The organism is Bacillus sp. FSL L8-0654, assembly GCF_038629965.1.
In the GTDB taxonomy this organism is placed as follows: Bacteria; Bacillota; Bacilli; order Bacillales; family Bacillaceae; genus Bacillus; species Bacillus safensis.
In genome coordinates this window covers 860,935-976,277 of record NZ_CP152026.1, presented here as the reverse complement: position 1 = coordinate 976,277, position 115,343 = coordinate 860,935, and the positions used below count along the sequence as shown (strand labels likewise).

General features: G+C 40.9%; 111 protein-coding genes and 1 tRNA gene (2 of these 112 only partly in view). 43 read left to right on the top strand and 69 right to left on the bottom strand.

Annotated elements, in window-relative coordinates:
- Together MHH65_RS04865 and MHH65_RS04860 are read right to left on the bottom strand one after the other, a co-directional pair.
- Nucleotides 1-1,601 carry the 5' portion of an AAA family ATPase gene (locus tag MHH65_RS04865; RefSeq protein ID WP_268413063.1) on the bottom strand. It extends 1,186 nt beyond the left edge of the window, so 1,601 of the gene's 2,787 nt are visible here — the first part of the coding sequence; its start codon is at nucleotides 1,599-1,601; the stop codon falls past the left edge of the window.
- 16 nt (nucleotides 1,602-1,617) lie between these two features.
- Complete coding sequence (locus MHH65_RS04860) at nucleotides 1,618-2,832, bottom strand: DNA repair exonuclease (protein WP_024426569.1); 1,215 nt, start codon at nucleotides 2,830-2,832, stop codon at nucleotides 1,618-1,620.
- Nucleotides 2,833-3,004: 172 nt separating this feature from the next.
- On the opposite strand from MHH65_RS04860, the gene MHH65_RS04855 reads away from it, so the two are divergent.
- Nucleotides 3,005-3,193 carry a YhzD family protein gene (locus MHH65_RS04855; protein WP_024425445.1) on the top strand — a complete coding sequence of 63 codons (189 nt, stop codon included), beginning with the start codon at nucleotides 3,005-3,007 and terminating at the stop codon, nucleotides 3,191-3,193.
- A gap of 31 nt (nucleotides 3,194-3,224) precedes the next feature.
- Here MHH65_RS04855 and MHH65_RS04850 read toward each other — a convergent pair whose 3' ends face one another.
- The gene (locus tag MHH65_RS04850) at nucleotides 3,225-3,998 is read right to left on the bottom strand and encodes an enoyl-CoA hydratase (protein WP_051149972.1); all 774 of its coding nucleotides are present in this window, start codon (nucleotides 3,996-3,998) and stop codon (nucleotides 3,225-3,227) included.
- A 181-nt stretch (nucleotides 3,999-4,179) separates the two neighbouring features.
- Here MHH65_RS04850 and MHH65_RS04845 point away from each other — a divergent pair, with 181 nt between their 5' ends.
- From MHH65_RS04845 to MHH65_RS04835, 3 genes are all read left to right on the top strand, one after another.
- Nucleotides 4,180-4,506 (top strand): potassium:proton antiporter, encoded by a 327-nt coding sequence (locus tag MHH65_RS04845; protein ID WP_224426399.1) that lies wholly within the window; start codon nucleotides 4,180-4,182, stop codon nucleotides 4,504-4,506.
- Nucleotides 4,507-4,569: 63 nt separating this feature from the next.
- A complete protein-coding gene (locus MHH65_RS04840) occupies nucleotides 4,570-5,067 on the top strand; it encodes a cation:proton antiporter regulatory subunit (protein WP_024425442.1) in 498 nt (165 codons plus the stop codon).
- A 3-nt stretch (nucleotides 5,068-5,070) separates the two neighbouring features.
- Entirely contained in the window at nucleotides 5,071-6,294 is a 1,224-nt protein-coding gene (locus MHH65_RS04835; RefSeq protein WP_125587320.1) for a cation:proton antiporter, read from the top strand.
- A 37-nt stretch (nucleotides 6,295-6,331) separates the two neighbouring features.
- Here MHH65_RS04835 and MHH65_RS04830 read toward each other — a convergent pair whose 3' ends face one another.
- The 5 genes from MHH65_RS04830 to MHH65_RS04810 all read right to left on the bottom strand — a co-directional run bounded on the left by MHH65_RS04830 (nucleotide 6,332) and on the right by MHH65_RS04810 (nucleotide 12,225).
- Nucleotides 6,332-7,606: a SidA/IucD/PvdA family monooxygenase gene (locus MHH65_RS04830; protein WP_098676776.1), complete on the bottom strand. Its 1,275-nt coding sequence runs from the start codon at nucleotides 7,604-7,606 to the stop codon at nucleotides 6,332-6,334.
- A 75-nt stretch (nucleotides 7,607-7,681) separates the two neighbouring features.
- Nucleotides 7,682-9,181: a coproporphyrinogen III oxidase gene (locus MHH65_RS04825; RefSeq protein ID WP_098676775.1), complete on the bottom strand. Its 1,500-nt coding sequence runs from the start codon at nucleotides 9,179-9,181 to the stop codon at nucleotides 7,682-7,684.
- 113 nt (nucleotides 9,182-9,294) lie between these two features.
- Nucleotides 9,295-10,161 (bottom strand): Cof-type HAD-IIB family hydrolase, encoded by an 867-nt coding sequence (locus tag MHH65_RS04820; protein ID WP_039177545.1) that lies wholly within the window; start codon nucleotides 10,159-10,161, stop codon nucleotides 9,295-9,297.
- A gap of 452 nt (nucleotides 10,162-10,613) precedes the next feature.
- Nucleotides 10,614-10,970, bottom strand: a complete 357-nt coding sequence (locus MHH65_RS04815) for a YlbF family regulator (RefSeq protein ID WP_024425750.1) — start codon at nucleotides 10,968-10,970, stop codon at nucleotides 10,614-10,616.
- 121 nt (nucleotides 10,971-11,091) lie between these two features.
- The gene (locus tag MHH65_RS04810; RefSeq protein WP_098676774.1) at nucleotides 11,092-12,225 is read right to left on the bottom strand and encodes a DUF445 family protein; all 1,134 of its coding nucleotides are present in this window, start codon (nucleotides 12,223-12,225) and stop codon (nucleotides 11,092-11,094) included.
- A gap of 213 nt (nucleotides 12,226-12,438) precedes the next feature.
- On the opposite strand from MHH65_RS04810, the gene MHH65_RS04805 reads away from it, so the two are divergent.
- From MHH65_RS04805 to MHH65_RS04775, 7 genes are all read left to right on the top strand, one after another.
- A complete protein-coding gene (locus tag MHH65_RS04805) occupies nucleotides 12,439-13,551 on the top strand; it encodes a YheC/YheD family protein (RefSeq protein WP_098676773.1) in 1,113 nt (370 codons plus the stop codon).
- Nucleotides 13,508-14,866 carry a YheC/YheD family protein gene (locus MHH65_RS04800; protein ID WP_098676772.1) on the top strand — a complete coding sequence of 453 codons (1,359 nt, stop codon included), beginning with the start codon at nucleotides 13,508-13,510 and terminating at the stop codon, nucleotides 14,864-14,866. The genes MHH65_RS04805 and MHH65_RS04800 overlap by 44 nt, the downstream gene beginning before the upstream one ends.
- Nucleotides 14,867-15,018: 152 nt before the next feature.
- Entirely contained in the window at nucleotides 15,019-15,228 is a 210-nt protein-coding gene (locus MHH65_RS04795) for a YheE family protein (RefSeq protein WP_003211787.1), read from the top strand.
- Nucleotides 15,229-15,248: 20 nt separating this feature from the next.
- Nucleotides 15,249-16,124, top strand: coding sequence for a helix-turn-helix domain-containing protein (locus MHH65_RS04790; protein ID WP_024426580.1), 876 nt, complete (start codon nucleotides 15,249-15,251; stop codon nucleotides 16,122-16,124).
- Between the two features lie 144 nt (nucleotides 16,125-16,268).
- On the top strand, nucleotides 16,269-17,375 hold the full coding sequence (ugpC, locus tag MHH65_RS04785) for a sn-glycerol-3-phosphate ABC transporter ATP-binding protein UgpC (protein ID WP_024425745.1): 1,107 nt from the start codon (nucleotides 16,269-16,271) through the stop codon (nucleotides 17,373-17,375).
- A gap of 236 nt (nucleotides 17,376-17,611) precedes the next feature.
- Nucleotides 17,612-17,815 carry an alpha/beta-type small acid-soluble spore protein gene (locus MHH65_RS04780; RefSeq protein ID WP_024425744.1) on the top strand — a complete coding sequence of 68 codons (204 nt, stop codon included), beginning with the start codon at nucleotides 17,612-17,614 and terminating at the stop codon, nucleotides 17,813-17,815.
- A 285-nt stretch (nucleotides 17,816-18,100) separates the two neighbouring features.
- The gene (locus MHH65_RS04775) at nucleotides 18,101-18,718 is read left to right on the top strand and encodes an NAD(P)H-binding protein (RefSeq protein WP_024425743.1); all 618 of its coding nucleotides are present in this window, start codon (nucleotides 18,101-18,103) and stop codon (nucleotides 18,716-18,718) included.
- A gap of 117 nt (nucleotides 18,719-18,835) precedes the next feature.
- Here the strand turns inward: MHH65_RS04775 and MHH65_RS04770 are convergent, their stop codons facing one another.
- Both MHH65_RS04770 and MHH65_RS04765 read right to left on the bottom strand, forming a co-directional pair.
- Nucleotides 18,836-20,851 (bottom strand): ABC transporter ATP-binding protein, encoded by a 2,016-nt coding sequence (locus MHH65_RS04770; RefSeq protein WP_024426581.1) that lies wholly within the window; start codon nucleotides 20,849-20,851, stop codon nucleotides 18,836-18,838.
- Entirely contained in the window at nucleotides 20,848-22,605 is a 1,758-nt protein-coding gene (locus tag MHH65_RS04765) for an ABC transporter transmembrane domain-containing protein (RefSeq protein ID WP_024426582.1), read from the bottom strand. The genes MHH65_RS04770 and MHH65_RS04765 overlap by 4 nt, the downstream gene beginning before the upstream one ends.
- A gap of 556 nt (nucleotides 22,606-23,161) precedes the next feature.
- Between MHH65_RS04765 and MHH65_RS04760 the strand changes: the two genes are divergently transcribed.
- Complete coding sequence (locus MHH65_RS04760) at nucleotides 23,162-23,668, top strand: universal stress protein (protein ID WP_024426583.1); 507 nt, start codon at nucleotides 23,162-23,164, stop codon at nucleotides 23,666-23,668.
- Between the two features lie 46 nt (nucleotides 23,669-23,714).
- On the opposite strand, the gene dat is transcribed toward MHH65_RS04760, so the two are convergent.
- The gene (gene dat / locus MHH65_RS04755; protein WP_024426584.1) at nucleotides 23,715-24,572 is read right to left on the bottom strand and encodes a D-amino-acid transaminase; all 858 of its coding nucleotides are present in this window, start codon (nucleotides 24,570-24,572) and stop codon (nucleotides 23,715-23,717) included.
- A gap of 296 nt (nucleotides 24,573-24,868) precedes the next feature.
- Between dat and MHH65_RS04750 the strand changes: the two genes are divergently transcribed.
- On the top strand, nucleotides 24,869-25,723 hold the full coding sequence (locus MHH65_RS04750; protein WP_024426585.1) for a polysaccharide deacetylase family protein: 855 nt from the start codon (nucleotides 24,869-24,871) through the stop codon (nucleotides 25,721-25,723).
- A gap of 40 nt (nucleotides 25,724-25,763) precedes the next feature.
- On the opposite strand, the gene MHH65_RS04745 is transcribed toward MHH65_RS04750, so the two are convergent.
- From MHH65_RS04745 to MHH65_RS04735, 3 genes are all read right to left on the bottom strand, one after another.
- A complete protein-coding gene (locus MHH65_RS04745) occupies nucleotides 25,764-26,510 on the bottom strand; it encodes an NAD-dependent protein deacylase (protein ID WP_080652929.1) in 747 nt (248 codons plus the stop codon).
- Nucleotides 26,511-26,524: 14 nt separating this feature from the next.
- The gene (locus MHH65_RS04740; RefSeq protein WP_024425736.1) at nucleotides 26,525-27,613 is read right to left on the bottom strand and encodes a mechanosensitive ion channel family protein; all 1,089 of its coding nucleotides are present in this window, start codon (nucleotides 27,611-27,613) and stop codon (nucleotides 26,525-26,527) included.
- 164 nt (nucleotides 27,614-27,777) lie between these two features.
- On the bottom strand, nucleotides 27,778-27,879 hold the full coding sequence (locus tag MHH65_RS04735) for a YhdX family protein (protein WP_017360338.1): 102 nt from the start codon (nucleotides 27,877-27,879) through the stop codon (nucleotides 27,778-27,780).
- 305 nt (nucleotides 27,880-28,184) lie between these two features.
- On the opposite strand from MHH65_RS04735, the gene MHH65_RS04730 reads away from it, so the two are divergent.
- From MHH65_RS04730 to crcB (MHH65_RS04720), 3 genes are read left to right on the top strand one after another with little or no spacing between them, the layout of a single operon-like run.
- The gene (locus tag MHH65_RS04730; RefSeq protein WP_098676771.1) at nucleotides 28,185-28,901 is read left to right on the top strand and encodes a glycerophosphodiester phosphodiesterase family protein; all 717 of its coding nucleotides are present in this window, start codon (nucleotides 28,185-28,187) and stop codon (nucleotides 28,899-28,901) included.
- Nucleotides 28,902-28,905: 4 nt separating this feature from the next.
- Nucleotides 28,906-29,301, top strand: coding sequence for a fluoride efflux transporter CrcB (gene crcB, locus MHH65_RS04725; RefSeq protein ID WP_046310394.1), 396 nt, complete (start codon nucleotides 28,906-28,908; stop codon nucleotides 29,299-29,301).
- The gene (gene crcB / locus MHH65_RS04720; RefSeq protein ID WP_034282241.1) at nucleotides 29,302-29,667 is read left to right on the top strand and encodes a fluoride efflux transporter CrcB; all 366 of its coding nucleotides are present in this window, start codon (nucleotides 29,302-29,304) and stop codon (nucleotides 29,665-29,667) included. It begins immediately after the preceding gene.
- On the opposite strand, the gene MHH65_RS04715 is transcribed toward crcB (MHH65_RS04720), so the two are convergent.
- Both MHH65_RS04715 and MHH65_RS04710 read right to left on the bottom strand, forming a co-directional pair.
- Entirely contained in the window at nucleotides 29,664-30,056 is a 393-nt protein-coding gene (locus tag MHH65_RS04715; RefSeq protein WP_046310392.1) for a hypothetical protein, read from the bottom strand. The genes crcB (MHH65_RS04720) and MHH65_RS04715 overlap by 4 nt on opposite strands.
- A 90-nt stretch (nucleotides 30,057-30,146) precedes the next feature.
- Nucleotides 30,147-31,529 (bottom strand): hemolysin family protein, encoded by a 1,383-nt coding sequence (locus MHH65_RS04710; RefSeq protein ID WP_024425731.1) that lies wholly within the window; start codon nucleotides 31,527-31,529, stop codon nucleotides 30,147-30,149.
- A 337-nt stretch (nucleotides 31,530-31,866) separates the two neighbouring features.
- On the opposite strand from MHH65_RS04710, the gene MHH65_RS04705 reads away from it, so the two are divergent.
- Nucleotides 31,867-32,307, top strand: a complete 441-nt coding sequence (locus MHH65_RS04705; RefSeq protein ID WP_034667702.1) for a MerR family transcriptional regulator — start codon at nucleotides 31,867-31,869, stop codon at nucleotides 32,305-32,307.
- Nucleotides 32,308-32,365: 58 nt separating this feature from the next.
- Nucleotides 32,366-33,697, top strand: a complete 1,332-nt coding sequence (locus MHH65_RS04700) for a hemolysin family protein (protein ID WP_024426590.1) — start codon at nucleotides 32,366-32,368, stop codon at nucleotides 33,695-33,697.
- Nucleotides 33,698-33,943: 246 nt separating this feature from the next.
- On the opposite strand, the gene MHH65_RS04695 is transcribed toward MHH65_RS04700, so the two are convergent.
- Entirely contained in the window at nucleotides 33,944-34,546 is a 603-nt protein-coding gene (locus MHH65_RS04695) for a 1-acyl-sn-glycerol-3-phosphate acyltransferase (protein ID WP_024425286.1), read from the bottom strand.
- Between the two features lie 371 nt (nucleotides 34,547-34,917).
- Here MHH65_RS04695 and MHH65_RS04690 point away from each other — a divergent pair, with 371 nt between their 5' ends.
- From MHH65_RS04690 to MHH65_RS04680, 3 genes are read left to right on the top strand one after another with little or no spacing between them, the layout of a single operon-like run.
- On the top strand, nucleotides 34,918-35,409 hold the full coding sequence (locus MHH65_RS04690; protein ID WP_024425287.1) for a sigma-70 family RNA polymerase sigma factor: 492 nt from the start codon (nucleotides 34,918-34,920) through the stop codon (nucleotides 35,407-35,409).
- Nucleotides 35,402-36,460, top strand: coding sequence for an anti-sigma factor (locus MHH65_RS04685; RefSeq protein WP_046310389.1), 1,059 nt, complete (start codon nucleotides 35,402-35,404; stop codon nucleotides 36,458-36,460). The genes MHH65_RS04690 and MHH65_RS04685 overlap by 8 nt, the downstream gene beginning before the upstream one ends.
- Entirely contained in the window at nucleotides 36,448-36,738 is a 291-nt protein-coding gene (locus MHH65_RS04680) for a hypothetical protein (protein WP_024425288.1), read from the top strand. Before MHH65_RS04685 ends, MHH65_RS04680 begins: the two co-directional genes overlap by 13 nt.
- A 64-nt stretch (nucleotides 36,739-36,802) precedes the next feature.
- On the opposite strand, the gene MHH65_RS04675 is transcribed toward MHH65_RS04680, so the two are convergent.
- Both MHH65_RS04675 and MHH65_RS04670 read right to left on the bottom strand, forming a co-directional pair.
- Nucleotides 36,803-38,203 (bottom strand): amino acid permease, encoded by a 1,401-nt coding sequence (locus MHH65_RS04675; RefSeq protein ID WP_098676770.1) that lies wholly within the window; start codon nucleotides 38,201-38,203, stop codon nucleotides 36,803-36,805.
- Between the two features lie 452 nt (nucleotides 38,204-38,655).
- The gene (locus MHH65_RS04670) at nucleotides 38,656-39,486 is read right to left on the bottom strand and encodes a C40 family peptidase (RefSeq protein WP_041116968.1); all 831 of its coding nucleotides are present in this window, start codon (nucleotides 39,484-39,486) and stop codon (nucleotides 38,656-38,658) included.
- Nucleotides 39,487-39,839: 353 nt separating this feature from the next.
- Here MHH65_RS04670 and MHH65_RS04665 point away from each other — a divergent pair, with 353 nt between their 5' ends.
- The 7 genes from MHH65_RS04665 to garD all read left to right on the top strand — a co-directional run bounded on the left by MHH65_RS04665 (nucleotide 39,840) and on the right by garD (nucleotide 48,998).
- Nucleotides 39,840-41,201 carry an alkaline phosphatase gene (locus MHH65_RS04665; RefSeq protein ID WP_098676769.1) on the top strand — a complete coding sequence of 454 codons (1,362 nt, stop codon included), beginning with the start codon at nucleotides 39,840-39,842 and terminating at the stop codon, nucleotides 41,199-41,201.
- A gap of 180 nt (nucleotides 41,202-41,381) precedes the next feature.
- Nucleotides 41,382-42,308 carry a 5-dehydro-4-deoxyglucarate dehydratase gene (gene kdgD, locus MHH65_RS04660; protein WP_098676768.1) on the top strand — a complete coding sequence of 309 codons (927 nt, stop codon included), beginning with the start codon at nucleotides 41,382-41,384 and terminating at the stop codon, nucleotides 42,306-42,308.
- 21 nt (nucleotides 42,309-42,329) lie between these two features.
- Nucleotides 42,330-43,796: an alpha-ketoglutaric semialdehyde dehydrogenase GucD gene (gene gucD / locus MHH65_RS04655; RefSeq protein WP_034282252.1), complete on the top strand. Its 1,467-nt coding sequence runs from the start codon at nucleotides 42,330-42,332 to the stop codon at nucleotides 43,794-43,796.
- Between the two features lie 65 nt (nucleotides 43,797-43,861).
- Complete coding sequence (locus MHH65_RS04650) at nucleotides 43,862-45,238, top strand: MFS transporter (RefSeq protein WP_046310382.1); 1,377 nt, start codon at nucleotides 43,862-43,864, stop codon at nucleotides 45,236-45,238.
- 27 nt (nucleotides 45,239-45,265) lie between these two features.
- Entirely contained in the window at nucleotides 45,266-46,630 is a 1,365-nt protein-coding gene (locus tag MHH65_RS04645; RefSeq protein WP_268413116.1) for an enolase C-terminal domain-like protein, read from the top strand.
- A 71-nt stretch (nucleotides 46,631-46,701) separates the two neighbouring features.
- Nucleotides 46,702-47,406 carry a FadR/GntR family transcriptional regulator gene (locus MHH65_RS04640; RefSeq protein ID WP_034282256.1) on the top strand — a complete coding sequence of 235 codons (705 nt, stop codon included), beginning with the start codon at nucleotides 46,702-46,704 and terminating at the stop codon, nucleotides 47,404-47,406.
- A 62-nt stretch (nucleotides 47,407-47,468) separates the two neighbouring features.
- A complete protein-coding gene (gene garD, locus MHH65_RS04635; RefSeq protein ID WP_065214176.1) occupies nucleotides 47,469-48,998 on the top strand; it encodes a galactarate dehydratase in 1,530 nt (509 codons plus the stop codon).
- A gap of 38 nt (nucleotides 48,999-49,036) precedes the next feature.
- Here the strand turns inward: garD and MHH65_RS04630 are convergent, their stop codons facing one another.
- Nucleotides 49,037-50,449 carry a SpoVR family protein gene (locus tag MHH65_RS04630; RefSeq protein ID WP_024426593.1) on the bottom strand — a complete coding sequence of 471 codons (1,413 nt, stop codon included), beginning with the start codon at nucleotides 50,447-50,449 and terminating at the stop codon, nucleotides 49,037-49,039.
- A gap of 76 nt (nucleotides 50,450-50,525) precedes the next feature.
- Nucleotides 50,526-51,725, bottom strand: coding sequence for a globin domain-containing protein (locus MHH65_RS04625; protein ID WP_024426594.1), 1,200 nt, complete (start codon nucleotides 51,723-51,725; stop codon nucleotides 50,526-50,528).
- A 183-nt stretch (nucleotides 51,726-51,908) separates the two neighbouring features.
- Here MHH65_RS04625 and MHH65_RS04620 point away from each other — a divergent pair, with 183 nt between their 5' ends.
- Both MHH65_RS04620 and MHH65_RS04615 read left to right on the top strand, forming a co-directional pair.
- Nucleotides 51,909-52,340: an Rrf2 family transcriptional regulator gene (locus MHH65_RS04620; RefSeq protein ID WP_024426595.1), complete on the top strand. Its 432-nt coding sequence runs from the start codon at nucleotides 51,909-51,911 to the stop codon at nucleotides 52,338-52,340.
- Nucleotides 52,341-52,499: 159 nt separating this feature from the next.
- Entirely contained in the window at nucleotides 52,500-53,975 is a 1,476-nt protein-coding gene (locus MHH65_RS04615; RefSeq protein WP_024426596.1) for a catalase, read from the top strand.
- 110 nt (nucleotides 53,976-54,085) lie between these two features.
- Here the strand turns inward: MHH65_RS04615 and MHH65_RS04610 are convergent, their stop codons facing one another.
- Nucleotides 54,086-54,349: a YqzG/YhdC family protein gene (locus MHH65_RS04610; RefSeq protein WP_227001728.1), complete on the bottom strand. Its 264-nt coding sequence runs from the start codon at nucleotides 54,347-54,349 to the stop codon at nucleotides 54,086-54,088.
- Between the two features lie 248 nt (nucleotides 54,350-54,597).
- On the opposite strand from MHH65_RS04610, the gene MHH65_RS04605 reads away from it, so the two are divergent.
- Nucleotides 54,598-54,846, top strand: coding sequence for a YhdB family protein (locus tag MHH65_RS04605; RefSeq protein WP_024426598.1), 249 nt, complete (start codon nucleotides 54,598-54,600; stop codon nucleotides 54,844-54,846).
- Nucleotides 54,847-55,217: 371 nt separating this feature from the next.
- Here the strand turns inward: MHH65_RS04605 and MHH65_RS04600 are convergent, their stop codons facing one another.
- The 14 genes from MHH65_RS04600 to MHH65_RS04535 all read right to left on the bottom strand — a co-directional run bounded on the left by MHH65_RS04600 (nucleotide 55,218) and on the right by MHH65_RS04535 (nucleotide 71,818).
- On the bottom strand, nucleotides 55,218-55,868 hold the full coding sequence (locus MHH65_RS04600; RefSeq protein WP_024425298.1) for a response regulator transcription factor: 651 nt from the start codon (nucleotides 55,866-55,868) through the stop codon (nucleotides 55,218-55,220).
- A complete protein-coding gene (locus tag MHH65_RS04595; protein ID WP_081124153.1) occupies nucleotides 55,865-57,010 on the bottom strand; it encodes a GAF domain-containing sensor histidine kinase in 1,146 nt (381 codons plus the stop codon). Before MHH65_RS04595 ends, MHH65_RS04600 begins: the two co-directional genes overlap by 4 nt.
- A 155-nt stretch (nucleotides 57,011-57,165) precedes the next feature.
- Entirely contained in the window at nucleotides 57,166-58,911 is a 1,746-nt protein-coding gene (locus tag MHH65_RS04590) for a phospho-sugar mutase (protein WP_098676766.1), read from the bottom strand.
- Between the two features lie 194 nt (nucleotides 58,912-59,105).
- The gene (gene glpD, locus MHH65_RS04585; RefSeq protein ID WP_034282271.1) at nucleotides 59,106-60,767 is read right to left on the bottom strand and encodes a glycerol-3-phosphate dehydrogenase; all 1,662 of its coding nucleotides are present in this window, start codon (nucleotides 60,765-60,767) and stop codon (nucleotides 59,106-59,108) included.
- Between the two features lie 140 nt (nucleotides 60,768-60,907).
- Complete coding sequence (gene glpK / locus MHH65_RS04580; protein WP_034282273.1) at nucleotides 60,908-62,404, bottom strand: glycerol kinase GlpK; 1,497 nt, start codon at nucleotides 62,402-62,404, stop codon at nucleotides 60,908-60,910.
- A 15-nt stretch (nucleotides 62,405-62,419) separates the two neighbouring features.
- Entirely contained in the window at nucleotides 62,420-63,235 is an 816-nt protein-coding gene (locus tag MHH65_RS04575; RefSeq protein WP_024425303.1) for an MIP/aquaporin family protein, read from the bottom strand.
- 215 nt (nucleotides 63,236-63,450) lie between these two features.
- Nucleotides 63,451-64,008, bottom strand: coding sequence for a glycerol-3-phosphate responsive antiterminator (locus tag MHH65_RS04570; RefSeq protein ID WP_024425304.1), 558 nt, complete (start codon nucleotides 64,006-64,008; stop codon nucleotides 63,451-63,453).
- Nucleotides 64,009-64,175: 167 nt separating this feature from the next.
- On the bottom strand, nucleotides 64,176-65,516 hold the full coding sequence (locus tag MHH65_RS04565; RefSeq protein ID WP_034282275.1) for an aspartate aminotransferase family protein: 1,341 nt from the start codon (nucleotides 65,514-65,516) through the stop codon (nucleotides 64,176-64,178).
- 255 nt (nucleotides 65,517-65,771) lie between these two features.
- Entirely contained in the window at nucleotides 65,772-67,364 is a 1,593-nt protein-coding gene (locus tag MHH65_RS04560; protein WP_098676765.1) for a PucR family transcriptional regulator ligand-binding domain-containing protein, read from the bottom strand.
- Nucleotides 67,365-67,397: 33 nt separating this feature from the next.
- Nucleotides 67,398-68,315, bottom strand: a complete 918-nt coding sequence (locus tag MHH65_RS04555) for an AEC family transporter (RefSeq protein WP_098676764.1) — start codon at nucleotides 68,313-68,315, stop codon at nucleotides 67,398-67,400.
- Nucleotides 68,316-68,395: 80 nt separating this feature from the next.
- Nucleotides 68,396-68,812: a VOC family protein gene (locus tag MHH65_RS04550; protein WP_041116939.1), complete on the bottom strand. Its 417-nt coding sequence runs from the start codon at nucleotides 68,810-68,812 to the stop codon at nucleotides 68,396-68,398.
- Between the two features lie 128 nt (nucleotides 68,813-68,940).
- Nucleotides 68,941-70,479 (bottom strand): bifunctional GNAT family N-acetyltransferase/carbon-nitrogen hydrolase family protein, encoded by a 1,539-nt coding sequence (locus MHH65_RS04545; protein ID WP_034282283.1) that lies wholly within the window; start codon nucleotides 70,477-70,479, stop codon nucleotides 68,941-68,943.
- Between the two features lie 15 nt (nucleotides 70,480-70,494).
- Nucleotides 70,495-71,160, bottom strand: coding sequence for an HAD family hydrolase (locus MHH65_RS04540; protein ID WP_034282284.1), 666 nt, complete (start codon nucleotides 71,158-71,160; stop codon nucleotides 70,495-70,497).
- A 310-nt stretch (nucleotides 71,161-71,470) separates the two neighbouring features.
- A complete protein-coding gene (locus MHH65_RS04535; RefSeq protein ID WP_041116937.1) occupies nucleotides 71,471-71,818 on the bottom strand; it encodes a DUF5365 family protein in 348 nt (115 codons plus the stop codon).
- Nucleotides 71,819-71,927: 109 nt separating this feature from the next.
- On the opposite strand from MHH65_RS04535, the gene MHH65_RS04530 reads away from it, so the two are divergent.
- Nucleotides 71,928-72,836 (top strand): RluA family pseudouridine synthase, encoded by a 909-nt coding sequence (locus tag MHH65_RS04530; protein ID WP_098676763.1) that lies wholly within the window; start codon nucleotides 71,928-71,930, stop codon nucleotides 72,834-72,836.
- A 38-nt stretch (nucleotides 72,837-72,874) separates the two neighbouring features.
- On the opposite strand, the gene MHH65_RS04525 is transcribed toward MHH65_RS04530, so the two are convergent.
- The 3 genes from MHH65_RS04525 to MHH65_RS04515 all read right to left on the bottom strand — a co-directional run bounded on the left by MHH65_RS04525 (nucleotide 72,875) and on the right by MHH65_RS04515 (nucleotide 79,858).
- Nucleotides 72,875-73,441, bottom strand: coding sequence for a class D sortase (locus tag MHH65_RS04525; protein ID WP_034282287.1), 567 nt, complete (start codon nucleotides 73,439-73,441; stop codon nucleotides 72,875-72,877).
- A gap of 46 nt (nucleotides 73,442-73,487) precedes the next feature.
- On the bottom strand, nucleotides 73,488-76,391 hold the full coding sequence (locus tag MHH65_RS04520; protein ID WP_098676762.1) for a 5'-nucleotidase C-terminal domain-containing protein: 2,904 nt from the start codon (nucleotides 76,389-76,391) through the stop codon (nucleotides 73,488-73,490).
- Between the two features lie 86 nt (nucleotides 76,392-76,477).
- Nucleotides 76,478-79,858: a CheR family methyltransferase gene (locus MHH65_RS04515; RefSeq protein WP_098676761.1), complete on the bottom strand. Its 3,381-nt coding sequence runs from the start codon at nucleotides 79,856-79,858 to the stop codon at nucleotides 76,478-76,480.
- 144 nt (nucleotides 79,859-80,002) lie between these two features.
- Here MHH65_RS04515 and MHH65_RS04510 point away from each other — a divergent pair, with 144 nt between their 5' ends.
- On the top strand, nucleotides 80,003-80,647 hold the full coding sequence (locus tag MHH65_RS04510) for a spore coat protein (RefSeq protein ID WP_034282292.1): 645 nt from the start codon (nucleotides 80,003-80,005) through the stop codon (nucleotides 80,645-80,647).
- 24 nt (nucleotides 80,648-80,671) lie between these two features.
- Here MHH65_RS04510 and MHH65_RS04505 read toward each other — a convergent pair whose 3' ends face one another.
- Together MHH65_RS04505 and MHH65_RS04500 are read right to left on the bottom strand one after the other, a co-directional pair.
- A complete protein-coding gene (locus tag MHH65_RS04505) occupies nucleotides 80,672-81,544 on the bottom strand; it encodes a hypothetical protein (protein WP_326355808.1) in 873 nt (290 codons plus the stop codon).
- 156 nt (nucleotides 81,545-81,700) lie between these two features.
- Entirely contained in the window at nucleotides 81,701-82,207 is a 507-nt protein-coding gene (locus tag MHH65_RS04500) for a YhcN/YlaJ family sporulation lipoprotein (protein WP_034282294.1), read from the bottom strand.
- A gap of 151 nt (nucleotides 82,208-82,358) precedes the next feature.
- Between MHH65_RS04500 and MHH65_RS04495 the strand changes: the two genes are divergently transcribed.
- Nucleotides 82,359-82,757 carry a hypothetical protein gene (locus MHH65_RS04495; RefSeq protein ID WP_024426613.1) on the top strand — a complete coding sequence of 133 codons (399 nt, stop codon included), beginning with the start codon at nucleotides 82,359-82,361 and terminating at the stop codon, nucleotides 82,755-82,757.
- A 34-nt stretch (nucleotides 82,758-82,791) separates the two neighbouring features.
- Here MHH65_RS04495 and MHH65_RS04490 read toward each other — a convergent pair whose 3' ends face one another.
- Nucleotides 82,792-83,172 (bottom strand): hypothetical protein, encoded by a 381-nt coding sequence (locus MHH65_RS04490; protein WP_046310343.1) that lies wholly within the window; start codon nucleotides 83,170-83,172, stop codon nucleotides 82,792-82,794.
- A 97-nt stretch (nucleotides 83,173-83,269) separates the two neighbouring features.
- Between MHH65_RS04490 and MHH65_RS04485 the strand changes: the two genes are divergently transcribed.
- Together MHH65_RS04485 and cspB are read left to right on the top strand one after the other, a co-directional pair.
- Nucleotides 83,270-84,361, top strand: coding sequence for a diguanylate cyclase (locus MHH65_RS04485; protein ID WP_098676760.1), 1,092 nt, complete (start codon nucleotides 83,270-83,272; stop codon nucleotides 84,359-84,361).
- Nucleotides 84,362-84,572: 211 nt separating this feature from the next.
- On the top strand, nucleotides 84,573-84,773 hold the full coding sequence (gene cspB, locus MHH65_RS04480; RefSeq protein ID WP_008349061.1) for a cold shock-like protein CspB: 201 nt from the start codon (nucleotides 84,573-84,575) through the stop codon (nucleotides 84,771-84,773).
- Between the two features lie 113 nt (nucleotides 84,774-84,886).
- On the opposite strand, the gene MHH65_RS04475 is transcribed toward cspB, so the two are convergent.
- The 11 genes from MHH65_RS04475 to queG form a co-directional block, all read right to left on the bottom strand.
- Entirely contained in the window at nucleotides 84,887-85,246 is a 360-nt protein-coding gene (locus tag MHH65_RS04475) for a hypothetical protein (RefSeq protein WP_034282297.1), read from the bottom strand.
- Between the two features lie 13 nt (nucleotides 85,247-85,259).
- Complete coding sequence (locus tag MHH65_RS04470; RefSeq protein WP_024425322.1) at nucleotides 85,260-85,784, bottom strand: flavodoxin family protein; 525 nt, start codon at nucleotides 85,782-85,784, stop codon at nucleotides 85,260-85,262.
- Between the two features lie 17 nt (nucleotides 85,785-85,801).
- On the bottom strand, nucleotides 85,802-87,421 hold the full coding sequence (locus MHH65_RS04465; protein ID WP_041116922.1) for a DHA2 family efflux MFS transporter permease subunit: 1,620 nt from the start codon (nucleotides 87,419-87,421) through the stop codon (nucleotides 85,802-85,804).
- Between the two features lie 39 nt (nucleotides 87,422-87,460).
- Complete coding sequence (locus tag MHH65_RS04460) at nucleotides 87,461-88,093, bottom strand: HlyD family efflux transporter periplasmic adaptor subunit (RefSeq protein WP_024425324.1); 633 nt, start codon at nucleotides 88,091-88,093, stop codon at nucleotides 87,461-87,463.
- Between the two features lie 364 nt (nucleotides 88,094-88,457).
- Nucleotides 88,458-89,621 carry a sporulation protein YhbH gene (yhbH, locus tag MHH65_RS04455; RefSeq protein ID WP_034282299.1) on the bottom strand — a complete coding sequence of 388 codons (1,164 nt, stop codon included), beginning with the start codon at nucleotides 89,619-89,621 and terminating at the stop codon, nucleotides 88,458-88,460.
- Between the two features lie 139 nt (nucleotides 89,622-89,760).
- Entirely contained in the window at nucleotides 89,761-91,656 is a 1,896-nt protein-coding gene (locus MHH65_RS04450) for a PrkA family serine protein kinase (RefSeq protein WP_024425326.1), read from the bottom strand.
- 375 nt (nucleotides 91,657-92,031) lie between these two features.
- The gene (locus MHH65_RS04445; protein ID WP_024426620.1) at nucleotides 92,032-92,739 is read right to left on the bottom strand and encodes a YrpD family protein; all 708 of its coding nucleotides are present in this window, start codon (nucleotides 92,737-92,739) and stop codon (nucleotides 92,032-92,034) included.
- Nucleotides 92,740-92,930: 191 nt separating this feature from the next.
- Nucleotides 92,931-94,081, bottom strand: a protein-coding gene (locus tag MHH65_RS04440) for an IS3 family transposase (RefSeq protein WP_098677243.1) whose coding sequence is annotated in 2 segments (ribosomal slippage) — nucleotides 92,931-93,808 and nucleotides 93,808-94,081 — 1,152 coding nt in all. Because the reading frame shifts where the segments join, the coding sequence is not laid out codon by codon here.
- A gap of 111 nt (nucleotides 94,082-94,192) precedes the next feature.
- On the bottom strand, nucleotides 94,193-94,666 hold the full coding sequence (gene trmL / locus MHH65_RS04435; protein ID WP_024425327.1) for a tRNA (uridine(34)/cytosine(34)/5-carboxymethylaminomethyluridine(34)-2'-O)-methyltransferase TrmL: 474 nt from the start codon (nucleotides 94,664-94,666) through the stop codon (nucleotides 94,193-94,195).
- 43 nt (nucleotides 94,667-94,709) lie between these two features.
- The gene (locus MHH65_RS04430) at nucleotides 94,710-95,612 is read right to left on the bottom strand and encodes an amidase domain-containing protein (RefSeq protein ID WP_024427418.1); all 903 of its coding nucleotides are present in this window, start codon (nucleotides 95,610-95,612) and stop codon (nucleotides 94,710-94,712) included.
- Between the two features lie 61 nt (nucleotides 95,613-95,673).
- Nucleotides 95,674-96,822, bottom strand: a complete 1,149-nt coding sequence (gene queG, locus MHH65_RS04425) for a tRNA epoxyqueuosine(34) reductase QueG (protein WP_024427417.1) — start codon at nucleotides 96,820-96,822, stop codon at nucleotides 95,674-95,676.
- Between the two features lie 83 nt (nucleotides 96,823-96,905).
- Here queG and MHH65_RS04420 point away from each other — a divergent pair, with 83 nt between their 5' ends.
- Nucleotides 96,906-97,502, top strand: a complete 597-nt coding sequence (locus MHH65_RS04420) for a hypothetical protein (protein WP_024427416.1) — start codon at nucleotides 96,906-96,908, stop codon at nucleotides 97,500-97,502.
- A 98-nt stretch (nucleotides 97,503-97,600) separates the two neighbouring features.
- Here MHH65_RS04420 and MHH65_RS04415 read toward each other — a convergent pair.
- From MHH65_RS04415 to MHH65_RS04360, 12 genes are all read right to left on the bottom strand, one after another.
- Nucleotides 97,601-97,674 (bottom strand) — tRNA-Gly (locus tag MHH65_RS04415).
- Between the two features lie 127 nt (nucleotides 97,675-97,801).
- A complete protein-coding gene (locus MHH65_RS04410; protein ID WP_024427415.1) occupies nucleotides 97,802-98,458 on the bottom strand; it encodes a hypothetical protein in 657 nt (218 codons plus the stop codon).
- Nucleotides 98,459-98,519: 61 nt separating this feature from the next.
- Complete coding sequence (locus MHH65_RS04405; RefSeq protein ID WP_024425332.1) at nucleotides 98,520-98,801, bottom strand: hypothetical protein; 282 nt, start codon at nucleotides 98,799-98,801, stop codon at nucleotides 98,520-98,522.
- Nucleotides 98,798-99,703 (bottom strand): PqqD family protein, encoded by a 906-nt coding sequence (locus MHH65_RS04400; RefSeq protein WP_024427414.1) that lies wholly within the window; start codon nucleotides 99,701-99,703, stop codon nucleotides 98,798-98,800. The genes MHH65_RS04405 and MHH65_RS04400 overlap by 4 nt, the downstream gene beginning before the upstream one ends.
- Complete coding sequence (locus MHH65_RS04395; protein ID WP_034282304.1) at nucleotides 99,687-101,153, bottom strand: hypothetical protein; 1,467 nt, start codon at nucleotides 101,151-101,153, stop codon at nucleotides 99,687-99,689. The genes MHH65_RS04400 and MHH65_RS04395 overlap by 17 nt, the downstream gene beginning before the upstream one ends.
- Entirely contained in the window at nucleotides 101,131-101,877 is a 747-nt protein-coding gene (locus MHH65_RS04390; protein WP_025093295.1) for an ABC transporter ATP-binding protein, read from the bottom strand. Before MHH65_RS04390 ends, MHH65_RS04395 begins: the two co-directional genes overlap by 23 nt.
- A gap of 114 nt (nucleotides 101,878-101,991) precedes the next feature.
- Nucleotides 101,992-102,204, bottom strand: coding sequence for a hypothetical protein (locus MHH65_RS04385; protein WP_024425336.1), 213 nt, complete (start codon nucleotides 102,202-102,204; stop codon nucleotides 101,992-101,994).
- 539 nt (nucleotides 102,205-102,743) lie between these two features.
- The gene (gene ssuD, locus MHH65_RS04380) at nucleotides 102,744-103,886 is read right to left on the bottom strand and encodes an FMNH2-dependent alkanesulfonate monooxygenase (RefSeq protein WP_041116909.1); all 1,143 of its coding nucleotides are present in this window, start codon (nucleotides 103,884-103,886) and stop codon (nucleotides 102,744-102,746) included.
- 17 nt (nucleotides 103,887-103,903) lie between these two features.
- Nucleotides 103,904-104,734 carry an ABC transporter permease gene (locus MHH65_RS04375; RefSeq protein ID WP_098677264.1) on the bottom strand — a complete coding sequence of 277 codons (831 nt, stop codon included), beginning with the start codon at nucleotides 104,732-104,734 and terminating at the stop codon, nucleotides 103,904-103,906.
- Nucleotides 104,731-105,723, bottom strand: a complete 993-nt coding sequence (locus MHH65_RS04370) for an aliphatic sulfonate ABC transporter substrate-binding protein (RefSeq protein ID WP_098677263.1) — start codon at nucleotides 105,721-105,723, stop codon at nucleotides 104,731-104,733. The genes MHH65_RS04375 and MHH65_RS04370 overlap by 4 nt, the downstream gene beginning before the upstream one ends.
- Nucleotides 105,724-105,737: 14 nt before the next feature.
- Nucleotides 105,738-106,505, bottom strand: coding sequence for an ABC transporter ATP-binding protein (locus tag MHH65_RS04365; protein WP_024427408.1), 768 nt, complete (start codon nucleotides 106,503-106,505; stop codon nucleotides 105,738-105,740).
- Nucleotides 106,506-106,668: 163 nt separating this feature from the next.
- Nucleotides 106,669-106,824, bottom strand: coding sequence for an FbpB family small basic protein (locus tag MHH65_RS04360; protein ID WP_029707817.1), 156 nt, complete (start codon nucleotides 106,822-106,824; stop codon nucleotides 106,669-106,671).
- A 265-nt stretch (nucleotides 106,825-107,089) separates the two neighbouring features.
- On the opposite strand from MHH65_RS04360, the gene MHH65_RS04355 reads away from it, so the two are divergent.
- Complete coding sequence (locus MHH65_RS04355; protein WP_024427406.1) at nucleotides 107,090-108,385, top strand: homocysteine synthase; 1,296 nt, start codon at nucleotides 107,090-107,092, stop codon at nucleotides 108,383-108,385.
- A gap of 41 nt (nucleotides 108,386-108,426) precedes the next feature.
- Here MHH65_RS04355 and lepB read toward each other — a convergent pair whose 3' ends face one another.
- Together lepB and MHH65_RS04345 are read right to left on the bottom strand one after the other, a co-directional pair.
- Complete coding sequence (gene lepB, locus MHH65_RS04350; RefSeq protein WP_041116900.1) at nucleotides 108,427-108,993, bottom strand: signal peptidase I; 567 nt, start codon at nucleotides 108,991-108,993, stop codon at nucleotides 108,427-108,429.
- Nucleotides 108,994-109,148: 155 nt separating this feature from the next.
- Nucleotides 109,149-111,092, bottom strand: a complete 1,944-nt coding sequence (locus MHH65_RS04345) for an LTA synthase family protein (protein ID WP_024427404.1) — start codon at nucleotides 111,090-111,092, stop codon at nucleotides 109,149-109,151.
- A 540-nt stretch (nucleotides 111,093-111,632) separates the two neighbouring features.
- Between MHH65_RS04345 and MHH65_RS04340 the strand changes: the two genes are divergently transcribed.
- The 5 genes from MHH65_RS04340 to MHH65_RS04320 all read left to right on the top strand — a co-directional run bounded on the left by MHH65_RS04340 (nucleotide 111,633) and on the right by MHH65_RS04320 (nucleotide 114,424).
- Entirely contained in the window at nucleotides 111,633-112,436 is an 804-nt protein-coding gene (locus MHH65_RS04340) for a DUF2262 domain-containing protein (protein ID WP_034282311.1), read from the top strand.
- 18 nt (nucleotides 112,437-112,454) lie between these two features.
- Entirely contained in the window at nucleotides 112,455-113,144 is a 690-nt protein-coding gene (locus MHH65_RS04335; RefSeq protein ID WP_098677262.1) for a DUF1963 domain-containing protein, read from the top strand.
- A 65-nt stretch (nucleotides 113,145-113,209) separates the two neighbouring features.
- Complete coding sequence (locus tag MHH65_RS04330; RefSeq protein ID WP_061109579.1) at nucleotides 113,210-113,479, top strand: hypothetical protein; 270 nt, start codon at nucleotides 113,210-113,212, stop codon at nucleotides 113,477-113,479.
- A gap of 142 nt (nucleotides 113,480-113,621) precedes the next feature.
- Complete coding sequence (locus tag MHH65_RS04325) at nucleotides 113,622-113,819, top strand: hypothetical protein (protein ID WP_034282315.1); 198 nt, start codon at nucleotides 113,622-113,624, stop codon at nucleotides 113,817-113,819.
- A 62-nt stretch (nucleotides 113,820-113,881) separates the two neighbouring features.
- On the top strand, nucleotides 113,882-114,424 hold the full coding sequence (locus MHH65_RS04320) for a histidine phosphatase family protein (RefSeq protein ID WP_034282317.1): 543 nt from the start codon (nucleotides 113,882-113,884) through the stop codon (nucleotides 114,422-114,424).
- Nucleotides 114,425-114,458: 34 nt separating this feature from the next.
- Here the strand turns inward: MHH65_RS04320 and MHH65_RS04315 are convergent, their stop codons facing one another.
- A complete protein-coding gene (locus MHH65_RS04315) occupies nucleotides 114,459-115,163 on the bottom strand; it encodes a hypothetical protein (protein ID WP_098677265.1) in 705 nt (234 codons plus the stop codon).
- An 18-nt stretch (nucleotides 115,164-115,181) separates the two neighbouring features.
- A protein-coding gene (locus MHH65_RS04310) for a phosphotransferase (protein WP_098677261.1) crosses the window boundary here: on the bottom strand, nucleotides 115,182-115,343 show its 3' end. It continues 633 nt past the right edge of the window; 162 of the gene's 795 nt are visible here — the last part of the coding sequence; its start codon lies beyond the right edge, outside the window; its stop codon occupies nucleotides 115,182-115,184.

Here is a 115,343-nt window from a genome sequence, read left to right as displayed (position 1 = left end):
GGTTCCAGCTCCTGCTCCCAGTCTTCATATTGCCGAATGATCCTTTCGTACAAAAGCTCCTTCTGCCTCACAAGCGTTTCAGCTGAAGCTGCCTGTACTTGGAAGGAATCGAATGCTCCCCCGCCGCTTCCCTGTTTCACCTGTGCCGATTTCAAAAATGGGTAAATAGCAAAGAAGACAAAAACAGAAAACCCTGCAAATAAGAAAGTAACCCACCACTCTGTTAATAAGAAAAGGACAAGCAGAAATGCAGCATCAAATATCACCATCACAGGAAATAACCACGCCCGGGAATGAACCTGTTTCTCTTTTGTTCTTGTTTCCCCAGCTTCCACTGTACTGTGCGATTTGGCCTGCTGTTCCTTTAATCCTTTTAAAGCGGTTTCCGCTTCTTCCAGCTCATGTCTTGCATGATCAAACCGGTCATCCAGCTGTGCCTTTCTGTCCATTAAACGAACGTATTGGCTGACAGCCTCCTTTAATTCCCACTCAAATTCAAGGGAGTCGTCAATCTGATCAAGCTTGACTGAACGCTGCCACTTTAGCTTCGCTGCGGCTTCGTCCATTTTTTGTTTCAATGAATCACGTTCTGCTTTACATTCAGCTAAGCGGTTTTTGACACGTTCAGCATGAGAAGATTCATCAACGACACGCTTCATCTCCAGTAATGTATCCTTGTCATAAAGCGGTTGAACTTGTGCCAGCGAGGTTTGCAAATGATCTAATTTTTGCTTTAGTGCAGTCATTTGAGCCTTTTTCGGGTGAAGGTGTGATTCTAATTTATCCAATTCATGCTCTGTTTCTGCTCTAAAGCGTTTGACTCGTTCTGGATAACGGGCTAATTCTTTTTTTAACTCCATCTTCTTCTCTATCATGGGATAAAGTCGAATGTGTTCGTTTAACTGCTGAATTTGTTCTTCTGTGTGCTTCATTTCCTTTTGAAGCGCTGCGATATTCTCTATTAATTCAGAATGCTCCCGTTTTTTCTCTGTATAACGGCCTTCTGCCAATCTAGCTTGTTTCAGCTGGGCAGCCAGCTCTTTTAAACGATCAAGCTGCTGGTTTAATTCCGGCTTGCGTCCATTTGGTTTAAACAGCTGCTCCTGCTGCTTAAGCAGCCTGCTATCCATCTTAGAGGCAGCATCTGAGCCAAATAAACTTGAGAAAAGGAGAAATTCACCGATTTGATCTTCGTTTAAGGCTTGGACATTTTGCAGTCCAAACACATCAAATGAATAGATTGATTGGAATAATCTGCGATCTGTTCCCTTTAAAAGAGTTCGTAGAAATGCTTCATCTTTCACTTCACCATTCGGTAAAAGCACCTGTGCTTGACCGCCTCGATCGGACGATCTCTCAATGTGAATGACACCTAACTCCTCATCTAAGCAAGTGAGGGAGCCGCCATAGAAAGATCCTTGTTTCGGCTTGTCTATCTTGTTTTTTGAAAAACCAAATAACATCGACTCAATAAACGCCTTCAATGTCGTTTTCCCCGATTCATTCAGGCCGTAAACTAGCTGAAAACCGTCATCAGAAAAGTGAAAGGTTCGATTTGAAAATTTCCCGAAATTCGCTATATGGAGTGAACGTATTTTCATCATACCTCTCCTTTTCTCATAATTGCTTCAGCTGTTCCGTCAGCAGCCTTTGTGCTTCTTCTTTTATATCCAATTCATCCTCTTTTGTGAGCGCTTTTCCTGACTTCCTGTAGATTGGGTGACGCTTGATCGGTAAAAGCAGCTCTTCATATGACTCAAACTGTGCAATTTCTGCCGTTAGTTCCTTCAAAAAAGAATCCTCTGGATAGATCACATCCTCATTTGTTCGGCAGTCAATTGACATCACCCAAACGAACACGTCTTCATCTTCCTCCTGCTCATGAAAAACAGTCAACAGCTCTTCGAGGACCTCAAGCTGCGTATGCTCAAAGTAAGAAGGTGCATCACCTGTCAATTCAATTCTCACAAAATGAGGAACGCCTTCCTCTTTCAGCTCATTGATTTTGCCTTCCACTAGTGTGACAAGATCCGTCATATGAACCGTTTCTGTGATGTCTATGGCCAGTTTCTCAAAGATGATATCTGCACAGCTGATAAAATCCGCTGCCTGAGAATCTTCGGAGAGGTGAATCAAGTAACAGCCTTTTTCTCCCGTTTCTTTTATATGTCTGCCCTGCACATTACCAGGGTAAATAATATATGGATCTTCATGCAGAAGGGCTCTTTTATGTATATGTCCAAGCGCCCAATAATTGAAATCCCTCGTTAGGAGCTGCTGAAGCTGAAATGGGGCATATGCATCATGTCCTTCTTGTCCGGCTAATGTGCCGTGAAGCATTGCAATGTGATAGGCAGCATCTGTTGTTTTGACATAATGAGATGTCATATTTTCATAGACAGCCCGCTCTTTGTAGCTAAACCCATAAATACTCGCGACAAGCTGCTCCCCTCGATAATAGGAGATCTCACTTGGTGTACTGCTCGAAAAGACATGTACATTCTCGGGCCACTCAATCGGTGTCCATTCCCCGCCTAAATGATCATGATTCCCATAAATAATAAAGACTTCAATCCCGTGCGTTTGCAGTCTTACAAACTGATTTCTTAAAAACAGCTGTGCTTTTAAGCTGCGATTGGATTCATCAAATAAATCTCCGCTCAGCAGCACAAAGTCTACCGCCCGCGCAATGGCGAGATCAAAGATGTTCTTAGCACTTTGAAATGTACTTTCTTTGAGCCGCTTAAATATAGAATTAGGTATAGTCGACATTCCTGCAAATGGACTGTCTAAATGTAAATCTGCGGCATGAATAAAGGTGAGCTTAGTCAAACGTCTATCTCCTTGTCCGATACTGTCATTGTCCATATTTTATCATGCCATTTTTACGAATGCACGTTCTATCACTCTCAATCTAAAAAACACATTTTTAAGGGCTAAAAAAGAGGTTTTGTCTTATTCCATGTTTAATTACATTAAAAAACAGAGGAAAGGAAGATGAGGAATGGAGAAGACATACTTTTTAACCGTATTTGACCGGTCGGGTGAGACTTTATTAAATGAAAAAATCACAGCGGATAGTGACAAGAAAGCAAAGGAATTAGGACGCCATCGCTTAATGGAACAGCAATACACAAAGCATTCTCATCGACTCGTTGATCAAGCAGGCAAGCTGCTTTTATTTGAACGTTAAAAAAGCCGGCTTTCGCCGGCCTCATGTTCATTTATGCTTTTTGAAAGACAGGACGTCTTTTTTCTAAAAAGGCCTGTATACCTTCCTTGTGATCATGACTTTTTCTCAGTCTTGCCTGTGCTGCTCTCTCTTTTTGAAGAGCGGCTAAGAGCTTTGATTCTGACTGCTGGAAATAGATCATCTTTGTTTCGATAAAGGCTTGAAGCGGCATGTTCATAAATGGCTTCACACACACTTTTTGGTACGTATCGACCTCATCCTGAAACACCCCGTCTGCAAGGCGCAGCTTTAACGCTTCTTCAGCCGGCAGCTTTTGTCCGCTCCAAATCAATTGTTTAGCGGTTTGCTCACTCACTCTTTTTGTGAGGAAAAAATGCCCCCCGCCATCTGGAATTAATCCTACTCCATTAAAATTCATGGCAAGTTTTGCATCCTGATGCATAAACAAGTAGTCACAGCTTAGAGCAAAGCTAAAGGCGAGGCCTGCTGCTGACCCGTGGACAAGCGCAATCGTCACTTTTTTCATACCAGCTAGAGAAAGTGTAATTCCCTCGATCAAATCCATCACACGATGAAAATCTTCTTCACTTTCCTGCTTGAGCATCATCCCAATATCTCCGCCTGCTGAAAATCCTTTTCCTGCTCCCTTGATGACAACGACTTTTGCACTGCTTTCCTCCGCTGCATCACATGCTTCTTTGAATTCAGCAAACATGTCCACATGAAAAGAATTATAAGCTTCAGGCCTATTGAAAACGATTTCAAAAATATCCCCGTCTAACTGACAATTGATATATGTCATCATCCATCCCCCTCTTCTTTTAAAAGCTCATAACTTACTTCCATTTCCATCATGTAAAACCTTTTTCTCTAAACAAAAAATTTCAAGATCAATTGATACTAAAATAAGCATAATGATTGAAACAAGAAATATATTTTTATATAGTAAAAAAAGAAAGAAAATAAATTTGAAAGGAGGAGGATGATTGATCAGATGTTCCATCATGATATTGGTTAGCTTCATCGTCATGTTTTCTCCTTTTTCAAATGTCGTTTTTGCTTCACAGGCAGAAGCGAGCACACCTAGCCTGATTTCTCCATCCATTTATGATGAAGAAATCAATGCTGTGAAGACACCTTCGTTTTCAAAAAAACACGCTTCATCCATTCTGTTGAAAGACAGATTATCAATGATGGATGCCAAGACTTTTCTGCCAAAGCCTGCCCCATCAGCTGCATTGTCCATTGATCTATGTTTTTTGGAAATGAAGTGTGCGATCCCCGTTATGTATCAATCTAATTACCTCTACTGATTCATTTTATTTCATCCGCATTTACTATATAAAAACACAGACTATCAAATTCGGAGGGATAAAATGAACATTAAAGAAAATGATCTTCCTGGGATCGGAAAGAAATTTGAAATTGAAACGAGAAATAGAGAAAAGATGACGATTGTGATTCATGATGATGGCAGACGGGAAATTTATCGTTTTGACGATGATGATCCAGATGAAGTGCTGTCTACCATTTCACTCGATGATGCTGAATCCCGGCAAATCGCTGCTATTATCGGCGGTATGGTGTATAAACCGCAGGCACTAGAAACCATTGAAATGGCCTTCAACGACTTGATCATTGAATGGTTTAAAGTGGAAAAAGGTGCAAAAGCGGTTGGACATACACTCGGTGATTTAGATGTGAGACAAAATTATGAAGTCACCGTGATTGCGATCATTAAACATACAAATGAAAAATTACTCAACCCTGGTGCCGATTCGATTATTCAAGCAAATGATACGATGGTCATTTCGGGCGAAAGAAAACACTTGAAACGATTGGTACGTGATTTTCTTTCTAGAGGGGGAGAGTGATGAATGGATCATTTAGTCTTTGAAGTTGGGACGGCGCTAATTCTTATCGCCATCGCCAGCTTAATCGCCAATAAAATTAAATTTTCTATCATCCCTTTTCTCATTGTCCTCGGAATGATTGTTGGGCCGCATGCTCCAACTATCGGGATCATTGATTTGAAATTTATCGAAAGCACGGAGATCATTTCGTTTTTTGGCAGAATGGGCGTCCTGTTCCTTCTTTTCTATCTTGGACTTGAGTTCTCTGTCGGAAAACTCATTAAATCGGGTAAATCTATTGCAGTCGGCGGATCTATTTATATTTTGATCAACTTCAGCTTAGGACTGCTCTACGGTTTTATCACAGGGTTTGGATTCCTTGAGATTCTCATTATGGCAGGTGTGATCACCATTTCATCCAGCGCCATTGTGGCCAAGGTCCTTGTCGATTTGAAACGGACGGCAAATCCTGAAACAGAGTTAATTCTAGGGATTATTATGTTTGAGGATATTTTCCTTGCCGTATATTTATCTGTCGTATCAGGTCTTGTCCTTGGAGATGCCACTACTGTTGGCGGTGCCTTATTATCGATTTTAATCGCTTTTGGTTATATGATGCTTTTCTTTATCATTGCGCGGAAGCTGCCAAAACTATTAAATAAGTTGTTTGATATCCGTTCGAACGAAGTGTTTATCATTGTGATTTTTGCCGCTTTGTTCTTTGTCGCTGGTTTTTCAGAAACAATTCATGTAGCAGAGGCTATTGGAGCTCTCTTACTTGGTCTTGTTTTCTCAGAAACAGAGCACTCAGACCGCATCGAGCATCTCGTGGTTCCGTTTAGAGATTTCTTTGGAGCGATGTTCTTTTTCAGCTTTGGTCTCAGTATCGATCCGTTTACATTGGGTGATGCCTTCTGGCTTGCGATCGGCGCTGTGATTCTTACCTTAATTGGGAACTTCACTGCCGGAATGTTCGCTGGACGGAGAGCTGGATTTTCTTATAAAGCCTCTTCTAATATTGGATTAACCATCGTATCGAGAGGAGAGTTTTCAATCATTGTTGCCGAGCTTGGCATCGCCGGCGGACTTGCCGCTACTTTGAAGCCCTTTGCTGCATTGTATGTCTTAATCCTTGCGATCTTAGGACCGCTCGTAACGAAAGAATCTAAGAAAATCTATCAAATCCTAAACAAAATGTTCAAATGGAAACCTGAAAAACCAAAAGTAAAAAAAGAAACGACGATCTAATGAAAAAGGGCCCTATGCTTAGGCCCTTTTTTATGTCTTATTCAAATTGCTGAAATGCAGTTTCTTGCTTGACTGGCGCTTCCTCGACCCCGCGAATGGTTCGAATGACTTTCTGGTTGCGGTAAATCGATAGTTTCAAATTGGTTGCCGCTGTTCCATGAGAATGATCAAGATTCGTGAATGTAAAGAAATGATTTGAACGCTTGTCTTTGAACACAAGCCTGAAGTCGTCTGTCACTTTAAAATGCTCTTCACTTTCCCATTCAATCAAAGGTTCATATGCACTAAACCATTCAGGAATATTTGGTGTGTATCCTGTAGCCAATACAGCATGATTTACAGTTATGCTTTTTTCTTTCTTCAGCTGCCACTGTTTGAGATGCAGCTCCAAAGGCTGATGCTCTCCTCTTTGAATCGCTTCAAGCTCGGTCATTGGCTGAATGAGCACAGATGGCTCTTCACCTGAAACAGAGCGATGATACAGCTCCTGATAAATGCGCGAAAGCGTTGATGCATCGATGCCATTTCTTAATCCTGTCAGCCTAGGCAATGTGTTCATACGTTCTTCATAAGGAAGCGAATGAAAATACTCGACATACTTTGGTGTAAAAAGTTCTTGGCCAAGCTCTGCCGTCTCCAGCTCTCTAAATTCACTAGAACGTGTAAACCATGAAAGCTGCTGTCCTTTCTTTTGATGCTGAAGCAGGTCTAAGAAAATTTCAGCTGCACTCTGCCCTGAGCCGATTACCGCCACCGACTCAGCTTCGTGAAGTGCTTTCTGCTGATCTAAATAACGGCTGCTATGGGTCACATATGAGTATGCTGCTTCAGGCACATCGACTGGAATCATTGGTTTGCTTCCTGTGCCTAACACGACATGCTTTGCACGATACTCAGAAAGCGATCCATCGTTCAGCCGTCTGACTTTCACAAGGTAGCCATCTTGACAGTCCATCACTTCTTCTACCTTCATCCCGAACTGACAGCTGTCTAATTCCCCTGCCACCCATGATAAATACTCATTGAATTCTCTCCGCGGGATATCAAACTGTTCAAATGTATAGAACCGGTGAAGTCTATTTGATTCATGTAAATAATTTAAAAATGTATACCTGCTCCTTGGATTCGCCATTGTGACAAGGTCTGCTAAAAAGGAAACTTGCAAATCCGTTCCTTTGATCAGCATACCAGGATGCCAAGCAAACTCAGACTCTTGTTCAAAAAAACAGCATGAGACATCCTCATACTCCTCTAACAAAGCGGCCAATCCTAAATTGGCGGGCCCAATCCCAATTCCGATCACATCTATCATATGTACACCTGCTTTAACTTTTTATCACTTATATACCCTTTTACAAATGAAAAAAACACTGCGTCATCGCAGTGTTTAAACGTGAGAAACAAATAATGATTCAAGGAACTGAATTTTCTCTTCTGTATAGTGTTCATACCGGTCATTATACGATTTTGGATCTTTTGGATTGGCATACTGCGTAATTTTTCCTGTCCGTGGATCAATAAATTTACTCGCTGCACCGCACCCAATGCCAATGATTGTCTGTACTTCTTCCATGATAATGATATTATACAAACTTTCCTGTCCATCTAATGAATACCCGACATTTTCGAGATTTCCCAAAATATTTTTTTGTCTATATAAATAATACGGGTGATATTGATGTGCTTTCGTCCAAGAGACCGCTTCATCCATCATACGTGTGATTTCTTCTCGGTCTGCTACTTGGTATTTCTCCTTATTGCGCGTCATTTCAGATGCTCTTTTAAAGGAGAGTGTATGCACGGTTAAAGATTCAGGCTTGAGCTCTTCAGTCTGCTGCAAGGAGTGCTGAAATTCTTTGAGCCCTTCTCCCGGCAATCCAATGATTAAGTCCATATTGATATTATTCATGCCGTACTGTCTTGATAAGTGATACTTTTCAATCGTTTCTTCCACACTATGATGCCGGCCAATAGCCTTTAGTGTTTCATTCTCATACGATTGCGGGTTAATGCTAATCCGGTCAATATTGTAGCGGTTTAGCACCTCTAGCTTATCAGGCGAAATCGTATCAGGACGCCCTGCTTCGACAGTCACTTCCCGTATATGCTTCACATCTGGGAACGAGCGATACATTTCTTCATACAGCAAATCCATTTCTTCCGCTGTGATGCTCGTTGGCGTGCCTCCGCCAAAGTATACAGTCGTCACTTTGATTCCATGTTCTTTAAGCCATGCGCCCATTTTTTGCATTTCATAATGCAGACCAAACAAAAACGTTCCCACTCTGCCAGCTTGTCCTTTAATGGCGTAAGCAGGGAACGTGCAATAAGCACATTTTGTGGGGCAGAAAGGAATGCCAATATAAATACTCACTTCCTGCTGAAGGTCATACAGATCTGGAATGGCTTTAAGCTGACGATCGACAATCTCCTGCATCAAATTGATTTTTTCATCATGAATCAAGTAATCACGCTTTAATGCCTCATGTGCATCTTCCTTTGATATGCCTTCTCTCAGCATCTTATGGAGCAATTTCGTCGGACGTATTCCTGTGAGAATCCCCCACTTTTGTGTCATTCCTGTGTGCTCCTGAAGCAAGTGTAAATAAACAGACAGCACTGTGTTTTTGATTTGTTTCCAGCGCTCCTTATCGTTCAAGCTCTCTGGGACATTCCGCGAAAAACGACTGGTGATGTCTGATCCATCGATATGACCAGATGCTTCCACCATGCCATTTTCTTCCTTCCAGCTAAATTCCATGATCAAACCATCATCCAGTTCACTTGGTTCAAACATCACTTCACTATCTTCTTCAAATAAATTGGCTATATTGACAAGCGGGCGATGAAATCGTTCATCTGACAGCCCTTTAATTAAAATTCGCATCATATCACCTTTATCTTCAAACTTGTTTCATTTTACAAAATTTATGTAGGAAAAGCAATGAAGGGAACAGACGAAGGCCCTGTCATTTCTTGATTGACAGGGCCTTCAGTGTATTATCTCTTAATATCGAATTGATGTAAAAATCCTTCTCTTTGCTGCATTCTAAAGTATTCCTTGATCATATAAGCCACACCCTGTTCATCATGCGAGCGCGTCACCCAATCGGCTTTACGCTTGACATCATTGGGGGCATTTCCCATAGCAACGCCTAAACCAGCCAATTCAAGCATTGGAATGTCATCTGTTCCATGACCAATGACAACCGTATCTTCTAAAGTAAAACCGAGTGCAGAGGTTAAAAGAGAAAGTCCCGCTTCCTTTGAAACCCCTTTGCATACAATATTCATTTTCTCATCACTGATCCTAATAAGATCAACAGATGGGAATGCTTGTTGAATGGTCCTGTGAATCTCGGGCTGAAGCTCCGCGGTCGAATATACTTCAATCACTGGAGTACTGACTGGTTCATCCATCAGCATATCACTTAACGATTCAACAAATTGGACGGGATAGAAAATAGGATCAGACGGATGAATGAGCGTCTTTCCCATCAGCTGAGACTGCGTTTTTTTCCGGTTGCCGATCGAGAATTTTTCATGCAGCAAGCGGACATTACAATCGAAGCTTTCAAGGATTTGCACAAGATTAAATGTCTTTTCTTCCGTTAATTTTTTCACATGAAGCGGCTCATCGAGTTTATCGGCGATAAATGCACCACTATGCGTCACAAGGGTTGATGTTGGAATCTTCAACGCCTTGGCAATTTTTTGAGCGGAACGAAAATGCCGGTTGGTGACAATCGTCACGTAAACCCCTTTTTTCTTTACATATTCCACAGCTTCTTTTGTAGCAGAATGGATTTTACCATTGGAACGAAGTAACGTCCCATCTATATTGAGTGCAAGTAGTTTTTTTGACACTGAGGCATCCCCCTTCTTGATGACTGTACTTACGATGAGGATATGCCCTAGCTTGGTGCTTTAGAACATGCAGTTGAAAGAGCCCAAAGTTATGAATGATTGATATAAATAAAAAAAGCCTACCCCTAGGCTTTTTTTTATGTATGGTTTGGATGCGTTACAATGGAGTGATGAAGCTCCCCATGATCCCCTTATCATTTACACACCAAAGCATTGCTTATATCAGATCCCCTTATGATGCTTTGCGTTTCTCCCAGAAGCGCTTCTCTCTCGTTTGGCTCACCGCCATAAATCCCAAGTGAAACGCACCCAATTGTCCCTTGAGAGCGCCTTTTGAAAGCACTTTCAATATAAGTATTATCGCAGAATTTATGTGCTTCGACAACCTTTTTTTAAAAGATATTGAGGAGAAAAGATAAAACAAAAAAGGGCGAATGACATCGCCCTTTCCATTAGTTTTCTTCTGGATTCCCATAAAGCTCTTCAAGTGGCTTCATGATAATTTTATTTAACTCACCGATAAGAACACTCACACGTTGTTCTGCTTCCATCAACTGAGAGATTTTGTCGTGCTGCTGAACAAGAGCAACTGTTTTTTGAGCTTGCTCCACTTCTTCTTGTGTGATCTCTTGACCAGTCATTTGTTTTTGTTGAAGGTTTACTTGAATGTCACGGAAGTTCTCAAACATTCTTTTAGAGGACTCATCCGCGTTTACCTCATCATAAAGATTTCTTAAAGTTGAATATTCTTCGCTATGACGCAATGCTTTTTCAAGGTCATATGCAACATCATAAAGATTTACAGACATGTTATGTCTCCTTTCTATCCGTTATCACCGATATGATCGGCGGACACCACTCCACTATAACAAACTATGGCTTTCGTTTCACATATATACAATGAATTCATTAAAATTTCTATAGCTTGTCTTAGAATAGCGCCACAAAAACAGCCTGGATAGCACCAATCATCCCGCCTAAAAGACCGCCTAGAAATGTTATCATCTTCAGCTCCTTATTAGAGATGCTGACTACAAGCTCTTCCATTTTTTCAAGCGGGAAAAGTTCAATTTGTTCACGAATGATATCTTCAAATTGCAGCTTTGCAAGCAGACTCTCTAAAGCATTTGAAGCCGCTTCGATCCCCTTATCAATCAACACTGGCGCAAAATGTGTTTTAAGGTCATCCGCTACAGCACTGACATATGTTCCAACTGGTTTGTCTAATATCAGCTTTGTAGAGAAATGAGAAAGCAATTGATTTTTCACACTAAAAATAAGTTCCTTCACATTCCATTTTTCATCAAGCTCATGAAGAGAAAATAGCTTCACCTTGTCCCATTCTTGAACAAGTAAATCTGATAAAAATCTTTTTGTTTCTGCGTTTCTTAAAAACTTGATGATTTCGGGATGTACACGATCAATTAAGCTTGAATTCCCTAGAAACATTTGGACCATACTGCCAAGCATTCCCCGTTCTTTTAAGAAATCATCAATCATATTGCCAAGCCTGGCTTTGCCTTCATCACTTTCAAAATAATGAATGCCTCTCTTTAAAATATAATCTGCTGCATCTGGAATTTTTGATGATATTTTGGTTTCCACTTCTACCGGGAGCAATTCAGATAAAGTTTGCTCGTTATATGTTTCAAGCAGTGATTTGAGCTTCTGATCAGACCACTGATGGAGCCATTCATCTGCTTTGACATCAGCCTCTGTTACGCCGAATTTTTCTAGCAGGGAGAATACGGTGATCTCCATATTTGCGCCTTTGTCAATATATTGATGGACTGTACGCAGGATCTCCTGCTTTGCCTCCGATGATTCAAATCGCTTTTGAATACCTTCTGGCGTGAGCAAATGCTCCATAACCATGACACCAACCTGCTTGGCTACTTCGTCTCTTCTTTTAGGGATAAGGCCTGGTGTAAATGGAAGCTGTTTTCCGAATAAGTAATATGGCTTATAAGGCCGAAAAAGCATTTTAATTGCAAGATGGTTTGTCGCTGCTCCTATGACTGCGCCGATAACAATCATAAAGATAAACGTTGTGAATATATTCAAAGTCGTCATCTACCTTTCAAACAACACCCGAGGTTTATTGTTTTGATCTATACGTATTATAGTTGTTGTCAAGTTCCCAAGCAAATGAAGCATGCAGCGAGACATATGATCAAGCGATCTGTCGTAATGATAAAGGAGCGTAAGCTTTATGTAAAATCATAAAAAAATGTTTTTTGATGGTAAAAAAAGAAGTTGAAAAGAAGGTGTTTTTTAATGACAACATTAGGTATTGCGAGCCTTTCTCCGCAGTATGAAGAGGCATTCACACGGCAGCTCGCCAAAGCTGCCTCTTCTTATCATTTAGAGATTGTTCGTTTTACACCATTTGATTTAAAGCCGGCTTCAAATATGATACAAGGCCAAACATATACGAATGGCCAAGGGTTTGCCGACGCACAATTTCCGATTCCCGACTTGATTTATGACCGATGTCTTTACCGGCATGACGCACAATCTAAAAAAGCAAAACCCATCATGGAATGGCTAAAAAAATATCCAAAAACAGATTTTTTGAATACCGGCATTTCAAATAAAATGGTGCTATTTGAGCAGCTCCGTCTCCTCTCTGCTTCACAGCCATATTTACCTGGCTGCTTTTTATTAAAAGAGCCCTCAGACCTGAGCAATATGGTAAGGGGGTACGGGGCTGGCGGTTATTGTAGAATGCAGCCTCTCTCCCATCAGCATGCAGCATCTACTTACTTCATTTCCTTTGATGGCAAATCAACATTTACTGTTCAACTAAGTTCCAATCAAACCATTACATTTTCTCGTACGTCAGAGCTGGAGCGCTGGTGCAAAAAATATGCAGGCCGGTATTTCCTTCAATTTTTCAACACGAATGATCAAAAAGAAATTTCATTCAATGAAATCAAGATTTTCCTTATGAAAGATTCACAAAATCAATGGAAACGCATGGGAATTCACACAAAATCACCTGCAGAAAATAGTCTTTTAAGTCATACACAAAAATCAGCTCCTGTGATAGGCTTTGAACACTATCTAAATACATTGCAGCCACACATCAAGGAACTCCTTTTAGATGATATGGCATCCATTCAGGCATCACTCCCAGCTTATATAGATAAAACTTACTCTCCTTGCTTTGAATTCGCAGTAGACTTACTTCATTCAAGTGAAGGCAGACTTTTCATATCAAATATCAGATCAAAGCCAGGGCGGTCCGCTTTTTTAAAAGTTTATCCTGAGAAGGAACACGAATTGATTCGTATCATTCTTGAACATGCGCAATCGATAAAGTCTCAACCGAAGGAGGTTTCTTATGAACAGAAAGCGCTGCATCATCGCCCCACACCTCACAAGTGAAAAAACAATTCATCTTCCCGTCCATTATAAACAGAAAGATGCCATCTATTCTCTTGCTCTAGGATCTCGTTTAGTAGATGGCTTCAACATTTCCTATCATCAGCATCCAAATAAAATTTTATTATCTGAAGATTTATACAGAGGTTTACTGATTCCTTACCAATCAAAAGCTGATGTGATCATCATTGACCATACACTTTTTATAGGGCCGTTGATGGGCATTTTCACTGCAGGTTTTGAGCAAAGTACACAGCCATTAGGAACGAGATCAGAATTTTTTATCAAACTGCTGCACTCTTTCAGGCAGCATCCTGGTTTTGCCTATCTTTTTGGGTCACATTCTATTGATTGGGAAAAAGGAATTGTAGAAGGACTGTTGTACCACGAAGATTCATGGGTTAAAAAACAGCTTCCCCTTCCGTCAGTCATTTATGACCGGCTTCCAAATAGAAAAGCTGCTCAGTCGGCACTCATTCAAGAAACGAAGCGAAAACTCACTCAAGACTATGATATCCCTTGGTTCAACCCTTACTTTTTTAATAAATGGGAGATTCATGAACAGCTATTAACAGATGAAAAAACATGGTGCTTTCTCCCACATTCTGTACAATTAGATCCCGTGGACGCTCTTAGTAAAATTGAAACACTCCTCCATCTGCATCAAGTTATATATCTAAAACCAACAAACGGAAGTCATGGAGACGGGATTTATCAGTTAAAAAAGGAAAACGACGGAATCACTGTATTCTCAAATTTCGGAAATTCTATTCCATATGATTCAATAGATCAGTTTGTTCAAAGGCTGCGAAAGGATCATGCAATTCATGATTTTATTGCACAACAAGGCATTGAGCTTCTTCAAATAGACAATCAACCGATGGATTTCAGAGTTCAAACGAATAAAAATAAAGAAGGTGATTGGACAGTCACAGCATCAGCAGCAAAGGTTTCTGGAGATCATACCATCACGACTCACCAGTTACACGGGGGAACGGTGAAAACACTTTATGCTGTCTTTCCAGAAGAAAAGAAACGTTTGAAGATTTTACAGCAGCTTTCTCATACTGCCATCATGCTTAGCCAAGTGATAGATAAAAAAATGACCGGACATATTGGTGAAATCGGTTTTGACTTAGGCATTGATCAAACAGGTGCAATTTGGATGTTCGAAGCCAATTCTCGCCCTGGCCGAGAGATTTTCCAGCATGTCTCTTTGAAAAAATCAGAATGGCTGATTGGGAAAAGAATCATGGATTACGCATCTTACCTTTCAAAAACGGCACTCACCACTTCAGATCACGCGAACGTCTATTGACGCTTTTTTGTCACATGTCAGTGCTCTTAAATCTATGCTTTTTCTATGCTCTTTTCATGAGATGAGATACAATAAAATCAAGTTCAAGGTTGTTTCCGTGTTGTCGTGTTTGTTTATTGTTTCATCAATAAAAGCAAGGAGGCAATGATGATATGATTTCTCATTTTCAATGGAAACCCCTTTTTAAGAAAGCACAATTGCCAGGCTGGAAAATATCCTTTTTCCACAATGGTGCACACTATGAAGGCATCTACCACAAAACAGGTGACATTGAATGGGGCTCTCAGCTTCCGCCCCATGAAGTAGAACCAACTTTAAAAGAAGAAATCCACGAATTAATGCTGTTCCATGTCTATGATTAAACTGTTTAAGGAGCCCCGCCATGTTAGAAAAATTAAAACTTGTTTACGGAGACCATATCATCAGCACACCTACTCATGACAAACAAATTCTTTGGTATCAAACAGACGAAGGTGAAATATTTGGAGTAAACAAATCGGAGCTTTCAGAAAGAGAAACACTTCTTCTCAACTCTTTTCTTACACCAATTGATCTATTTCAAAAAGCGCAGACCGAGGATGAACAAAAATGGTTCAGCTATCTTTTTGAAAACAAACCACTAACTGTTCAACATCCCGTCCGTGTTTATTATTTTCAAATGATCCATCAAGAAGAACAAAGACAGCAAATAAAAGAGGCTGTGAATAACAGCCTCGAACATACTCATTTCATATGGACAGGCCCTGAAACAGCTATGCTGATTCAACCAAATGCCACATCAGAAAACAGTCAATTAGATCAGTTAAATGATTTGTCTCTGGCTATTACAAGTGATTTTTTAACAGACTCAGTCTTTATACAAGGACAGCTGCATTTGCCAAATGACCATTTACAGATGAGGTTATTAAATGAACAACAGCTATTTTTATACCATATGCAGCGAGAAAAGCTTAGATCAGGGGCTGCCACATTTTATCAATGCCTGCCTTCGTTCATTTGTTATGATGCATCCGCACTCTCTCATGCTATTTCAGATGCTTTTAAAGAAGCGGTCTTTGACCGGGATGTTTACCGAACTCTCATGACCTATATGCAATGTAATTTAAACGCATCCAAGGCAGCAAAAGCGTTATATGTTCACAGAAACAGTCTTCAATATCGAATTGATAAATTTATTGAGCGCACTGGGCTAGATATACGACATTTTCCAGAAGCATCCGCTGCTTATTTGATGATGACTCTACTCGATCTTTCATAAAGAATGAAGACTTGAGCACCCTGCCCAAAAATGAAAATAGGATGTTGTGCACGTTGTCCATTTACAGACTCTTCCTCATTTTATACACTTTATTTACTAGTAAAGCGCTTTCGAAAAAAGAGGGACTGGGGAGGCTGACATCTAATGGCTGAAATGATGCTCAATCAAATTTATAAAGTATACGATAACAAAGTAACAGCAGTAGACAACTTTAATCTACATATAGAAGATAAAGAATTTATTGTGTTTGTTGGTCCATCAGGCTGCGGAAAATCAACAACCCTTCGCATGATTGCAGGTCTAGAAGAAATATCACAAGGAGACTTTCTGTTAGATGGAAAACGGATGAATGATGTAGCGCCGAAAGACCGGGATATCGCAATGGTTTTCCAAAACTATGCATTATATCCTCATATGAATGTGTACGATAATATGGCTTTTGGATTAAAGCTTCGGAAGTTTCCAAAAGCAGAAATTGATGAGCGGGTTCGAAATGCCGCTAAAATATTAGGGCTTGAGCAATATTTAGACAGAAAACCAAAAGCACTGTCTGGCGGTCAAAGACAGCGTGTTGCACTTGGCAGAGCGATTGTACGTGATGCAAAGGTTTTCCTTTTGGATGAGCCGCTTTCTAATTTAGATGCAAAACTCCGTGTTCAGATGCGTGCTGAAATTTCTAAGCTTCATCAGCGTCTGCAAACAACATTTATCTATGTGACACATGATCAGACTGAAGCCATGACAATGGCAACACGCCTTGTTGTCATGAAAGATGGTTTTATTCAGCAGGTAGGAGCGCCGAAAGATGTATATGAAAACCCAGAGAATGTGTTTGTAGGTGGATTTATCGGCTCACCTGCGATGAACTTTTTTACAGGAAAGCTCTCTGACGGTGCCATTGCGGTTGGAAAAACTCATATTCGTGTACCAGAAGGAAAAATGAAAGTATTACGCAGCCAAGGCTATATTGGAAAGGATGTCATTTTAGGCATCAGACCAGAAGATTTTCACGATGAACCAGTATTTATAGAGGCGTCTGAAGGCACAAAAATTCATGCTGACGTAGAAGTAGCTGAATTAATGGGGGCAGAAACGATGCTTTATTCTTCTATCGATGGTCAATCGTTTATTGCACGTGTTGATTCTCGAACCGATGTACAGGCCGGACAGTCTATCCCTCTTGCGATTAATATGAACAAAGCCCATTTCTTTGATTCGGATACGGAGCTGCGCATCCGCTCAGCAGAATAAAAAGATATATAAGCAGCACCATCACTCATCATTGGGTGATGGTTTTTTGTATGTTAACACAACATTTACCATGTTCTTTTTTCGTATGTTTTTTTCGGAAATAACCATAATACTTAGTACAAAGCAGTTACTGCATTGGGTTTCGCCAAGTGGCAAATGACTTGATCATTTCGCTGGTGCGATTCCAGCAAACCCAACCAAAAAAACAAATCATATACAAAAAGGAGAATCACATCATGGCTAATTCTAATAGTTCAAACCAATTACTAGTTCCTGGAGCAGAGCAAGCGATCGATCAAATGAAATACGAAATCGCTTCTGAATTTGGTGTAAATCTTGGAGCAGAAACAACATCTCGTGCTAACGGTTCAGTTGGTGGAGAAATTACAAAACGTCTTGTGTCTTTCGCTCAACAAAACCTTGGCGGAACAAAAGCTTAATTTCATATCTGGATCATAGAAGGCACCTCTTATGGTGTCTTCTTTTTTTGTTTTTATCCCTCACCAAACTCCTTTCAGCTCATATCATGTAGTAGAAAGGAGCGGATCTTCATGGACATTTTTTCTGGTATGAACTTTGAACTTTTACAATTTGTAGGGATCTCTCTATTATGTGAATATGCTCATAGTATTCGGTCCTTTCATCTTTATAAAAAAAGCATCACATAAAAGTTGTACCAATTTGGGTTCTTTTCACTTATAGTATGTAGTGGAGGGATCGAACAGATGAAAATAGCTCTTTTCGGTGCTCATGGACGTGTAGGACAAGCATTTCTTCGTTTCGTTCAAGTAGATGAGCGTTACATGGTTCGTTCATTGATTCGGACAAACCGAGAAGAAATGCTTGCGGGTATGTTTCAAGTCACCGGCAATTCAAGAAATCGAGAAGATGTGCTTGAGACAATCAAAGGAGCAGATATTGTTGTGAGCTGTCTATCAACAGATGGAGATGATACATTATCTGTTTCAATGGAGCATATCGTACAAGCCATGAAGCAAACGAATACATCAAGAATTATTACAATTGGTACAGCAGGCATTTTAAAAGCAAGGCAGCAGCCGGAGCTCTACCGTTTTGAAACAAATGAATCAAGACGGACCACTTCCCGAGCAGCTAAAGAGCATGCGAAAGCGTTTGAAATCCTTCAATCGACTGATCTAGATTGGACCATTATTTGTCCAACCTATTTACCAGATGGAGAAGTGACACGGTCATATCGCTATGAGAAAGATTTTCTCCCTATAGATGGAAAGAAAATTTCAGTTGAAGATACCGCACACTTTTTATATCAGCAGTTAAATTCGAAGGAGTTTGTACATCAACGCGTCGGCATCGCTTATTGATGATGATGCCTGTCCAAACAATATAACCAGTAAAAGTCGAGGACAGAACCCTCGACTTTTTCATGCAAAGGAAAGAGCCTCTTCCAATTGAATGAGGCTCTTTTTTTCTACTATTCATCAGCTGTTTGCAACAGCACCTTTTTGCAGTTCATACATTTGTGCATACAGCCCTTCTTGCTGCATGAGTTGTTCATGACTGCCACGCTCGACGATTTCACCTTTTTCTAACACCAAGATCATATCGGCTTTTTTAATAGTGGATAATCGGTGAGCGATCACAAAAGTCGTTCGTCCTTCTTTCACTACATCAAGCGCCCGCTGAATGATCGCTTCTGTTTCTGTATCAATGTTCGCGGTGGCTTCATCTAAAATTAAAATTGCTGGATCGTACGCCAATGCGCGCGCAAATGAAATCAACTGACGTTCCCCTGAGGAAAGGGTGCTTCCCTTTTCAACGACTGGTTCATCAAAGCCTTCTGGCAAATGCTTCAATAACTCTGCGGCACCTACTTGCTTTAATGAGGATTCAATCGTTTCTCTTTTGATGTCTTCATTTCCTAAGCTCACATTGGAAGCAATCGTTCCAGAAAATAAATATGGGTCTTGCAGCACAATGCCCATTTGTTTACGGAGCGTTTGGCGCGACTGATCATAAATGCTTTCGCCATCTATGAGAATGTCTCCTTGCTGAATGTCATAAAAACGCAGCAGCAAGTTCATGATCGAGCTTTTCCCAGAACCAGTATGCCCCACAAGTGCAACCGTTTGACCTTTCTTCGCTTCAAACGTAATGTTCTTTAAGACATTTTTCCCTTCATTATAAGCAAAGGTGACATCTTTGAACTGAACGTGTCCCTCCAGCTTCTTCTGAACAGGTTCTTCCACTTCTGTTCCTGGTTCATCTAATAATCGGAAAACCCTTTCTGATGAAACCCTTGCTAATTCCAACCTAGAGAACTGATTCACAATGCCTGTAATCGGCTGGAACAATCGATTTAAATAATCGACAAACGCATAGAGCACACCAATGGACACAATGCCTGTCGCACTTAGCGACGCACCGCCAAAATACCAAATGAGTGCCACATATGCTAAATTTCGCAGCAGGTTAACCAAGTTATGTGAAAGAAGTGAATTTAAATGCAGCATCTTTCGCTGATATCGAAAATGATTGTTGTTCAGCTCATCAAATTCCTCTTGCGTTGCTTTTTCATGACGAAAGGCTTGAATGATTGTCATCCCTTGAATGGCTTCATTTAGTTTGGCATTGATTTCACTGATGATCGAACGAATGCGGTGATTGTACACTGATGCAAACTTTCTATAAGTCATCGACCATAGGAAAATAATCGGTACTGCGATCAAACAGATGAGTGCCAGCTTCACATTTAATAAAAACATGGCAATGTAAATCCCAATCATGTAAATAGCACTTGTCACGAAATTTGCAAGGACTGTTACATATAAATCACGAATGGTTTCCGTGTCATTTGTAATCCTCGCGACAACTTTTCCAGCCGGTAAATTATCAAAATATCGGATCGGCAGCGTTTGGATGTGCTCAAATACGTCTACCCTCATTTTTTGAATAATTCGATTTGCAATCCTCTGGAGCAAATAATGCTGCCCATACTGAAAGAAAATCGCAACGATAAGCAGTCCTAGATAAAATAGAACAAGCTGCACCAAACCACTGATTTCTGGCTGATAAAAAGCGAAAATCTCCTCTTTTGATAAACGCTTTACCTCATAGGTTTCACGCTCGTTCCCATTATCAATGGTGAGCTGATCTCCCGATATTTTTCTGTTTCCATCAAAACGAATCGGCTCATTCACAAAATAGTACCCGAACCCGACTTGCACTACATTGATTTGCTTTCCAGAATCCATTCCATTATTTAATCGATCACTTCGTATATAGTTATTTCCCTGGTAATAAACGGTTTTGTCTGTCTTTTCATTGACCTCGACATACGGTTTTTCTACACCTAAAATATGATCATCAATCATTTTCTTCCCAATAAACGGCCCTGTCAGCTCAGCACCAACTGCAATCATTAGAAAGATTAAGGCAACAGACAATACTTTCTTATATAGGAGTGCGTAGGCAAGGAGTCTTCTTCCTGTTGTCATGCCTCATCCCCTCCTTCCAGCTGATTTGTTAGCTGCTGACGCAAAAATTGTTCTTTGTACCACCCATCCTGCTGGATGAGCTCGTTGTGGGTGCCCTTTTGGACAATGCGTCCTTCTTCCATGACAAGAATGAGATCCGCATGTTCAACAGCTGATAGGCGATGAGTTGTAATAAACGTCGTTTTGCCATGACGGTTTTGTCTTAGATTTTCTAGGATAGCGGTTTCTGTTTTTGCATCTACCGCAGATAATGAGTCATCCAGAATTAAAATGTCTGGATCAATTAATAAAGCACGTGCGATGGATATTCGCTGTTTTTGTCCGCCTGACAGCGCCACACCTTTTTCTCCAACCATGGTTTCCAGACCCTCTGGCAGAAGGCGTAAATCCTTTTCAAAGTAAGCATCTTTGATTGCTTGTGCTAACTCATCTTGTTTCGCGTCCCGATGACCAAAGCGCATATTCTGTTCCACGCTTTTTGAGAAAAGTATATGATCCTGCGGTACGTATCCGATCCATTGAAATAACTGATCTAATTCAATGTTTTGAATCGGAACACCTGATAGCAAGATTTGCCCATCACCTGCCGGATACTGGCGCAGAAGCTGTTTGACAATGGTCGTTTTGCCGCTTCCCGTTTTGCCTGTAATCCCAATCGTCTGCCCTTTTCGAACGGTAAAGGACACATCAATGAGATTATCTTTAGATGAGGTTGGATATCTGAATGTCACATGATCAAACTCAATATCTCCAGGCTCTTGTAACGTTTTCGGCTGAGCAGCATCTGTTACGTCCGGCTTGTAGCTGAGTGTATGATTTAACCGGTCTAACGACGCATTTCCTCTTTGCATAATATTAATCAATTCGCCGATCGCAAACATTGGCCAGATCATCATGCCAAGATAGACGTTAAATGCAACAAGCTCCCCAATGGTTAAATCACTTTGGAACACGAGGTATGCTCCGTAGCCGATTCCGATTAAATAGCTGATCCCCACAAGTAATTTCACTGTCGGCTCAAACAAAGAATCAATGATCGCCACTCGCATGTTTTTTTGAAATACATCATCTGTCATTTCTCGAAAGCGTTCGACATCTTGTTTCTCCTGCACAAAAGACCGAATGACCCGGACACCTGCCACTGATTCAAGAACGCGATCGTTCATATCTCCAAATGCATCTTGAGCGACTGTAAAGCGCTCATGGATTTTGCTTCCATAAAACGCAATCAAGAGCGCCATCAGCGGCATAGGAATAATCGCCATTAAGGTTAATTTCCAGCTAATCGTCAGCCCCATCGTAAAGAAGATCATCAGCATATAAGCAGTGGAATCAACCAAGGTCAGAACGCCAAAGCCTGTTGTTAAGGCCACAGCATTCAAGTCGTTTGTACCTAATGCCATTAAGTTGCCCGTTTTTTTCTTTTCATAAAAAGTAGGCGTCATCTTAAGCAAGTGGCGCATCAGTTTCCCACGCATCACACGCTCCATGACATTTGCGCCGCCAAATAACTGATACATCCAAAAATATGTAAGTGTATAGACGACGACACCTAGTAAACAAAAAATGGTCACATAAAACACAATACTGGATGTTGTAAATTGACCAGAACGAATGTCATCAACTGCCTGGCCAAGGTATCTTGGCGGCAGCATTTCAAGCACATTCACAATGAGCAGGAGCGTAATAGCAATCGTATAACGCCTCCACTCTTGTTTAAAGAACCAGCCTAATTTCGCAAATACTGAAAACATGTTTGTCTCTCCTTTTCAAGCTAGCCGCTTTCTAAATTTTCCTGCAAGTCACCTTGTTTCGTTTTTTGAGCTTTTGTCATTTGTCTTGATTTTGGCATGTTCACATGCTTTCACTCCTCTTCATTTACTTGTTGTTTTTCATCCCTTTATTTCGAAATGCGAAATGAATTCAACAAAAAAAGAGGCCACCAGCTGGCTGGTACGCCTCTTTTCGTCATGTAAAAAGGCGCATGTTGACAAATACGCAACATACGCCTTGATTCATCCGATCAATTGGAACAGACGAGTTCCTTTTCCATGACCAATGAAGGTGTAATTGTCACGTGAATCAACCCATTCATGCAGTTTGATTTCATTCTTCCAATGTTGCACATGACATTTCCTCCTTTTGGCTCTTGAATCTTTTTTTATCTTATAGTGGCTGTCACTATTTTGTCAATAAATATTTTTCAATAAATGAAATTTTCTAACAAAAATCATTCTCCTTCATGTGTATCTTTTTCTATTAACGGGTATACCATGAGTGTAAAGACTCCTTTTGAAAGGAATGAGGACATTGTTTCAAGCTGATCGGATGGTCGTAGCGTTTGATGGACATGAAGACAGTAAGAAAGCATTAAAAAAGGCAATCGCTTTAGCTAAAACCTTACATGCCAAGCTGACCGTTACCTATGCACATGATGGCAAAACAGACAGACAGGTGTTTGATGTGCCGCGCCCAATGACTGGCGGAGCTTATATCGGCGGCGGTACGGCAGATCTTCAAACACCCCCTGTCTATGTACCTCATGATGAACAGCAAAGTCCCTTGATTTTTGAAGACCATACAGAAGAGGTCGTTGCGGAAGCAAGAATGCTTTTAAATGAGGAGCAGTTTGAGGCTGCCATTGAAATTGTAGAGGGAGAACCAGCGGAAGCGATTATCGAATATGCGGAGGAAATATCAGCAGACCTCATCGTCATGGGAGCACGTGACCAAAGCAGATTGAAAAAAATGCTGTTTGGCAGTGTGAGTGAAAAGTTATCATCAAAATCAGATATACCTGTGCTTATTGTGAAATAAATGCATCACAAAAGGCTGTAAACATTGGTTTACAGCCTTTTTTTATTTATGAAGAGATCGATGCTTCACTTTCATGGTTAATTTTTTGCTGGAAGCCTTCCTGTACGCGCTTTGTCAGCTTGCCCGGAACGCCTTCCCCTACTGGCTCGCCATCTATTTCAACAATCGGAATGACTTCAGCTGTCGTCGAGCTGATGAAAATTTCCTGAGCGCGCAGCAGTTCTTCTTTGCTTATACGAGTTTCTTCAACAGTACACCCTTCTTCCTCACATACCTCCAGCAGCTTTCTACGAGTAATGCCGTTTAAAATGAGATTGTTTGCAGGGTGAGTACGAATCACGCCATCAATCACGGCATATACATTCGAGGAGGTTCCCTCGGTCACAAAACCGTCTCTCACAAGGATTGCTTCAAACGCACCAGCTTCAGATGCTTTCTGCTTTTCCATGATGTTATATAAAAGGTTTAAGCTTTTGATATCACACCTTAACCAGCGAAGATCCTCAGATAAAATGGCCTTTGCCCCAGCTTCCTGCTCTTGAACAGGCTTTTTCACCTGGAACGTATATGCCGTGATTTGAGGAGTGAGAGAATCACTATATTGATGTTTACGAGGGGCGACACCCCGCGTGACTTGAATATACACACCGCCATCTGTTAATTGATTGTGAGCGACGAGCTGTTGTAACTTTTCTTCCATATCTGATACTGTACCTTGCAGATGAATGCCAATTTCCTTTGCACTCTTGAACAGACGCTCTGTATGTTCCTTTAACGTAAACAAAGTACCATTGTATACACGGATGACCTCATAGACTCCGTCACCAAATTGATAGCCTCTGTCCTCAATATCAACATGTGCATCCTTTTTTTCAATGAAATCTCCATTGTACAATACTTTCATATGGAATCTCCCCTTCGCTTTGCATTAATGGTTGAATCTGATGCTATCTTAGCGGATAAATGGGTACGTTTCAATGATTATTCAGAATTATTTCACATCATAAGAAATGGATAACCTTCTATTGTAACAAATATAGATTCATAACCAAAAAGATTCCAATTTTTTAGCATCTTCTATATTCATAGGCTCTTTTTTCCTGTATACTTACTCCATATAAACACGACAAAAAACAGCGAAAAAAGACAGAATCCACTACATGATTCGACACAAATTTTTGATTTATTGGAGCGATTGTAATGCAACGGGTTAAAAAAAAACAGACACCTTCAAACACAATGCTGCTCTCAAAGGCGATTGGTTTTGTCATCCTGACACTGATCCTCTTTTTTATTTGGGATATGTCCAAAACCAATATGCAGGCAGCAGATCAGCCGGCGAAATTATCTGCGAGCAGTCAATTTAGAGACACAAGCACTAGTATGAAAGCAAAAGATGCTTCTCGGAAAACATTAGATGCACATTTTAAGATCAATTCAGATAAACATATAACGGATCAAACGATCTTTTTAACCTTTGATGATGGTCCATCAGCGACTTCAAATCAGCTGTTAGATGTGCTAAAAGCGCATCAAGTGAAAGCCACATTCTTTATGCTCGGACCGCAGATTAAAGAACACCCGGCAGCTGTGAAAAGACTTCATCAAGAAGGTCATCAATTAGGGCTTCATGGCATCACCCATGATGTGAAACGCTTTTATCAAAAAAAAGATTCTCCTGTTAACGAGATGAAGGAAGATCAGCGCATTTTGGCTTCTGTGACAGGTGAGTATACCCATCTTGTGAGAACACCTTATGGCAGCACCCCAAATTTAACCGATCAGCAAAAAGCACGTTTAAAACAAAAAGGCTTTGTCTACTGGGACTGGACCATTGACAGTCTTGATTGGAAATATAAAAGCTCAAAATATGTACCAGAGGTATTAAATCAGCTGCAAGTGCTGGAGACAAAAAATCCAAAAGAACCAAAAATCATCTTAATGCATGATCAGCCGGCGACGGCAAAATACTTAAGCAGCTTAATTACGCAGCTAAAGGCAAAGGGCTATACATTTGAAGTCCTTGATGAAACAATGAAGCCGCTGCAGCAATAAAGTAAAACCCGCACCTTTAGGATGCGGGTTTTTTAATGATTTATAAAGCTTTCACGAGATCGCCAATTCGCTCATGAAAGATAAGATCAAAAAGCGGATCGAATTCTGTTTCACTCAAATTCATCATCACCATGAAGATGGAAGGATCATGAGCTGCATCTTCTGGAATATACCTTGCTGGCGCTACCTCCAAGGAAGTCCCCATGACGAGGAGCATGTCCGTTTTCTGAAGTGATGTCTCCACTTGGTCTAAATGTTTGACCATATCGCCAAATAGGACAACATCTGTTTTTAGCACACGTCCACACGTACTGCCGTCTGAGGTAACCCTTTGACAGACCGGCACCTCTTCTTTTAATAAATAAGGCAGATCATATACCGCCTGACACGATGGACAAGTGGCCGTTTGAATGGAGCCATGGAGTTCATATACATGCTGGCTTCCCGCCTTTTTATGAAGACCGTCAATATTTTGGGTAAAAATATCCACATGCTTCCCTTGTTGCTCAAGGCTGGCTAAAAAGGTGTGCCCGCTATTTGGCTCATATTCTCCACTCATTTTCATTTGAAACAATTCTTTAAATTTTGGCCAGAATTGATGAGGGTTTGATAAAAAGTAGGACCGGCTCATCGCCTCCATGCGGGAAGTATCTTCTGTCCACAGACCACCCGTTGATCTAAAATCAGGAATACCCGATTCTGTACTCATACCTGCACCTGAGAGTACTGTGATATGTGAAGCCTGTGATAATTTCTCTCTTAGTGCTTCCACTTTTGTTTGATCCACGCACCATTCCTCCTTTATTCACCCAGCTGCTTCTCACCTTTTTGTTTCATATAAATGGCCTGACCAGGGAAAGCAAATTCTACGCCTTCCTCGTGGAAAATATCTATGATGCGATAGTTAATATCCTGCTTAATATCAAGGTTTTCAGACCAAGCTGTCGTATTAGTGTAAAAGTTGAAAAACAAGTTCAAATAGCTGTCTGCCAGTACATCGAGATTTACCATAATCGTCTCTTTATGCACCCCATCATGCTCGTGAAGCATCTGTTTGAGACGCTTAATACACTGATCAATATTTTCCTTTGGTGTATTGTAGGAAACGCGAACAGAGAACGTAATCTGACGTTTATTCATTCTTGTCCAGTTTGTGATTGGCTCCTTAGAAAGCGTAGAATTCGGAACGGTCACGACGGCTTCAGCAGGTGTTCGAAACCTTGTGCTTCGAAATGTAATGTCCTCCACAGTCCCAAGTACACTTGGTGTCTCCACAAAGTCGCCCATCGTAAAAGGCTTCTCCGTAATGATGACTATCCCTCCAAAAAAGTTAGCCACTGTATCCTGAGCAGCGAGCGCAAATGCTAGACCACCTAGACCAAGCCCTGCCACAAGTCCATTTACGTCATAATTAAATTCTTGTGCAATGACGCTAATACTCAGTGCAATAATAATGAAACGAAGTACCTTTGATAAAAATGGTGCTAAAATATCATCCATATCTAATTCAAATTTCGAATTGACCTTTTGAAACAAGAAAGAAGATGCAGCGGTTAAATTACAAAGCCCCCACGTCAGCATTAATATAATAGAAGATCTATACAATTTAATGATGACATCCATATGATGCTCAAAGTATGGTGCCTGTCTTAACGCAAAATATAAACCAAGTGCCACGAAAAACAGCCTGGCTGGTTTTTCAAATGCCACAACAATTTGGTTAATGACCTCCGTTTTAGACCGATTCGTCAGCCTAAACAGAAGCTGAAATAAATACTTCGTAAATACTTTCCGAAGCAATAAAAAAAGCAATAAAATACAAAGGCTAATACCAATTTGGATCGCAATATCTACTGTAAAATATGTATCCATCCATTTTTGTGTAAACATGTCTGTCTCTCTCCTTTAAAACAATCCTCTCTAGTTTATAATATAACCTTCGTTCATGTCCTCTCTTAAATGTCTGACCTCTACATAAAAAGCCTCGGGACTGATCCCGAGGCATGAAGTTCAAATATGAAATTTTGGCTAGAGACATATCGACGGGCAGCAAACTACTTTTTCTTCTGAGCCTGATCAAGGAGAGTCGCTTTAAACATTTCAGCATCCGTTTCAGCCTTAATACGTTCTTCCACTCTAATTCTCCCTTTACCCAATCATCTCGCCTCCTTTTCATCATTATAAAACATCAGAATTTTCAGTCAACATGACGAAAGCACTAATATTTTGACGAACGCTGACGATTTGGACAAAATTGATCGAAGAAAAAATGATGTAGTTCAGATTTACTCAATAAGAGCTTGGGATATTCCTGCAACTTTTCACCTTTTATACACGATGCTTTCTCACCACACGCCATGTTCCATTACATACAGCTCTCCATCGTTCCATATAGTAAAGAAGGAAAAACAGCAAAAATTTGATATGATAAGACCAGAACTTATGTCAGGAGCTGGAGCATGTGTATATTATCGCGCATAGAGGGTCTTCAAGCGCTGCCCCAGAAAATACAATCGCCGCATTTGATTTAGCTGTTCAGCAAGGTGCGGATTATATTGAGTTAGACGTCCAGCTGACAATGGATCAGCACGTAGCCGTCATCCATGATGATACCGTTAATCGAACAACTAACGGAAGCGGCTTAGTGAAAAGTTATACACTTGATCGGCTGAAGAAACTGGATGCAGGAAGCTGGTTTGATTCACAGTACGCCAACGAACGAATTCCCACCTTACAGGAAATTCTTGAAAGGTACACTCATCGTGTCGGGATACTGATTGAGATCAAGCATCCAAAACGGCAGATTGGGATTGAAAAGGCAGTTGTCGACATCATCAACCGGTTTGCCTATTCCCGTCACATCATGGTTCAATCTTTTGATGCCAATGCACTTCAAAGAGTCAAAGCTTACGCCCCTTCTCTTCGAACAGCTTTTATTATAAAACCCTCTGCCTTTAAACTGACGAAAAGGAAATTAGCGGAGTACAGCTCCTTTGCGGATTGCCTTAATATGAAGAAAACGATGATCAACAGATGGTGGATTGACCGCATCCACTCATTTGGAATGGATGTCTTTATATGGACAGTGAAAGATCAAAAAACAGCCGACAGGATGAAAACATACCTCATTAATGGAGTGGTGACGGATCACCCGCCATTTTTTCTAAAGGAGAAATGATTAAATGAAAGCATATCTCGCCGTATTTATCGGTGGATTGGTTGGTACCCTTTGCAGATATGAACTTAGCCAATCCGTTGTCAGCCAGACATTCCCCTATGCAACACTGATTGAAAACATGACAGGCAGTCTGTTTCTTGGCTTTTCAACAGGATATTTTATGTTTCGGAAAGGAAAAAAATATCTTGCTGCATTGATCGGAACAGGATTTTGCGGTGGTTTTACGACAATGTCCACTTTTTCTAAAGAAACGGTTCTCTTATTACAGGATGGACTGTTCACATCAAGTATCATGTACATTCTACTCTCAGTGATTGCTGGAGTGGGCGCTGCCTTATGTGGACTGATCACCGCTCAGCGCCTCTTTCAACAAAATGAGCAGCCGAAAGGAAGCAGATAAATGATTGTATTTTATACAGCTGTTGCCGGCGGGATGGGCAGTGCCCTTCGTTTTTTCCTCAGTCAATCGATTCAGAAAACCAAGTTTCATACTCGTTTTCCGTATAGTATTATTCTCATCAACTTACTCGGCGCTGCCGGTTTAGGTTTACTGACAGGTGCAGTGTCTGACAATGATCCGCTGCTTATGATCATTGGTACTGGGTTTTTCGGTGGTTTTACAACATTCTCTACATTTAGTGTAGAAGCTGCGTCCATGCTGCATGAGCGGCAAATTGGACTTCTTGCTGTCTACTTGCTGGTCACAATCATCGGGTCTTTATGTCTCTTTGCTGCGTTTTATCAAATAGGACAGCATCTTTTTTAAATATTGGTAATGGCGGCTAAGCTGATGAGCAGCTGATCCATGAGCTGGCGCTTCATCAAAAAGAGTGTTTTTTCACTATAGCCAATTTCCATTGCACACTTTGCCATCCGCCAATCTCGAAAATATTTGTAATCGATGAGCTGCTGCTCTATTTCGTCCAACTCTTTTAATGCCGTTTCAATACAAGCAACGATGAGTTCATACTGACTTTTTTGTTCTTCTAACTTTTTCCGTGTTATGTGGTCGAGATGATGCGGGCTTCTTTTTTCAAGCTGCCTTTCGATATTTAAGATTGCTGCTTGATAATTTTTGAAATTCTTTAAATGAAACTCAATTCGTTTCATTGAGGTTTTTTTCTCCGTGATACTTGCTGTTTCATACCAAAGCATGTCCATCCCCCTCTATCGAACGTTTGTTCTTATTATATACCGAACATATATTCGTATAAAAGAGACTAAATACCTAAAAAAACCTTGAGCTTATTTTTCGCTCAAGGTCATTTCGTTTACTAAAAGCGGCTCCTTTATATCAAGCCCAGTGCGTGCGCTGCCTTTTTCTGACGATGTGACGCCTTTTTTCAAATCGATCTTTTTAACGTAGCGTCCATCCATTTCCAGCACTTTCATTCGAATATCATCAAGATAGACGGATTGTCCTTCTCTGATATCAATATTCTCTTTTAAGATGAGTCCGCCGATTGTATCAATTTCCTCATCATGATAAGAGATCTCGATCAAATCTTGAACTTCATCTAATCTCACTTTGCCATCTAAAACATAATGATGATCGGCTCTTTTTTGAATAACTGGCTGCTCATCTTCATCGAATTCATCTCGAATATCTCCGACAATCTCTTCTAAAATATCTTCCGTTGTGACAAGTCCAGACGTTCCGCCATATTCGTCAGTTAAGATCGCCATATGCATTCTATCACGCTGCATCTTAACGAGAAGCTCTTGAATAGGAATCGTGTCGATAACCTCAATCACTGGATATATATAATCTTGAATTTTCAGTTGATCTTTTTCACCTTGATACACAAGATCTGCAAAGAGCTGCTTTTTGTTCAGCATGCCGATGACATGGTCTTTATCTCCTGAAAACACAGGGAAACGTGTATACTTTTCCTGCGTCATGATGGCGAGGATATCATCTAACGGCATATCTTCTGGAATCGCACAAATTTCTCGCCGCGGTACCATGATCTCTCTGGCAATTCGATTATCGAAATCGAAAATCTTGTTCATATAATTATATTCTGATGGGTTGATTTCCCCATTTTTTAAGCTCTCAGATAATAAAATCTTCAGTTCCTCTTCAGAATGGGAATGTTCTTTTTCAGACCCCATATCAATGCCCATCATTTTAGTTAGCAGACGTGCTGACCCGTTTAACACATAAATGAAAGGGAACATAAGGATATAAAATGCATGCAGCGGGCCTGACAGCCATAGTGTCATTTTTTCCGCCTTTTGAATGGCAAGCGTTTTTGGTGCAAGCTCACCTACAACTACATGCAAAAAGGTAATAATAGAGAACGCAAGTGTTGCTGAGATCAGGCTGATTGCTGAATCAGGAATGTTTGTCAAACCAAAACCTCGAACCAAAAGTTCTTTCACAGCCGGCTTACCAATCCACCCTAAACCAAGGGATGTCACTGTAATACCGAGCTGACAGGCTGACAAATATTCATCTAGCCTTGATGTCACCTTTTTCGCCATGATGGCCTTTTTGGACCCTTCGGCAACAAGCTGATTAATTCTTGAACTTCTCACCTTTACTATGGCAAATTCAGATGCAACAAAGAAAGCTGTTAAAGCAATCAAAACACCGACTATACTCAGATTAACAATATCGTCCATTTAACCTTGCTCTTTCTTAGAAGAACAAGGAGTCACCTCCTGATTGATGATGTTATGTTTTGCAAAACGGTTAACTGATTAAATAAGACTACATTGAGGGCCCCACTTAACCACCTCCGGTTCACGTAAAATTCCGCCTCTCTACATATATATGAAACGGTATTCATTTTATCTTACCATAAATAATCTGAAAATTCCTGTATCATCATGCTGTTTTTGACATGACTGACTAAATTGAGGGAAATCCTCCTCTGTTTCTTCTTATTGGCAGGAAATATGAACAATTAACTTGTGTTTCAGACTAGAATTATATTAAACTATTTTCATAAACTATAACGTGACGGTTAGGAGGAGATGTTCAGATGGGGCTGAGAAAAAGTATCGTATTGGTGAACTAGCACAGATTGCACAGGTGACGAAACGAACTGTAGATTATTATACAAATCTAGGTTTGCTTGCGCCTGTTAGATCTTGCTCAAATTATCGTTATTACGATGAATATGCTTTAAAACGATTACAATTAATCGTTCTTTGCAAACAGCAGAGATTGGCTCTTTCTGACATCAAATCCAGATTAGATGAACAATTCCCTTCTCAAAAGGAAGATCATGATGAACTTGTCCATTTAACCTCTGATATCGATCGGATGAATGAGCATATGGACCGCATTTTGGCACGTTGTAAGCAGCTTCAGCCAGAACAACGTGAAAAACTAAAAGAGCAGCTTACTCCTGAAAAAATGACGGCTGTCCAATCATTTTTACTGCTGTTAAGTTAAAATTTTTACTAAACAGGAGGTGTTACCTTCGTTCTCAAAGTCAGAACGAAGGCCTTAATTGGACATAGTTAATTTACTCATAGTTGCTTTACTTATAGCTTTAACCGCGTTTTTCGTTGCATCAGAGTTTGCGATCATTCGCTTAAGAAGCTCAAGAATTGATCAGTTAATCGCAGAAGGTAATAAAACAGCAGTTGCTGTCAAGCATGTAACGACTCACCTTGATGAGTACCTATCAGCCTGTCAGCTTGGTATTACCATTACCGCCCTTGGTATTGGTTGGTTAGGGGAAGAAACAATTGCGCATATGCTTGCGCCGCTCTTTGCAGAGTTGTCCATTCCTCAATCAGCTAGTTCTATTGTCACTTTTATTATCGCGTTTAGTATCATGACGTTTTTACACGTTGTTGTTGGAGAACTTGCACCGAAAACACTCGCCATTCAAAAGGCTGAGCAAGTATCCCTTCTTTTTGCTAGACCACTGATGATCTTTTACAAAGTGATGTTCCCGTTCATTTGGGTATTAAATGGATCTGCTCGTTTGTTAACGAAAGCGTTCGGTCTTCAGCAAGTATCTGAGCATGACATGGCGCACTCTGAGGAAGAATTGCGGATTATTTTATCAGAGAGCTATAAGAGCGGCGAGATTAACCAGTCTGAATTCAAATATGTAAATAAAATTTTCGAATTTGATGACCGTCTGGCGAAAGAAATTATGATTCCTCGTACCGAAGTTGTCAGCTTCCCGTATGATATTACCATTGAGGAAATGCTGAAGGTAACAAAGGTAGAGAAATATACACGTTATCCAATTGAAGATGGCGACAAAGACAACATTATCGGTGTTCTTAACATTAAAGAGGTTCTCACTGCCTGCATTAGCGGTGAGTGCTCTACAAGCGATACGATCGAGAAGTTTGTAAATCCGATTATTCATGTGATTGAAACGGTTCCTGTTCATGATTTACTGCTCAAAATGCAGCGTGAACGTGTACACATGGCCATTTTATCAGATGAATATGGCGGTACAGCAGGTCTTGTAACCGTTGAAGACATCCTTGAAGAAATCGTTGGTGAAATTCGTGATGAGTTCGACATTGATGAAATCAACGAAGTGCGTAAACTTGGAGAAGACCATTACATCTTTGATGGCAAGGTTCTTGTTGATCAAGTCAACCTGCTATTAGGTACACAGCTTGATAATGAAGAGGTCGACACAATCGGCGGCTGGTTCCTTACTCAGAAATATGAAGTAGAGAAAAATGACGCCATTCGTGAACAAGGCTATGAATTTATTATTAATGAAGTCGATGGACACCATGTGGCATACATCGAAGTAAAAAAGTTAAATGAACAATTATTAGAAGCAGCTGAAGAAGGCGCTTCGTAACAAAAAACGCCCACTTGCTTAAGCAAGTGGGCGTTTCACATTGTGGACAAAGGGCTAAAATGATTTTTATTTTAGCCCTTTGTCTTCTTTTCAGCGTGATAGAAAACCTTTGCAGTCTAGGAAGGGCGAGTACCGGAGCGAAGCGAATTGAAACATTCGTGAGCACCGGAGCGCAGACCTGACAACGAATGCGAGGGTTTGTCTACACGCTGAAACGACCCTTGCCTAAGCAAGCGGTCGTTTTTCTTATGCCTTTTCCATTAATTGAGCTTCTAGCTCTTTGATTCTTGTGTTTAATACTTCTGTCATGGCACCTAATCTTTCTTTTGGCGGCAGATGGTCAAATTCAGACAGCTCAATCGGTTCACCGATGATTAAGCGCATTTTCCCTTTTTTGAAAAGACTTTTCGCATTTGAAGGTCCTTTGTATGCGGCTGGAACAATTGGCGCTTTACCGAGCTGCGCAATGGTAACCGCCCCTCTTTTTAGAGGAACATCCTCTGTTGTACGTGTTCCGCTTGGAAAAATCCCAACGATCTTTCCCTCTTTTAATAATTTAATGGGCGTTTTAATACTACTTGGCCCAGGATTCTCTCGATCAACAGGAAAGGCATGAATCTTTTTTAAAAATCCACCGATCCATTTATTTGCAAACAATTCTTTTTTCGCCATGTAGTGGATCTCAAACGGAAGAATTCCTGCGCCTAATGCAAGAACATCCACAAAACCCTCATGTGTACAAGCAATGACAAAACCCCGATCAGTTGGCAGATTCTCTTTTTGATATACTTTGATTCCACCTCGGAGACCAAATAATAGTTTGACGGTATAGCCTGAAAATTTATACATAGTGCACTTCCTTTGTTTGAAGAATGAAGGATTTGTCTCTATTATAACAAATTTTTTATTACCTGGTACTAAAAATTTGTACACAGTCCAATCCTCCCTATTTTTTTCGTTTAAAAATGAACGTTCTGCCTGTATTCAAGCACAAGGTTTTAGGGGAGAATAGAATAGGAATTGTGTCCAATTTTGTCGTTTTTCGATGTTTTTTCCTGATTTGTTCTATTGAAAATACTTTATAAATGATGCAAATTTCGCTATGATAAGGAGAAATGATTTTGATTCGGCGAAAGAGATGAGTAATGTACGGTAATGAGAAGTTTCGTGCAACTTTATGCCTTTCTTATGCGTGTATAACATAGAGGGGAGAAAAATCAGTGACGATCGATGAAATTTATCAAATGTATATGAACGATGTTTACAGGTTTCTGCTCTCCATGACAAAAGACAAACATTTGGCAGAAGACTTATTGCAGGAAACCTTTATGCGTGCGTATATACATATTCATTCCTACGACCATAGCAAAGTGAAACCTTGGTTATTTCAGGTGGCACGAAATGCTTTTATTGATTATGTCAGGAAACATAAAAAAGAAGTGACCATATCGGATGACCTCATTGGCGGTCTTTTACAAACGTCTGTACAAAGCCCTGCTGAACAGGTTGAAATAAAGGAAGTCCTCACCATGTATTTAGAGCAGCTTCCAGATAACTACAAGGAAGCGTTGACATTGTATTATTTAAAAGAACTAAATTACAAGGAAGCATCCAAGGTCATGAATATTACTGAAGCAAATTTCAAAAGTGTTTTATTTCGTGCAAGGCAGCGCCTAAAAGCACTTTACAACAGAGGTGTTAATGATGAATGAAGAGTTTAACAAGCGATGGGAACAATATAATAATGGTGAGATGAATGAGGAAGAAATGATAGCGTTTGAGGAAGAGCTTGAAGAAAACGAAAAACGCTTAAGCCAGGAACTGAACGACTCGGATTGGACAGATTTTTCCATCAGTCCTGAGAAGCAAAAAGCCATTTTACAATACGGAAAAAGAAAGTCATATTTACGTATTTCCGTACTGGCTGTCATATCGACACTCATTATTTTACCGCTTTGTACATTAGGAAGTTATTTATACTACGGCGTTGGCGGAGCCGAGAGCAAAGGCAATCACTTCATGGAAACTGCCGCTGTCACCGTCGCTTTGACCAAACCAAACGTGGCCATTGATATGAAGGATTTAAAAGGTCAGGTCAAACTTTTTGGGATGAACACCGAATTGAAGCTGCAAAAGCAAATTGGCAATAAAACAGAAGCCATTGGCAGTGAACAAATCGAGATGTTTTTCGATAAATTAAAGCAGCCTACTATCTCTTATTATGGTGACAGCGCACGTGAAACGGAGGGTTTCTTTACCCATCCTTCGGCGCAGGCAGATGCCTCAAAAAAACAAACACTCACTACGTTAGACAAACTTCCTGAAGGAACAGTAAGTGAAGTGTATGTATCCTATGACAGAGCTTACACACCAAAGGATGTTTATTCCTTTGCTAAAAAATACGATATGAAAGTGCTGTGGAATGCGATTAAAACAGAGGATTCATTAAGTGGAAATCAGCGGCCAATCGGCTTTCCTGGGAAGGACTCTGAATTTTTAAAAGAGCTTCAGCACACATCAAAAACTGAGGTAGATCAATTCAAAGATGCCCTTGCTTATGTTAATCAGCACCCGACATGGGCAACAACGATCTCTGGCAGACCTGATCTTGACCTGTCTAATCGTATACGCTATATCGATCAAAATGGCGTCACGGTTTATGGCTCTGTGGTCACTGGGCCTTCAAAAGAGATTGAGAAATTTGTAAAGACAAAACGCATTAAAACGGCAAAAGTGAGCGAGGTGGAATTATGGAATTGGTAAGAATTTTTAAAGAGCATAATGTATTTGGCTGGATTTCTGTCGGCACAGCGATATTATCCCTGCTCATGCTAAACCTCGCCATTATCAGCAACGTGACATTTTATTCTTTTCAAATGCTTCCTTTTGCAATGGCCGCAGTTCCATTTGGCATTATTGAACTGTTCATTAAAAAAGGCCGTACGGGTCCAGGTTTCCTCGGTGTCGTACTGAATATCTTTGTCATTGTTTGTGTCTATGCCATCGTATCAATCGATGTCGATCTTCAATTAGGTTTTTAATCAGCACTCAAAAGCAAAAGCCCGTGTTACTTGACTAATGCCAAGCATCACGGGCTTTTTTCATTTATTGTTTATTCAATTCTGAATGCTTTCTTGAATATAAGAAATACACAACCAGCCCAATGGCAAGCCAGATTAAGAAACGTACAAAGGTGATTGCACCAAGCTTATAAATGAGCAATCCGCAAGATAGAATAGCTAAGATCGGAATAAGCGGAACTGCCGGGCATCTGAAAGCTCTTGGTAAGTCCGGCTGCGTTTTTCTCATCACAATGACCGCCACTGAAATCAAAATGAATGCTGAAAGTGTCCCGATGTTCACTAAACTTGCCAGCTCATCAAGTGGAATAAATCCACCCATTAATGCTGACAATGTACCGAAGAACAATGTATTGATGTAAGGAGTTTTATGCTTTGGATGAACTTTTGATAATACCTTTGGCACCAAGCCATCACGAGACATAGCAAACATCACGCGTGTCTGGCCGTACAACATGACAAGCATCACGGTTGTCATCCCTAGAATCGCTCCGACATCCACAATACCAGCCACCCAGTTTTGTCCGGCTACTTGTAAAACGAGAGACACTGGATGTGATACTCCTTCAAAATTCATAAAAGGAACGATGCCCGTCATAATCGCACTGACAACGACATAAAGCAGCGTACAAATCAATAAAGAAGTAATAATTCCTCTAGGCAGGTTGCGTGATGGATTTTTTGTCTCCTCTGCCGCAGAAGCAACTGCATCAAACCCGATAAATGCAAAGAATACTAGGGCTGCTGCACTTAAGACCCCTGATGTCCCAAATGGAACGAATGGTGTCCAGTTTTCAGGTTTTACATATTTCACAGCGACTAAAATAAAGAGCAGAATCACAGCAATTTTCATAATAACCATGATGTTATTTACTCGTTTTGATTCTTTAATACCAAAGTACAGCAGGAAGGTGATGACCATTAAAATAATAAATGCTGGAAGATTAAAATATGTCACGTGTCCCTTTAAACCACCTGGTGCTGCTGTTAACTCAACTGGTATATGAACCCCTATCCCATTTAAAAAAGACACAAAATAGCCTGACCAGCCCGCTGAAACGGCACTAGCAGCCAGCATATATTCTAATATTAAATCCCAGCCAATGATGAATGCTAGAAATTCCCCCATTGATGCGTACGTAAATGTATACACAGACCCTGACACAGGCACTGTTGAAGCAAATTCCGCATATGACAGTGCTGCAAACAAACAAGCAAGACCTGCGATGACAAATGATAGCACAAGTCCTGGCCCCGCAGTGACGGCTCCTGTACCTGTTAGAACAAATATCCCTGTCCCGATAATGGCTCCAATGCCCAGCATGGTTAAATCAAATGAACCCAATTCCTTTTTTAATGCTTTTTCCCCTTGTGTTGCCGCAATGAGCTCTGAAATGCTCTTTTTTCTAAACAACGAATTGCTCATACCATCACTCCCAAAACTTAGTATCAGTCTAAAGACGCCACATTCATATAATTCACAATATTTTCTGAATATTTAGATTAAATTTAGCGCAATAAATTGGTGGCGTAAAATTATTATATATGAAAATTAAAAAATGAAAACACTTTTTTAAAAAATAGAGTGAAAATTCTTATATATCAACGAAAATATTGTCAATAAAACGGTTAGATTTTCTTCAATCCTTATTCAATTGATAGTTTGTCTCCCTCTATTTATGATACAACATGGAAGATTATATTTTTTTCATATACTTATTATTCAACAAAAATAAGACCCTTTTTTTAAAAGCGGGGTCACAATTATGTTATTTTAAAGCCTTTAGACCGATAGTGATCTATGAGAAAAAGACCAGTTCTGCGGCACAAATGATATATGAAAAAAGAGACTGCTTCATAGCAGTCTCTTAAAATGAATTAGTTTACAAATGTTTTCGCTCCAAGATAAATAGGCTTCCAATAGCTTGATGTCATATCACTGATCGTTACACCGTCAGAAGCAGCATGGATAAACTTATTGTTCCCAAGGTAGACACCCATGTGAGATGGACCCGATTTATACGTTGTAAAGAAGACAAAATCTCCAGCCTTTGGTTTGGATACACTTTTCATCGATCCCCAGAAACCTTCAGTTGTTTGTCTTGAAATCTTTTTTTGTTTGTTAATGATATACCACATAAATCCGCTGCAATCAAAGCCCTTCGGTGTCGTTCCACCCCATCTATATGGAGTACCGTTTTGCGCTTTAGCATCTGCTATGAGCTTAGACGTGTTTAAGGAAGAAGTAGAGACTGTTTTTTCTTTCACAGGTTTCGCCTTTACTTTAGACGTCTTTTTCACCTTTAGCTTTTGCCCGATTTTAATGAGGTCTGTTTTAAGTTTATTTAACGATTTCAACTCTTTCACAGTCATCCCGTATTTTTTGCCGATCTTAGATAATGTATCACCTTTGACAACTTTATGAGTGGCAGTTGCTGAAGCCGTTTTTACTTTTGTTGTTGTTTTTGATGTCTTCACTGCTTTTTTCGAAGAAGTGCCATTCACTTTTAAGGTTTGTCCAACATAAATCACGTTAGATTTCAGCTTATTGTCTGATTTAATTTTGCTCACGCTTGTTTTGTATCTTTTCGCTAGAACAGAAAGAGAGTCACCTTTTTGAACTTTTACTGATTGTGCTGAGGCAGCGCCGGCAAATAATGTCGTCCCAAGTAGAACTGCACTTGCAGCTGTGATCAATTGTTTTTTCATTTGTTCCTCCTGTATGTATCTATCTGATCCGAATTTTTATCTACTCCCTATTATAAGGATCAAATACCAGAAGAAATAGTCTTGACTTCCTACGACATTATGCTTATTAATTCGGCAAAATTTATTTTTTTTTAGGGTTCTTTTTATTTCATTTTCATTACACAATCATGACAAAATAATCGCATCTTGTCATGGATAAATGATACATTCATTTCTCTTTTTGGTTCATTCTATGTAAAGTGGACCTTTACAATTTTAAAGTGAACTTTACGGTGCTGTAAAAAGGAATCCACACTTCTGCTCTACCATTGTAAACGTAAGAGCGATACATAAACAATGAGGAGGCAAAATGAATGAGTGTGTTGAAAAGCTCGAAAACGAAAATTGCTGCAGTGGCAGCAGCATCTGTGCTATCGATTGGCATTTTTTCAGGGATTGAATTTGGACAAGCTGACAAAGCTGAGGCTAAAAAGAAGCCGAAAAATGACGTGCAAAATGTGATCGTGCTGATTGGAGATGGCATGGGAACACCTTATCTTTCAACTTACCGCTCATTTAAACACAACGGTGACCTTTCAAAGCAAACAGCGTTTGACCCTTACCTCACTGGCATGCATAAAACATACCCTGACGACTCTAAAAGTAACATTACCGATTCAGCAGCAGCTGGTACAGCCATGGCCACTGGTAAAAAGACATACAACAATGCCATTGGTGTAAACAAAAACGGCAAAAAACTAAAAACCGTTTTAGAAGAAGCCAAACGAAAAGGAAAATCGACGGGTCTTGTCGTGACATCTGAATTAACAAATGCTACGCCTGCTGCGTATGCCGCTCACGATGTGTCTAGGAAAAACACTGCAGCCATCGCTGATGACTTCTTCGATGAGAAAATCGGAAAACAGCATACAGTCGATGTCATGCTTGGCGGAGGACTTGTCGATTTTGTCCGAAAGGATCGTGATCTGACGAAGGAATTCAGACAAGCCGGTTATGATTATGTCACCAATAAAGCCGCCTTACAAAAAAACAAAAATGAAAAAGTGTTAGGCATTTTTGCTGATGGAGGTCTCGATAAAGCCATTGATCGTGATCAAACGACCCCTTCCCTGCAAGATATGACATCCTCAGCCATCAAACAGCTGTCTAAAAACAAAAAAGGATTTTTCCTTATGGTCGAAGGCAGTCAAATTGACTGGGCTGGACATGATCATGATATTGTCAGTGCGATGAGCGAAATGAAGGATTTTGAAAAAGCATTTGAAGAAGCGATCCGTTTTGCGAAAAAGGATAAAAACACGTTAGTCATCACGACCGCAGATCATTCAACTGGCGGACTTTCCTTTGGAGCAGACGGTTCAGGCAGCTGGGATTACAAACCGGTCAAAGCAGCGAAAAAAACGCCTGACTTTATCGCAAACAAAATTGTCAGCGGCATGCCTGTCGAGTCAGCGCTGAAACAATATATCAATCTTGATTTCACAAAAGAAGAAACAGCCTCTATTCAAAAGGCCGCTGAAACAAAGGATACTGTTAAAATTGATGATGCGATTGAAGAAGTGATCAATACAAGATCACATACAGGCTGGACAACTTCTGGTCATACCGGTGATGAAGTTCCATTCTTTGCGTATGGCCCAACAAGCCAGCAGCTAAAAGGTCTGATGGAAAATACAGATCAAGCGAAACATATCTTTAAATTACTTCATCAATAAAACGAAGAACATTGTAAGAGCAGGTGTAGAAAATGCCTGCTCTTTTTATTGTTCAATCTTCCAGTTGAAATTTCTGAAAATAAAGATATTGACAAATTGTTTATTTGTCTTACAATTAAACAAAAGAGTTTTTGGTAGCGCTTACCTTTCTTTTTAACAAATTACAGGAGGTTTTTAGCAATGATTCAAGGTAGAAGAGCACCAGAAGGCATATTAGGTTTTCCTATCGCTCCTTTTCAAGCAAATGGTCAGCTTTCTGAGGAAGCACTATTTCAAAACATTCAATTCTTACTAGACGAAGGGCTCGATGCCATTTTTATTGCATGTGGGTCGGGAGAATTTCAGTCTATTAGTCAAAAAGAATACGAGCAAATGATTGATGTGGCACTTGCAGCTGCCGGTGGTCAAGTTCCTGTTTATTCAGGAGTTGGCGGAAATTTAAATACCGCACTGGAGTGGGCAAAAATTTCCGAGGAAAAAGGCCTTGACGGTTACTTATTACTCCCTCCTTATTTAATTCATGGTGAACAAGAAGGACTATATGAATACGCCAAAACCATTATAGAAAGTACAAACCTAAATGCCATCTTATATCAACGAGATAATGCTGTTCTTTCTGTGCAGCAAATCAAACGGCTCACTTCTTTTGAACAGCTTGTTGGTGTAAAAGATGGGGTCGGTGATATGGATTTAAACGTGAATCTTTCCTATACAATAGGCAGCAGGCTCAGCTATATAAATGGATTGCCTATGGCAGAGGTCACAATGCCGGCTTACTTACCGATTGGTTTTCATTCCTATTCCTCCGCAATTTCTAATTATATCCCGCACATCTCAAGAATGTTCTATCACGCACTAAAAACGGGTGATCAAGAAACGGTCAAGGACATTTACACAACTGTTATTCTACCGATTAACCGGATTCGCCAACAGAGAAAGGGCTATGCCGTCTCACTCATTAAAGCCGGCATGAACATCATGGGACATTCTGTCCGCAATTCAGCAAGACCGCCTGTTGTTCCTGTAGAAAAAGAACACTATCAAGAACTAGAGAACATTTTACAGCACGCAATGGAACGCTTCCCGAAAAAAGCGGCTGTGAATTAACGAAAGAAAGGAGCTCATATTATGTCCACTTCAGTGAAACAAAAAACGTACTTCAATTATATCAATGGTGAATGGGTAAAGGCTTCCACAGGAGAAGTGATCCCCATTCAAAATCCTGCCGACAAAGAGGAGGCTGCTGGATATGTGCAGCGCTCAAGTCTCGAAGATGTAAACGCAGCCATCACTGCAGCTCATGAAGCAAAGACGATGTGGCGAGATTTATCAGGTGCAGAACGAGGACAATATCTTTATAAAGCAGCTGATTTGCTGGAAGAACGTCTCGATGACATTGCCATTACTGCTGTAAAAGAAATGGGTAAAACTCTGCCTGAGGCAAAAGGAGAAGCGGCACGCGGTGTAGCCATTCTCCGCTACTATGCCGGCGAAGGAATGCGCAAAGAAGGCGATGTCATTCCTTCTACTGACCGAGAGGCACTCATGTTCACTAAAAGGGTTCCATTAGGTGTTGTAGGCATCATCTCTCCTTGGAATTTCCCTATTGCCATCCCTATTTGGAAAATGGCTCCTGCACTCATTTATGGGAACACGGTCGTCATTAAACCTGCGACAGAAACTGCCGTTACTTGCGCAAAAATCATGGCCTGCTTTGCAGATGCCCACCTTCCAAAAGGAGTAGTCAATATGGTCACAGGATCGGGAGCTGTCGTAGGTCAAGGAATGATTGAACATCCAAATATCCAAGGAATTACATTTACTGGATCAAATGCAACGGGTAAAGCCATCGGTCAAAAAGCCTTTGATCGCGGGATTAAGTATCAGCTTGAAATGGGAGGAAAAAACCCCGTTATCGTAGCCAATGATGCGGATCTTGATCTTGCGGTAGAAGCAGCCATTACAGGAGCCTTCCGGTCAACTGGACAAAAATGTACAGCAACGAGCCGAGTCATTGTCCAAGAAGACATCTATGATGCCTTTAAAGAAAAACTCGTTCAAAAAACGCAAGAGATCACTATTGGGGACAGTTTAAAAAAAGACGTATGGATGGGTCCGATCGCAAGCAAACAGCAGCTTGATCAATGCCTTTCCTATATTGAAACTGGAAAAAAAGAAGGTGCCACCCTCCTTTTTGGCGGGGAACCATTAACAGATGGTGATTATCAGAATGGTTATTTTATTGAGCCTGCTATTTTCGAACATGTCACCTCAGACATGACCATCGCTCAAGAAGAAATATTTGGTCCTGTCATTGCTTTAATCAAAGTGCAAGATATCAATGAAGCATTTCACATTGCCAATGATGTGGTTTTTGGCTTAAGCGCTTCTATTTTCACACAAAATATCGGTCGTATGCTGTCCTTTATTCAGAATATCCAAGCTGGGCTCATTAGAATTAATGCAGAAAGTGCTGGTGTAGAGTTACAGGCACCATTTGGTGGAATGAAACAATCAAGCTCTCATTCTCGTGAACAAGGAGAAGCGGCAAAGGAATTCTTTACAGCCATTCAAACCGTTTTCATTAAATCGTAAAATTGAAGCATTTGAGAGGGCATCTGCCCTCCTCAATTCTCTATTTTAGAAAAGGAGAAGAAATGATGATAAATAACCTCTTCCATGCTTCACAAACTGATAAAAAAACGTCTGTCCGCTGGTTTATCGTCTTCATGCTGTTTCTTGTCACTTCTGTCAATTATGCAGATCGTGCTACCCTTTCTATTGCTGGAGATTCTGTTCAACATGACCTTGGTCTTAGCTCTGTATCAATGGGTTATGTCTTTTCTGCTTTTGGCTGGGCATATGTCATTGGCCAATTGCCTGGCGGTTATTTATTGGATAAATTCGGTTCTAAAATGGTGATTGCCTGCAGTATTTTCTTTTGGTCTTTGTTTACATTGTTTCAAGGTGCCATAGGTTTTTTTACAGCGGGTACTGCGATTATTCTCCTTTTTACCCTGCGATTTTTAGTAGGGCTGGCGGAAGCTCCTTCCTTTCCAGGCAATAGCCGTGTAGTGGCTGCATGGTTTCCTAGTTCTGAACGTGGAACAGCTTCTGCTTTCTTTAATTCAGCTCAGTATTTTGCGCTTGTCATTTTCTCTCCAATTATGGGCTGGCTTACACATTCTTTAGGATGGCATTCTGTTTTTGTTGTTATGGGAATCCTCGGTATTTTGCTGTCTTTTCTTTGGATAAAAACCGTCTATAATCCAAAACAACACCCGAAAATTAACGCAGCAGAGCTCGATTACATATCAAAAGGCGGGGCTTTGACCTCAATGGACGATGAAAAGAGCCAGCAAAACAAAGAATCCAAATGGCCATACGTGAAACAATTACTTTCAAATCGGATGTTAATTGGGGTTTATATTGCTCAATATTGCATTACCACCCTCACTTATTTTTTCTTGACGTGGTTTCCTGTGTATCTTGTTCAAGCAAAAGGAATGTCCATTCTCGAAGCAGGTTTTGTTGCTTCCCTGCCAGCTCTCTGCGGTTTTTTAGGCGGAATCCTTGGCGGCTTGTTATCCGATTTTTTATTAAAAAGCGGGAAATCGCTTACTTTCGCACGAAAGACACCCATTATTATCGGCATGCTTCTTTCATGCAGTATGATCATCTGCAACTATACAGAATCTTCATGGATTGTTGTTGCGATTATGTCGCTTGCTTTCTTTGGAAAAGGATTCGGTGCACTTGGCTGGGCCGTTGTATCAGATACCTCCCCAAAGGAATGTGCCGGGTTAAGCGGCGGTTTATTTAATACCTTTGGCAACATTGCATCCATTACAACACCCATTATCATTGGATATATTGTCAATGCGACAGGCTCTTTCAGTGGTGCGCTCGTCTTTGTCGGCAGTAATGCCGTTATTGCAATCTTAAGTTATTTATTCCTTGTGGGTCCCATTAAACGTGTGAAGTTAAAAGAACCCCCTTCAACACCTCCGGCCCAAGTCCCATCCAGCTCTATTTGAAAGCGCTTTATATAAAGGAGGATATATATGAATCAATACTTAAAAGAAGTCAAAAAGGAACGAGCAAACAATCTCCCTTACATTACTGACATGAAGGTGATTCCTGTTGCCGGCTATGACAGTATGCTTTTGAATCTAAGCGGAGCGCATGGACCTTTTTTCACAAGAAATGTTGTCATACTAACAGACAGCAGCGGCCGTCAAGGAGTCGGAGAAGTTCCCGGCGGTGAAAACATTCGACAAACACTTGAAAAAGCCGCCAGACTTGTCCTCCAAAAACCAATTGGGCAATATCATGCCATCCTGCAATCGGTGCAGCAAACATATCAAGACCTCGATAGAAGCGGGAGAGGCAATCAAACCTTTGACTTACGGACAACAATACATGCTGTTACAGCGTTAGAAGCGGCTCTCTTGGATTTATTAGGTCAATTTTTAGAAGAACCGGTTGCCTCTTTATTAGGAACAGGTCAACAAAGACAGGTCGTTGACATGCTTGGGTATTTATTTTACATAGGGGATCAAATGAAAACCCCTCTCCCCTATTTGAAAGAAGATCATTCATCTTGCAGCTGGTTCCGGCTAAGGCGTCAAAAAGCACTAACACCGATCGACATTGTCCGTTTGGCTGAAGCGGCTTATGAACGCTATGGATTTCAGGATTTCAAGTTAAAAGGCGGTGTCTTTTCCGGGGAAGCAGAGATGGAAGCTGTAGAATCTCTTTCAAAACGTTTTCCAAATGCGCGCATCACACTTGATCCTAATGGAGCGTGGTCTCTTGATGAAGCCATTCAGCTTTGCAAAGGAAAACAACATGTGCTTGCATATGCAGAGGATCCATGTGGAGCAGAAGACGGATTCTCATCAAGAGAAATTATGGCCGAATTCAAACGAGCTACCGGCATTCAAGTGGCTACAAATATGATCGCAACTGATTTCCGTCAATTGTCACACGCCATCCAATTACATGCAGTTGATATTCCACTGGCGGACCCGCACTTTTGGACAATGGAAGATTCAGTTAGAGTCGCTCAAACGTGTCATGATAACGGCTTGACTTGGGGATCGCACTCAAACAACCATTTTGATATTTCTCTGGCCATGTTTACACACGTTGCCGCTGCTGCACCAGGTCATATAACAGCGATTGATACCCACTGGATATGGCAAGATGGCCAGCATTTAACCAAGAACCCACTTTCAATCAAAGAAGGTCGTGTCAAAGTGCCACAAGAACCCGGGCTGGGTATTCAAATTGATCTAGAAAAGATAGAGGAAGCCAACCGTTTATATAAACAAATGAAGCTTGGTGCAAGAAATGATGCCATTCAGATGCAATATCTCATGAATGGCTGGACATTCGACCCGAAAAAACCGTGTTTGATTCGGTAGTTTGACTGTAAATGATTGTATTCCCCTTCATTTTGTCTTACAATTGAACAACTGAAGGGAGAGAATGACTCGTGAATGAAAGTATGGATGAACTTAAATTTGAAACAGTGAATCGAAAAACATTAGCAAAACAAGTCATAGAACGTATCGTTCATTTATTGTCTAGCGGACAATTAAAAGCTGGTGACAAACTGCCAACAGAAATGGAACTCATGGATATTTTATCGGTAAGCCGCCCTGTGTTGCGCGAAGCTTTAAGTTCTCTTGAAACATTAGGCGTTATCACTAGAAAAACACGAGGCGGTACATATTTTAATGATAAAATTAGCAATCAGCCATTTTCAGTTATGCTCGCACTGGCTCAAGATAATTTACCAGCCATTCTAGAAGCTCGTATGGTACTAGAACTAGGCCTTGTCACCGTTGCTGCTGAGAAAATTAGTGATGAAGAATTAAAAAAATTAGAAAGAACCATTGAAATGATTGAGGAAAGTACAGATAACAACTATGGTGAAGCCGATAAAGAATTCCACCGGATTATTGCCTTAAGTGCAAACAATCCAGTTGTTGAAGGCATGATTCAGGCGCTTTTAGTATCACACGCCAAGATTGACAGCCAAATTCCTTATCGAGAAAAAAACGTGACCGTTAATTATCATCAGAAAATTTATGAAGCGCTTCAGCTTAGAGACCCATATCAAGCACACTTCCATATGCATGAACATTTGAAGTTTGTACGTGATAAGATTTTAAAAGGATTAAATCAAACGCCATGATACGGAAGCGGATATGCTTCCTCTCCTCTTAAAAAAGACAGCGCTTTCAAAGGAGTGATCTCTTGAATCAAAAAGCAAAGGAAGCACCCCTATATATTCAGGTAAGTTCAAAGGATAATGTAGCAATCATCGTAAATGATGGCGGACTACCAGCTGGCACCAGCTTTTCAAGTGGATTGACGTTAACTGAACGCATCCCTCAAGGGCATAAAGTTGCACTTAAGACAATTGAACAGCATGCACCAATTGTGCGATATGGTGAAATCATTGGATACGCTAACGAAACCATCATACAGGGAAGCTGGGTGAAAGAAGAGCTCGTTCAAATGCCAGCTCCTCCTCCTTTAGACAAATTATCATGCCTAACATACAGCGGTCCTCCGCTTAAAAAGCTTGATGGTTATGAATTTCAGGGATACCGAAATCCAGATCATTCTGTTGGTACTAAAAATATTCTCGGGATTACAACAAGCGTGCAATGTGTCGTTGGGGTTCTTGACTATGCGGTCAAAAAAATCAAGGAAGATCTGCTGCCGAAATATCCAAATGTGGATGACGTAATTCCCCTCCACCACCAATACGGCTGCGGTGTGGCCATTCATGCACCAGATGCGGTCATTCCCATCAGAACCATCCAAAACTTAGCCACACATCCGAACTTTGGCGGAGAAGTGCTCGTCATTGGATTAGGCTGTGAAAAACTCATACCATCACGCATTGTGTCAGAAGAGCGGCAAGACGATATTTTAACATTACAGGAGGAATCAGGCTTTTCTTCAATGATTACCTCCATTCTGAAGGCTGCAGAGCACAAACTAAAGAAACTCAATAGGCGGACACGCGTCCCATGTCCTGTATCGGATTTAGTGGTAGGCTTACAATGCGGTGGAAGCGATGCATTCTCAGGTGTAACAGCAAACCCCGCCGTTGGATATGCAGCAGACCTCCTTGTCAAAGCAGGAGCAACGGTTCTTTTTTCAGAAGTGACAGAAGTGCGTGATGCCATTCACCTATTAACTCCAAGAACTTTGAATGAAGAAACGAGGCAGGCACTTATACGGGAAATGAAATGGTACGACGACTATTTAAGCAGAGGTCAAGCAGATAGAAGTGCAAATCCTTCCCCAGGAAATAAAAAAGGCGGTTTATCCAATGTCGTAGAAAAGGCGCTTGGTTCTATCGCCAAATCTGGCACAAGTCCAATATCTAGTGTGATTGGGCCTGGTGAGAAAGCGGCCACCAAAGGGCTGATATTTGCTGCGACGCCGGCAAGCGATTTTGTTTGCGGAACACTGCAGCTCGCCTCTGGTATGAATGTACAAATTTTCACAACAGGCCGAGGAACTCCATACAGCCTAGCAGCAGCACCTGTAATAAAAGTTTCTACGAAAACCAGCTTACAGACACAATGGCCGGATCTTATTGATTTTGATGCCGGCCGTATTGCAACCGGAGAAGCAACAATCGAGGAAGTCGGTACAGACCTGTTTCATTATATACTAGATATCGCCAGCGGCCGGAAAGAAACATGGGCCGATCATTGGGGGATTCATAACGATTTGTGTCTATTTAATCCAGCCCCAGTCACATAAAAGAGATGTCCGTTTGAGGACATCTTTTTTTATGATCATTAAGCGAGATATTTCCTATGAACCCCTTTTCCATCATAAGAAAACATCACTTCTTTTCCTTCAAGAACGGACTCGATATGCACACTTCTTCCCCACAGCTGATATAAATACGGAAGGACTTTTTCTAAGTATTTCAGATCAAGTTCAATGCCTTCATACCAATGCTTGATATAAAGTTCGTTATTTTTTAAATAGTCACCATCGATCACGGTCAAATACGGAAAGCCGCCATTCACTCTCATACTGACTAACTGATCACGAACCGCCTTCCATTCTTTATCAATGACTTTATAATCTCTCCCCTGCTTTTGAAACAAGTACAAGTCTTCTCTCATCACAAGGTCTTTCGTTAAGTAGTTTCGAATAAAAGAAATATCCGATTCAATTTCCCTGACTTCAAACATTTTACTGCGGCCAGATCCTTCTTTGACCCCTGCTTTTTTTAATTCTTCACATGGGTTGTTATAGCGTTCTTCAATATCTTCAAAAATTTTCAGCCCTAAATAGTAAGGATTGATGCCTGTTTTAGATGGCTGCACCACACCTGCATTTAATTTCGCAAACTCTATCGATTCACTTGAATCCAAATCAAGCTCCCGCATAATCCGCTGGTGCCAATACGATGCCCAGCCTTCATTCATAATCTTTGTTTCCAGCTGCGGCCAAAAATAGAGCATTTCTTCTCTCAGCATGGTAAGAACATCCCGCTGCCATGGCTCCAGCTCCCGGGAATGCGCTTCAATAAAGAGTAAAAGATCCTTTTCAGGCTTTGGCGGAAATTGCTTAACGGTTTTCTTTTTCTCACGCATTTTCGGCTCATCCATTCCCCACAAATCATCATAAGGCGTTTGACGTTTTGGTTTATCATCTTCACTTTCTTTATCGTCCATATTCCAGCTTAATTTTGATCGAACAAGAGACGGATCAATATGCTCCTGGATAGCCAATACGGCATCTAAAAAGGCTTCGACTTCTTTTGTTCCGTGGATATGCTCATATTCTTTGATCCGCTCTGCCGCTGCTGACATGCTTTCGACCATATCTCGTTTTGTGTTTTGGAAACGGCAATTATTTTTGAAGAAATCACAGTGTGCCAATACATGAGCCACAATTAATTTATTTTGAACGAGCGTATTGTTATCTAGTAGAAAGGCGTAGCAAGGATTTGAATTGATCACCAGTTCATAAATTTTGCTTAATCCTAAATCATAATGAAGCTTCATTTTATGAAATTGCTTCCCAAAGCTCCAGTGGCTGAATCGTGTTGGCATTCCATATGCACCGAACGTATAAATAATTTCCGCGGGACAGATTTCATACCTCATCGGATAAAAATCTAGACCAAATCCTTCTGCAATTTCTGTAATTTCATCAATCGCTCTTTGTAAAAGACGTTTTTCAGATACGCTCAAGGAAACCATCCCTCCTCATCGGACTTATCCCTACTATATGAGCGTATGTAAAAAAACATGATGTTCCGCCAACCGTTTAGACGACTTCCATTTCTTTTGTGGATTGCCCGCCAAATGCTTCGAAATGAATATTGCGCGATGGAATTCCAAGCTCTTTTAAAATATGAATGATCTCCTGTGTAAACACCGGGGAACCGCATAGATAAAATTGGCCTTTCCCTTCTCCGATCACCGATTGAAGAAATGGACGGTCAATGCGGGAAGCCGCTTTCTCAACAAGTTCACCCTTTCCAGACTGCGCAAATTGTTCGTTACATAGGATGATGCGTCCATAGGAAGCTGAAGCTAGAACGCGTTCAAACTCATTTTCAAAAGCGTTTACATCCTCTAATCGATCTGCATGAATCATCGTGAATGTCTGGCTGTTTTGTGCGGCAGTTTTCACTAAACCCATCATTGGTGTAACACCAGACCCAGCACTGATGAAATAAACAGGCTCTTTTATGTCATCTTGCAAACAGAACATTCCCTGCGGCATACTCACTTGAAGAACGTCCCCTTCTTCCATTTCATCATGCAAAAATGTAGACACATGACCATCACGCTTCACTGTAATGCGGTAATAAGATGGATGATGCTCGTCTGATAAACTGTATTGTCTGCTGCACATATAGGCTTCTCCTGGCATATCTGCCTGAACCGTAATGTATTGGCCTGCTTGATACAATGGCAGCTCTGATTCATCTTCTGGTACTAAATAAAAAGAGATAAGCGATGGAGATTCTTGCTTCTTTTTCTTAATCACAAACGGCTTCACATCTGCCCATCCGCCTGTCTGTTTCACATTTTCATCCATCATTTCTGCTTCTATGGTCATGAAAATATTCGCAATGATGTCATATGCAGCTTTCCAAGCTAATAAAGTGGCATCCTCTTCTCTTAAGCCAAACACATCTTTCATCGCTTCAATCAGGTGATATCCGACAATTGGGTATTGTTCTTTTTTGACCATGACACTGACATGCTTATGGGCAATTTGTTTGACCGCAGGAAGTAATTCTTCTAATCGATCAATGTGCAGTGCAGCTTGATATAGTGTCGCAGCAAGTGCCTCTGGCTGACTTCCGTTCATCAGATTTGTTTTATTAAATTGATTGAGCAGCTCCGGGTGCTGGCGAATCATATTTTGATAAAAAACAGTGACAAGTTTGGTTCCCTCGGCTTTTAGTAGAGGAGCTGATTGCTTTATTGCATTCATTTGATCTTTAGATAACATCGTCATTCCTTCTTTCAAAAGAAGTATTTTAAATACATCTTTATCGTAATGGATGACAGTCTCTAAAAGCAATATTTATAATACATGTTTTAAATGTTGTCACATTTTACACTTTCTCGAACAGTTTTTGTCTAAAATGTGTTACGATGATACAAAACTCTATTAGGTTTAGAGGTCGTCAAAATGAAACTTACGAATTACACAGATTTCTCATTAAGGGTACTCATTTATTTAGCTTCGAGAGAAAATAATGAACTGTCAAATATTCAGCAGATCGCCGATGTTTATGGCATTTCTAAAAATCATCTGACAAAGGTGATTTATCATCTTGGAAAACGCGGGTATGTGGAAACGATTCGCGGAAGAAATGGCGGGATCAGGCTTGGAAAAAGCCCAGAAAGCATTAATATTGGAGAGGTTGTCCGTTATACAGAGGATGATTTAGTCATGGTTGAATGCTTTGATCCAAAGAAAAACAGCTGCATCATCTCCCCAATTTGTTCATTAAAGCATGTACTTCATGAAGCACTCACTGCTTATTTAACCGTTCTAGACCGATACACACTAAACGATTTAACACAAAACAAAGATGCTCTTAGAGAGCTCCTGCTTTAAGGCGAAAGAATTTATTCTTTCGTCTTTTTCTTTACCTTCTTGTAATAATAATTTATTTAAAATTATTATAAATAAATATTGACTATCATGTTTGATTCAATATAATTAGGGTATATAGATTGCTAGAAAACACTTTTTTGTTTACAGGAGGAGAAAAGAATGACAAATTCAAATCATAAAAATTTGACAACGAACCAAGGCGTGCCTGTTGGCGATAACCAAAACTCAAGAACAGCTGGTCACCGCGGACCTACCTTTCTTGATGATTACCATTTGATTGAAAAACTCGCACACTTTGATCGTGAACGTATTCCAGAGCGCGTCGTTCATGCAAGAGGTGCCGGCGCTTACGGTGTGTTTGAAGTAGAAAACAGCATGGAGAAACATACAAAAGCAGCCTTCTTAAGTGAAGAAGGAAAACAAACAGACGTTTTTGTTCGCTTCTCCACCGTTATTCATCCAAAAGGTTCACCTGAAACATTGCGTGACCCGCGCGGCTTTGCTGTCAAATTTTATACAGAAGAAGGCAACTATGATCTCGTTGGTAACAACTTGCCGATCTTCTTTATTCGTGATGCATTGAAATTCCCTGATATGGTTCACTCTCTCAAGCCAGATCCTGTAACCAATATTCAAGATCCTGACCGTTATTGGGATTTTATGACCTTAACGCCTGAATCCACTCATATGCTCACATGGCTTTTCTCTGATGAAGGAATCCCTGCAAGCTATGCTGAAATGCGCGGTTCTGGTGTGCATACATTTAGATGGGTGAATAAATACGGCGAAGCAAAATATGTAAAATATCACTGGAGACCTTCTGAAGGTATTCGCAACTTATCTATGGAAGAAGCAGCGGAAATTCAAGCAAACGATTTCCAGCATGCGACAAGAGATTTATATGACCGCATTGAAAAAGGTAACTTCCCAGCATGGGACTTATATGTTCAGCTTATGCCGCTTAGCGATTATGATGAACTTGATTATGATCCATGTGACCCAACAAAAACGTGGAGCGAGGAAGATTACCCGCTTCAAAAAGTAGGACGCATGACACTCAACCGCAATCCTGAAAACTTCTTTGCTGAAACAGAACAGTCTGCTTTCACGCCAAGTGCATTTGTTCCAGGAATTGAGGCATCTGAAGATAAACTGCTTCAAGGTCGTCTGTTCTCATATCCTGATACGCAGCGCCACCGACTCGGTGCGAACTACATGCGCATTCCGGTTAACTGCCCTTATGCACCTGTACACAATAACCAGCAGGATGGCTTTATGACAACGACTCGTCCAAGCGGTCATATTAACTATGAACCAAACCGTTATGCCGATCAGCCAAAAGAAAACCCTCACTACAAAGAAAGTGAGCCAGTTCTTCACGGTGACCGTATGGTGAGACAAAAAATTGAAAAACCGAACGATTTCAAACAAGCTGGAGAAAAATATCGAAGCTACTCTGAAGAAGAGAAACAAGCATTGATTAAAAACCTCACAGCTGATTTGAAAGATGTGAATGACCAAACAAAATTACTTGCAATCTGCAACTTCTATCGTGCCGATGAAGATTACGGCCAGCGATTAGCAGATTCACTTGGTGTGGATATTCGTGCTTATCTTCAAGGAAGCATGAAGTAATTCCATTTCGAAAAAAAATTGTTGGACAAAGGGCTAAAATGATCTTTATTTTAGCCCTTTGTCTTTTTTGACTGAACGCCTCGAGCACCCTTTACAAAAAAGGGGCTTTTTTATAATCGAAACACGTTAATACTAATCAAATGACCAGTCACCGGATGAAAATAAATTTCTGCATGTGCGGCAAAGCGAGTTGATCCTTCCTTTACAGTGACACGAAACACATCTTTTGTCTGCTCATCATTCACTTCAGTCCGGCCAATGTAATGATAATCATTTAAAGCGGCACCTTTATATTCATCTTTAAACGCTGTGTATGCAAGTCTTTCCCAATTTTCAAACGGCAGCACCGCTGCTTTTGATGCAGGATGAATCATCAAACTGCCAAGCAAAACGATTCCTGCTGCAATAAGCATCCACCATTTCGGCTGCATGATATCATTGAACTCACTTTCATATATGTTTTGTTTAGGTTTAGCAAGCCTGTCCTTTTTCATACATGAAGCAATTATTCAGCCTATAATTCCCGGTACACGATTGATGCGGACACCAACTTTTCCCCTGAAAAAGTCGATATGATCCGAGCAAACTAATGAAGACTTCTCAAGGGAAAGGAGAAGGTTTAATGAATGTGGCGGATTATGATAAAGCACTTTATTATACGCATCGCTCGCAATGGGATAATTTACTTATTCTTATGGTACGTACGCAAGATGATTTGCTCTCGAAACGTATTGAGCATTTCTTACATGCGTATCAATTTAACCGGAACGATGCAGATGTTGAAAAATGTTTATATGGGCTCCTGCAGTACATTGATCATGCTTCAGAGGCTGCTGCTTCTGAAGTTTATTCACAACCGATGTACACATAAAGAAAAAGGGCTAAAATGAATTTTTTTAGCCCTTCCCTTTTATATACAATTAGCAGTGCGCTGAATGGGAAGCGTTAGAGATAATGTATGGATCGCAAGCTTATTCAAGTTCTCTTTTAATTTGTCATCATGACGAAAATCACTTACTAATTCATATGCCTCACTAGTTCCCCTCCTATTTTACATTCACCTGTGATTGACCGGTTCATCCCCTCCTTTAAAATAAAAAAAGACTTGATGAGCATACACTCATCAAGTCTTTTATGGTTTTTCTATTAGAAATTAGACTGTTCATGCTTCTCTTTTTTATTCAATTCATTGAATTGAATGTGCGCTTAAACGTTTTAGCATGACGTCTAGATCTCCTTCTGTCATAGCAGCTCTTTCGGCTGATTTTTTTGATAATCCACTGCATACAGAGCCGCTTGGGTTCGATCTGCCAGCTCTAATTTTGATAATACATGAGATACGTGCGTTTTGACAGTTTTTTCAGAAATAAACAGCGATGAGGCAATTTCTTTGTTGCTTTTGCCTTTTGCAATCTCAAATAAGACATCTCGCTCTCTATTGGTGAGCTCTTTCATCAATGCCCATTTCTGCTCTTTTGGCTCTGTCAGATGCTGCACGAGAAAGGTCGTGATATGACCATCTAACTGGTAGGTGCCATTTTGAACTTCAATCATGGTCGAAAGCAGCTTTTCTGGTGCTACATCCTTTAATTGATAGGCTTTCGCCCCTGCTTGAATGGCGGGAATGACATAATCTTTATCCGCATAGCTTGTCAGGATCACAATGCGGGAGTCCGGCATTTCCAGCGTCATTTGTTTCGTTGCCTCAATGCCATTCATTACAGGCATAGACAAATCCATTAAGACAATGTCAGGCCGGGTTTCTCTGACAACCTCTAATGCCTCTTGCCCATTGGACGCCTCACCAACGATGTCCACATCAGACTGTGTCTGCAAGAAAAACACAAGCCCTTTTCTCACAATATGATGATCATCTGCAATGACAACTCTCATGACGATCCCTTCCTTTCTTGTGAAAATGGCACTTTTACATGAATCGTAGTTCCTTTACCTAACTCTGAATGGATACAAAATGTACCACCTGCTCTTCGGATGCGGTCAGACATCCCTTTCAGCCCAAGTGAAGGAAGGCTCATCTGCTCGTCATATTGAAAACCTTTTCCGTGGTCAATGATTTTCATCTCCAACGTGTCTTTTGATTGCTCAAGCTTGACCTCGACTTCTTCTACTTCCGCATGTTTTTGACAGTTATTGAGCGCTTCTTGACATACCCGAAACAAAGTTTCATTGTGAGAATGGTCCATTTCTATACAGCCTGATAAAGATAAAGTGCAGCGTAATCCTAAAAGCTGTGCATACTCTTCAATTGCTGTCGTAAACCCTTTTTCAAGGCCTCTGGGTCTCAGCTGCCAAATGAGTGACCGCATTTCAATCAGAGCATCTTGTGACAAATGCTGAATAAAATCAATCATTTCCCCTAAATGTTGATCGCTTGTCATTTGCCGTGCAGCCTTAGCAGTCAGACTCACAGAGAACAGCATTTGGTTGACAGAATCATGCAAGTCCTGTGCGAGCCGGTTTCTTTCTTCCAGAAGTGCGTGCTGCTGTTCATTTTGCACAAGCTTCATCCGCTGAATGGCGGTGCCAATTTGAAGTGCAATGCTTTCAAGCAAATTCAGCTCTTCTTGCGTAAATGTGACTTTTCCTTTTGCCGCCACATTTAATAAGCCGAACGTACGCTTACACGCTTTTAGCGGTACGGTTGCATGATGAGTAATTCCTTCTGTATCCCCGAGCTTTTCTTCAATTGCCGTTTCAATCCGTTTGCAGTTAATAATATTGGTGGCTGATTGCAGCGAGCCTTTTGTGTATCGGTTGATGCAATAACAATCATTTTGACACATGAGCTGCTTTTGATGCTTTGCAAGTGCTTCAGGTAAGGAAACCTCTGCCATCAGTTCATATGACCCGTCTTTTTCTATAAAATAAATCCATGCTGAATGAAAACCTGTGACATCCATCAGCATATGGAGCACTTCATGGAGCGTTTCTTTCATTTCCATGCCTTCATTTAGCTTTTCAGCAATTTCTTTTAACGTTTTTAATGTTTCAACCTTCTCTTGGTATTCTCCCATACTGTTTACCCCCGGCATTTGCAGCCTTCACTTATCATTACGCTCATTATACCATGAGCCCCCTCGTCGCTCTTTCTCCAAAAGAATGATTTCTTCTCATCCTTTTGGCTGAGAAAAGGCCATCATGCATTCATACACGATGGCCTTGTCTTTCGTTATTTCGCTGTTTCTTCCACAATATCATAAACGACTTTCATCACTTCTTCTGACAGGTGCTTCAGCTTTTCCTCACTATCTGTTAAAGACGTGCCTTTGACTGCAATATAAAATTTCACTTTAGGCTCAGTTCCTGAAGGTCTCAGGCAGAACCACGAACCATCCTCAAGGAAATATTTCAGCACATTTGATGCTGGCAGGTGAATGGTTTCCTCTTTCTTTTCAGCCACAAGTTGTCTTTGACTTGATTGATAATCCTCAATCACTGTGATGCGCTGCCCTGCGATGGCAGCTGGCGGATTTGTTCTAAAGGTATGAAGGATCGCTGAAATCTGCTCTGCTCCTTCTTTTCCTTTTAAGGTTAACGACTTTAATCCTTCCCGGTAAAATCCAAACTGCTTGAAAATATCAACAAGCGCATCGTACAAGGACTTGCCCTGCTTTTTATAGAAAGCAGCAACTTCAACGGCTAAAAGTGCCGCTTGCACCGCATCTTTATCTCGGGCAAAGTCACCGATCAAATAGCCATAGCTCTCTTCATAACCGAATTGAAACGTGTATTCTCCGCTCTTTTCAAACTGCTTAATTTTTTCTCCAATAAATTTAAAGCCTGTGAGTGTGTCTATCGTGTCGGCACCAAAAGCTGATGCTACAGCGCGCCCAAGCTCACTTGTGACAATGGTTTTCATCACAACGGGACGAGGCGGCAATTGACCCAGCTTTTGTTTTTCAGACAATAAATAATGAAGCAGCAGGGCGCCTGTCTGGTTGCCTGTTAAGACGGTAAATTCTCCTTCGTGATCTCTGACCGCAATGCCTAACCTGTCAGCGTCTGGGTCTGTGGCAATGAGGATATCTGCATTTTGTTTTTCACCAAGCTTAATGGCGTACTCAAATGCTGCATGCTCCTCTGGATTCGGCGAGGTCACTGTTGAGAATTGTGGATCTGGTTTTTCCTGCTCAGGCACAACAGTGACATGCTGATATCCAAGAGCCTGCAGCCCGTTTCTGACAGGGTGATTGGCTGTCCCATGAAGCGGAGTAAACACGACTTTGACATCGACCTCATGTGCCAGCTCAGGGTGCACACTAATGGTTTTTAATTTTTCAATATAAGCATGGTCGATTTCTTCTCCGATTATTTTGATCAGCCCTTGCTGTTTCAACGTTTCTTCAGAATCAACTGAAATCGACAGTTCATTTTCAATTGCATCTACTTCTTGAATGACTTGATCTGCTTCAAATGGAGGCAGCTGCCCGCCATCTTCACCATACACTTTATAGCCATTATATTCTGGTGGATTATGACTTGCTGTCACGACGATTCCAGCAAATGCATGCAGCTCACGAACCGCAAAGGAGAGCTCTGGTGTCGGACGCAATTCATTAAATACGTACGTTTGAATGCCCTGTGAAGCAAGTGTTCTGGCTGCTTCCATTGCAAATTCAGGCGATTTATGGCGTGAATCATATGCAATGGCGACGCCTCTTCTTTTTGCATCCTCTCCATGTTTCGCAATATACGCAGCAAGACCTGCTGATGCTTTACGAACAGTGTACACATTCATTCGGTTCGTGCCTGCACCAATCTCACCGCGCATTCCTCCAGTGCCGAACTCAAGGTTTTTGTAGAAACAGTCTTCAATGGCCTGGTGGTCATCTTGATGCGTCTCCAGCCATTCCTTTAGTTCAGTATCCAGGTGCTTCTCATTGATCCATCGCTCATAATTCGTCTTCCAACTCATGGTCGTCCTCCCCAGCTCTTATCATCAATAAAATAACATCTACTGTTATTTTATATGGAATCATCCTTTATGTCATGCTATATCATTAGCAGTTGGAAAAAATGCTGCACAAATAAAAAAAGCCGATACATGATCGGCTTTCAGTTTGTTCACAAAGGGTTAAAATGATCTTGCTTTAGCCCTTTGTCTTCTTTTTATTCAGCATCAAGCGGTACGACTGCTTCATGGAATAGTTGATCTAATTCTGTTTGATATTTCTGTTTTGCTGCTTCATCCCAGCCAAAACGTTCTGCCATATAATCGATGACTGGCTGTGCATATTTTTTTGCCCAATTGATATTAAATAATAGGCTTCCTGTTCTTCTTAAGAAGAAGTCAACAGGAGTAACGGCTAATTCTTCTTCAATCGCATAGACAAGCTCTGCCAGTACATACGCTGGAATATTTCGTTTGTCTGCTTCCCCTTGAAGCTGCTCGACACGTTTGAAGAGACTGCTGACATTTGAACCATATTTTTCAGCTAGTTTTTGTGCAATCGGTTCTGTTAAACCAACAGATGCTCCTTCTGCTGTTTTCGCTTGAACAAAGGCTGCCATGTTTTTAGATCCGCCTACATGGCCGCCTGAGATTGGCATATGTTTTGTTTTACATGGTCCATAATCTTTGCCCGTTTCCTGTTTCAGTCCATCACGTACTAGATCGACAATATGCTCAGCCATTTTACGGTAGCCTGTTAATTTACCGCCAGCAATGGTGATTAAGCCTGAAGATGATGTCCACACTTCATCTTTACGAGAAATTTCTGAAGGATCCTTGCCCTCTTCATGAATGAGCGGACGAAGACCGGCCCAATTGGATTCTACATCTTTTTCTGTAATATTGAGATCAGGGAACATGTACTGAATCGCTTGGATGACATAGTCACGATCGGCCTTTGTCATACGCGGGTGCTCCAGCTGTTTCTTGTACACTGTATCTGTTGTTCCAACGTACGTTTTGCCTTCTCTTGGAATGGCAAAGACCATACGTTTATCAGGTGTGTCAAAGTAAATCGCTTGTTTTAATGGAAAGACCGATTGGTCAAATACTAAGTGAATTCCTTTTGTATGCTGTAAATGTTTTCCTTCTTTTGAGTGGTCCTTGTCTCTCAGCTGATCTACCCATGGACCTGTCGCATTGACGATCTTCTTCGCATACACATCGTAGGTTTTCTGTGTCATGACATCTTCAATGACAACACCAACCACTTTGCCTTTATCATAAATAAATTCTTTTACTTTCGCATAGTTGACCGCCTCCGCTCCAAATTTCACAGCCTCTTTCATGACTTCGATTGTGAGGCGTGCATCATCTGTACGGTATTCAACATAGTAGCCGCCGCCTTTTAAGCCGTCCTTTTTGACAAGCGGTTCTTTTTCAAGTGTTTCTTTTGCACTTAGCATGCTTCTGCGTTCGCTATGCTTTACGCCAGCTAAAAAGTCATACACTCTAAGCCCAATAGAGGTTGAAAACTTACCAAATGTCCCGCCTTTATGCATCGGAAGAAGCATCCATTCTGGCGTTGTGACATGAGGACCATTTTCGTATACAATGGCACGCTCTTTACCGACCTCTGCGACCATTTTCACTTCAAATTGTTTTAAATAACGAAGTCCGCCGTGCACTAGTTTCGTTGAGCGGCTAGACGTACCTGCAGCGAAATCCTGCATTTCTGCAAGACCGACACGCATTCCGCGTGAAGCCGCGTCAAGTGCTGTACCAGCGCCTGTTATACCCCCACCAATGATAAACACATCATATGGTTTTTTTGTCATTTCCTGCAGCATTTGTTCTCTTTCTAAGCTAGAAAAAGTCATCTCTTGTTCCTCCCATGTTGTACGGTAAAGAAAAAGAGACCGCAAACACCCAAAGCGTATTTCTACACTTCGGTGCCTGCGGTCTCTCCAGTTCTCCAACCGTTCTATTAACTTACTTTGAAGTATACCATACTTTTGGTTTATTTGAAAGCTTGAGCTGCTTTTACAGCCTTTTTCCACCCGCTGTATAACGAGTCGCGGCTGTCCTCTTCCATTTTAGGGTCAAAGCGCTTGTCAAGGTTCCATTGTTTTGCAATGTCTGAACGGTCGTTCCAGAAGCCAACTGCTATTCCCGCAAGATAGGCCGCACCGAGTGCCGTCGTTTCATTAATTTCTGGACGCTCTACTGGTACATCCAGCAAATCACTTTGGAAGCCCATTAAGAAATCATTCTTTACAGCTCCGCCATCCACACGCAACGTTTTTAATGAGATGTTTGAATCCTTTTCCATCGCATCTAAAACATCCTTCGTTTGATAAGCAAGTGATTCTAACGTTGCACGGACAAAGTGCTCTTTAGAAGTACCGCGTGTTAATCCGAATACAGCGCCTCTGACATCACTGTCCCAGTATGGTGTGCCTAGACCAACGAATGCTGGAACGACATATACGCCCTCTGTTGACTCAACGCGCTTTGCATAGGCTTCGCTGTCTTTTGAGTCTTTAAACATTCTCAGTCCGTCGCGCAGCCACTGAATCGCTGAACCAGCTACGAAAATACTTCCCTCTAAAGCATATTCAACTTTACCGTCAATGCCCCATGCAATTGTCGTTAATAAACCATGATCCGACTTAATTGCTTTTTCCCCTGTATTCATCAACATGAAACATCCTGTACCATACGTGTTCTTCGCCATTCCTTCTTCAAAGCAAGCCTGACCGAATAGTGCAGACTGCTGGTCTCCCGCCGCTCCTGCAATCGGGATATTTCTGCCGAAGAAGTGATAGTCTGTTGTTTCACCATAGATGTGTGAGGATGGTTTCACCTCTGGAAGCATAGAAGCAGGTACGCCAAGAATATCAAGTAATTCTTCATCCCATTTCAGATCGTAAATGTTGAACATTAATGTTCTTGACGCGTTGGAGTAATCTGTGACGTGTGATTGACCGCCTGTCATCTTCCAAATGAGCCATGTATCAATTGTGCCAAACAGCAAGTCGCCATTTTCTGCTTTCTCACGAGCACCTTCTACATTATCTAAAATCCATTTTACTTTTGTCCCTGAGAAATAAGCATCAATGAGAAGACCCGTTTTATTTCTAAACGTTTCATTGTGTCCTTGCGCTTTTAACTCTTCACAAATGCCAGACGTTTGTCTAGACTGCCAAACAATTGCATTATAAACGGGTGCGCCTGTATGTTTATCCCAAACAACTGCTGTCTCACGCTGGTTCGTAATTCCGATACCGGCGATTTGATCTGCTTCAATGCCTGATTCAATTAAAGCAGTTGAAATGACGGATAGAACAGAGCTCCAAATTTCATTTGCATTATGTTCTACCCAGCCTGGGTTCGGAAAATATTGATTAAATTCCTTCTGTGCTGTATGAGCAATTTTGCCTTCTTGATCAAATAAGATCGCTCTTGAGCTTGTTGTCCCTTGATCTAAAGCGAGAATATATTTTTCTTTTGCCATGATGTTTTCCTCCCCTTACATACTTTCATTTACAGCATTTGTTTGATTTTTCGTAGAGACATAGAGTCCTAACAATACCACAACTAAAATAACGCTTACAATCCAAAAGGCTGGAGTGATGTTCGCTTTAAAGGCTGCATTGTAGAAAACACCGCCAAATGCGCCGCCTAAAATTGGACCAACGACTGGCACCCAAGCATACTTCCAATTCGATGGGCCTTTACCTGGAATCGGCAGAATCGCATGTGCAATTCTCGGACCTAAATCACGTGCAGGATTGATTGCATAACCAGTTGTTCCGCCTAAAGAAAGACCAATTGCCACAATTAAGAATCCAACAATCAGCGGATTGATTCCGTCTGCGAATTTATTTGCACCAATCGCTAAGATTCCTAGAACCAATACAAATGTACCGATGACTTCACTAAGTACGTTTGCAAAAGTATGCGGAATCGCAGGACCAGTTGAGAATACACCCAGCTTTGCACCTGGATCGTCTGTTGCTTTCCAGTGCGGTAAGTAATGTAAAAAGACAATAATAGCTCCTATTAATGCGCCAAGCATTTGACCGGCAATATACATTGGTACGTCAGCCCAAGGAAAACTTCCTTCAAGCGCAAGCCCAATTGTTAGTGCTGGATTCAAATGCGCTCCGCTGATTCCACCTGTTGCATAAGCTGCTATGGCTACTGCAAATCCCCATCCGAAAGCGATTACAATCCAGCCGGACTGATATGCGAGCGATTTCTTTAAATTGACTGCCGCACATACACCGCCTCCAAAAATAATGAGAAGCATTGTACCTACGACTTCACCCCAAAATGGTGTCATGAAAATTCCTCCTCTGGTTCAGTTGCCATCCCCTATGAATGTGTAAAAATAGATAAAGAAAAAAGATCCACAACAAACATACTTTACATCAGGGTCATTTGTCACCTAGTAAAGCGCTGTTGTGGATCTCCGTTTCTCCATCACATGATATTAACTTAGTGCTATAGTATCAGAGGATGAAAACGTTGTCAATCAATTTTCACATTTTATCTTTTTCACTTTTGGAACGCTTTCCAAAGGGCTGTATTCGATGTTGTCACAGCTGTAGCTCCTGCTTCAAGTGCTCTTTCTACATCTTCTTTTGTGCGGATAAACCCGCCTGCAAATATTGGAATACCAGCTCGCTCGCGCACTTCTGTAATTAAATCCGGCACAACCCCTGGCAATACTTCAATAAAATCTGGGCGATGTTTCCCTACGAACTCCATGCTTTTTTCCATGGCACTTGTATCAAGTAAAAACATTCGCTGAATGGCATATACCTTCTTTTGCTTAGCTTTTACTATGACAGAAGACCTAGTAGAAATAATTCCTGCCGGCTTCATTTCCTGACAAATAAATTCCGTTCCATACTCATCATGTTTGATCCCATGAATGAGATCGACATGGACAAACATTTTTTTATGATGGGCATTTGCCTCATTCATGATGCCCTTTAGCCGGCCTAAATGGACATCAAGTAACACCCCGTATGTAAATGGACTTTTTAAAAATTCCTCAAATTGCTTCATATTGCGAACAGCAGGTAGAATGGGTTGATCATGAAAACTCATATGCCGTCTCCTTCTAAAGTGTATTGGTTCAGTCTTCTCCTAACAGTAATAGAATCTCTTCTATTTTTCAATACACCTAGTGTATCCAATGCTGATTTCACCTAGCAGCATCTTACTGGATCTATGTATGTGCTTTTTCCACAGAAAAAAGCAGAGAAATCTCTCTGCTATAACTGTGCCATGCTTTCTTTTAGCGTGTTGATAATAAACGAAGCGTCTTCGGCTGTTATATTTAGCGGAGGTGCAAGCTGGGCAACGTTATTATAGCCGGCAACCGTATCACCATTTTTCCCGATGATCAGTCCGCGTTTTTTACATTCAGCAATCAATTGACCGACAACCTGTGGATCAGCTGGTTTTTTGGACTGTTGATCCTGGACAAGCTCAATTCCAAACAGCAGGCCTTTCCCTCTGACATCACCGACAAATGGATGCTCTTTTAACTCTTGCAAACGTTCGAGCATGTCTTGCCCAAGCGTGTCAGACCGTTCTACTAATTTCTCGTTTTCCATGATCTCTAGGTTGGCAAGTGCAACCGCACAAGAAGCAGGGTGACCGCCAAATGTATTTACATGGCGCAGCCTGTCATACGTATCTTCCCCTGCGTACGCTTCATAAATTTCTCGTTTCACGCACGTTGCAGAAAGAGGTAAGTAGCCGCTTGTGATCCCTTTTGCCATTGTGATAATGTCCGGCTTTACTTCCTCATGCATAAAACCAAACCGCTTCCCTGTCCGGCCAAATCCGCAGATGACTTCATCCACAATGAGAAGCGCTCCATGAGCCTCACAGATGTCTTTGACCTTCTTCAAATACCCTTTCGGAGGCATTAAGATACCGCCGCCTGTAATAATCGGCTCCATAATGACCCCAGCAATGGTCTCACTTAGTTCCCACGTCATGGCTTGATCGATTGCCGCTGCACTTGCCAATGTATCTTGATCCTCAGGATGACGATACATATCAGGCGGTGCGACATGGATAAAGCCTTGACCTAATGGTTCATATTTATATTTACGCTGCGCCTGCCCCGTTGCGGCAAGGGCTGCTGCTGTATTGCCGTGATACGACCGATACCTGGAGATGAACTTTGTTCTTGTGCTCTCTTCTTTTTGCGCATGATATTGTTTGGCGATCTTAAATGCGGCTTCATTGGCTTCAGAACCGCTGTTAGAAAAGAAGATGACATAGTCCCCGCCAAGCCATTCATTTAGCTTTTCAGCCAGCTGAATCGCTGGCACATGGCTTTGCGTCAGCGGATAGTAAGGCATTGTATTTAGCTGCTTATATGAAGCTTCTGCCAGCTCTTTTCTGCCATAACCGGCATTTACACACCAAAGACCTGACATCCCGTCTAAATATCGATTCCCATGAATATCAGTCACCCATGCGCCTTCTGCCTCGTGAATGACCATGCTTTCATTTTCCTTGTTTGTCCCTTTCATATGGTGCCAGATCAACTGATCATCTTTCGCCTGAAGATTTTGAGCCTGCTCATGTATTTTCATCTTCCCGCCCCCATGTATCCGTTTTCATCATTAAAGAAGCTTAGACCGGTTCAGCAGCACACTGCCTCTCCATTCATTATATGGATGAAAAGGGAGGCATATGAAACTGAAACTAGGCCGCCCGTAAGAGAGAACCAATCGTTACTTTCATTATAAAAAAGGGGACGGGCTGATTACATTAGACAGATCGTCAACTGATTGAAAAGAACCATAAGACACTCTACTCGGTTGCCTTAGCAAATCTACCATACGTTGTTAACGACGATTTCCTTGCAGGAATTCATATGCAAGAATCGCAAATTCAAGCGCCTGTCGTTTCGGTGCCTGCATCATATCCTCACCAAGCAATGCATGCAGTTTATCGAGTCTATGATAAAGGGTCTGCCTGACAATATAGAGCCGGCTTGCAGTTTCCTTTTTAGAACCGTTTGTCTGTAAAAAGATATTCAGCGTTTGATAGAGTCTTCCGCTATTTTGCTTATCATATAAAATCACAGGCTCCAAATACTCTTTCACCATACATTCAAGCAGTCCGCTTTCCTGCATGACAGGCATGAGACGGAGCATATGCAAATCTTGATAAAATGGGCTTTCCACCCGCTGGGGCATCACTTTCTTTATATGCAGCACTTCTTTGGCTGCCTGAAAGCTTTTTCTCATATGCTGAAACTGTTCACAATATGGACCGATGCCAAAATTGATCACAGTTCCGCGTGGCTGCTCCCGATCATACAATTGTTTGATGTCAGCTGCCGCCTTCTCTGCACGCTCTTTCCAGTCCTCCTTCTTTCTCGTGTTCAATAAAATAAACAAGGTTTGTCCTTGATGCTCATACGGAATCAAGTGGAAACCTGCTCGCTGAAAGATGGAGCGGCACGATACGAGAAAATAAAGATTTCCTGCAATTTCTTCGATTTGATGATGCTTTTGAAAGAGCATGACCACACAGCCGGTTGGTTTTTTCAATCCTTCTGTTTCTTCAAGATGCTCTAAAATATCTCTTTCTGAATGCTCTTCTTGGAACCATTTTTGCAGCCATTCGTTCTCTTTTGTCTTCTTCAGCTCTTCTGTATAAAGCTCTCTTAGCGTTTGCTGGGCAAGAGCATTTGCTCCTTTATCCATAACGAGCAGTTCGAATTCTGAGAGTGTGTTTGTTTGATGAATGAGCACAAGGTCTGCAAATGTCTGCTTGAGTGCAAGCACTTCTTTTTTGGTCACTTCATATCCTTTTGGCAAGGAAGCAAACTGTAAATAATTCATGACCAGCTCTTCGGTTTGTTTAGAGGAATCACATAAAATAATCGGCTCCCCCTGAACAGGAATGAGTAAAAGAATGCCCCTTACGTGCTGATACACTTGATCCAAAATATCCATCTGCGGATGGGGAGTCAATAAAAGCTCATTCAGCTTTGATGACAGTGCTTCTAAATCAGCCATCATTTGATACTGGCGTTCAATCATCCTCGTATGGAGATGCTGTGTAATGTTGACGAATTTCACTTCTTTTGTAAACAGAATCAGCGGAAAATCTCTTTCTTCTGCATACGCAATCAGTTCTTCCGGCACATCGAATCTGAGCGGAACAAATTCAATACACAAGCCTGCCGCACCAGAATCGATCAGCTGTTTTAAAAATGCTTGAAACACATCCAATTGATCATGAAAGCCTGCGGCTGTTGTTAGTATGAGCTCTCCCCCATTTAACAAATCTTCTACAGCAGGCACTTCTAGCACATGGACCCATTTGACCTGCCGAAACAATCCCTTTTCTCCTGCTAACACTTTTGCATGGGCAAAATACTTTGTTTTCAACACATCACTCACTTGAAAATGAACATCTGCATTCATTGATATGTCCCCCTTTGTTTTGCCGCCTATCCCCTATCCCAGAGGGTGCATAGATAAAATCCATAATAAAACTGGTAATGTCACAATGCTTAAAACGGTACTGAGAAATGTCGTGCTTGAGACAAACTCAGGCTTCGTTCGAAATTGTACAGCCATCAGCGTGGTATTTGCTGCTGTCGGCATGGCTGCAACTAAGATCATAATTTGTTTCACCAAATCATCTACCGGTAAAATGAGCGTAAAACCAAATGCGATGAGAGGTGAGATAAACAGCTTCAGCAATACAGCATAAGAAATATTTCGATAATCCACTTGCTTAAAAGAAATGACGGCGAGCTGCATGCCTAAAATAAGCATAATCGTCGGTATGGCGGCATCCCCCACAAGCTGGACACCCGTCATCACCTCTTTAGGTAATGAAAGATCAAGCAGCTGAAATAATAGACCGAGGAGTGCCCCATATGCAACCGGCATACGCAGCACTTTTTTCAGCACAACCTTTCCATCTCCTGCATCCTCTCCGCCCTTTGCTGCATAATACATACCGATTGTACTCATGACAAGCTGCTGCAGTACCATTAAAACGATGGCAATATCTAAACCAGCAGCTCCGAAGACAAGCAGGACAACGGGTGTGCCGTAATTCCCATTGTTCATAAATGCTGACGACAGAATCATGGCACAATACATTTCATTCGAATAACCATAAATACGAGATAAAATAAAAACGCATAAAACAAGTGAAAGACAAAGTCCGACGACAAAAATAGATAGGTACACATAGTCCATCGATACTTTGTTTTGATAAAAGGTTTCAAACGCAAGAAATGGTGACATTAAATATAAAGACATTGATGAGAGCGTATGTATGTCAAAACCAATGGCCTTCTGCCCAATATATCCGATAAAAAAGATACCGAACACTGGCAGTAAGACAAGTAAAAACTCCATGCTGCACCTACTTTTCTCTAGATGAATTCCTATTCTTCCTCATTATCATACCACTGTTAAACAATAAAAAAGAAGCACCCTTATGAAAGGCCGCTTCTCTCTTCATCCATATAGAATACTTCCCACAAATGACCATCAAGATCTTGAAAGCTCCAGCCATACATGAACCCATGATCCTGCTTTTCCTTAAACGGTGAACCGCCTGCTGCCATCGCCTGCTCGACAAGCTCATCGACCTCTTTTCGTGAATCAACCCGCATAGAGACAATGACCTCTGATCCCTGCCTTGCATCCACCAATTGTTTCTCTGAGATGGTTTGAAAATGCTTATGGGATAACAGCATGACCGTAATAGTGTCACCAATGACCAAACAAGCTGCCTGATCATTGGTAAGCTGCTCTTGAAACTCAAAACCCAGCTGCTCAAAAAAAGCCTTTGATTCCTTGACATGCTTTACCGGCAAATTGATATACAAATGTTTAGCTTGTCGTCCCATGTTCCTCTCCTTTTTGAACACATGATCTCCTTTCAGTATATTCAGATTTTGCTCCGGCATCCCTTTGTCAATTGAAAAAATCTGATGTCATCAAAAAGAAGCGCCTCAACAATAGGCGCTTCCTTCCATTATTTCTTATATTCAATATGGTACACGTCTCTTCTTCGGTCTTTGAGCTGACGTACCGTTCCATCTTGCCGCTGTCTTCTTAAAATTTCTAAATCGACATCGCCAACGACAACCATTTCTATATTCGGATTACACTCTCCTACAATTCCATCTCTTGCAAATTCAAAGTCAGATGGGGCAAAAATCGCTGATTGTGCATATTGGACATCCATATTTTCGGTTTGCGGAAGGTTTCCGACAGTTCCTGAAATCACGGTATAAATCTGATTTTCAACCGCTCTAGCCTGTGCACAGTAACGCACTCTTAAATAGCCTTGACGGTCTTCTGTACAGAACGGCGTAAAAATAATTTTCGCTCCTTTATCAGCTGCAATCCGAGCAAGCTCAGGAAATTCAATATCGTAGCAAATTTGGATCGCAATTTTACCGCAGTCTGTATCAAATACCCGAACCTGATCACCTGCTGAAATCCCCCACCATTTTCTTTCATTCGGTGTGATATGGAGCTTATATTGCTTTTCAATTGTTCCATCACGTCTAAATAAATAAGCGATATTGTAGATTTTCCCTTCCTCTTCAACGAAATGTGATCCGCCGATGATGTTAATGTTGTACTTCACAGAAAGGTCTGTAAACAAATTAATGTAATCCTCGGTATATTCCGTGATCCGCTGAACTGCAAGACTTGGGGAGCGCTCCTCTAAGTAAGACATGAGCTGCGTTGTAAAAATTTCTGGGAATACGGCAAAGTCAGCTGACGCATCTGATGCGACATCAACATAATACTCCACCTGATTCATAAATTCCTCGAAGGAATGAATTTGTTTCATCGCATATTGAATGACGCAAATGCGAACTGGGAACGCCGATTTATAAAATCTTTTCGATTGCGGACGATAATCAACATTATTCCATTCCATTAACGTCGCATATGTGCTCGATGCCTTATCATCCGGCAAGTAATTCGGATTGATCCGCATGAGGCTGAATTCATTTAACAGCTGAAAAGATAAAACAGGATCATAAATTTGGTGAAGCATGACCTGCTCCACATATTGACGAGGCGTCATTTCCTCTTGGTATTTATGATAATTCGGGATGCGTCCGCCAATGATGATGCTTTTTAAATTTAATCTTCTCGCTAAGTCTTTTCTTGCTTCATATAAACGATGGCCAATTTTCATGCGGCGGTATTCAGGACTAACCATCACTTCAATTCCATACATATTCATCCCATCTGGATTATGGTTAGTGATGTACCCATCATCTGTGATGTCCTGCCAAGTATGACGGTCATCGTATTCATCAAAGTTAATTAATAAACTTGAACAAGAGCCAATGATTTCTCCCTCAAATTCAGCACAAAACTGACCTTCTGGGAAATGCTCAAGATGGCTTTCAAGGTGCTCTCGTTTCCAAGGGTCCATGCCCGGAAAGCATACCTCCTGCAAGGCGATGATTCGGTCAATATCTTCTTCCCGGATATTACGGATCACCATTCTTTTTTCAAACCGCGTTAAATCGAGTTTTTCTGCCATGATGTTTTTGCCCCCTTACTGATCCTCTTTTTCAAGCTGATGGAATAGCTGGAGCAATTCGATTTCAGCCATGGATTCTAATCTGACATCATATTCTTCAAACTGCAGCGTGCTCGTCACTTTGTTTGGGACGATGACGCATTTCATGCCTGCCCGTTTGGCAGCAATTGATCCATTCACTGAATCCTCAAATGCCACACAATCCTTTGGCTCTACACCTAAGCAGCTTGCGGTTTGCAAATAAAGCTCTGGATGAGGTTTGACTTCTTCCACATCATCTGACGTACGGATACATTCAAAGTAATCGAAAAGACCAATTTGCTTCAGGTGATCAGACACCCATTTATAGTCTGAGCTGGAAGCAAGTCCAATCTTGATTCCAAGCTCCTTCGCTGCCTGTAAATAAGCTTCTACGCCAGGTCGTGCTGATTCATCCTTCATTCTCTTTTGAAAACGAGAACGCCGGTCCGCTGTGAGTGCCTCATGATCGAGCGTCTTTCCTAGCTGCTTTTCTAAGTATTCAAAAGGCTTAAAGCCCGCCTGAGTCCCGATGACGTTACCCCATACAGAAAGAGGCAGCTCCGACTCATGCTCTGCAAACATTTCTTGTAAAACTTCATATTCATGTGTTTCTGTATCTAAAATTAATCCGTCAAAATCAAATATAATCGCCTTTACCAACGAGGCCACTCCTTTTTTTTACGAAAGTCTTTAATATGATACTCAATGCTATCATATCGTGAATAAAATTGACTTTCAAAGATGAATGTCTGCTAAAATAATTATGTATAAAAGGAGCCTGTACCATTTTGTCAGGCTCCTACCCGTGTTCGGTTTATTCTGCAAGAGGTCCAAGCGCTCCGATTCGTGGAGAAATAGGCAATGTTGAAAAAGAGCGGGTTTGGTATTACAGATCTAAAGGTTTCTCCGTTCCCTTAAAAATAGTATGTGCGGCAGCCTTGTAAGTTAACAAGGAAGTTCACACCAACTTTTACGCATTTTGAAGGCGGCGGCTGGCAAAATCGTCTAAATCAAACGGAAAAGAAAAGCCGCATGCATTGACCTGCTCACGGTTTCGCTCGAATAGCTCACGATCACGCTTTGTCATATGGCGTTTAGGTTTTACAATAATGGTATGTAATAGCTGAAGTCCCGATAAAATACGAAAAGCATCGTCCATCGTTCCGTTATAAACCCCTTCAACAAAGGTCAGCGGGCGTTCTTGTTGACGCGCAGCTGGGTTTTCACCGACAGCATGGGATAGAAGATCTTCAACGTCCTTTGATATTTCTTCAATTGCCTGCTCTTGCAGGTCTGTAGCAGCTTTCATTATTCTCACTTGGCATCTACCTCTCTGTCGCTAGTTCTCCATTCAGAATAGCACAGAAAAAAAGGCGTTCGCCAAGGTAAGTGTTTCCTATATATACCCAAAGAGAGGAACGGATATTATGAATATTAACGGGCACACGCTCTCACTAAAAGCAGGTGAGCAGCATCATGACACTTCACTTAGTCAGTTTTTAAAAACAGCCGTATCGGCCTCAAAACCGATTATCCATTTTTGGATGGAGCATCAAAAAATACGTTTAAATCAAAAGCCTGCCCATCACGCGGCAAAAGTCAGTACAGGCGATCACATCCTGATCGATTTATTTGAAACGGAAGAAAGTGATGTGACGCCAGAATATGGTGAATTAGAGGTGCTCTTTGAGGACGAGCATTTATTGATTGTGCAAAAGCCCGCTGGACGGCCAACGCACCCGAATGAAAAGGGACAAACGGGCACACTGGCAAACCTTGTGGCCTTTCATTTTCAAGCAAATGGCGAGGAAAAGCGAGTGAGACATATTCACAGACTCGATCAAGACACAAGCGGCACGGTCATTTTTGCTAAACACAGATTAGCTCATGCTGTGCTTGATCAAATGCTTTCTAAAAAAACGATCAACCGAACTTACATCGCTATCGCAGAAGGACTTTTCAAGAAAAAGAAAGGCACTATCGATGCAGCGATCGGCCGTGACAAGCATCATGCCGTCAGACGAAGAATCTCTCCTACTGGTCAAAGTGCTGTGACTCATTTTCAGGTTATGGACACTAATAAACGTCTGCAAATGACAGCGGTTAAGCTGCAACTTGAGACCGGAAGAACACATCAAATTCGTGTCCATCTTAGCAGTCTTGGGCATCCTTTAGCCGGGGATTCACTTTATGGCGGTGCTCGCCATCATATCAACAGATGCGCTCTCCATGCCAAACAAGTAGACATGACACATCCTTTTACAGGTGAGCAACTGAGCATAGAAGCGCCGCTTCCACCAGATATGGCTCAGCTCATGGACGAGATCATTCATTAAAAAAAGAGCCTGCTGATTAAATGCAGGCTCTTTTTTCATTAGACAGATGCTCTTTTTGCATAAATAATATATCGCTCTGGTGCATTGCCGACGAAATGAAATGGATAGCATGTCGTTAACACGAGCTCTTCCTTTTCATTCTGCAAAGTAATAATGGATGTATCATGCTGATCCACGATTTTCGTATGTGTGATTTCATAAAGAAACTCACCATACGGCACAGTGATTTTCAGCTGATCCCCAATATCCAGCTCACCTGTTCGGCGAAATACCGTGTCGCGATGGCCAGATAGGACGATTTGTCCCTTTTGATCAGGGTAATAACTGCCTTTGTAATGCCCGACTCCTTTGGCAAGATCATCCGCATCTGTCCCTTCGACAATGGGAAGGTCTGCTTTTAATTTCGGAATCGTCAGGATGCCAGAGGCTTTCCCCACTTCAGGAGAAAACTGCTTCTTTGACATCCTTTGATCGTCCGCTACCGCTTTCTTCGCGGCTTCTAATGATTGTGCTGTTTGAAGGTGTGTAGAGGCGATTTGCCAAATTCCCCAGCCGAGCAAGACAATTCCTGCTGTCATCACAGTAAGTGCAAGCCACTTTTTCATGCTTAAACTCCTTTACCTGTTACATTTCTCTTATATGAAACGCTCTTTAGCTTGCTGCTTTTTCTTCTTGTTTTGCTTTTTGAATGCGTCCCTCTTTTTGATACACAATGGAAGCTCCTTCAAAGCTCTTCACAAAAGCGACAGTGGCTTCTAAATCCTCTGGACCTGTTTCAGGATTTTTCCCCAGCCTTCCTATCGGTGCATACTTACTGCCAGTTGCAGTTGCCATAAAGTTATTCACCGTGAGTGTATACGTTTGATCGAGCTCAACGTCTGATCCATCTGGCAGCTTTAAGTCGACTACTTTATATGTTACCGGATCATAGGAATATGAAAAACCCGAAATGCTATAATCTGGTCCAAATTGAGGAGAAATTTGCGCTTCAATGATCTCAGCCAAGTCTTTCCCCTTAATCTCAAGTTTAACTAAGACGTTGCCAAAAGGCTGAATATTAAACAGATCTCCCCACGTAATCGGCCCTTTTTCAAGGTTTTGCCTGATGCCGCCGCCATTCATCATGGCAAAATCACTTTTCATAGAATACCTCATACCATCAGCAATCAAATTTCCGAGCGGCGTATCTCCATCATTTGAATAGCCGCCTTCCATTTTGACACCAGCTTCTCCAACTACCTCACTAATAATCGGCTCAACTTCTTTTCCGTAATGAGCCAAGATGCCGGCTGCTTCCTTGTCCTTTTCAATACCAGACTGGTCTACATACTGGATATTTGCACTCTTTTTGACAATATCCTTCGTTTTGCGGTCAAGTGTTACATTGACTTCGCCAACGGCCTTCCCATATTCAAAGGCTTGGACAATTAATTTCCCATTGACCTCTCCGTTTACCACTTCGTGATTATGCCCCGCAAAGATGACATCAATTTCATCATCGCCTTCTTTGGCAAGCTTCGCACTTTCTCCAGTGATGGTATCTCCATTTTGAGAGGCTGTCATATGAGCTAAGACCGCAATGGCTTTGATCCCTTTTTGTTTTAATTCCTTCGCGGCTTCATTAACGGCTTTGACTTCATCTGTAAACTGAATGTCTTTAATCCCTTCTGGCATCACCATTCCTGCGGCTGACTTTGTCACAACACCGATAAATGCTACAGGAATTCCCTCGACATCCATGATTTCATAAGCAGGTAAAAGTGGTTTACCTGTATCCTTGTATTCACAGTTTGCACAAACGAGCGGAAAATTCTGTCCGTCATATCCCTTTGTGCCTTTAGGATGATCTCCGCCATTTATGATCCGTAATAGCTCGTCCACCCCTTCATCAAATTCATGGTTGCCGACCGTGCCAACATCAAAGCCAATGTTCTCCATGAGTTCAACAGTTGGTTCATCCTGCAGAAGAGACGATATTGGAGAGCTGCCGCCAATCATATCTCCGGCGTGAACTGTGATCGTATTTTTGTTTGCTGCTTGTTTTTGTTTCATATAAGCCGCCACATAATCCATCCGTCCGTACGTTCCTTTATTGCCATCACCTTTTAGATCCAGCTCGTATTGTTGATCAATTTTTCCGTGTAAATCATTCATGCTTAAAATGGTTAACGGGACTTCCCCAGCTTCCTCTGCCGGCTGATAGCCAGCCTGTTCTGCTTCTTCTTTTGAAGCAAAAAAGATGCGTTTATCTACAGCGATTTCTTTCCAGCTGTCAGGCGATACGTACGTTTTCGCTGATGAATCACCGACGTAGCGTGTCAGTCCTTTTTTCTGTTCACGTGCCCTAAATTCAAACGGCTGTTCCAGCAGCGGGTCCGCTTCGTTCCATATGCCCAGCCCTTTTTCTTTCGCCTCTTTGACCGCTTTTTGGAACATCTGATAGTCCTTTTCATCTCCAATCGGCCAGATGAAATACGTAGGAGCATATCCTTTTTTCACAAGCTCTAAATTCGTATTGACCCCTTTTTTGGTTTTCACTTGAGCTAAAAGACGTCCATAGTCGTCCTTCGCTTCAGGACCAATCTTTAATGTGACTTTATCTCCGCTTGAGAGCAGAGTATTTAAATAGTCCGCCGCCTTCTGTCCAAAACGCAGCTGGTTTTGATCTAATTCATTTTTTGGCTTATGGTACGTTTCCGGCGTGTCCATATTCACAAAGCGCACCTTTGTTGTACCAAGCACAGGCTTCTTTAAATGAATCGTATCACCATCCACTACCCGGTCAACCGTTGCCTCGTATTCTTTCTTGATTTTTGGCGGCTTTGGCTGGCGTTTCAGCAGACTGACATCACCCTTGTGTCTTGGAAGCACCTGCAGCGTATCATATCTGCTTAAAACTCCTGTAAACTCATACCATTTCCCTGTCTTTACTTCATCAATGGCACTTGTATCCACCATCACTCTAAGGATGGTGCTGTGATATTTTTTATCAATAATCACGACATTATATCCACCGCCAGCCGGCTGCTCTGGCTTTGATTCAACATAGCCTTTGATCTTCACAAGTTTTCCTTCATGTTTATGTGCCTGATCCGTTTCTAGTTGTTTCAGTGAGACTCGCTTTGGCTTTGGCAAGGTTTGATTGACAGCATCTACCTTCAGGGCATCTCGATCCGGCACAATTTCAATCAGTCCTTTATAAGACGTGATCTTCCCCGTTACTGTAACCTTCATGCCTGTTTTCAGTTCTGGGAAGTTGTTGGGCTGTACTGAATAAATATTGATTCCTGCTGATTTGTCTTGAATGTACGTTGACAGTTTCCCATTGCCTATAGCCGATTGGTCTGCTGTCACAATTCCACTCACCGTCACCGTTTCTCCGATCAGCAGACGGGCTTTCTTGATTTTCATTGGCTTCTTTTGGTTCCAAACCGTTTCCTTCTTTTCAGACGCAATGGCTTGTTCTGCTGTAATCATGCCAGGCAGTAAGGATTGCAGACTAAAGATCAGTAAAACCAGACAGCAGATCATACGAATGGATCGAACACGTTTCATTAGACCCTCCCCTTCCGAGCTTTATCTCTCATAGTGTACTAAGTAAATATTGATGGTAGATGGATTTCTTGTAAATCTTATGTCTGTCAGCTCATTGGAAACGTAATAATCACTCGTGTCCCCTCAAAGCTTTTGCTTTCAAAACGAATGCTGCCGCCATGGCTTTCAATGATTTTAATCGTCATCATTAAACCAAGACCAGTCCCTTTTTCTTTCGTTGTATAAAAAGGTTCACCCAGTTTCCCTAGTTCTTCTTCTGGTATGCCCTTTCCTTGGTCTTCAAAAATCAGCATCATCTGATTATGTTCCAATACGGATGTGACTTGAATGACACCTGTCACACCATCCATCGCTTCAATACCGTTTTTAAGAATGTTTAAGAAAACTTGTTTCAGCTCATTTGGTATACCTTGAATGTTTGGCAGCGACGGAGACAAATTCTTCTGAATAGATACGCCTTTTAAAACCGCCTGTGATTCAACGACCATGATCACTTCTTCGAGCAGAAGATTGACATGTACCGGCTCAAATTTCACCGATTTGCTTCTAGAGAGCACAAGGAATTCATTAATAATGGCTTCAAGCCGATTAAATTCAGACATCATCACATCTGCATAATCCTTCTGATATTTCTTACTTTGAATCATCAGCTGTAAAAATCCCTTTAACGACGTCAGCGGGTTCCGTATCTCATGGGCGATGCCGGCTGCAAGCTGACCAACTGCGGACAGCATCTCGGACTTCATCAGCATCTTCTCTGACTGCTTTTGATTGGTAATGTCCTCAGAAATCCGCATCACGGTTGACTGCATTTTGTCAGGATCATCAATTCGGTGTAAAGAGACTCTCTCCCATCGTTCACGGCCTGATAAATCCTGAAAGTACAGCTCACCAGTCCAGCTGCCTTCTTTTAAACAAACGTCCCATTGCTTTTCTAAATCATCACATTGACACAGCGAATGATAGACAGAAAAAATATCTTTGCCGATCAGGTCATATTCATGCTGCTGTACAAACTGGCAAAAGCGCTGATTCACGCATTGAATGACCCCTTCCTCAGTTGCAACAACAATATGGATATGGCTGTTATCCAGTGCTGTTACCGCTAGATGGAGTGACTGTTTGATTTTTGTCATTTCCGTCATTTTAATCCACGTCATCACCGCTCCCTCATGATCTTGATCAAAGATAGGTGTGATGTGAACAGTAAATTGTTCTCCTTCATTCGTTTCAATTTCTCGTTCGATGACGCGCCTGTCCGAGATAACCGATTGTATGTCATGATAGAGCGTTTCCTGTGTAAGCTTTTTAGCCATCGCCTGAAAGGATTGCTGTTGCCTTATTTGTGCTGAAGTAAATAAAGAGGCGGCTGTAGGAGTGTAATAGCGAATATTCATGTCCCGGTCCACAAACAACGTCGCAAGCTGAGGCTTGACAGAAGGTCTATACAGTTCTTCCCTTGTTACCCTTAAGTTGTTTATGATATTAATAAAATGTTCATGTTTTTTCTCAAGCTCCGCTATTTGCGTGTTTTTCACTTTTAATTGAGCCCTTGCCTCCTGCTCTTTTTGTTTAATTTCATTGAGTTCAATTTCTAAATCGACAATACGCTGCTGATAAACTGAATTCTGATCTGGCATCCCTTTTTCCCTGCTGTTCTTTTGAATTTTCCCTCTCTCATTCATTCGAATGAGAATGACGTATACCTCTTTAAAACGGTGATCAAAACTCTTTACAATAAAATCCGCATACTGTTTTTTTCCTTTTTCCGAAATGAGGACATGCTGAAACACAACCTCTGTCTCGTCCGTCCATACCTTTTGAAAGGTTTGACTCAACATCTCTTTCAAATAATCAGGTGTGACATATTCACATGATTGATCTGACACTTCTGTACGGTCTAAAAAGGAATAGGCCCCATTTGACATCGCCAGAATTTTGTCACAATCATTGATCACCATGCATGCGTCATATTCTCCGCCCACTTCTTCCATATATTGTGCAGCTCGCTTTTTTAACTCGGCATCACGAGCGTCATATACCCAAGGGACACTAGATGCAGGAACATTTGAATAGGTGTAAATGTTCCACTTCTCATTGAACAATTGAAACAATCGAGGAATATTGGGAACAGTTTCATTTGGCCCTAAGATTAACACCCCTTGATCTTTTAAAGCATATTGGAATCGGGATAATACTCGTTTTTGTACTTCTGGCTCAAAGTACATCAGAACATTTCGGCAACTGATAAAATCGAGGTGGATAAAAGGTGAATCAATCAATAAATTGTGAGGAGCAAAAACAATATGTTTTCTAAGCGACTGCTTCACAATAAAAGCGTCACCTTTTTTTTCGAAATATCGCGCCCGCCATTTTTCCGGTATGCTTGCCATAGACTCTATCGAGTAAAGACCTTTACTAGCTATTTGAATGGCTTTTCGGTTGATATCTGTCGCAAAGACTTGAAGTTCAATGGACACATCTCTTCGCTTCATTTCTTCTAAAAATAAAATCGTAAAAGAATAAGCTTCTTCCCCTGTCGAACATCCCGCAATCCAAATTCGGCACCGAGATTTCCCGTTGTTCATCGAATGGTCAATGATTGACGGGATCACCTTCTGTTCACATACTCGAAAAGCCTCCATATCTCTAAAGAAAGCAGTCGTGCCGCTTAGGAGCTGGGCATGCAGGCGGTCAAGCTCATCTGGTTCTCTTTCTAATAAACGATCGTACTCTGTTAATAATGACATTGGTTCGTTTGCAGTGCGCATGCGTTTTTGAATAACAGAAAGCAGCCTTTTCTTTTCATAGGTTGAAAAGGCAATCCCTTTATACATTTCGAGACGTTCAATGATTCTTAGTAAAGCTGGATCCGTCTCATCCGCATGCGGGACATTGATGATATTGGCCATATAAGCTGCAAGGGTGGATGGATTTTTGAATGTGTGATGATACATGCTGTCAAAACCACTCTCTACCTCACTGCACGATAACGCTGTACCGCCTTGCTCTACCAACCGAAGCAATCCACTCCCCACACAATGACCTTTTTGAAAAAAGATCGCAAACGCCTCTTCCTTTTGAACACTGGCAAGTGACTTAAAAAGCGAGTCGACAGAGCATCCCTTGTTTGTTGGCAGCTGCTCAGATACATGAAGCCCATGATCTTCTGTTAACGTCACAGCCGCATGCTGCGGACAAAAATAGATGGTCTTCTTCATGACTTTCTCACCATGTTTAATCGTTTTTGCCCGGTAGCCAATCGGTAAAACAAGTGCTTCCAAATCTGTTATACAATCGCCTGTCACGTGATTTTGCACAACAATAAAAGAGGCATTTAATTCATGTGGCAACGATTGAAAAAAAGCCTCAAGATGATGCTGTTCAAACGGCGAAACACCGATGCCGATCACTGGTGCCTGCACATGTTCGTCTTCTATCAAACGATTAATGATTTTGTCCTGCATCTGGTACCCCCATGTTCATTCGTCTGATACTTTTTTTCGACAAAAAGAAAGAAAACCCTCTAATTGTAAATAATGTTTTTTGCATGAAAACGAGAAAATATCCTCACATTAAAACAGATTGTATAAACAGAAGGAGGAATATCAATGCAAAACGATCAGCAGCCAATGTTTCAAGGAAGCGCTCAGCAGCCTGAGCTCAACCATGGCGGGCATGAGTTATTCGATTTACATGAAATTTTAGCCGGCACGATTAATATTTTGGATCAATATATGATCCTGCGGCAATTTATTCAAGATCCTGCATTATGCGACATCCTGGATCGACAATATCAGTTCGTTTTATCACAGTACAATGTCACTGTAGATTGTTTTTCTACAGGCCAAAAGCCTAGTGAAGAAACCGCTACTTATATGATGAAAGAACACACACAAGTGACATACGGAATCAAACCTTCTCAGCCGAAGAAGCCGAATCAGTCATTACAGGATGTAAAAGACTTAGGCATCACAGGACATATGCTCAGCCTAGTCAAATCACACGCTGGGCTACTTTCCATGTCCGCATTAGAAGTAACAAATCCTGTTGTCAGACGTGTGCTTGCTGCGCAGATTCCGAACTTTATCGAAATGGCATATGAAATTTTCTTGTATCAAAACAAGCATGGCTACTATCAAGTTCCTCAGCTTTCCAAACAAGATATGACAGCCATGACGTCAGCTTTTGCACCGCTTCAGGGGCAGGTTCAAATGCCTCCTAGCAAGGCAGATCAACAAAAACCGCTTCATTAAAAAAACGGCTGACCCCTTCTCTGGTCAGCCGTTTTTTCTTTGATACATCACTTTAAACTGTTCTTCAAAATCTGTGAGCTTCTCCCCCGACGCCTGTTCAAAACCGCTAGCAAATTGGCCCGTTTTCGCAGTTTCCTCCATGATCTCATGTATGATGTCTCGTCCGTAAAGCTGCACCAGCTCATAGATCATATAATAGCTTTGTAAATAGACATCTGTCTCATACGTTACCCGGGAGTTCTGCCAGTCTTGATCAGAATGAAGAGATTGAAATGGAATTACATCGAAGCGTTCAGACGTAGCATTTAACACATCATAGGCCGTCCACTCTGCTGTTCCTTCGTGAAACCAAAGCGGAAAAATGCCTGGAGATACTTCATATGAATGGACCTTTTCATAGAAAACAAAATGAGCATACTCATGAATAAAAAGCGTATTGAAAAAGTATAAAGGCAGTGTCTCTTTCTTCAATAATGCTTCCCGTTTATCTGGATATAACCCAATCATTTGATCATGATCGGAGTAAAATCCCGTAATATGCTTAATACCAGCGATTTGTTCGATCGTCTCTTTATCATCAAAATAAATAACGTCTAAAGGTCTGTCAGCTTCAAATTGAAACACTGACGCTGTCCTCTTCTCTGCCTGCTTCATGGCCTCTATGGTCAGATCAACAAAAGCATCCTCTTCCTCTGCATAGTAGATTCGAATATGTTCATAGACTTGCTTATTGAGTCCCTCCGTGATAACCGTTTTAGGAGAAGACTGCTCCAAATATTGTCCTGTCAGCTGAAACGCAACATAAATCAAGTACGCGGTGAAAGCATAAAAAATCAGACCTGCTGCAATCATCCCGCTTACAAGTTTTTTATGAATCAATGATGGCCCTGCTTTCATTTGCTCCCCACCTGAATTCATCCTGCACCCTCTTTCTCTCTCTATGAAGAAACAAAGATCAACAAGAGGTGATATATTTTTTACTTTATGCAGTCAGGTGCGTGAGGTGCGGTTCCAAACAAAAAAGCCGCATATGACATACGGCTTTTGTCGTAGCTATTTTGATTCAGGGAAGACACGTCTAACCGTTTCAGTAAATTCATCGAAAAATCCTGATATCGGCTCTCCGCTTTTAATACGTTTTCCATAACCTTGCATACGATCGACAAAGTCTGGATTAGCAGATACATACACGTTGTCGATTTGTTGATCCGTTGATTTGACTTTGTCTGAAATTTTCTTTTTCAGATCGTCCGTCACATCACCGCTTTTATTGCCTTCAAGTACAACGGCAACAAATGCATTTTTTCCTGTGACAAGCACGTTTGCTGTCTTCACTTCAGACATATTGGCTACAAGCTCTGACGCCTTATCTGCCACTTTGACCTTCTGAGGTGTTTGAACATCTGGCTGATCCTGTCTCATGTTGTCATTTTTATATGTGACATTTTCATACTGCCTTTTCATTGTTCCTCTACGCTCATCGCCTTGGTTGTTCATTCCACACCCAGCGGTGATTAATGTTGGCACGAGCAGTAAAGATAGCATCCATTTCTTATTCATCAATTATTCCCTCCTTTTGCTCATAGGTTTTTCATCCAGCCGGCTTTTTATGCACATATCCTCTCTTTCCGCAAAATGAATTCATAATTCAGCTGTGATTGGTCATCCTAAACTTGATGAAAGATCATCACGATCAAATGGAGGGATTCGTTTGTTTAAAAAAAGAAAAGGTATGAGCACTGGCGCAATGATCGCAGTATCAACAGCTATCATTGCATTATTCTCCCCGGTTTTACGAAGAAGACTGAAAAGCATGACACAAATGAATATGTCTTCAATGATGAAAGGCGCAAACCATCAGCACCAAGATTCATCTCGTCATGAGTCCCGCTCACATAAGGAATCAAAAGGAACAGGTGAAGTTGGCCAAATGATCAAGCAGGCATTCACAGCTGTCCAGCCAAATCAAACGAACCAGCACCAATCACCATCAAGAACTCATCAGCCAAGAGAATCTTATGCGCAATCTCTTCACATTGATGAAAGTGTGATGAATGTGATGGATGATGAATCGATCCAGCAAGTCATCAATGACATCGAGCACAAATAATAAAACAGGAGCCTTCATAAAAAGAGGCTCCTGTTTATTCTCCTGAAAAATGTTCTTTGACCATAAGACAAAAGGAAGGTAGAAATGTGATTTCGATTGTTGTGATGAAGTCGTCATGATGCTCTAATATCAGCAACAGCTCCTTTTCTTCCTTCCGATCTTTTTTAATCTCTACATGCTGGACTGTTTTAAAATCATATATTCCAAAAACGGATTCGGTCTTTTTTCGAACGACCTTTAAGGTAAACTCCTGCATAGCAAGCGACATGTTCACAACAAATCGCTCCTCCTGATTCTCGAACCGAAACGTCAAATCTTGATATTCAACCGGCATTTCTTTTTCAAATCCGGCATCTGGCATTTTTTCAAAAAAAGAAAGCCAGTCCGTTTGATCTGGAAAGCGTTTTCCCCGCATTTTCTTCAATTCCTCATCATTAAAATTTTTATTAATTATCCTTTTTCCCCTTTTCTTTTGCAACAAATTTTAGTAATTTTAAAAAGGTGATTCTATTTTGCTAAGAGACCTCTTTATTAATTTAACAATTCTTGTCACTTTCCATTATTTATTTATGCTTGTGTTTAAAGAGAATTTTCTGAAGAAAGAAGATACCTTGCTCAGACAAATATGCAAAGGCATGCTTTCTGGGTTACTCGGTGTCCTTTTAATGTTCTTCTCTATTAAAACAGGACCAGCGATCATCGATTTAAGACATATTCCCCTTATTTTAACAGCCTTTTATGGAGGCATCGCCCAAACAATGATTGCAGCTTTTATTGTGATCATTGGCCGATTATTAATTGAAGCCAACATCGCTTCTTCCATCAATATTTTTTCCATGATGTTTATCGCAGCCTCTTCTTTTTTGATTGCAGAGCGTCATATGAATCATGTTGTGAAAATGCTGTTATCCATTACGATTGGTAATGTGGTTGCCACAAGCCTGTTCATCTTGATCGTGCATGAGACATCATTTCAGCTGCATTCTACATATTGGATTTTCTCATATATTGCTGGATTGTTTAACTTTTATGTCATTGAACATCAAACAAAAGCATATCAGCTGTTAAATTTATATAAATTCCAAGCTCATTATGACTTTTTAACAGGTGTTTTAAATAAACGGAAGTTCGATGAGGTATTAAGAGAAGCTTTTACTAAGAAGTTGAAGCAGCCTATCCATCAAATGTCCCTTATTTACCTAGACATCGATTACTTCAAAACCATCAATGATCAATATGGGCATCATGAGGGAGATATTGTTTTAAAAGAAATCAGTACAAGGCTGATTAAAAACACAAGAAGCTCTGATTATATTGGTCGGATTGGCGGTGAAGAATTCGCTGTCCTTCTACCAAATTGTACAATTGAAAAAACATGGCAGATTGCAGAACGCTTACGAAAAAAAATAGCCGATCAGCCGATTTATTTAAAAAATGGTATGTCCATTCACACTACGGTATCAATTGGATGTGCTTATTCTCATGGAACGAGTGCAGACATCAAGCAATTACCAATTATAGCTGACCAGGAGCTCTATAAAGCGAAGGAGTCTGGCCGAAATCAAGTGAGCTTTTCAGAGAGAAAAAAAGACCATTTGACATAGGCATTTTCCTCAATTTGTTAGCACTAATTATTTTTAAAAAAGTTTTCGTATAACAGTTGTTTTTTCCCGCAAACACTGGTAAAGTAAAGGTAATTATTTTTGTTCGTATCATCTTTAAGAAGAAAGTTTTGAAAGAGTTTTCGTCTTTGAAGTTTGTGTAAGAGCAAGAATAGTGAATTTAAGCGTTAAGATCGCTTTAGGAGGAAATTTCATGTTAGAAGGTAAAGTAAAATGGTTCAACTCTGAAAAAGGTTTCGGATTCATCGAAGTAGAAGGTCAAGACGATGTATTCGTTCACTTCTCTGCTATCCAAGGCGAAGGCTTCAAAACTTTAGAAGAAGGTCAATCAGTTTCTTTCGAAATCGTTGAAGGTAACCGTGGACCACAAGCTGCTAACGTTAACAAAGCGTAATTTAAGAGCATCTGCTCTTTTAGCACTTTATAGAGTGAAGGAAAACCGCCCGGCTTCTGCCGGCGGTTTTTTTGTGCCATAAAAAAAGAGAACCTGTTGAGAGGTTCTCTTTTTTATTTGTCCTTCTGCTTTAGCTTCTGCAAAGCAGAACGATACATATCATCATTCATTTTTGTCTCTGGTTCTTCTTCTTTGACAGGTGGTTCTGGCTGTTTAAACTTTTGAAGCGCCTGTCTATAGAAATCGTCGCCAGACGCAGCATCATCCGTTCGAGAAGGCTCTGACGCTTTTTTTTCAACTTCAGGCTCTACAGGTCTCGCCACAGCTTCTGGCTCGCTATGCGGCACGTCAGGCTGATTGGAGACATCTTCTTTGATCTCTTCCTTATCGGCTGATGCGTGTCTGACATTGAACGCTACTAATCCAATAATGACTAGAACAGCAGCTACTAACGCTACAATAATCGTCGCCAAAAGAACCCTCTCCTTATCGCTTAAATGATGCAGTGACTGATGCTACACGTCTTCCTAGTGCTTTTCCAAGTTCAATGCCTTCAGTCGAAATCAATTCATCTGAATCGATCGGACATGTCACACCAGCTCCATAGTAAGAGCCGTATAAAGCATTCTCTGGAACATTTCCAGGAAGGCCGACAACAAGCATTCCTTGGTGGAACATTGGTGTAATCAAATTATGCATTGTCATTTCTAAACCGCCGTGTGTTGTAGCAGTTGTACAGAAAACAGCACCGACTTTATCGATTAGTTTTCCTTCTGCCCATAAGTAGCCGAGACGGTCAATCCATGTCTTTAACCCAGAACTAATGGTACCAAAGTGACCAGGGCAGCCCCAAATGATCGCATCCATTTGATCGAGCTTGCGAATGTCTGCATCTTTCACGTGATCAATGAATACTTCAGCTTGCTCTGTTTCACCTGCGCCTGCTGCAATCGCTTCTGCAAGTGCTTTTGTATGGTCACCTTCACTATCGTATACAACATAAATTTTCATGTACGGTCCCTCCACACTTATCTTGCATCCTGGTTAGCTTCCTTAGGTGCCGGAAGCAGTGATATTTCTTGTTTCTTATGCTGCTGTTCTTTTCGCTTTTTATCCTTACGAACATCTCGCAGGAACAAGCTGAGAATGACACCAGCGGCACAGAATAATGTCACCCACATGTAAGCATCATTGATGCCCATCACGTTTGAATCAACCTGTGCTTTTGTAAAGAGCTGGGTAGATACATATTTTTGAGCAGCTTCTGCTGTCATGCCCATATGATGCATCACATTCGATACAGCCGCCTGGAATGAATTCATAAAGAACGGGTCCGCAGTATTTGTTTGATCCGCCATATTGGAATAATGGAATGTCGTCCGATTCGTATAAATCGTTGTGATCAAACTCGTACCGATGGAACCACTAATTTGTCTTAATGTATTAGACATCGCTGTACCATGGCTGTTTAAGTGCTGAGGTAATTGGTTCATCCCTGCTGTCATAACCGGCATCATCAAGAGCGACATACCAAATGCGCGTACTGCATACATGAGCACAATGTGACTATAGGAAGTATCAATGGTCAGCCTCGTAAACTCATACGTCGTGACAACGGTAATGAGCATCCCCACAATGGCAAGCGGACGAGGTCCAAATTTATCAAACAAGATCCCTGAAATCGGGGACATAATGAGCATCGCAAGTGCCCCTGGAAGCATTAATAGCCCAGATTGCAATGCCGTAAACCCAACGAGGTTTTGCAGATAAATCGGAAGTAAGAACATCCCCGTATATAAAGCAACCGTAATAATGATGTTAATGACACTTGATAATGAGAAAATGCTGTATTTAAATACGCGGAAATCAAGCATCGGATTATCAACTTTCAACTGTTGGAAAATAAAGAGAATGATCGCAATCGCACCAATAATAATCGTAGATAAGACGATCGGATCTGTCCAACCATCACTTCCTGCTTCACTCACTCCGTATAAAAGGGAAGCAAAACCGACGATTGAAAGAATCGCACCAAGACTGTCCAGCTTGATTTTTTTAGGCTCTACAATATTTTTAAACATAAAGAAAGCCGCGATAATGACAATCGCACCGATTGGCACAAGTCCATAAAACATAATACGCCAAGAATAATGTTCAATAATGTAACCAGATAATGTTGGTCCTACTGCAGGAGCAAACATCATCGCAAGACCAAAAATCCCCATTCCTTTCCCTCTGTTTTCCGGAGGGAAAATAAAAAGGATTGTTGTCATAACGAGCGGCTGTAAGATACCGCCGCCGACAGCCTGAATCAAACGGCCAATAAGCATCGTTGAAAAGTTTGGCGCAATGCCGCAAATAAATGTACCTAGTGTAAACGAGATCATAGCCACTAGGAATAAGCTGCGCTGTCCAAAACGTGTGATTAAAAACGCAGACAACGGAATCAGCACACCGTTGACAAGCATGTAGCCTGTTGTCAGCCACTGAATCGTCGTTGCACTCACATTAAATTCTGTCATTAAATGGGGCATAGCTACGTTCAAAAGCGTTTGGTTTAAAATCGCTACGAACAAACCGGCCATTAAAATGATCAGTAAAGACAAGGAGCCTGTTCCCTGTTTTGTCGCTGCAGGTTGATTTGCCATCTCAGACAACCTCCTTTCATATTTTGATATCAATCATCATTAAGATGAAATTTTGACAGAAGCATTCATACCTGGAAGCACTTTGTCTGATGGATTTTTAATTGAAATTTTCACTGCTACTTTTTGCGTTACTTTTGTATAGTTGCCACTTGAATTAGTTGCTGGCAGCATATTGAATGTTGAGTTTGTCGCATAACCAATTTGTTCAACAGTTCCTTCAAATGTTGTATCAGGATCTCCATCTACAACGATGTCGACTTTGTCGCCTTTTTCAATGTTTTTAATATCTGTTTCCTTAATATTTGCTGTGATGTAAAGCTTGCTTAAATCAATTGTTTCACCGAGAACTGTACCAGGCTGCACTTGTTGATTGTTTTGTACTTCTTTTTTGACTAATGTGCCATCAGCCACTGCTTTAATGTTTGTTTTTGTTTGTCCTTCAACTTTTGCAACTGTGCTGTCTTTTTCCACTTCGTCACCTTCGTTGATATCCCAGCCTTTGATTTGTCCAGCTGCTGGTGCTGTAATTTGATACATGTCACCTGTCACTTTTGCCTCATCTGTTTTGACAAAGTTTGTGCTTTCATAGTAGTAATAAGCACCTCCGGCAATAATGGCAAGAATCACAATAAGGCCAATAATGTTCGTTAGCAATAAACGCCCTCTGTTCATGTTTTGTTTCTCCTTTCATGTATAAAAATATAGTGTCATCTGCTTTAGCAAACTTAGAATGCCCATCATCTGACAGAATATGAAACAAGCTCAACACTCTGTCCTTTTCCCTTCTTCTACTCCCGCCCCTATCATGGTGTGCAGCCCATTTATACTTATTGTTCACTTATGAGCAAAGAGCAGAAAAAGAAGAAAAGACGATCGGCATCTTTTTTGAAAAACTTATATTTAACAAGATTAAATATTAATAAATGAAAATTGAAATGTCAAAGAGAAAGTTTTACTTTTTTTTTGGCGATCCTTTCCTTCTCCACACAAAAAACCTTTCAGCCCTTATGCTGAAAGGTTTTTTCAAATGTGCTCGTTATGAATGAACTTCTTCCTGCTGAAAAAATTTTTTTAGTGCGAGAAAAACGTCTGATTTTTGCTTCAAAATATAATGCTTAAATTTCTCATCCTGAATGTGTTTATATGCTGACATTAACGTAGAATGCCGGTTGTATTGATTGACTTCACCATAGCAGAATAAATTGGCTTTTTTCATGATCTCAGAAACAAGTTTCACACACCGGGCGTTGTCTGAGGTCAAATTGTCACCATCAGAAAAATGAAAAGGATAAATATTATATCGCGACGGTGGGTATCGTTCGTCTATGAGCTCTAGTGCCTTTCGATAGACAGACGAGCAAATGGTCCCCCCGCTCTCACCCCGTGAGAAGAAATGTTCTTCGTCTACCACCTTCGCCTCTGTATGGTGGGCAATAAATTCAATATCGACCGTCTCATACTTTGTCCGTAAGAAACGTGTCATCCAAAAGAAAAAACTTCTCGCCATATATTTTTCCCAAAGCCCCATACTTCCGCTCGTATCCATCATCGCCAAAACGACAGCTTTCGACTCTGGTTTGGTCACTTCATTCCACGTTTTATACTTGATATCCTCTGGGTAAATCGGATAAAAGGAAGGACTGCCTGTCATCGCATTTCGTTTAAATGCCGACAGCATCGTTCGTTTTTTGTGGATATTTCCTGTTAACCCGGTTTTGCGAATATCGTTAAACTCAATTTGTTCAACAATGATGTCGTCAAGCTCCTTTTGCTTGAGGTTTGGCAGCTCCAGTTCACGAAACAGTGCTTCCTCGAGATCCATTAATGAGACTTCTGCTTCGTAATAATCCTCACCAGCTTGATCTCCAGCACCCTGCCCCTTTCCTTGACCCTGCTTGCTGTCTGAGCCGTCACGCGCAACAACATCGCCAACCTCGCTGTCTCCATCGCCTTGACCCACATGTTTATTTTTGTCGTAGTTATACCGAATTTTATATTCATCTAATGAACGGATCGGAATTTTCACAACATCTTTTCCGTTCGACATGATGATGCTTTCTTCTGTAACAAGATCCGGCAAATTATTTTTAATCGCCTCTTTGACTTTTTTCTGATGACGCTGCTGGTCGTCATAGCCTTTTCGATGGAGGGACCAGTCTTCCTGAGACACAATAAACTGACTTTTTTCTTGCCGGGACATCCATCCCCCTCCTCACCTATTTGCACAATTCTTCTAGCCATCGATTCCTTTATCCTATGCTGCTCGTCATCCAAGTTGACGATCATTTCTAAAAAAGACATTACCGGTGCTGATGCGCCAATAATGCCTCCTTCATTTATTAACGATTCAGAAGACTGCCTACATATTTTAAAAGTTCATTTGCACTTGTTGAATTATAGCCATGCTCATCAATTAATCTAGCCACTACTTCATTGACCTTCTTCAGCTGCTGTTCATCCGGTGTCTTCGTCGATGTCGTGATTTTCACCACATCTTTTAGATCAGCAAACAGCTTCTTCTGAATGGCCTCCCGCAATCTCTCATGTGAATTATAATCAAAGCGTTTTCCCTTTCTCGCATAAGCCGAGATACGAATCAGAATTTCTTCTCTAAATGCCTTTTTGGCGTTTTCAGAAATGCCGATCTGCTCCTCAATTGAACGCATGAGCTTTTCATCAGGATTCATTTCTTCACCCGTTAACGGATCACGCAGCTTGTTTTTATTGCAGTATGCCTCGACATTATCTAAGTAATTATCCATCAGCGTTTTCGCAGACTCCTCATAGGAATACACAAAGGCCTTTTGCACTTCCTTCTTCGCAATATCATCATACTCTTTTCGCGCGACTGAAATGAAATTCAAATAACGCTCCCGATCCTCGCTGGAGATAGACGGATGCTGATCGAGCCCTTCTTTTAAGGAGCGAAGGACATCCAGTGCATTGATCGATTCCATATTCTTTCGAATGATGGTAGATGAAATTCGGTTAATCACATACCGCGGATCAATTCCGCTCATCCCTTCGTCATGAAATTCCTTTTTCATCTCATCAATGTCGACTGATTGGAAGCCTTCGACACTTTCTCCGTCATACAGACGCATTTTTTTCACCAAATCAATATCAGAACGCTTCGGCTCTTTCAGTCTCGTCAAAATGGAGAACATTGCTGCTACCTTCAGCGTATGCGGGGCAATATGCACATCTGAGACATCACTTTCTGAAATCATTTTATGATAAATGCGTTCTTCTTCTGTGACCTTTAAGTTATAAGGAATTGGCATCACAATAATTCTTGAATGGAGCGCCTCGTTCTTTTTATTTGAAATAAACGACCGGTACTCGGTTTCATTCGTATGGGCGACGATCAATTCATCTGCACTAATTAAGGCGAATCTTCCTGCCTTAAAATTTCCTTCCTGCGTTAATGACAGAAGGTGCCAGAGAAATTTCTCATCACACTTTAACATCTCCTGAAACTCCATCATCCCTCGGTTTGCTTTATTGAGTTCTCCATCAAAGCGGTAGGCGCGGGGATCTGACTCTGATCCAAATTCAGCAATGGTTGAAAAATCGATGCTTCCTGTTAAATCGGCAATGTCCTGAGATTTCGGATCAGACGGACTAAACGTACCAATGCCGGTCCGTTTATCTTCAGAGAAAAAGATCCGCTCGACCCTTACATCCTCAATTCTGCCGCCATATTCCTCTTCTAGTCTCATCATGTTCAGAGGCGACAAATTCCCCTGCACACGAATCCCATATTCTCTATAGAAATCCTCCCGCAGATTTTGCGGAATGAGATGAAGCGGATCTTCATGCATAGGGCAGCCTTTGATCGCATAAACTGCGCCATGATCTGTGAGTGAATATTCTTCAAGTCCTCTTTTCAATCTAGTGACAAGCGTCGATTTCCCCCCGCTTACTGGTCCCATCAGTAATAAAATACGCTTCCTGACATCCAGCCGCTTTGCAGCAGGGTGAAAATATTCCTCCACTAATCTTTCGAGTGATTCCTCTAACCCAAACAGCTCCTGATCAAAAAATTTGTAGGTTCTGACCCCATTCTCCTCTTCAATCCCGCTGTCTTTAATCATATGATAAACGCGAGAATGAGCAGATTGAGCGACAAGTGGATTTTCCTTAATAATGTCTAAATAATCGCTGAATGTGCCTTCCCATTTGAGACGCTGCTCTTCTTCTCTGTGCTGTTCGATTTTCTTTAAAATATCCATATGAACCTCCTCTTTCAAGATTGAAGCTAGAAATCAGATACTGTTTTACAATCTATGCGGAGGCGTCCTATTACATGCTTTCGTTCTTCAAAATGACGAATTGGCAAACTGAATTGACAACCATCCGCAAGACCCTTCATAATAAAGGAAAAATAGGAGAAAAATGATTTTCTTCTCCTGCTTTTCAAGGTGAACTTCACATCATATGAAACAGGCAGCGAACGGAACAAAGGGATAAGGGGGAGCTTATATGAGAACGGTCATTATGATGGGCGTCATCATTACGTTTTTAGTATCCATTTTCACTGCTGGCTACGAAGGCAAGCCTGGTAAATGAAAAAAAGGATGTTCCATTTGCGGAACATCCTTTTTCATTTAGTTCGTTGTTTTCAGCACTTGCATATTCACTGTATTCCCTGACACCTGCACCTTCGTAAAGTCTTGCGTATCGACCACAGGTGTAACGGCACGATTATCCAATGTGATGTCAGTAAAACGAGTAGAGAAATTCGCCCGAATGTCTTTTCGATAAATATCGTCAGTTACTGCTACCGTCGACAGTAGTTTCCACTTGGTCACAGAGCCAATGTTTGAGTTTTGAATTTCTGTAATAATGCGGCCGGTATAACCAACATTATTTGTGCCCCAGAACGTCGCTCTTGTATGCCCATTCAAATTTTTATAAATCGTCATTTGAACAGTACTTCCAGGTTTAAATCCCTTTGTATACGTGAAGTCATCTTTTCCTTCGATATATGTCTCTTGATTATTTGCTCCTACTTTCATCGTAGGTTTCCACACATTATAGGTTGAACTGTATTGAAGACCAATATCCGCTTCCTTTGAACCTGTGAATCCAGAATAAATATAAGCTGTACCATTTGACACACTCATTGTGGAAGGGAGTTGAATTTTTGTGACCAATATGGATCCGTTACTATTGATATAAGTACGCCCGCCAATCCCTTTTGATAACTGCGCTGCTTCTATCTCCTGCGTCTGAGAGATTCCTGGAATACTGACTGGAAGCGTCCCCATTAAAATTGCTGAGCTAATGGCACTAGTGATCAGTAGCTTTTTCATCTCATTATTCCTCCTAATGGATTCATCATTTTTTGAAAACGTGATCACAATCTATCATACTACCTATTTTTTAACATGTCAAAAAAAGTATAATTAAGTCATATTTTTCATCTTTCTGTTTCTTAACTCACATAAAAAAGCCGAGATCAGTGGGACTGACCCCCGTTTTTGAGACAGGGATCAAAACACCTTTATACAGCCAATTGCCGATAGTTGATCGGTGATTGGTTGTTTAGTTTTGTTTGAATACGAATGTTGTTATAATAATAAATGTATTCTTTGACAGTGCGTTCTACAATGTTGGTTGTAGTTCGATCAATGCTGTTAAGATAGAACGTTTCAGACTTTAGCGAGGAATGAAACGATTCGATGGAGGCATTATCAGCGGGCGTCCCTTTACGGGACATGCTCATGGTAATGCCTTTTATATGAACAGCTTTCTGATACTCGTAAGATGTATACACAGAACCTTGGTCGCTATGTAACACACAGTTTTCAGGCAGTGCTGGGAGCTGATCAAGTGTGTTTAAAATAAAGTCTGTGTCCTGCTTATCACCAATCGTAAACGCAATTACTTCTCCATTATATAAATCCAATATACTGGAAAGGTACAATTGTTTCTGTCCATAAGGCAAATACGTGATGTCCGTTACTAGTTTTTCAAGAGGGCGATCAGATTGAAAGTTCCGATCCAGTATATTACCGGCCACGGCATAGGGCTGCCCATTCTTCTTACGCTTTTTCATTTTAACCCGGCACTGCCACTGGTTTTTCTGCATGATACGTTGAACAGTTTTATGGTTAATATGCATCCTCATTTTTAGTATGGCTGTGATTTTTCGATATCCATATCGATACTTGTGCTCTCGGCACAACGTGCCGATTTGTTCCTCTAGTTGTTTTTTAGAATGATTCTGAGTCAGATCTTTTTTCCATCTATAGTACGAAGCGCGTGAGACGCCTAAATGGACACAGATGTCCTGTACTGTCATTGTTTTGCACAATTCTTCTACCAGTTTGATTGACGTTTCCTTATCAACTTCCTTTCCAATTCGTTGTACTTTTTTAAAACTTCATTCTGTTGACTCAGATAGCGATTTTCTGCCTGCAGTCTCTCTAATTCGGAAGAGTACTCGGGACCCTTTCTATGGGTATATTGTTTTCCAACAGGCTGTTCGAACCGGTGTGTATCCCCAGCCTTATGCCACCTCACCCATGTCTGAACCTGCGTTTTATTTTTGATATTCAATTCCCGCAAAATCTCTTTCATTGATACGCCTGCCAATCTCATTTCTACAGCCTTCTGTTTGACTTCAACCGGATAACTCACTCTTGTCCCCATAGAAAAAACACCTCCATGTTTTATTTCGGATTACAACGATCCGTTTTCAAACTTGAAGGTGTTTTTTATTTGTCTCATCTTATGGGGTCAGTCCCCAGTATCTCGGCTTTTTTATGTGAGATCGCGATATTGCTGCTGGCGAAGTGCCTCATATACAAGAATGGCTGCCGTATTCGACAGATTCAAAGAACGAACATGCTCTGTCATCGGTAAACGAAGACAACGGTCCATATTTTGTTCAATCAAATCTTTTGGCAATCCACTTGTCTCTCTTCCAAACACAAAGAAATAGTCTTCATCCAGCTGAGAGTAATCAAATGTTGTATGCGGCTTTTGGCCAAATTTTGTGATATAGAAAAATTGCCCCTTCGGATGTGCCTCAAATAATTCATCAAGTGAATCATGATAGACCACATTGGCATATTTCCAATAATCGAGTCCTGCACGCTTCAGCATTTTGTCATCTGTCGAAAAACCAAGCGGACGAATCAGATGAAGGGTTGTATTTGTTGCTGCACATGTACGCGCAATATTTCCAGTATTAGCTGGAATCTCTGGTTGATATAAAACGACATGTAGTCCCAAAAAAGTTCACCTCTAATTTTCATTTCCGCTCAACATTATACCACTAACTATCCTTCGCGGCATCGTCCAAAATGTGAAAAAACATATATCGAATAGCAGGTGTATAGGCTGTCGAATCCTCGTATGACCAATAACGCATGCGGGAGTCATACGTCTGTGCATTCACAAGAGGCATTCCGCCTTTGTCATGATCAACGACAATGGTTGTATGATTATACCTTCCATCACCTTCAAAATCGTAGCAAATGACATCACCAATTTGAAGCTCGTGGGCTTCTTTGAGTTTCTTTGCTCTCAAACCCGCTTTCGAATTCGCTAAATAATTTTTCATCGAATGAGCCACCGTCCAGCTATAGCTCCACGTATGCGGACGCACCCACCAGCCAGACCCGCGGTTTGGATACCCTCTCGTTGGCGCGTTCCCTGCTTTCAAACATTGTGAAATAAAATTTGTACAGTTATCTTCAAAGTTTTTATAGGCTGGATTCCGTTTATTCCAATATGTCTCCGCATACTTCACGGCTGCCCGCCGGTCATAATGAAAGGCTCTCCCGAATTGTTCTTCGATCTGAAAGCGCTCATCCATATGCTCTTCGCTTTGCCGCTCTTCTAACATCATCCGATCTTTAACAAGCATGTTGTTATAAAGAAACGCTTCTCTTTTTTCCACCTGTTCCTCTAAATAAAAAGAATCGTCTACATCCTTGCATACATATGTGAGATGAGCAAGGTACTGCACATGCTGAGCCCCATCATCTTGAATGGCTGAATCGAGAAGTTTTGTTTTTGCTTTCGCCTTCACAATCTCAACCTGTCTTCTAGCAAAAAGCTCTTTTTTCCGCTCTACTGCTTCCACATCAGACATAAGCTGCGGCTGTTTGATTGCACGGTCATTGATTAAATACGCCAGCCTGTCTTCTAAAGTTTTCTCTAATAATTGTTTCACACAGACACCACCAAACATTTTTTAAAATCTTTGTTTGGTTCATTCTATGTTCACAGGGATGTTATTTAGTATTTAAAGGTGTCTGTAAAAGCTCAATCCCTTTCACAATCTCCTCTTTCGCTTCTTCATCACTTTCCCGCTCAAGGGCCTTTTCCAACTCTGGGAGCTGCTGATCATCGCCAATTTTGCCAATTGCCCAAGCAGCCGTTCCCCGAATGACCGGTCTTGGATCCTTGTGCATCAACTCAATTAACACTGGTAAGGCAGATGTATCTTTAAAATGAGCGAGTGCCAAAATTGCATTCCGCTGAATGGGCTTTTTCCCCCGCCATGAACCTGAAACATGACCGTATTTTTCCTTAAACTCACGATTGCTGATCGTCAGAAGCGGCTTTAACAGCGGCTTCGCAATTTCAGGGTCTGGCTCCATTTCAGGATGCAGATGAAAGTCTTTTCCTTTATTGATCGGGCAGACAGTTTGACATGTATCACACCCGTACAATCGATTCCCTATTTTCGAACGAAATTCGTCAGGTAAAAACCCTTTTGTCTGCGTTAAAAATGAAATGCACCGCTGAGAATTCAGCTGCCCTGGATTCACAAGCGCACCCGTTGGACACGAATCCACACATTTATTACAAGTTCCGCACTGGTCTTCAATTTTCTCATCCGGTTCAAACGGAACATTTGTGATCATTTCAGCCAAATACACATAAGATCCAAACTCTGGCGTGATAATCATACAGTTCTTTGCACTAAAACCAATGCCAGCACGTTCTGCTACAGCACGATCAGATAATTCTCCTGTATCCACCATTGATTTTGTCCGTATATCGACATGTTTGCTTCGCAGAAATTCTTCGAGCATATCAAGCTTTTTTTTCAGCACAACATGATAATCTGTTCCCCATGAAGCCCGGCAAAAAATCCCCCGTCTCGCATCCTTTGTACTTCGAGGAGCATCTTTCATTTTGGAAGGATACGCGAGCGCTATCGCAACAATTGATTTGGCCTTCGGAAGCAGCAAAGAAGGGTTTGTCCTTTTTTCAATATCAGGCTCTTCAAAACCTGACAAATACCCTAACGATTCATGTAAGATGAGGCGGTCCTTTAATGAATCAAATGTATCGGCACTTGCAAATCGAATTTTATCGACACCAATTTCTTTCGCATATTGAATCAATTCTTCTTTTAATTCTCCAACATGAATCACCTTGCAAATCTCCTTTCTTTGTTTCTTCTGTTGTTTTCAGTATAATACGAGTGTATCATGACCGATTGGAGTGAGTCACTGTGAAGATACATATGGAAATTTCTCATCCTCAAAAACCGTCTATCCATGTTGGGCAGATTGAATATTCACATATTGAAGTGGGTACATCACCTCAAATGTTAAAAGGCCGCTTACGCTTGTTTCAAGAATCTTTATTTTTTGAATACGAAGATAAAGTCTTAGAAGAAGTACCAGCCATCAAAGAATGGACGGATCTTTTAAAAGACGTTCCTTTCCTTCCACTTCTTTCTAACATCCAAAAGGAACAATTTATTGACTCGACCAATTCCGTACAGGATTTGTCGATATTTTTCTCACTAAAATATTTCTTACCTATCCTGACATTAGATGCCGATCGCATCAAAGGACCGCTTTCACTGGCAAAACATGAGGCTGGTGACATCGAATGGCAGGACAGCGCAGGATTGAATGGATTATTTTCTCAAACAAGTAAAGCACAAATTTCTCAAGACACAAAGAACATTCTTCAAATCATCCTTTTCCCGCCATCTATTTCCCGGGAAAAGAGTGAAGCTCTTATTCAATCCTTGACGAAGATGTTTGTACAAATACATGGCGGAGAAAGCAAATATGAACTCATTGAAAAAGCACTGTAGCCTGACAGTGCTTTTTCACATTATACTGACATAATAAAAAACGCAACACTTCGTTTATCTAAGAAACGAAATACTGCGTTATAAACAAAATTATGTATTGGAGCGGGTGATGAGAATCGAACTCACGACATCAGCTTGGAAGGCTGAGGTTTTACCACTAAACTACACCCGCATCAATCTTTTAAAAGCAACGTCATCGCGTTGACTTTTATTATGTTACAACTTTCTTAACAATTCGTCAAGAGAATATGAAAATTTTTCGTCAAAAAACTTCATATTCTCCGTATATATTACGATAGTTATTTATCTAGCTGGATATAAAATAAGTATGCATGTGACTTATTCTTCAGTGCTTGCTTTGGATTCTCCTCAATCTCTTCAAATATTATTGAACCCCCGTCTTTCCCCATCGCCGCTGTATACGCAATCAGTGCCTTTCCTCCGGAAGCAACTTTGACAGTTTCAGATTGTGCAGAAAATACATAGTCACTTACTTTGAACGGGAAGCTTGATGTCGCTTTCGTCATCCCATCATTCTTTTTATTTGACCAAATACTAAATTGTGATTCATATGTATCTTTCTCATGATGTAATTGAAGAAGTACATTCACCGTTTGGTCGGTTCCATCCTGGTGTAAAGAAAAGGTAGCAGATGATGCTTCCTTATTCACTAATCGTCCATTTTTGTAATGACTCCCGATAAACGTAATACTCTTATTCTTCTTCGTTAATCCTTTCAGTGTCAGAGCCACCTTTTCATTAGCCGTTGCTGCTTCTAGTAAGTTTTTTTCTTTTTTTGAGAGTTTCATTTGTTCGATGGTTACTTGGTTTTTAGTGGCAGGCTCTGTTTTTATGGTCGAAACCGTCTTCTCGGTTGTCGTGGTTTCTTCGGCCTTCTCGCCGCATCCTGCTAATAGAAAAACTGTGAATAAAAGAATGCTCCATTTTTTAAACATTGTGATCCCCTTTGGTGTTTTTTATTTCCTATTATACTAAAAAAAGGTTAGGAGAATTCTCCTAACCTTTTGCTTTTTTCTGTTTCATGGCTGATAGGAATGCCACAATGAGAAAACTCACAGCAAAAATCACCATCATATAAATAAAAAAGTTTGGCTTGATCTGAAAAGTAAATGCGGACGAGCCTTCCATTTCAAAAGCGAGACTGTTAAATAATAAAGCATCATTCGTTTTTGATTGAAATAAATGATAGAACAGTACGCCGATTGTCAGCATCGGAAAGCCTAAGAATCCGAGAAAACTACCAACTATCGCGCCTTGTTTCATCGCCTGTACGTTCATGATCGTTGTCCTCCCATTCCCCCAAGCAATAGCTGCTTCATAATGGACTTACCATCCCCCATAAACGGAAGAAGATAGAGTAATTGAATAAAATACGTGATTGAAAAAATGAAAAAAGCTGTCGAAACCGGGTTTTCTTTTAGAAATAAAATGGTCACAATGATGCCTGCTGCGCCAATCACACCGGGAACAAGCGGACCAAGCAGCGTAATCCATACCTGCTTTTTCTGAAATGGATCTAATACGGGCCTTACAAACTTCACTGACATCATGTCACTCGCAAAAAAGCCTTGAGGCCCATCCCGCCCTGCAAATTTTCGATGCGCATAGCCATGTGCCGCCTCATGTAAGGCGGTTCCGGTAATTAACCCGAAATAAATAATCGTAAAATAAATCGCAATGGCTGCAATCGACGGATCAGGAATGAATAAAAAAGCGATCCCTGCCATGACCATGAAAAGCATCCAGAAAAAGATGATTTTACGTGTCACCATGAGCAAAGCCGTCCCAAAAATGTGAAGGAACGAGTGACCAGTACAATCAAATCGTTCCTTCATTTTGACTTGATACTGCTTGAAAAATTGACAGCAGGCTGTCACAATCCGATATGGTGAATGATAATGAATAGACAGCAAGTGATGCTGATTCAATCCCATCATCAGCTGATAAAAGTCACGAGCAATCACCGACTCATCGACCTGAAACATATCGGCGAGCTCTGCGGTAATACTCGCTTCAGTTCTTTTACCGTCCACTTTCGTTAACATATGATAGGCACTTTCATTGATCGGGAGTGTGCTTCCATACTGCGTATCCGTGAGATGCCTCTTTTGTAAGGTCACATACGGCGCTAGTGCCGGTACCCGCTCAATCTTTAGCTTATTGTTAAGAAGTTGAATCATGTGAATACCTCCATGAAAAACCTTTGTATATGGCAAAGATGAGCAGACCCTCAAATGCAGCCATAAGCAGCCACTGAAGCGCTTGACTAGACGCCCCTATGACATAGTTCCCAATAAAAACAATCGGAATCATGAGTAAAATAAGCGCTCCAAATGAAAAAATGCCTGTGTAGGGATTGTTTCGATCTAGAGGAAGTAAGATACCTACCACATAAAAGAGCGCAGTGGCATTGCATAAGACGGCAGCACCAATCAATGCGTGCCAAATCTGATCAGGAAGCGTCAGCGTTGTCAGCATGAATAAAACAATTTGCAGTACACCTACGAGCAGAAGGCCGATAAATTTATATAAAGCCACTTCCCAAGATCTCAGACCAAATGTTTTATACATGCCCAGCATTCGTTTATCATTGCCAAACGAATTGAAGGCTGTTAAACCAGCAAGAGCGCATAGAACAAAAAATGCTTCATCTTCAAAGCGGAATCCAAACTGATAACGGACGAATAAGATCACAATGAGGAGAATAAGAAAGTTTAAAATGTTTTCTTCATTTCGCACCTGTGACTTCATTTCCTTCACAATAAGCGACCACTTCTTTGAAGAAGAGAACGGCAGCTTGTGTAAAAAGGTTAGCGCTTTTTTCTCTGCCATAATCGGCATCATCGCAAGAGAAAGAAATGCCCCGCCTGCCGATAAGAGGATGAACAGAATCAAAATGGCATAATTTACCCCTTCAGGAGGCATTCCTTGTGCCGCTAGGAAAAACGGAGCTGTCAAATACATCAAATGATAATCAAACTGAATATATGATTGCTGAATTTGACTAATATCAAAATGCGTCAATCCATACGCCACGACCAGTGCCAATAAAACAAATATCGCTGCAAATTTTTGCAACGGTAATTTTAATTTCAAAACGAGTAAATAAGTGATATTGTAAATAAACTGGAGCAGCATTAAGACAAAAAGCGACTGCAAAAGCACCATCAAAAAGAAAGTGAAGATAAAAAAAATACCAATTCCCTGGGCAATAAAATTAGGTAAAAGCAGAATGCCGATAAAAAATAAAACAAGCCCTGCCACCACTGTCACCATCGGAATGAAGTATCCAAAACTTTTCTGAAAGGTAGAGAGCGGGAACCAGCTGAGCTGCATAGAAAACCGGTCTTGTTCAGGTGTTCTGACCTTGATCAAAACGAATAACAAGCTTGTAAAAATAGAGGCATTGATCGCCATTGACACGACGAGTAATCCAAGTGAACGTTCATCTCCATTTAAGAAAGCCTTCATAAAGACACCTGTAAAGCTGTATCCGATAATGGCTCCCATTGTAACGGCAAACAAAAAGAATAAGACCACAATGATTCGCTTCGTTTGAGTATCAAAGAGCTTATACATCTCCTGCTGCCACATTTTAAGCATCATTTTAGAAATGATTAATGATTTCATCAAAATGTGCACCCCTATCACTTAACATTGAAGCTTTCAGAAACACCTGTTCCAGTGTGCTTGATTGATACTTCTCCTTTAAGGCTGAGACCGTCCCTTCATCCATTTTATTTCCTTTAGAAATAATGGCGATTTTGTGGCACAGCTCTTCCGCTGAAAGCATATCATGCGTTGAAAGCAAGATCGCACCATGGTGCTCGGCATACCGCTTCATCAGTTTCTTTGTGTTTATAACCGCTTCAATATCAAGTCCTCTAAAGGGCTCATCCATGATCACCAATTGACTATCAAGCATAAATGCAGCAATTAGCTGTGTCTTTTTTTTCATCCCATGTGAATAGGTTTCGATCGGTCTTGATAAAGCCGAGTCCATATCAAACAGTTCAATTAGTTGATTTCTTCTGTGAATTGTTTTACATTCATACATAGAAGAAACAAAATCTAAATATTCAGCACCAGTCAATGCTTCAGGGAGCAGCAGGTCATCTGGAACATAGGCTACTTGTTTTTTAAAGGATGGTTCATCATTTGGGACGTCCTGCAAGTGAATCCTTCCTTCTGTATGCTTAATAATGCCGAGTATACAGTTAATCATCGTTGTTTTACCCGAACCATTCGGTCCAGCAACAGCAACGATTTGATGAGGGTCGATCTTTAAATGAAAATCATTGACAGCAGTCACGTTATTTTTATACGTCTTGGTTAAATTCTCGATCGTAAACATATAACCTCCAAGTGTCTGCATATTCTTTAAAACAGATCAGGCTAAACCGCCCGCCACAGACGGTTTAGCCCTGGTGTCTTATCTAAGAAGCAAAAAGATGAATCCTAAGTATAGCTACTTACATTCAATTTTGACTTTTAAGCCACTTTCCCACTGAACGGCTCCTGTAAAGCTACCCTTGCCGTTTGCGATACACCAAACTGCTGCTCCTAGAACGACTGTTGCTCCCAATCCAAGAAGGACAGCAACAAATACTAAGAACCAAGCTTGGTCCATAATAGCAGGTTCCATAGTGGAATAGTCAACTTGCGGCGCTGCATAAGTCATACTTTTCACCTCCCAGCTTATGATGATCGTATCATAGGCGTCACACGCCAAACATCTACAGAACATCCCATTTTTGACCGAACATACATTTGATTAAAATGTGACTTTTTATTCAATTATTCACTTTCATCTGTTTAAACCCTCTCTTATTTACTAGATTTTGACACCCCATAAGAACCACAAAACCCATTTAATGTCATTTGCGCCATCTTTTTTCTTCTTTTTTTCAAATAGTCCATATTTATCATCTATCATATTTATTCTTTCCTTTTTGTGAGATAGAAAGAATTCCCCCGATATATCAGATATAAAAGTCCTGATTATATGTCGCAATAATGCCAATTATGAAATATTTACTGATCATTCCGATAAAAGAGTGAGCACATTTTCCTTCTTCTCTTGACTCTAAAAATATGTATATACAAGAAAATCGATTGGGAAAAAAGCCCTTACCTTGTTCAGCACTACACAACAAATGACTCGCCTATTCTATGAAAAAAAGCAAAGCAGCCATGGCAGACTGCTTTGCTTTTTCAAATTTATGAGGAACTAGCAGCAGAGGCTGCATCTGGAAAATGATTGTTCCCAATGATTTCACCGGCTGGCACAGAGAGTCCTGTATCCCCAGATCTCTTAAATGGAAGGAGCGGGAAAACAAGCTCTGCTAAATAATAAGCTTCTTCTAGGTGCGGGTATCCAGAAAATATAAATGTATCAATGCCTAGAGACTGGTATTCTATGATACGATCTGCTACTGTTTGCGGATCTCCGACGAGTGCTGTTCCTGCACCGCCGCGTACTAAACCAATGCCTGCCCAAAGATTTGGGCTAATTTCAAGTTTGTCTTTCCTCCCTTGGTGCAATTCCACCATTCGTCTTTGACCCACTGAGTCCATCCCCTGTAACACTTTTTGCGCCTCATCAATGGTTTTTTGATCTAAATGACGAATCAGATGTTCCGCTGCCTGCCATGCCTCCTCTTCGGTATCTCTCACAATCACATGAAGACGAATGCCAAACTTCACCGTTCTTCCTTCCTTTTCAGCCTGCTTCTTCACTTGTGTAATTTTCTCTTTCACTTGTGCAGGCGGTTCGCCCCAAGTTAAATAAACATCTGTATGCTTGGCGGCTGCTTGAATTCCTGCTGCTGATGATCCGCCAAAAAAGACTGGTGGATGGGGTGTTTGAGCTGGTGAGAATAACAGACGGCCATTTTCTGCTTGTAGATGTTTGCCATGAAATTGTACATTTTCTCCTTTCAATAACCGCTTCCAAATCGTCAAAAACTCTTCTGTTGCCTCATAGCGTTCATCATGAGAAATGAACAGCCCATCTCCTTCAAGCTCCTCTTTACTTCCCCCTGCTACCACATTAATCAGCAGTCTCCCGCCTGAAAGACGATCTAATGTAGACGTCATTCTAGCAGCAACAGACGGCTGCATCAGCCCTGGTCTAAGAGCCACGAGAAACTTTAAATGAGTGGTTTCCGCAGCTAAAGCAGCTGCCGTCAGCCATGGATCTTCACAGGATCTCCCAGTAGGCAGCAAGACCCCTGTATAACCAAGCTGATCAGCTGCTTGAGCAATCTGTTTAAAATATGGATAGTCTGCCTGTCTTGCCCCTTTTGCTGATCCTAAATAACGGCCGTCTCCATGCGTTGGAATAAACCATAAAATATTCATAACATCGCCCCCTTTTATTATTCACCTTGATAACTAGTGCGCCACTTGAGCAGACGCTTTTCTAACAGACGTACAAATGAATCTGTCAGCTTACCTACTACTGCAAAGATGATAATTCCTACAAACACTTTATCCGTTTGAGAGAATTGCCTTGCATCCATAATCATATAGCCGACCCCGCTGCTTGAACCCATCAACTCAGCTACCACTAAACCAAGCCAAGCAATTCCTAATGACAGTCTCACGCCCAGAAGAATATGAGGAAGAGCAGCCGGTAAAATCAGCTTTGTGATGCTTTGATACACATTAAACTCTAAGGCGCGAGCCACATCAAACAGCTTATTATCTACACTGCGAATACCTAGAAACGTATTAATATAAATCGGAAAAAAAGCCCCAAGTGCAATCAATAAAATTTTCGCTGTTTCATCAAAACCAAACCAGAGGATGAATAAAGGAGTGACCGCTAAATGTGGAACGGTTCTCAGCATTTGCAAGGTCGGATCTACATACTGCTCTGTTTTTTTAGAAAACCCTACGCATACGCCCAGCAAAAGACCTAAGCCTCCCCCTAGCAAAAATCCACATATCGCTCGATAAAGGCTGATGTATAGATGGCCAAACAGTTCACCAGAACGAATCAACTCTCGAAAGGATTCTGCAATCAAGACAGGCGAAGGCAAGACAGTGGAAGAAACGATTTGAGAACCAGCTATGATCTGCCAAACCGCAATAAGTAGAACAGGTAATACCAGTCCCTTTAACTTATATAAAGAAGAAGCTTTTCTCCTTTTTTTCTTTGCCCGCTCGATTTTAGATGCTAAAGCCGGATTCGATACAGCTTTCATTCATCCATCTCCTCTTTCAGCATTTTTTCAATAAACGAATTATCTACAACCTGATTAACATCAATTTTCCGCTGGATCGCCTTTGTTTTGTATTGAAAATCAGCGGTATGCTGCTGAGCATTGATGATCTTCTTCGAAATGGGCTTATTGAGTGGTTCCGTATTGTTTAATACTTGTGTGACGACCTTCTTATCTAAATTTTTTAAACGCGCATATAGAGTAACAGCCTCTTCTGGATGTGCTTTTTGCCACTTCACTGCATGGTCATATACCTTTAAGAATTTCACCACTAGTTCAGGATGCTGATCAGCAAACTGAGTTCGAACAAGTGTGAAACCTGGAGAATATAAATCGGTCGCTTCCCCATTCACCAGCAGCTTTGCTCCTTTCTTTATCGTTTCAAGTGATAAGAACGGCTCCCAGATCGACCAAGCATCAACGGACCCATTTTCAAATGCTGATATCGCTTCATCTGGCTGAAGCTGAATGATCTGAACATCCTTCGCAGATAAACCTGCCTGATCTAATACTTTGTATAAAAAGTCAAAGCCGCTGCTCCCTTTAGCGACAGCAATTTTTTTCCCTTTTAAGTCTTCTACTTTTTGAATCTCACTGTTCTTATTCACTAAAATACCGTTCGCTTTCAGCCCATCCTGAGATAAACCAATTTCCTTAAAATCAATACCAGCTGCCTGACCTGCTATAACAGGTGAGTTTCCAACTTGCGTGAAATCTAATTGATTTGCAGCAAGTCCTTCAAATTGGGGAGGTCCACTTTGAAACTCCACCCACTTTACCTTCACTCCTTCTTTTTCAAATGATTGTTCAAACCACCCCTTTTTCTTTGCTAAAAGCAGCGGGCTCAAACTTTGCTGAATCCCAATCCTAATTTCTTTCACCTTGTTTTCCGAGCCGTCTGCTGCTTGATCACACCCTGCTAAAACAAGCAGCAGACTCAAAAAGATAACGATCATTTGTTTCTTTTTCATGCGATTTCCCCTCCCTAAATCCCTAAGCCATCGGTTAGTAACAATTCATCTGTTTTCTCAAATTCTGAAAGCACCTTTTGTCTTAAGCTTTGAAAAGCGGTTGACGTTCTATCACGCGGAAAAGGCAGGTTCACAGGAAGAATCTTATGGATTCGGCCAGGTCTCGCTTGCATTAGCACAATTTCATTTCCTAAATAAATCGATTCATCAATATCATGAGTTACGAGCATCATCGTTGTTTTTTTCTCCTGCCAAATGTCCAGCAGCACATCCTGCAAGTGCTTTCGTGTGAATGCATCCAGCGCACCAAATGGTTCATCAAGCAATAAGATCTCCGGATCACGAAGGAGTGCTCTCGCAATGGCAACCCGTTGTGACATTCCTCCTGAAAGCTCATGTGGATAAGCATGTTCAAATCCTTTTAATCGAACAATTTCAATCAATTCATCCACTTTGCGGCGTACATCCTGTTGTTTTAAATTGAAATTGGCCGCTATGTTTTCTTCAACCGTCAGCCATGGAAACAGGCGGTGTTCCTGAAAGATAAAGCCCTGTTTCATTCCTGGTTCTGTGATCCGTCTGCCTCCTATCAAAATTTGCCCATCATACGCTGTGTCGAGGCCGCTTATGATCTTTAGCAATGTACTTTTCCCACATCCGCTCGGACCTATCACTGTCACAAATTCACCGGGAATAATGCTCAATCTTAAGTCTTCAAGTACCCGAATGGTCTGTTTGTCTTTCCAAAAGGATTTATCCACAATATCAATTGAAATCGTCATTGATACCTCCACTCCTCTTACGATCAGATAAATACACAGAAAGGCCCTTATCCCAAAAAAGAGATAAGAGCCTTCGCGTTGTCCGATCAGCTAATCATATTGATTTGTTAGCACCATCCTAAATCATATTAATCCCATAAATCAACTCAAATTTATAAAATGGTTATTTTGTCCTTGTATGCTTTTCATCAATCCGATCGTAAATCGCTTCTATTCGTTCCTTGTTACTGTAAATCTCATATTTGTTCCGCTCAATCAAGATATCGAGTGTCAGATCCATATGTTTTCTGTATTTTTTTCGTTTTTTCTTTTTTTCCATCTTCTTCATCCTTTCTCATTCAAATAAAAAAAGGCTCTTCACTCATATTTGAGTGATAGAGCCTTCGGTTGACCGATCAGCCATTCTTGTTCGTGTTTTCAGTATGCTCATGTTAATACACACTATTCCTACCTGTCAACTATATTTATTGTTTTTTCAGATTTATCTAAAAAATGATTGACCGAGCAGGGAACAAGATTTATAGTCTTATTAAATATTTCTTATCAAAACAGTTGGTTTTATCTAACAAAAGGAGGATACACACATGTCAGAAGAACGTCCATTTCGTTTAGAAACAAAAGCCATTCACGCAGGTCAGGAGCTTGATTCAGCGACCTATTCAAGAGCCGTGCCTATTTACCAAACGAGCTCATTTGGTTTTAGAGACAGTGAGCATGCAGCGAATTTATTTGGTCTTCAGGAACCGGGAAATATTTATTCACGTATTATGAACCCTACAAATGACGTATTTGAAAAGCGTATCGCTGAGCTTGAAGGTGGAATTGGTGCACTTGCTGTTTCTTCTGGACAAGCAGCGACGACTTATTCTATTTTAAACATCGCAGGAGCCGGAGATGAAATCGTTTCCTCAAGCAGTCTTTATGGCGGCACCTACAATTTATTTGCCCATACACTCAAAAAACTCGGAATTACTGTAAAATTTGTCGATTCATCTAACCTTGAAGAACTCGAAGCAGCGATCACTGACAAAACAAAGGCAGTTTATGCAGAGAGCATTGGGAATCCAAAAGGCGACATTTTACATATTGAAGCCATCTCAGCCATTGCACACAAGCATCATATCCCGCTTATTGTTGACAATACACTCGCCAGCCCTTATTTATTAAGACCTATTGAATTCGGTGCAGACATTGTCGTCCACTCAGCGACGAAATTTATTGGCGGCCATGGTACATCAATTGGCGGCGTCATCGTTGATAGCGGCCGATTCCCTTGGGCTGACAGCGATAAGTTTAAAGGGCTGACTGAACCAGATCCAAGCTATCACGGGCTGACCTATACAGAAACAATTGGAGAAGCGGCTTATATCACAAAAGCACGAGTACAGCTATTACGTGATTTAGGGGCAGCTCTGTCGCCATTCAACTCATTTTTACTTCTGCAGGGCTTAGAAACATTACACCTTCGTCTTGAGCGGCATAGTGAAAATGCATTGAAAACAGCACAATTCTTACAGGATCACCCTCTTGTCGATTGGGTAAGCTATCCAGGTCTTGAAAGTCACGAATCATATGAGCTTGCTCAAACCTATTTACCAAAAGGACAAGGCGCGATCCTCACATTCGGTATTAAAGGTGGACGCGAAGCAGGTAAAAAGCTCATTGATTCTGTCCAGCTTTTCTCCCATCTCGCAAACGTGGGTGATTCTAAATCCCTCATCATTCACCCTGCCAGCACAACGCATCAGCAATTAAGCGAGGCAGAACAAAAAGCGACAGGTGTCACACCAGAGCTCATTCGTTTATCTGTTGGAACAGAAGCGATTGAAGATATTCTTGCAGATCTTGAACAGGCGATGACAAAAAGTCAGTCTGAATGACATAGAAAAAAGCACACGGCTGTGTGCTTTTTTATTGTTTATTAATGATTGAGTAATCGAATGTCTTGGAAAGGATAAAATACAAATGAGGTAGTTCCTTGAATATCACGCTTTGTAAAAAGACCTAAGCCGTTGCGGCTGTCCATTGAATTTTGGCGGTTGTCCCCCATGACAAAGTACTTTCCTTTTGGAACAGTCAAAGGGCCAAAATCAGGTGTCAGCAAGGTGCCATCTGCAGCTGCTTTCTTTTTGTTTGACGCTAAGTAAGGCTCCGCCACTTTTTTTCCATTAACATATAACTGATCATTTTTCATTTCAATTTTATCACCAGGTAAACCAATCAATCGTTTGACATAATGAGTGCTGCGGTCTTCCCCATCAAGAACAATGATCTGTCCCCGTTTATAATCACCGAAATAATCAACCGTTTTATTCACAAACACCCGCTCTGTGTTATGCAGTGTTGGGTCCATAGAAGTCCCCTTCACAATATACGGTGCGAATAAAAAGTTCCGAATGATAAAAACAGCAATAAATGCGATTAAGATGGCTTTGATCCAGCCCCATAATTCTGATTTCTTTTTTTGTGTTTTTGTATTTGTTGTCATAAGCTCCTCCTGAATTCCCCAAGGACGAAATGTGTGTCACCAGCTGCCAGCCGGCGTCACGCTTGTTTCTCCCTAAATATAAACATATTTTGCCAACAAATCAAGCGAAGAGAGAGAAAAAGGCAAGCACCTTTCTGTGCTTGCCCAAAACTCAGTTAGTTAGCAGAAGAATCCGCTTCTTTTTCTTTGTTTGCTTTACCATAGAAATAATCCGATGGATTCACTGGTTTGAAATCAGATAACTTATGGAATCGAAGTAGATCCCTATAGAGCACTTTATCTGAAAGACTTAACTGATTATCAACACGGGCTTTAATCGCCTCTGTCTTTTTATTTTGTTTCACCACTTTACCCGTTTTCGTATCATAAACGGTATTATCGACAAGTGTATATTTCGGTGTCACATAGTTTCCATTACGGAAGGCAACAGTCTCATCATGCTTTTTAGAGAATAAGTCTGTTCCAAAATTCACGAATTCATTTGAATCGATACCTTGTAAGTGAAGAAGTGTTGGCATAACGTCGACTTCACCACCATACGTATGGTTCACGCCGCCCTTCTTACCAGGAATACGTATCATAAGCGGAACACGCTGGTTTTGTGCATTTTGATAAGGAGTGATTTCTTTCCCTTGAATTTCACTCATTGCACGGTTATGGTTCTCAGAAATACCGTTATGGTCACCATATAATAAAATGACTGAGTCTTTATACATACCTGATTTTTTCAAGTCTTTGAAGAATTGCTCTAATGACTCATCTAAATATCTTGCTGTTTGGAAATAGTTATCGACTGTTTTATCGCCAGTTGTTGCCTTAGCGATTGTCGCATCTTTTTCATCTAAATTAAATGGATAGTGATTTGTCAGTGTCATTAAATGTGCATAAAATGGCTTTTTCATTGATTCTAGCATTGGAATTGATTCTTTGAAGAACGGTTTATCCTTAAGACCCATATTCACAAGGTTTTCTTCATCCATGTTGTAATAGGAAGCATCAAAGAATTGATCAATTCCCATATGTTTATAAATCGTGTCACGGTTCCAGAAAGATTTATAGTCCCCGTGAAGCACTGCACTCGTATAGCCTGCTTTTTGATCTAGGATGGCAGGTAGTGATTGGAAGGTATTTTCACCCTTTGTCACAAATGCTGCTCCCTCTGGCAAGCCAAACATACTATTATCCATCATCAGCTCAGCATCTGATGTCTTCCCTTGACCAGTCTGATGGAAGAAGTTATCGAAATACGTAAAGTCGTCTTTCCCATGAGCCAGCTTGTTTAAGAATGGAGTCACTTCTTCTCCATTTAATTTGTAGTCGATTAAGAAAGACTGAAAGCTTTCTAAATGAATTTTAATAATGTTTTTGCCTTTTGCTTTCCCAAAATACTCTGCATTTGGCTTCGCATAGTGAGAAGACGTATAGTTCACAACATCCGTTAAATCTTCACTGCTTGCATTGGCTACCTGTGTTGCGTTTTGTGCTGCTTGTACCCCGTCATAAATCGTATAATTATAAACACCTAAGTATTTGACAACATACTTATGATCAAAGGTTCTTGTTAATAATTCTGGACGATCCTTTTCAGCCAAATGAAGGTTTACAAAGAACAGTCCAATACCTGCAGCTACAATCAGCAGTGCAAACGTCTTTTTCATTTGGAACTTCTTCACTTCTGGTCTCCAAATGACAATCGCAATCAAGATGATAATATCAAGGAAGTATAAAAGGTCATGCGGCTTAATGCTTGCTAACACACCGCCAGTCATGCCTCCCCCAAGATTTCCTGCCTGCTTCATTGTTGAGAAAGTCAAAAAGTCATCAAAGAAACGGTAATACGCTACATTTGCATATAAAAGTGCGGTCATAATAAAATCAATAACAATTAAAACAATGGCAGATTTACGCCCCTTCAAAAAGAGAGCAAGTCCAAAAAACACGATGGCTGAGCTAAATGGATTCAATAAGAGAAGCCCCTCTTGAAAAGAACCTTTTACTCCTAAATTAAAGTCCATTTTGTAGGCTGTGTACGATTTTGCCCAGAATAAAAGGACAGCCAAAACAAAAAAGCTATATTTGTTTGCAAATATTTTTTTCATAAAACCTCTTCTTTCTTATCATCGTTCTGATATAAATGAAATCATAAAAAATTTACATTCATTTTGCAAATGTAAATCTTCTTCGCCAAGCATGCCGATGCTCTGTCTCCGCCGGATACATGCGCTCCTTTAATATAACGAATGAGAAGCATCATAAGTTTCAAAAAAAATACGAGTAAATAAAAGGAAAAATATCCATTTACATTAAATTTACGCACACTTCATGTTTTAGTGGATGAAGAAGGTTTTGTAAATCACTCAGTATTACTTTACTTTTTTCATCTATTCGTGTCAAAGTAATTATAAAGAAAAGGAAGAATCACCTAGGCTTTTCGACTCATTTACCCAAATTTATACAAAATTCGATCCATGCTTCTTTTATTGTGACTCAACCTCCATTAATCCATGTACTTCCTAAAAAAACAGTTTAAATCAAAAAAAGCTTGATTTCCCCTACTGATGTGCGGTGTGATAAAGAGGTAGAACTTGATCACAACACTTATATGTTCATGACAAAAAAATCAGGCTGGAGGAAATCACATGAAGATGAACAAACAAATCAACACTTTTGAAAAGAGATTTTCAGAAGATGTAGTCACTATCATTGCTGTTACAGGACCTTCTGGCGTAGGTGCAGGAAAAGCAGGACAGGCACCTCTTTGGACCGCTTCTATTCCACTGATTGCTTGGAAAGAAAACGGCCATATCATAACCGAAAATGTAAGACTTTGCTGGTTAACAGATGACGAGGGATTAAGGGAAAAACAGGCACAATTACATAAAGAATCAATCGTTACACTTCAGGTCCGAAAAGGCGAAGGTGAATTCATGCTTGTATCTTTGATTGATACAGATACACAGGATCAAGCGCTTCAAGAAATTTTAGAAGAAGCCCAAAAGCCTGTGTATTATCATGATGACATACTTGGAACCTTTGAGTTAGTAAAAGGACTAGACTTATTTGAAAAAACGATCCAATGGAGCAATGAAGAGTGCCTTCTCTACTTTAACCTCGAAGAAGATGAAAAAATAAATGACTCTCTTCGAACAGCAAACCACCTCATGCAAGAACAGGCCAAATGGGATTCTTCTATTAAATCATTTGCCGCGAATCAGCTGATAGATCTAGCAAAGGATTGGCAGGAACAAGACGAATCAGCTGAAGAGCAAGAAGAACTCACAATGAATCAATTTATAAGCCGCATTTCACTTGAAAGCCTGCATGTTTACCCTGAGGGAGAGTTTGAAGTCTACTATCATGACGGTGATTTATTTTGGGGGCATGTCATTATTGTCAAAGGAAATATAAATGGCACATTTCATGATGCACATATTGCAGGCTAAAGGCTGGAGGAATAACCCATGGAAATCAAAGCTTTTCAAGAATTAAATCTAATCGGGAAAACGCCAGCCATCGCCAAAATTGGCGGCTTCCGTCCTGATCCAGCTGTACACAGCTGGTTTGCAGGCCATTTTTTCATCGATCCTAATCAAGGCTGGCCGATAGATCAAGATGGAGCCATGATTCCGATTTTACAAATTTATTTACCAGAAGTGCCAGGAGGAATGAACGGCTTCAATGAATGTAAGCTGATTCAAATTTTTCTTAATCAGAATACACTTCCGATTGATATCACCAAAAACGGCGAAGGCTGGAAGCTCATTGAATATTCATCAATCGAAGGTTTAGAAGTAGCTGAGACTCCTGAAGAAGTGAGAGGACCCAAACCCTTTCAAATCCAATGGAACGAAAGTGAGCAAAGGGACTTCCCTTGCTGGGAAGAGGCATGGTCATATGTCGATTTATCAGAAGTAAACGAAAGTGAAGAAGCGACAAACCACTTCTTTAATCAATACACAAATTATTCGTTCACAAAAATCGGCGGATATGGGGCGTATATTCAATCCCCGCCCCATCAACAACAAGGCGAATTCATGCTCCAAATCGCCTCAGAAGAAAAACCTCGTTTCATGATTGGTGATAACGGCACGATGTATTTCTATTATGACCAAGAATCAAAAGAATGGTTTATGCACTGGGATTGTTTTTAACGTTTATTGAATGAAACCTCGCCTTCTCCTAAACGTAATGAGTAACAATGAAAGGAGGCAGCAAAATGGGATTCATTCTAGACATCTTTTCACTTGCTGTGTATATCCCTTTTCTACAAGTGGATGAAGAGGAGATCTCGAGGAACGCAGCACATCTCAAAAAATATAGCTGGTTTCAAGCACTATTACATGAACAAACTTGCAGGGAGCTCATCATTTATGATCCCGATGTTCGACGTGTCATAGGCAGGTTTAAAACGGAGAAACTCCATAAGAAGCGATACAACTTAAGATGCGAACGTAAATTACTGCAAGCATTACAACGCGCATTCTAAACTGACAACAAGAGCCGCACTTTCCTGTGGCTCTTGTTTTATTAATAGAATCGTTCCTTTTGAAGAAAACATTTGACGCCTGGACAACTCTCCCCGTATATTATGTATAAATCCATCTTTTTCAAAGAAAAGGGGGCCTCACATGCGCTTATTTAAGAACTGGAGAAAAAAGCAGCCTGCACAGCAAATCACTTCAGAAAAGCAAGAAGACAGCATCCCAGTCAACTTCTCCACACTTCCCTTTGGCACAGACACCGTCGATGATTTTTTGTTCAACCTAGACCTGACCTCCAAGCTCACAGATCCCTATAAAGAAACAGATACGAACAAGCTTACCTAGATCTTCGTAAATCCTCATCCAATACTGGATGATTTTTTTATACTCAATGAAAGGTGTATCCAATGAAAACATATTATATCGTCAGACACTGCCAAGCAGATGGACAATCTAAAGCTGCAGCTTTAACACCACAAGGCATCACTCAATCTCATGAACTGGCACAGTTTTTTTCCAGCATTCATCTCAATCAAATTATCTCAAGTCCTTATAAACGAGCGATCCAAACTACTGAGCCCCTTGCTCATGCAAAACAGCTCGAGATAAAAATCGATCAGCGCCTCTCTGAACGTGTATTAAGCAGCAAACCAATAGACGATTGGTTTGAGAAGCTAAAGCTCAGTTTTACAGACTTACATATGACCTGTGAAGGCGGAGAATCGAGCCAAGAAGCCATGAATCGTATTGTAGAAGCACTACACGAACAAATAAAATTAGAAAAAGATCATACCCTATTCGTCACACATGGCAATATCATGAGCCTGCTTCTTAAACACGCTGATCCAACGATTGGATTCGAGGAGTGGAAGAAACTAAGCAATCCAGATGTCTATATTCTGAAATATTTTAGTCCAGATCATATAGAAACAAAGCGAATATGGCATTAAAAAAACGGCAGAATGAACTCTGCCGTTTTCTCATCTATTGCTGATAATAAAATGCCTCTACCCACTCATACGGCCTTTTACGCTCCGCACACCATGTCATAAAGCCTCTTGTCTCCGTCTGCTGAAATGCCATCCAATCCGTTAAAAGCTGGCCATAATAGACAGCTTGTTTTTGAACATTCGTACGAGTTCTTTGATCTTGAATCAGTATCATAACATTTTCAATCCCTTGAATTCTCTCTTGATCCTTCTCATAGGTGCTTAAATAAAGATCTTCATGTATATGGTGAAACGAATACCACAAGGCCGATAAATAGATTTCACAAATTTGAACAATCACACGCTGTTCCTTGCTGCCCCCAAGCTCTAGTGCCTTCAATAAATGAGGCAGCCCTTCTCCCTGATGTACAAACAAACCTTGCCAGCGATACAGTCTTACATCCAATGGGTCAACTTTCTCCCACGTTTGAAAAACAGGCTGGATCACCCCATTTACCAGCGGATACACAAGCAGATGATGACCATCCTCAAACCGTTCAATCCACTCAAACAGCCAAGCAGCAAATTCACGCTGTTCTTCAAAATCGTTCTCTTTCATCTCTTCAATAAAGGCCTGAAGAACTTTTAGCGCATCTTTACGCAGGCCCTGTTCTTTTCTCACACAGTACTGTCTAAAAAGAGGATAATCATTTACTCCCTCGTCTTGAATAATAGCCTGTAATATCGTCTTCGTTTGCATGATCACAACGCCGCCTCTTTACATCCATTCTTTTCTATGTTCATGAATAAATTGAATGTCTTTTTGATAATGTTCAAGATGTCCTTCTTGAATCATGTTTTGAAAAGCGATATCACCCTCACACGCTTGTCGTTTCATATACTGACATAACCCTTCTAAACGAAGCAGCACCATATCCAA

Excerpts from the sequence above, each read along its gene's own strand:
- MHH65_RS04855 (WP_024425445.1), top strand. The coding sequence starts at position 3,005 with ATGGAGAAGACATACTTTTTAACCGTATTTGACCGGTCGGGTGAGACT.
- MHH65_RS04850 (WP_051149972.1), bottom strand. The coding sequence starts at position 3,998 with ATGATGACATATATCAATTGTCAGTTAGACGGGGATATTTTTGAAATC.
- MHH65_RS04840 (WP_024425442.1), top strand. The coding sequence starts at position 4,570 with ATGAACATTAAAGAAAATGATCTTCCTGGGATCGGAAAGAAATTTGAA.
- MHH65_RS04835 (WP_125587320.1), top strand. The coding sequence starts at position 5,071 with ATGGATCATTTAGTCTTTGAAGTTGGGACGGCGCTAATTCTTATCGCC.
- MHH65_RS04830 (WP_098676776.1), bottom strand. The coding sequence starts at position 7,606 with ATGATAGATGTGATCGGAATTGGGATTGGGCCCGCCAATTTAGGATTG.
- MHH65_RS04825 (WP_098676775.1), bottom strand. The coding sequence starts at position 9,181 with ATGCGAATTTTAATTAAAGGGCTGTCAGATGAACGATTTCATCGCCCG.
- MHH65_RS04815 (WP_024425750.1), bottom strand. The coding sequence starts at position 10,970 with ATGTCTGTAAATCTTTATGATGTTGCATATGACCTTGAAAAAGCATTG.
- MHH65_RS04805 (WP_098676773.1), top strand. The coding sequence starts at position 12,439 with ATGACAACATTAGGTATTGCGAGCCTTTCTCCGCAGTATGAAGAGGCA.
- MHH65_RS04800 (WP_098676772.1), top strand. The coding sequence starts at position 13,508 with ATGAACAGAAAGCGCTGCATCATCGCCCCACACCTCACAAGTGAAAAA.
- MHH65_RS04795 (WP_003211787.1), top strand. The coding sequence starts at position 15,019 with ATGATTTCTCATTTTCAATGGAAACCCCTTTTTAAGAAAGCACAATTG.
- MHH65_RS04790 (WP_024426580.1), top strand. The coding sequence starts at position 15,249 with ATGTTAGAAAAATTAAAACTTGTTTACGGAGACCATATCATCAGCACA.
- ugpC (WP_024425745.1), top strand. The coding sequence starts at position 16,269 with ATGGCTGAAATGATGCTCAATCAAATTTATAAAGTATACGATAACAAA.
- MHH65_RS04780 (WP_024425744.1), top strand. The coding sequence starts at position 17,612 with ATGGCTAATTCTAATAGTTCAAACCAATTACTAGTTCCTGGAGCAGAG.
- MHH65_RS04775 (WP_024425743.1), top strand. The coding sequence starts at position 18,101 with ATGAAAATAGCTCTTTTCGGTGCTCATGGACGTGTAGGACAAGCATTT.
- MHH65_RS04770 (WP_024426581.1), bottom strand. The coding sequence starts at position 20,851 with ATGACAACAGGAAGAAGACTCCTTGCCTACGCACTCCTATATAAGAAA.
- MHH65_RS04765 (WP_024426582.1), bottom strand. The coding sequence starts at position 22,605 with ATGTTTTCAGTATTTGCGAAATTAGGCTGGTTCTTTAAACAAGAGTGG.
- dat (WP_024426584.1), bottom strand. The coding sequence starts at position 24,572 with ATGAAAGTATTGTACAATGGAGATTTCATTGAAAAAAAGGATGCACAT.
- MHH65_RS04750 (WP_024426585.1), top strand. The coding sequence starts at position 24,869 with ATGCAACGGGTTAAAAAAAAACAGACACCTTCAAACACAATGCTGCTC.
- MHH65_RS04740 (WP_024425736.1), bottom strand. The coding sequence starts at position 27,613 with ATGTTTACACAAAAATGGATGGATACATATTTTACAGTAGATATTGCG.
- crcB (WP_046310394.1), top strand. The coding sequence starts at position 28,906 with ATGAAAGCATATCTCGCCGTATTTATCGGTGGATTGGTTGGTACCCTT.
- crcB (WP_034282241.1), top strand. The coding sequence starts at position 29,302 with ATGATTGTATTTTATACAGCTGTTGCCGGCGGGATGGGCAGTGCCCTT.
- MHH65_RS04715 (WP_046310392.1), bottom strand. The coding sequence starts at position 30,056 with ATGCTTTGGTATGAAACAGCAAGTATCACGGAGAAAAAAACCTCAATG.
- MHH65_RS04710 (WP_024425731.1), bottom strand. The coding sequence starts at position 31,529 with ATGGACGATATTGTTAATCTGAGTATAGTCGGTGTTTTGATTGCTTTA.
- MHH65_RS04695 (WP_024425286.1), bottom strand. The coding sequence starts at position 34,546 with ATGTATAAATTTTCAGGCTATACCGTCAAACTATTATTTGGTCTCCGA.
- MHH65_RS04685 (WP_046310389.1), top strand. The coding sequence starts at position 35,402 with ATGAATGAAGAGTTTAACAAGCGATGGGAACAATATAATAATGGTGAG.
- MHH65_RS04680 (WP_024425288.1), top strand. The coding sequence starts at position 36,448 with ATGGAATTGGTAAGAATTTTTAAAGAGCATAATGTATTTGGCTGGATT.
- MHH65_RS04675 (WP_098676770.1), bottom strand. The coding sequence starts at position 38,203 with ATGAGCAATTCGTTGTTTAGAAAAAAGAGCATTTCAGAGCTCATTGCG.
- MHH65_RS04670 (WP_041116968.1), bottom strand. The coding sequence starts at position 39,486 with ATGAAAAAACAATTGATCACAGCTGCAAGTGCAGTTCTACTTGGGACG.
- MHH65_RS04665 (WP_098676769.1), top strand. The coding sequence starts at position 39,840 with ATGAGTGTGTTGAAAAGCTCGAAAACGAAAATTGCTGCAGTGGCAGCA.
- kdgD (WP_098676768.1), top strand. The coding sequence starts at position 41,382 with ATGATTCAAGGTAGAAGAGCACCAGAAGGCATATTAGGTTTTCCTATC.
- gucD (WP_034282252.1), top strand. The coding sequence starts at position 42,330 with ATGTCCACTTCAGTGAAACAAAAAACGTACTTCAATTATATCAATGGT.
- MHH65_RS04650 (WP_046310382.1), top strand. The coding sequence starts at position 43,862 with ATGATAAATAACCTCTTCCATGCTTCACAAACTGATAAAAAAACGTCT.
- MHH65_RS04645 (WP_268413116.1), top strand. The coding sequence starts at position 45,266 with ATGAATCAATACTTAAAAGAAGTCAAAAAGGAACGAGCAAACAATCTC.
- MHH65_RS04625 (WP_024426594.1), bottom strand. The coding sequence starts at position 51,725 with ATGTTATCTAAAGATCAAATGAATGCAATAAAGCAATCAGCTCCTCTA.
- MHH65_RS04620 (WP_024426595.1), top strand. The coding sequence starts at position 51,909 with ATGAAACTTACGAATTACACAGATTTCTCATTAAGGGTACTCATTTAT.
- MHH65_RS04615 (WP_024426596.1), top strand. The coding sequence starts at position 52,500 with ATGACAAATTCAAATCATAAAAATTTGACAACGAACCAAGGCGTGCCT.
- MHH65_RS04610 (WP_227001728.1), bottom strand. The coding sequence starts at position 54,349 with ATGATTCATCCTGCATCAAAAGCAGCGGTGCTGCCGTTTGAAAATTGG.
- MHH65_RS04605 (WP_024426598.1), top strand. The coding sequence starts at position 54,598 with ATGAATGTGGCGGATTATGATAAAGCACTTTATTATACGCATCGCTCG.
- MHH65_RS04600 (WP_024425298.1), bottom strand. The coding sequence starts at position 55,868 with ATGAGAGTTGTCATTGCAGATGATCATCATATTGTGAGAAAAGGGCTT.
- MHH65_RS04595 (WP_081124153.1), bottom strand. The coding sequence starts at position 57,010 with ATGGGAGAATACCAAGAGAAGGTTGAAACATTAAAAACGTTAAAAGAA.
- MHH65_RS04590 (WP_098676766.1), bottom strand. The coding sequence starts at position 58,911 with ATGAGTTGGAAGACGAATTATGAGCGATGGATCAATGAGAAGCACCTG.
- glpD (WP_034282271.1), bottom strand. The coding sequence starts at position 60,767 with ATGACTTTTTCTAGCTTAGAAAGAGAACAAATGCTGCAGGAAATGACA.
- glpK (WP_034282273.1), bottom strand. The coding sequence starts at position 62,404 with ATGGCAAAAGAAAAATATATTCTCGCTTTAGATCAAGGGACAACAAGC.
- MHH65_RS04575 (WP_024425303.1), bottom strand. The coding sequence starts at position 63,235 with ATGACACCATTTTGGGGTGAAGTCGTAGGTACAATGCTTCTCATTATT.
- MHH65_RS04570 (WP_024425304.1), bottom strand. The coding sequence starts at position 64,008 with ATGAGTTTTCATGATCAACCCATTCTACCTGCTGTTCGCAATATGAAG.
- MHH65_RS04565 (WP_034282275.1), bottom strand. The coding sequence starts at position 65,516 with ATGAAAATACATGAGCAGGCTCAAAATCTTCAGGCGAAAGATGATCAG.
- MHH65_RS04560 (WP_098676765.1), bottom strand. The coding sequence starts at position 67,364 with ATGAATGCAGATGTTCATTTTCAAGTGAGTGATGTGTTGAAAACAAAG.
- MHH65_RS04555 (WP_098676764.1), bottom strand. The coding sequence starts at position 68,315 with ATGGAGTTTTTACTTGTCTTACTGCCAGTGTTCGGTATCTTTTTTATC.
- MHH65_RS04550 (WP_041116939.1), bottom strand. The coding sequence starts at position 68,812 with ATGGGACGACAAGCTAAACATTTGTATATCAATTTGCCGGTAAAGCAT.
- MHH65_RS04545 (WP_034282283.1), bottom strand. The coding sequence starts at position 70,479 with ATGGCAGAAAAACTCGATTTAACGCGGTTTGAAAAAAGAATGGTGATC.
- MHH65_RS04530 (WP_098676763.1), top strand. The coding sequence starts at position 71,928 with ATGAATATTAACGGGCACACGCTCTCACTAAAAGCAGGTGAGCAGCAT.
- MHH65_RS04525 (WP_034282287.1), bottom strand. The coding sequence starts at position 73,441 with ATGAAAAAGTGGCTTGCACTTACTGTGATGACAGCAGGAATTGTCTTG.
- MHH65_RS04520 (WP_098676762.1), bottom strand. The coding sequence starts at position 76,391 with ATGAAACGTGTTCGATCCATTCGTATGATCTGCTGTCTGGTTTTACTG.
- MHH65_RS04515 (WP_098676761.1), bottom strand. The coding sequence starts at position 79,858 with ATGCAGGACAAAATCATTAATCGTTTGATAGAAGACGAACATGTGCAG.
- MHH65_RS04510 (WP_034282292.1), top strand. The coding sequence starts at position 80,003 with ATGCAAAACGATCAGCAGCCAATGTTTCAAGGAAGCGCTCAGCAGCCT.
- MHH65_RS04505 (WP_326355808.1), bottom strand. The coding sequence starts at position 81,544 with ATGAAAGCAGGGCCATCATTGATTCATAAAAAACTTGTAAGCGGGATG.
- MHH65_RS04500 (WP_034282294.1), bottom strand. The coding sequence starts at position 82,207 with ATGAATAAGAAATGGATGCTATCTTTACTGCTCGTGCCAACATTAATC.
- MHH65_RS04490 (WP_046310343.1), bottom strand. The coding sequence starts at position 83,172 with ATGCGGGGAAAACGCTTTCCAGATCAAACGGACTGGCTTTCTTTTTTT.
- cspB (WP_008349061.1), top strand. The coding sequence starts at position 84,573 with ATGTTAGAAGGTAAAGTAAAATGGTTCAACTCTGAAAAAGGTTTCGGA.
- MHH65_RS04470 (WP_024425322.1), bottom strand. The coding sequence starts at position 85,784 with ATGAAAATTTATGTTGTATACGATAGTGAAGGTGACCATACAAAAGCA.
- MHH65_RS04465 (WP_041116922.1), bottom strand. The coding sequence starts at position 87,421 with ATGGCAAATCAACCTGCAGCGACAAAACAGGGAACAGGCTCCTTGTCT.
- MHH65_RS04460 (WP_024425324.1), bottom strand. The coding sequence starts at position 88,093 with ATGAACAGAGGGCGTTTATTGCTAACGAACATTATTGGCCTTATTGTG.
- yhbH (WP_034282299.1), bottom strand. The coding sequence starts at position 89,621 with ATGTCCCGGCAAGAAAAAAGTCAGTTTATTGTGTCTCAGGAAGACTGG.
- MHH65_RS04450 (WP_024425326.1), bottom strand. The coding sequence starts at position 91,656 with ATGGATATTTTAAAGAAAATCGAACAGCACAGAGAAGAAGAGCAGCGT.
- MHH65_RS04445 (WP_024426620.1), bottom strand. The coding sequence starts at position 92,739 with ATGAAAAAGCTACTGATCACTAGTGCCATTAGCTCAGCAATTTTAATG.
- MHH65_RS04410 (WP_024427415.1), bottom strand. The coding sequence starts at position 98,458 with ATGTTTAAAAAATGGAGCATTCTTTTATTCACAGTTTTTCTATTAGCA.
- MHH65_RS04405 (WP_024425332.1), bottom strand. The coding sequence starts at position 98,801 with ATGAACGTACAGGCGATGAAACAAGGCGCGATAGTTGGTAGTTTTCTC.
- MHH65_RS04400 (WP_024427414.1), bottom strand. The coding sequence starts at position 99,703 with ATGATTCAACTTCTTAACAATAAGCTAAAGATTGAGCGGGTACCGGCA.
- MHH65_RS04395 (WP_034282304.1), bottom strand. The coding sequence starts at position 101,153 with ATGAAATCATTAATCATTTCTAAAATGATGCTTAAAATGTGGCAGCAG.
- MHH65_RS04390 (WP_025093295.1), bottom strand. The coding sequence starts at position 101,877 with ATGTTTACGATCGAGAATTTAACCAAGACGTATAAAAATAACGTGACT.
- MHH65_RS04385 (WP_024425336.1), bottom strand. The coding sequence starts at position 102,204 with ATGACTTATGCAGCGCCGCAAGTTGACTATTCCACTATGGAACCTGCT.
- ssuD (WP_041116909.1), bottom strand. The coding sequence starts at position 103,886 with ATGAATATTTTATGGTTTATTCCAACGCATGGAGACGGCCGTTATTTA.
- MHH65_RS04375 (WP_098677264.1), bottom strand. The coding sequence starts at position 104,734 with ATGAAAGCTGTATCGAATCCGGCTTTAGCATCTAAAATCGAGCGGGCA.
- MHH65_RS04370 (WP_098677263.1), bottom strand. The coding sequence starts at position 105,723 with ATGAAAAAGAAACAAATGATCGTTATCTTTTTGAGTCTGCTGCTTGTT.
- MHH65_RS04365 (WP_024427408.1), bottom strand. The coding sequence starts at position 106,505 with ATGACGATTTCAATTGATATTGTGGATAAATCCTTTTGGAAAGACAAA.
- MHH65_RS04360 (WP_029707817.1), bottom strand. The coding sequence starts at position 106,824 with ATGGAAAAAAAGAAAAAACGAAAAAAATACAGAAAACATATGGATCTG.
- MHH65_RS04355 (WP_024427406.1), top strand. The coding sequence starts at position 107,090 with ATGTCAGAAGAACGTCCATTTCGTTTAGAAACAAAAGCCATTCACGCA.
- lepB (WP_041116900.1), bottom strand. The coding sequence starts at position 108,993 with ATGACAACAAATACAAAAACACAAAAAAAGAAATCAGAATTATGGGGC.
- MHH65_RS04345 (WP_024427404.1), bottom strand. The coding sequence starts at position 111,092 with ATGAAAAAAATATTTGCAAACAAATATAGCTTTTTTGTTTTGGCTGTC.
- MHH65_RS04340 (WP_034282311.1), top strand. The coding sequence starts at position 111,633 with ATGAAGATGAACAAACAAATCAACACTTTTGAAAAGAGATTTTCAGAA.
- MHH65_RS04335 (WP_098677262.1), top strand. The coding sequence starts at position 112,455 with ATGGAAATCAAAGCTTTTCAAGAATTAAATCTAATCGGGAAAACGCCA.
- MHH65_RS04330 (WP_061109579.1), top strand. The coding sequence starts at position 113,210 with ATGGGATTCATTCTAGACATCTTTTCACTTGCTGTGTATATCCCTTTT.
- MHH65_RS04325 (WP_034282315.1), top strand. The coding sequence starts at position 113,622 with ATGCGCTTATTTAAGAACTGGAGAAAAAAGCAGCCTGCACAGCAAATC.
- MHH65_RS04320 (WP_034282317.1), top strand. The coding sequence starts at position 113,882 with ATGAAAACATATTATATCGTCAGACACTGCCAAGCAGATGGACAATCT.
- MHH65_RS04315 (WP_098677265.1), bottom strand. The coding sequence starts at position 115,163 with ATGCAAACGAAGACGATATTACAGGCTATTATTCAAGACGAGGGAGTA.